This window comes from Martinezella sp. CNPSo 3959 (genome assembly GCF_057784355.1).
The window spans coordinates 226,412-326,377 of the sequence record NZ_JBXSOV010000004.1 but is presented as its reverse complement, the minus strand read 5'-3'; the positions used below and the strand labels follow the sequence as shown (position 1 = coordinate 326,377).

98 protein-coding genes (1 of these 98 running past the window's edge) are annotated in these 99,966 nt (G+C 60.6%); 37 read left to right on the top strand and 61 right to left on the bottom strand.

The features are described from left to right. From AC13RE_RS13980 to AC13RE_RS13945, 8 genes are all read right to left on the bottom strand, one after another. Positions 1 to 1,896: DUF2207 domain-containing protein (locus AC13RE_RS13980; RefSeq protein WP_488563338.1), on the bottom strand; the 1,896-nt coding region annotated here is incomplete at its 3' end. An 89-nt stretch (positions 1,897 to 1,985) separates the two neighbouring features. After that, complete coding sequence (locus tag AC13RE_RS13975; protein WP_488563356.1) at positions 1,986 to 3,242, bottom strand: 3-phosphoshikimate 1-carboxyvinyltransferase; 1,257 nt, start codon at positions 3,240 to 3,242, stop codon at positions 1,986 to 1,988. A gap of 87 nt (positions 3,243 to 3,329) precedes the next feature. Then, positions 3,330 to 3,881, bottom strand: coding sequence for a LemA family protein (locus tag AC13RE_RS13970; RefSeq protein ID WP_132715962.1), 552 nt, complete (start codon positions 3,879 to 3,881; stop codon positions 3,330 to 3,332). Between the two features lie 128 nt (positions 3,882 to 4,009). Next, positions 4,010 to 4,969 carry a glycine--tRNA ligase subunit alpha gene (locus AC13RE_RS13965; RefSeq protein ID WP_112335445.1) on the bottom strand — a complete coding sequence of 320 codons (960 nt, stop codon included), beginning with the start codon at positions 4,967 to 4,969 and terminating at the stop codon, positions 4,010 to 4,012. Between the two features lie 118 nt (positions 4,970 to 5,087). Then, positions 5,088 to 5,279, bottom strand: a complete 192-nt coding sequence (locus AC13RE_RS13960; RefSeq protein ID WP_112335442.1) for a hypothetical protein — start codon at positions 5,277 to 5,279, stop codon at positions 5,088 to 5,090. Between the two features lie 16 nt (positions 5,280 to 5,295). Continuing rightward, positions 5,296 to 6,156 carry a S49 family peptidase gene (locus AC13RE_RS13955; protein ID WP_488563337.1) on the bottom strand — a complete coding sequence of 287 codons (861 nt, stop codon included), beginning with the start codon at positions 6,154 to 6,156 and terminating at the stop codon, positions 5,296 to 5,298. A 109-nt stretch (positions 6,157 to 6,265) separates the two neighbouring features. Then, positions 6,266 to 7,042 (bottom strand): tRNA1(Val) (adenine(37)-N6)-methyltransferase, encoded by a 777-nt coding sequence (locus AC13RE_RS13950; RefSeq protein WP_488563336.1) that lies wholly within the window; start codon positions 7,040 to 7,042, stop codon positions 6,266 to 6,268. Between the two features lie 8 nt (positions 7,043 to 7,050). Next, positions 7,051 to 7,281 (bottom strand): putative signal transducing protein, encoded by a 231-nt coding sequence (locus AC13RE_RS13945; protein WP_488563335.1) that lies wholly within the window; start codon positions 7,279 to 7,281, stop codon positions 7,051 to 7,053. Between the two features lie 108 nt (positions 7,282 to 7,389). Here AC13RE_RS13945 and AC13RE_RS13940 point away from each other — a divergent pair, with 108 nt between their 5' ends. From AC13RE_RS13940 to moaB, 4 genes are all read left to right on the top strand, one after another. Next, complete coding sequence (locus AC13RE_RS13940; RefSeq protein WP_112335438.1) at positions 7,390 to 8,406, top strand: polyprenyl synthetase family protein; 1,017 nt, start codon at positions 7,390 to 7,392, stop codon at positions 8,404 to 8,406. A gap of 124 nt (positions 8,407 to 8,530) precedes the next feature. Beyond that, positions 8,531 to 10,387 carry a tetratricopeptide repeat protein gene (locus AC13RE_RS13935; RefSeq protein ID WP_488563355.1) on the top strand — a complete coding sequence of 619 codons (1,857 nt, stop codon included), beginning with the start codon at positions 8,531 to 8,533 and terminating at the stop codon, positions 10,385 to 10,387. 7 nt (positions 10,388 to 10,394) lie between these two features. Further along, a complete protein-coding gene (locus tag AC13RE_RS13930) occupies positions 10,395 to 11,309 on the top strand; it encodes a 4-(cytidine 5'-diphospho)-2-C-methyl-D-erythritol kinase (RefSeq protein WP_488563334.1) in 915 nt (304 codons plus the stop codon). Next, a complete protein-coding gene (gene moaB, locus AC13RE_RS13925; RefSeq protein ID WP_488563354.1) occupies positions 11,309 to 11,863 on the top strand; it encodes a molybdenum cofactor biosynthesis protein B in 555 nt (184 codons plus the stop codon). The genes AC13RE_RS13930 and moaB overlap by 1 nt, the downstream gene beginning before the upstream one ends. Before the next feature lie 31 nt (positions 11,864 to 11,894). On the opposite strand, the gene AC13RE_RS13920 is transcribed toward moaB, so the two are convergent. Beyond that, positions 11,895 to 12,203 carry a hypothetical protein gene (locus AC13RE_RS13920; RefSeq protein WP_488563333.1) on the bottom strand — a complete coding sequence of 103 codons (309 nt, stop codon included), beginning with the start codon at positions 12,201 to 12,203 and terminating at the stop codon, positions 11,895 to 11,897. Between the two features lie 277 nt (positions 12,204 to 12,480). After that, complete coding sequence (locus tag AC13RE_RS13915; protein ID WP_488563353.1) at positions 12,481 to 12,999, bottom strand: glycosyl transferase; 519 nt, start codon at positions 12,997 to 12,999, stop codon at positions 12,481 to 12,483. Between the two features lie 241 nt (positions 13,000 to 13,240). On the opposite strand from AC13RE_RS13915, the gene AC13RE_RS13910 reads away from it, so the two are divergent. Further along, positions 13,241 to 14,398: a PA0069 family radical SAM protein gene (locus AC13RE_RS13910; protein WP_112335433.1), complete on the top strand. Its 1,158-nt coding sequence runs from the start codon at positions 13,241 to 13,243 to the stop codon at positions 14,396 to 14,398. Positions 14,399 to 14,504: 106 nt separating this feature from the next. After that, complete coding sequence (gene rnhB / locus AC13RE_RS13905) at positions 14,505 to 15,164, top strand: ribonuclease HII (RefSeq protein ID WP_488563332.1); 660 nt, start codon at positions 14,505 to 14,507, stop codon at positions 15,162 to 15,164. A gap of 3 nt (positions 15,165 to 15,167) precedes the next feature. Here rnhB and AC13RE_RS13900 read toward each other — a convergent pair whose 3' ends face one another. The 12 genes from AC13RE_RS13900 to AC13RE_RS13845 all read right to left on the bottom strand — a co-directional run bounded on the left by AC13RE_RS13900 (position 15,168) and on the right by AC13RE_RS13845 (position 27,328). Continuing rightward, positions 15,168 to 15,932, bottom strand: coding sequence for a phosphotransferase (locus tag AC13RE_RS13900; protein ID WP_488563331.1), 765 nt, complete (start codon positions 15,930 to 15,932; stop codon positions 15,168 to 15,170). A 121-nt stretch (positions 15,933 to 16,053) separates the two neighbouring features. Beyond that, positions 16,054 to 16,545 (bottom strand): F0F1 ATP synthase subunit B, encoded by a 492-nt coding sequence (locus AC13RE_RS13895; RefSeq protein WP_132715953.1) that lies wholly within the window; start codon positions 16,543 to 16,545, stop codon positions 16,054 to 16,056. A 3-nt stretch (positions 16,546 to 16,548) separates the two neighbouring features. After that, positions 16,549 to 17,142, bottom strand: coding sequence for a F0F1 ATP synthase subunit B (locus tag AC13RE_RS13890; protein ID WP_488563330.1), 594 nt, complete (start codon positions 17,140 to 17,142; stop codon positions 16,549 to 16,551). A gap of 78 nt (positions 17,143 to 17,220) precedes the next feature. Continuing rightward, a complete protein-coding gene (locus AC13RE_RS13885; RefSeq protein WP_015338972.1) occupies positions 17,221 to 17,448 on the bottom strand; it encodes a F0F1 ATP synthase subunit C in 228 nt (75 codons plus the stop codon). Between the two features lie 66 nt (positions 17,449 to 17,514). Continuing rightward, positions 17,515 to 18,267, bottom strand: a complete 753-nt coding sequence (locus AC13RE_RS13880) for a F0F1 ATP synthase subunit A (protein WP_112335429.1) — start codon at positions 18,265 to 18,267, stop codon at positions 17,515 to 17,517. Positions 18,268 to 18,345: 78 nt separating this feature from the next. After that, positions 18,346 to 18,690 (bottom strand): AtpZ/AtpI family protein, encoded by a 345-nt coding sequence (locus AC13RE_RS13875; RefSeq protein WP_488563329.1) that lies wholly within the window; start codon positions 18,688 to 18,690, stop codon positions 18,346 to 18,348. A gap of 314 nt (positions 18,691 to 19,004) precedes the next feature. Beyond that, positions 19,005 to 20,183: a cell wall hydrolase gene (locus AC13RE_RS13870; RefSeq protein ID WP_488563328.1), complete on the bottom strand. Its 1,179-nt coding sequence runs from the start codon at positions 20,181 to 20,183 to the stop codon at positions 19,005 to 19,007. A gap of 165 nt (positions 20,184 to 20,348) precedes the next feature. Then, entirely contained in the window at positions 20,349 to 22,214 is a 1,866-nt protein-coding gene (locus AC13RE_RS13865) for a potassium transporter Kup (protein ID WP_488563352.1), read from the bottom strand. A 53-nt stretch (positions 22,215 to 22,267) separates the two neighbouring features. Beyond that, positions 22,268 to 23,245 carry a magnesium transporter CorA family protein gene (locus tag AC13RE_RS13860; protein WP_488563327.1) on the bottom strand — a complete coding sequence of 326 codons (978 nt, stop codon included), beginning with the start codon at positions 23,243 to 23,245 and terminating at the stop codon, positions 22,268 to 22,270. Positions 23,246 to 23,658: 413 nt separating this feature from the next. Then, on the bottom strand, positions 23,659 to 24,819 hold the full coding sequence (gene apbC, locus AC13RE_RS13855; protein ID WP_488563326.1) for an iron-sulfur cluster carrier protein ApbC: 1,161 nt from the start codon (positions 24,817 to 24,819) through the stop codon (positions 23,659 to 23,661). A 634-nt stretch (positions 24,820 to 25,453) separates the two neighbouring features. Then, positions 25,454 to 26,194, bottom strand: a complete 741-nt coding sequence (locus tag AC13RE_RS13850; protein WP_488563325.1) for a helix-turn-helix transcriptional regulator — start codon at positions 26,192 to 26,194, stop codon at positions 25,454 to 25,456. A 324-nt stretch (positions 26,195 to 26,518) separates the two neighbouring features. After that, the gene (locus AC13RE_RS13845) at positions 26,519 to 27,328 is read right to left on the bottom strand and encodes an IclR family transcriptional regulator (RefSeq protein WP_488563351.1); all 810 of its coding nucleotides are present in this window, start codon (positions 27,326 to 27,328) and stop codon (positions 26,519 to 26,521) included. Positions 27,329 to 27,455: 127 nt separating this feature from the next. On the opposite strand from AC13RE_RS13845, the gene AC13RE_RS13840 reads away from it, so the two are divergent. The 5 genes from AC13RE_RS13840 to AC13RE_RS13820 all read left to right on the top strand — a co-directional run bounded on the left by AC13RE_RS13840 (position 27,456) and on the right by AC13RE_RS13820 (position 31,699). Next, complete coding sequence (locus AC13RE_RS13840) at positions 27,456 to 28,226, top strand: SDR family oxidoreductase (protein ID WP_132715949.1); 771 nt, start codon at positions 27,456 to 27,458, stop codon at positions 28,224 to 28,226. A gap of 37 nt (positions 28,227 to 28,263) precedes the next feature. After that, complete coding sequence (locus AC13RE_RS13835) at positions 28,264 to 29,196, top strand: 2-dehydro-3-deoxygalactonokinase (protein ID WP_488563324.1); 933 nt, start codon at positions 28,264 to 28,266, stop codon at positions 29,194 to 29,196. Beyond that, positions 29,196 to 29,831 carry a 2-dehydro-3-deoxy-6-phosphogalactonate aldolase gene (locus AC13RE_RS13830; protein WP_488563323.1) on the top strand — a complete coding sequence of 212 codons (636 nt, stop codon included), beginning with the start codon at positions 29,196 to 29,198 and terminating at the stop codon, positions 29,829 to 29,831. The genes AC13RE_RS13835 and AC13RE_RS13830 overlap by 1 nt, the downstream gene beginning before the upstream one ends. A 3-nt stretch (positions 29,832 to 29,834) precedes the next feature. Continuing rightward, entirely contained in the window at positions 29,835 to 30,722 is an 888-nt protein-coding gene (locus AC13RE_RS13825; RefSeq protein ID WP_112335417.1) for an SMP-30/gluconolactonase/LRE family protein, read from the top strand. A gap of 356 nt (positions 30,723 to 31,078) precedes the next feature. Continuing rightward, positions 31,079 to 31,699, top strand: coding sequence for a PRC-barrel domain-containing protein (locus AC13RE_RS13820; protein WP_488485614.1), 621 nt, complete (start codon positions 31,079 to 31,081; stop codon positions 31,697 to 31,699). Positions 31,700 to 31,773: 74 nt separating this feature from the next. Here AC13RE_RS13820 and AC13RE_RS13815 read toward each other — a convergent pair whose 3' ends face one another. Together AC13RE_RS13815 and AC13RE_RS13810 are read right to left on the bottom strand one after the other, a co-directional pair. Further along, positions 31,774 to 33,129, bottom strand: a complete 1,356-nt coding sequence (locus AC13RE_RS13815; protein WP_132715945.1) for an EAL domain-containing protein — start codon at positions 33,127 to 33,129, stop codon at positions 31,774 to 31,776. A gap of 127 nt (positions 33,130 to 33,256) precedes the next feature. Further along, on the bottom strand, positions 33,257 to 34,990 hold the full coding sequence (locus AC13RE_RS13810; protein ID WP_488563322.1) for a response regulator: 1,734 nt from the start codon (positions 34,988 to 34,990) through the stop codon (positions 33,257 to 33,259). Between the two features lie 344 nt (positions 34,991 to 35,334). On the opposite strand from AC13RE_RS13810, the gene mutL reads away from it, so the two are divergent. Continuing rightward, the gene (gene mutL / locus AC13RE_RS13805; RefSeq protein WP_488563321.1) at positions 35,335 to 37,167 is read left to right on the top strand and encodes a DNA mismatch repair endonuclease MutL; all 1,833 of its coding nucleotides are present in this window, start codon (positions 35,335 to 35,337) and stop codon (positions 37,165 to 37,167) included. Between the two features lie 143 nt (positions 37,168 to 37,310). Then, on the top strand, positions 37,311 to 37,541 hold the full coding sequence (locus tag AC13RE_RS13800; protein WP_015338954.1) for a DUF2093 domain-containing protein: 231 nt from the start codon (positions 37,311 to 37,313) through the stop codon (positions 37,539 to 37,541). Positions 37,542 to 37,570: 29 nt separating this feature from the next. Here AC13RE_RS13800 and lpxK read toward each other — a convergent pair whose 3' ends face one another. The 6 genes from lpxK to AC13RE_RS13770 all read right to left on the bottom strand — a co-directional run bounded on the left by lpxK (position 37,571) and on the right by AC13RE_RS13770 (position 43,441). After that, the gene (lpxK, locus tag AC13RE_RS13795) at positions 37,571 to 38,620 is read right to left on the bottom strand and encodes a tetraacyldisaccharide 4'-kinase (protein ID WP_488563320.1); all 1,050 of its coding nucleotides are present in this window, start codon (positions 38,618 to 38,620) and stop codon (positions 37,571 to 37,573) included. A gap of 84 nt (positions 38,621 to 38,704) precedes the next feature. After that, a complete protein-coding gene (locus tag AC13RE_RS13790; protein WP_132715941.1) occupies positions 38,705 to 39,436 on the bottom strand; it encodes an HAD family hydrolase in 732 nt (243 codons plus the stop codon). A gap of 12 nt (positions 39,437 to 39,448) precedes the next feature. Beyond that, the gene (gene waaA, locus AC13RE_RS13785; RefSeq protein ID WP_488563319.1) at positions 39,449 to 40,768 is read right to left on the bottom strand and encodes a lipid IV(A) 3-deoxy-D-manno-octulosonic acid transferase; all 1,320 of its coding nucleotides are present in this window, start codon (positions 40,766 to 40,768) and stop codon (positions 39,449 to 39,451) included. Between the two features lie 180 nt (positions 40,769 to 40,948). Next, entirely contained in the window at positions 40,949 to 41,194 is a 246-nt protein-coding gene (locus AC13RE_RS13780) for a DUF4170 domain-containing protein (protein ID WP_015338950.1), read from the bottom strand. A gap of 61 nt (positions 41,195 to 41,255) precedes the next feature. Further along, positions 41,256 to 42,062, bottom strand: coding sequence for a 3'(2'),5'-bisphosphate nucleotidase CysQ (locus AC13RE_RS13775; protein ID WP_488563318.1), 807 nt, complete (start codon positions 42,060 to 42,062; stop codon positions 41,256 to 41,258). Between the two features lie 26 nt (positions 42,063 to 42,088). Next, positions 42,089 to 43,441: a TldD/PmbA family protein gene (locus AC13RE_RS13770; protein WP_488563317.1), complete on the bottom strand. Its 1,353-nt coding sequence runs from the start codon at positions 43,439 to 43,441 to the stop codon at positions 42,089 to 42,091. A gap of 150 nt (positions 43,442 to 43,591) precedes the next feature. On the opposite strand from AC13RE_RS13770, the gene AC13RE_RS13765 reads away from it, so the two are divergent. Then, positions 43,592 to 45,412: a monovalent cation:proton antiporter-2 (CPA2) family protein gene (locus AC13RE_RS13765; protein WP_488563316.1), complete on the top strand. Its 1,821-nt coding sequence runs from the start codon at positions 43,592 to 43,594 to the stop codon at positions 45,410 to 45,412. 43 nt (positions 45,413 to 45,455) lie between these two features. Here the strand turns inward: AC13RE_RS13765 and AC13RE_RS13760 are convergent, their stop codons facing one another. Genes AC13RE_RS13760 through AC13RE_RS13750 form a run of 3 tightly spaced genes read right to left on the bottom strand, consistent with a single transcriptional unit; the run spans position 45,456 to position 48,866 of the window. Continuing rightward, on the bottom strand, positions 45,456 to 46,322 hold the full coding sequence (locus AC13RE_RS13760) for a patatin-like phospholipase family protein (protein ID WP_488563315.1): 867 nt from the start codon (positions 46,320 to 46,322) through the stop codon (positions 45,456 to 45,458). 18 nt (positions 46,323 to 46,340) lie between these two features. Beyond that, positions 46,341 to 46,907 (bottom strand): 16S rRNA (guanine(966)-N(2))-methyltransferase RsmD, encoded by a 567-nt coding sequence (gene rsmD / locus AC13RE_RS13755; protein ID WP_132715935.1) that lies wholly within the window; start codon positions 46,905 to 46,907, stop codon positions 46,341 to 46,343. Positions 46,908 to 46,913: 6 nt separating this feature from the next. After that, positions 46,914 to 48,866 (bottom strand): pseudouridine synthase, encoded by a 1,953-nt coding sequence (locus tag AC13RE_RS13750; protein WP_488563314.1) that lies wholly within the window; start codon positions 48,864 to 48,866, stop codon positions 46,914 to 46,916. 72 nt (positions 48,867 to 48,938) lie between these two features. Here AC13RE_RS13750 and AC13RE_RS13745 point away from each other — a divergent pair, with 72 nt between their 5' ends. Then, the gene (locus AC13RE_RS13745; protein WP_488563313.1) at positions 48,939 to 49,397 is read left to right on the top strand and encodes a nucleoside deaminase; all 459 of its coding nucleotides are present in this window, start codon (positions 48,939 to 48,941) and stop codon (positions 49,395 to 49,397) included. Between the two features lie 36 nt (positions 49,398 to 49,433). Here AC13RE_RS13745 and AC13RE_RS13740 read toward each other — a convergent pair whose 3' ends face one another. From AC13RE_RS13740 to AC13RE_RS13715, 6 genes are all read right to left on the bottom strand, one after another. Beyond that, entirely contained in the window at positions 49,434 to 50,063 is a 630-nt protein-coding gene (locus AC13RE_RS13740) for a hypothetical protein (protein WP_112335401.1), read from the bottom strand. A gap of 134 nt (positions 50,064 to 50,197) precedes the next feature. Beyond that, positions 50,198 to 53,080 (bottom strand): isoleucine--tRNA ligase, encoded by a 2,883-nt coding sequence (ileS, locus tag AC13RE_RS13735; RefSeq protein WP_488563312.1) that lies wholly within the window; start codon positions 53,078 to 53,080, stop codon positions 50,198 to 50,200. Positions 53,081 to 53,380: 300 nt separating this feature from the next. Further along, complete coding sequence (mctP, locus tag AC13RE_RS13730) at positions 53,381 to 54,856, bottom strand: monocarboxylate uptake permease MctP (RefSeq protein ID WP_132715930.1); 1,476 nt, start codon at positions 54,854 to 54,856, stop codon at positions 53,381 to 53,383. After that, positions 54,846 to 55,043 (bottom strand): DUF3311 domain-containing protein, encoded by a 198-nt coding sequence (locus AC13RE_RS13725; RefSeq protein ID WP_034508488.1) that lies wholly within the window; start codon positions 55,041 to 55,043, stop codon positions 54,846 to 54,848. The genes mctP and AC13RE_RS13725 overlap by 11 nt, the downstream gene beginning before the upstream one ends. Before the next feature lie 133 nt (positions 55,044 to 55,176). Beyond that, positions 55,177 to 56,160: a bifunctional riboflavin kinase/FAD synthetase gene (locus AC13RE_RS13720; protein ID WP_132715929.1), complete on the bottom strand. Its 984-nt coding sequence runs from the start codon at positions 56,158 to 56,160 to the stop codon at positions 55,177 to 55,179. Positions 56,161 to 56,175: 15 nt separating this feature from the next. Further along, positions 56,176 to 57,024 carry a TIGR01459 family HAD-type hydrolase gene (locus AC13RE_RS13715; RefSeq protein WP_488563311.1) on the bottom strand — a complete coding sequence of 283 codons (849 nt, stop codon included), beginning with the start codon at positions 57,022 to 57,024 and terminating at the stop codon, positions 56,176 to 56,178. Positions 57,025 to 57,449: 425 nt separating this feature from the next. Between AC13RE_RS13715 and groES the strand changes: the two genes are divergently transcribed. The 3 genes from groES to AC13RE_RS13700 all read left to right on the top strand — a co-directional run bounded on the left by groES (position 57,450) and on the right by AC13RE_RS13700 (position 60,591). Beyond that, positions 57,450 to 57,746 (top strand): co-chaperone GroES, encoded by a 297-nt coding sequence (gene groES / locus AC13RE_RS13710; RefSeq protein ID WP_015338933.1) that lies wholly within the window; start codon positions 57,450 to 57,452, stop codon positions 57,744 to 57,746. Between the two features lie 73 nt (positions 57,747 to 57,819). After that, a complete protein-coding gene (gene groL, locus AC13RE_RS13705) occupies positions 57,820 to 59,460 on the top strand; it encodes a chaperonin GroEL (protein WP_132715927.1) in 1,641 nt (546 codons plus the stop codon). Between the two features lie 672 nt (positions 59,461 to 60,132). Then, the gene (locus AC13RE_RS13700) at positions 60,133 to 60,591 is read left to right on the top strand and encodes a hypothetical protein (protein WP_488563310.1); all 459 of its coding nucleotides are present in this window, start codon (positions 60,133 to 60,135) and stop codon (positions 60,589 to 60,591) included. 57 nt (positions 60,592 to 60,648) lie between these two features. Here AC13RE_RS13700 and AC13RE_RS13695 read toward each other — a convergent pair whose 3' ends face one another. Further along, positions 60,649 to 61,356 carry a glutathione binding-like protein gene (locus AC13RE_RS13695; RefSeq protein WP_488563309.1) on the bottom strand — a complete coding sequence of 236 codons (708 nt, stop codon included), beginning with the start codon at positions 61,354 to 61,356 and terminating at the stop codon, positions 60,649 to 60,651. A 215-nt stretch (positions 61,357 to 61,571) separates the two neighbouring features. On the opposite strand from AC13RE_RS13695, the gene AC13RE_RS13690 reads away from it, so the two are divergent. After that, positions 61,572 to 62,015 carry a DoxX family protein gene (locus tag AC13RE_RS13690; RefSeq protein WP_132715924.1) on the top strand — a complete coding sequence of 148 codons (444 nt, stop codon included), beginning with the start codon at positions 61,572 to 61,574 and terminating at the stop codon, positions 62,013 to 62,015. Positions 62,016 to 62,093: 78 nt separating this feature from the next. Here the strand turns inward: AC13RE_RS13690 and hisG are convergent, their stop codons facing one another. From hisG to hisS, 3 genes are read right to left on the bottom strand one after another with little or no spacing between them, the layout of a single operon-like run. Then, positions 62,094 to 62,789, bottom strand: a complete 696-nt coding sequence (gene hisG, locus AC13RE_RS13685) for an ATP phosphoribosyltransferase (RefSeq protein ID WP_488485598.1) — start codon at positions 62,787 to 62,789, stop codon at positions 62,094 to 62,096. Beyond that, on the bottom strand, positions 62,789 to 63,907 hold the full coding sequence (locus AC13RE_RS13680) for an ATP phosphoribosyltransferase regulatory subunit (RefSeq protein WP_488563308.1): 1,119 nt from the start codon (positions 63,905 to 63,907) through the stop codon (positions 62,789 to 62,791). The genes hisG and AC13RE_RS13680 overlap by 1 nt, the downstream gene beginning before the upstream one ends. A gap of 35 nt (positions 63,908 to 63,942) precedes the next feature. Next, the gene (hisS, locus tag AC13RE_RS13675) at positions 63,943 to 65,505 is read right to left on the bottom strand and encodes a histidine--tRNA ligase (RefSeq protein WP_488563307.1); all 1,563 of its coding nucleotides are present in this window, start codon (positions 65,503 to 65,505) and stop codon (positions 63,943 to 63,945) included. 125 nt (positions 65,506 to 65,630) lie between these two features. On the opposite strand from hisS, the gene AC13RE_RS13670 reads away from it, so the two are divergent. The 3 genes from AC13RE_RS13670 to copM all read left to right on the top strand — a co-directional run bounded on the left by AC13RE_RS13670 (position 65,631) and on the right by copM (position 67,050). Then, positions 65,631 to 66,158, top strand: coding sequence for a 2'-5' RNA ligase family protein (locus tag AC13RE_RS13670; RefSeq protein WP_488563306.1), 528 nt, complete (start codon positions 65,631 to 65,633; stop codon positions 66,156 to 66,158). An 11-nt stretch (positions 66,159 to 66,169) separates the two neighbouring features. Next, complete coding sequence (locus AC13RE_RS13665; RefSeq protein ID WP_488563305.1) at positions 66,170 to 66,607, top strand: hypothetical protein; 438 nt, start codon at positions 66,170 to 66,172, stop codon at positions 66,605 to 66,607. 95 nt (positions 66,608 to 66,702) lie between these two features. Beyond that, positions 66,703 to 67,050, top strand: a complete 348-nt coding sequence (gene copM, locus AC13RE_RS13660; RefSeq protein WP_488563350.1) for a CopM family metallochaperone — start codon at positions 66,703 to 66,705, stop codon at positions 67,048 to 67,050. Positions 67,051 to 67,102: 52 nt separating this feature from the next. On the opposite strand, the gene AC13RE_RS13655 is transcribed toward copM, so the two are convergent. After that, complete coding sequence (locus AC13RE_RS13655) at positions 67,103 to 68,002, bottom strand: LysR family transcriptional regulator (RefSeq protein WP_488485590.1); 900 nt, start codon at positions 68,000 to 68,002, stop codon at positions 67,103 to 67,105. 110 nt (positions 68,003 to 68,112) lie between these two features. Between AC13RE_RS13655 and AC13RE_RS13650 the strand changes: the two genes are divergently transcribed. After that, on the top strand, positions 68,113 to 69,138 hold the full coding sequence (locus AC13RE_RS13650) for a zinc-dependent alcohol dehydrogenase family protein (protein WP_488563349.1): 1,026 nt from the start codon (positions 68,113 to 68,115) through the stop codon (positions 69,136 to 69,138). Positions 69,139 to 69,184: 46 nt separating this feature from the next. On the opposite strand, the gene AC13RE_RS13645 is transcribed toward AC13RE_RS13650, so the two are convergent. Continuing rightward, a complete protein-coding gene (locus AC13RE_RS13645; protein ID WP_488563304.1) occupies positions 69,185 to 70,234 on the bottom strand; it encodes an aldo/keto reductase in 1,050 nt (349 codons plus the stop codon). A 304-nt stretch (positions 70,235 to 70,538) separates the two neighbouring features. On the opposite strand from AC13RE_RS13645, the gene AC13RE_RS13640 reads away from it, so the two are divergent. Then, the gene (locus tag AC13RE_RS13640; protein ID WP_132715916.1) at positions 70,539 to 71,243 is read left to right on the top strand and encodes an HAD family hydrolase; all 705 of its coding nucleotides are present in this window, start codon (positions 70,539 to 70,541) and stop codon (positions 71,241 to 71,243) included. Between the two features lie 3 nt (positions 71,244 to 71,246). On the opposite strand, the gene AC13RE_RS13635 is transcribed toward AC13RE_RS13640, so the two are convergent. Beyond that, on the bottom strand, positions 71,247 to 71,741 hold the full coding sequence (locus AC13RE_RS13635) for a hypothetical protein (protein WP_488485639.1): 495 nt from the start codon (positions 71,739 to 71,741) through the stop codon (positions 71,247 to 71,249). 29 nt (positions 71,742 to 71,770) lie between these two features. Next, positions 71,771 to 72,400, bottom strand: coding sequence for a DNA-3-methyladenine glycosylase I (locus tag AC13RE_RS13630; protein WP_488485587.1), 630 nt, complete (start codon positions 72,398 to 72,400; stop codon positions 71,771 to 71,773). Positions 72,401 to 72,702: 302 nt separating this feature from the next. Between AC13RE_RS13630 and AC13RE_RS13625 the strand changes: the two genes are divergently transcribed. From AC13RE_RS13625 to AC13RE_RS13610, 4 genes are all read left to right on the top strand, one after another. Beyond that, complete coding sequence (locus tag AC13RE_RS13625; RefSeq protein ID WP_488563303.1) at positions 72,703 to 73,485, top strand: L,D-transpeptidase; 783 nt, start codon at positions 72,703 to 72,705, stop codon at positions 73,483 to 73,485. A gap of 219 nt (positions 73,486 to 73,704) precedes the next feature. After that, complete coding sequence (locus AC13RE_RS13620) at positions 73,705 to 74,403, top strand: L,D-transpeptidase (protein ID WP_488563302.1); 699 nt, start codon at positions 73,705 to 73,707, stop codon at positions 74,401 to 74,403. Between the two features lie 302 nt (positions 74,404 to 74,705). After that, complete coding sequence (locus tag AC13RE_RS13615) at positions 74,706 to 75,377, top strand: porin family protein (RefSeq protein ID WP_132715912.1); 672 nt, start codon at positions 74,706 to 74,708, stop codon at positions 75,375 to 75,377. 76 nt (positions 75,378 to 75,453) lie between these two features. After that, positions 75,454 to 75,801, top strand: coding sequence for a DUF6881 domain-containing protein (locus AC13RE_RS13610; protein WP_112335377.1), 348 nt, complete (start codon positions 75,454 to 75,456; stop codon positions 75,799 to 75,801). Between the two features lie 46 nt (positions 75,802 to 75,847). Here AC13RE_RS13610 and glcF read toward each other — a convergent pair whose 3' ends face one another. The 3 genes from glcF to AC13RE_RS13595 all read right to left on the bottom strand — a co-directional run bounded on the left by glcF (position 75,848) and on the right by AC13RE_RS13595 (position 80,018). Beyond that, a complete protein-coding gene (gene glcF, locus AC13RE_RS13605) occupies positions 75,848 to 77,167 on the bottom strand; it encodes a glycolate oxidase subunit GlcF (protein WP_488563301.1) in 1,320 nt (439 codons plus the stop codon). Between the two features lie 215 nt (positions 77,168 to 77,382). Next, on the bottom strand, positions 77,383 to 78,582 hold the full coding sequence (locus AC13RE_RS13600; RefSeq protein WP_488563300.1) for an FAD-binding protein: 1,200 nt from the start codon (positions 78,580 to 78,582) through the stop codon (positions 77,383 to 77,385). After that, complete coding sequence (locus tag AC13RE_RS13595) at positions 78,579 to 80,018, bottom strand: FAD-linked oxidase C-terminal domain-containing protein (protein WP_488563299.1); 1,440 nt, start codon at positions 80,016 to 80,018, stop codon at positions 78,579 to 78,581. Before AC13RE_RS13595 ends, AC13RE_RS13600 begins: the two co-directional genes overlap by 4 nt. A gap of 233 nt (positions 80,019 to 80,251) precedes the next feature. Here AC13RE_RS13595 and AC13RE_RS13590 point away from each other — a divergent pair, with 233 nt between their 5' ends. Next, positions 80,252 to 81,148: a LysR family transcriptional regulator gene (locus tag AC13RE_RS13590; RefSeq protein ID WP_488563298.1), complete on the top strand. Its 897-nt coding sequence runs from the start codon at positions 80,252 to 80,254 to the stop codon at positions 81,146 to 81,148. Between the two features lie 28 nt (positions 81,149 to 81,176). Continuing rightward, positions 81,177 to 81,740: an O-acetyl-ADP-ribose deacetylase gene (locus AC13RE_RS13585; RefSeq protein ID WP_132715906.1), complete on the top strand. Its 564-nt coding sequence runs from the start codon at positions 81,177 to 81,179 to the stop codon at positions 81,738 to 81,740. 3 nt (positions 81,741 to 81,743) lie between these two features. On the opposite strand, the gene AC13RE_RS13580 is transcribed toward AC13RE_RS13585, so the two are convergent. Together AC13RE_RS13580 and AC13RE_RS13575 are read right to left on the bottom strand one after the other, a co-directional pair. Beyond that, complete coding sequence (locus AC13RE_RS13580; RefSeq protein WP_488563297.1) at positions 81,744 to 82,907, bottom strand: adenosylhomocysteinase; 1,164 nt, start codon at positions 82,905 to 82,907, stop codon at positions 81,744 to 81,746. Between the two features lie 127 nt (positions 82,908 to 83,034). Further along, positions 83,035 to 83,943, bottom strand: coding sequence for a LysR substrate-binding domain-containing protein (locus AC13RE_RS13575; protein ID WP_488563296.1), 909 nt, complete (start codon positions 83,941 to 83,943; stop codon positions 83,035 to 83,037). A gap of 263 nt (positions 83,944 to 84,206) precedes the next feature. On the opposite strand from AC13RE_RS13575, the gene AC13RE_RS13570 reads away from it, so the two are divergent. The 3 genes from AC13RE_RS13570 to AC13RE_RS13560 all read left to right on the top strand — a co-directional run bounded on the left by AC13RE_RS13570 (position 84,207) and on the right by AC13RE_RS13560 (position 87,135). Then, a complete protein-coding gene (locus AC13RE_RS13570; protein WP_488563295.1) occupies positions 84,207 to 84,704 on the top strand; it encodes an NUDIX hydrolase in 498 nt (165 codons plus the stop codon). A 96-nt stretch (positions 84,705 to 84,800) separates the two neighbouring features. After that, entirely contained in the window at positions 84,801 to 86,336 is a 1,536-nt protein-coding gene (locus AC13RE_RS13565; protein ID WP_488563294.1) for an inorganic phosphate transporter, read from the top strand. 61 nt (positions 86,337 to 86,397) lie between these two features. Beyond that, entirely contained in the window at positions 86,398 to 87,135 is a 738-nt protein-coding gene (locus tag AC13RE_RS13560; RefSeq protein ID WP_488563293.1) for a 16S rRNA (uracil(1498)-N(3))-methyltransferase, read from the top strand. A gap of 4 nt (positions 87,136 to 87,139) precedes the next feature. On the opposite strand, the gene AC13RE_RS13555 is transcribed toward AC13RE_RS13560, so the two are convergent. Next, positions 87,140 to 87,754, bottom strand: coding sequence for a LysE family translocator (locus AC13RE_RS13555; RefSeq protein WP_488563292.1), 615 nt, complete (start codon positions 87,752 to 87,754; stop codon positions 87,140 to 87,142). Between the two features lie 243 nt (positions 87,755 to 87,997). On the opposite strand from AC13RE_RS13555, the gene AC13RE_RS13550 reads away from it, so the two are divergent. From AC13RE_RS13550 to AC13RE_RS13540, 3 genes are all read left to right on the top strand, one after another. Then, positions 87,998 to 89,371, top strand: coding sequence for a glutamate--cysteine ligase (locus AC13RE_RS13550; RefSeq protein WP_488563291.1), 1,374 nt, complete (start codon positions 87,998 to 88,000; stop codon positions 89,369 to 89,371). Positions 89,372 to 89,618: 247 nt separating this feature from the next. Then, positions 89,619 to 90,488: a DUF937 domain-containing protein gene (locus AC13RE_RS13545; RefSeq protein ID WP_488563290.1), complete on the top strand. Its 870-nt coding sequence runs from the start codon at positions 89,619 to 89,621 to the stop codon at positions 90,486 to 90,488. 122 nt (positions 90,489 to 90,610) lie between these two features. Further along, complete coding sequence (locus tag AC13RE_RS13540) at positions 90,611 to 91,489, top strand: aldo/keto reductase family oxidoreductase (RefSeq protein ID WP_488563289.1); 879 nt, start codon at positions 90,611 to 90,613, stop codon at positions 91,487 to 91,489. 8 nt (positions 91,490 to 91,497) lie between these two features. On the opposite strand, the gene AC13RE_RS13535 is transcribed toward AC13RE_RS13540, so the two are convergent. The 3 genes from AC13RE_RS13535 to AC13RE_RS13525 form a co-directional block, all read right to left on the bottom strand. Further along, the gene (locus AC13RE_RS13535; RefSeq protein WP_488563288.1) at positions 91,498 to 93,096 is read right to left on the bottom strand and encodes an ABC-F family ATP-binding cassette domain-containing protein; all 1,599 of its coding nucleotides are present in this window, start codon (positions 93,094 to 93,096) and stop codon (positions 91,498 to 91,500) included. 149 nt (positions 93,097 to 93,245) lie between these two features. Continuing rightward, the gene (locus tag AC13RE_RS13530; protein ID WP_488563348.1) at positions 93,246 to 93,824 is read right to left on the bottom strand and encodes a dienelactone hydrolase family protein; all 579 of its coding nucleotides are present in this window, start codon (positions 93,822 to 93,824) and stop codon (positions 93,246 to 93,248) included. Positions 93,825 to 94,015: 191 nt separating this feature from the next. Next, the gene (locus AC13RE_RS13525) at positions 94,016 to 94,315 is read right to left on the bottom strand and encodes a DUF1127 domain-containing protein (RefSeq protein WP_132715896.1); all 300 of its coding nucleotides are present in this window, start codon (positions 94,313 to 94,315) and stop codon (positions 94,016 to 94,018) included. 198 nt (positions 94,316 to 94,513) lie between these two features. On the opposite strand from AC13RE_RS13525, the gene AC13RE_RS13520 reads away from it, so the two are divergent. After that, positions 94,514 to 95,467, top strand: coding sequence for a LysR substrate-binding domain-containing protein (locus tag AC13RE_RS13520; protein WP_015338895.1), 954 nt, complete (start codon positions 94,514 to 94,516; stop codon positions 95,465 to 95,467). 36 nt (positions 95,468 to 95,503) lie between these two features. Here the strand turns inward: AC13RE_RS13520 and AC13RE_RS13515 are convergent, their stop codons facing one another. The 5 genes from AC13RE_RS13515 to guaB all read right to left on the bottom strand — a co-directional run. Next, positions 95,504 to 96,136 (bottom strand): TetR/AcrR family transcriptional regulator, encoded by a 633-nt coding sequence (locus tag AC13RE_RS13515; protein ID WP_488563287.1) that lies wholly within the window; start codon positions 96,134 to 96,136, stop codon positions 95,504 to 95,506. 198 nt (positions 96,137 to 96,334) lie between these two features. Beyond that, positions 96,335 to 97,216, bottom strand: coding sequence for a dienelactone hydrolase family protein (locus tag AC13RE_RS13510; RefSeq protein WP_132715894.1), 882 nt, complete (start codon positions 97,214 to 97,216; stop codon positions 96,335 to 96,337). Between the two features lie 145 nt (positions 97,217 to 97,361). Then, a complete protein-coding gene (locus AC13RE_RS13505) occupies positions 97,362 to 97,784 on the bottom strand; it encodes an MAPEG family protein (protein WP_488563286.1) in 423 nt (140 codons plus the stop codon). 42 nt (positions 97,785 to 97,826) lie between these two features. Continuing rightward, a complete protein-coding gene (locus AC13RE_RS13500) occupies positions 97,827 to 98,399 on the bottom strand; it encodes a hypothetical protein (protein WP_488563347.1) in 573 nt (190 codons plus the stop codon). A 125-nt stretch (positions 98,400 to 98,524) separates the two neighbouring features. Beyond that, a protein-coding gene (gene guaB, locus AC13RE_RS13495; protein ID WP_488485566.1) for an IMP dehydrogenase crosses the window boundary here: on the bottom strand, positions 98,525 to 99,966 show its 3' portion. It continues 43 nt past the right edge of the window; only the last 1,442 of its 1,485 coding nucleotides appear in the window; its start codon lies beyond the right edge, outside the window; it ends in the stop codon at positions 98,525 to 98,527.

Genomic DNA, 99,966 nt, shown 5'->3' with positions numbered 1-99,966 from the left:
GGAGCCGCCACCTCCTCCGCCATCGCCGAAAGCGGATGAGGAGCTCGATACTGGGGCGGGAATGGTCGAGGCTATGGTCGACGCCATGGAAGAGGAGAAGTCGCCGATCGTTCCGCCGATATTGCCCGGGCGGAAATCGCCGGAATACCAGACCGGCGCATAGGCTGCGGCGGCAGTTGCACCGGCAGCCGTCGCGAGCCAGGTTTCGAAGGCGCTCGACCAGGGCTTTTCGACACCGAGCGCGACGGCATAGGGCAACAGCTTCTCGAAATGCTGCGGCGACATCTGCGGCGCGCCCTGCATGTTCATCCGGTCGCGTTCGGCAAGCGTCAGATATTGCCTGAGGCCGGCGATGCCATCCATCATCTTGCGCCCGAGCGGCGTCGGTGCGCCCATCAGAAAATAAAAGACGACGTTGAGCGCGAAAATGCCGACGATAGCGGCGACCAGCGGCAGCAGGCCCGCTTCCCACAACGGCACGACCGCGGCGGCAAAGCCGCTAACGGCAATCGAGACGAAGACGAAGCCGAAGAAGGCGAAAATCAGCACCGAAATGATGCGCTGGGCGAGGCTGGCACTATGCCTGCGAAACCTGCGGCCGATCGAACTCGCAAAGATCGTCACGAAAATCGAGAGGAAGCCCGGCACAATGATCAGCGGCAGGGCATTTTCGTGCAGGCGACCGAAGATGACGATCGCTGCCAGAACCAGAACTGATAGCGCAATACCTGTTATGACGTAGAGCGAATTGGCCTTGTAATATTCGTCGCGATGATCGCGTTCGATGGCGCTGCGGAATTTCGAGCCGAGCTGCTGCACCGCCTCGCCATTCGCCCTATCGATAACAAGCGACGAGAATGGCCCGACGGCCTGCATCAGCACCTTGTCGCCGCCGCTAAGATCACTGCCAGCCTTGCCGGTCGGGCGGATAACGACTTTTCCCTTCAAGTCGTCCAGAATGACATAGCCGCGCACGGCGAGGTCAATCGCGGTTGCGGAGAATGCCGTCCAGCCGGAACTGGCAAAGCCTCTATTGTCGATATAGTTCACGAGCGCCGGCGAAATGCCCTCGGGTGGATCCCAGCGCGGGACCATGACGCCCGGCCGAGGATCGCGGCCGACCGCGATCCAGCTTCGCATATAGTAGGCAAACAGCAGGATCAGCCCGCCGATGGCAATAATCGTATCGAGGTGATCCCGAAGGAACCAGCCCCATTGCTGGCTGTCGCTCGGCGGTGTGATCGCTCCTTTGGCCAGCTTGATGGCGATCGTCAGGCCTTCAGCCACTGCAAGCGGCCTGGTCGTTGCGAAGGTAACGATATTGCCCTGTTGGCTCGCACTTGCATTCTTGTCGGTAGCGCCGAGCTGCCCCGTAAAGAAGGCAAGCTGCTGCGGCTGCACGCCATCGGGCAAGGTGACTGTTGCCTTCGCATTGAGGATAGGGAACAGCCAGCCGTTGCCCGTCACGTTCCAATAAAGCTCGTCATGATCGCCGAAATAGCGCATTTGACGATTGGTGTCGTAGGTGAGGCGGAATATGTGCGAGCCTGGGTTCAGGATACGATCGGCGTTGCCGATATAGATACGCTCGCCGCCCTTGATACGTTCGCTGTGCCAATCCTCCGGCTGCCCATCGCGCTCGACGGATACGACCTTGAAATCCACCTCGATCTCGCGGCCACCGGCATCGGTCATCGTCAGCGGGAAATCCCGGAAGATGCCGCGGCGGATGCTTTGGCCCTCGGCATTGACGGAGATCGTCTCGACGACGCGCATGGAGCCGTCACGATGCAGCGCGATCGCTTGATCGAAGTTCGTGATGAGTTCGGCTGCCGTCACCGCCGTTGCACAAAGCAGCAGGCACAAAGCCAGGAAGAACCCGCAAAGCCGTGTCATCACTCCCCCAAAGGATGGCCGCGACGCCGTTGCCGGCGCCGCTTCACGTCAGGAACATGCCTGCGCTCAGCCCTTGAGATGGCGGAGCGTCAGTCTTCGTAAGCGACACCAAGAGACGCCAGCACGTTCCAGTAGGACGGGAAGGTCTTGGCGACGCAATCGGGGTCAAGAATGGTGATGCCGCCGATCTTCAGGCCGGCGAGCGCAAAGCTCATGGCGATGCGGTGATCGGCAAAGCTGTCGATTTCTGCCGGAAGCACTTTGCCGGCAAGGCTCGGATCGGATGCGACGATGAGATCATCGCCCTCTTCAGTCCCGAGGTTCGGCACGATGCGGGACAGGCCGCTCGACAAGGCGCGGATGCGATCGCATTCCTTGACGCGCAGGTTCTCGATGCCGACGAAGCGCACCGGCGTTTCATTGAAGGCGGCGAGAACGGCGAGCGTCGGGATGGCATCCTGCATCTGCGAGCCGTCAATGACGGCGGGCAGATGCGGAAACTTCGAGATCAGGTCATAGGCCTTCGCATCCGGCTGCGAGAACTGTTCTGCCGGCGTGCCGAGATCGATCTTGCCACCACCAAGCACTTCGGCCGCCCAGAGATAGGTCGCGGCGGAGGCATCGGGCTCGATGACGAAGTCGGCGGCATGATAGCCGGTGGGCTCAACGCGCCAGGCAACCGGGCTCACACGCTCCACCTTGGCGCCGAAAGCGCGCATGGCAGCAACCGTCAGATCGATATAGCCGAGAGCACCAATATGCTCGCCGAGCAGCTCGACATCGACAGCCCGGTCGCCGCCGGCAGCCATCATCAACAGAGCCGAAACATACTGGCTAGACAGGCCGCCATCGATCTGCACGCGGCTTGCCTCGAAGCGGCCGTTGCCGTTGATGGTGACGGGCGGGCAGCCGGTTTCCGTGGAGGCATCGACGCCGAGCGAGCGCAATGCGTCGACGAGCGGGCCGATCGGCCGCTTGCGCATATGGGCATCGCCATCGACGATGACCTTGCCGTCGACCAGCGCCGCAGCTGCCGTCAGGAAGCGTGTCGCCGTGCCGGCATTGCCGAGGAAAAGCGGTGCAGCCGGCGCCTTCAGCTTGCCGCTGCCGGTCACGATGAAGGTCGTGTCGTCGGGCTCGTCGATGATTACGCCCATGGCGCGCAGAGCCTCCGCCATATAGCGGGTATCGTCGCTCTTCAGCGCGCCGGTCAGCCGGCTCGTGCCCTTGGCAAGGCCCGCCAGCAACAGCGCGCGGTTGGTGATCGACTTCGATCCCGGCGGCATAGCGCGTCCGGTCAAAGGCTTGCCCGGCGGGATTATCGTGAGTTTGGCTCTACCCATCATCATTCTCTTTGGTCAGTCAGGAAAGCGGCCGATGGCCAGCGGTCGGCATCCTTTACCGCCTCGCATGAAAAACCGATAGCGGAAATCTCAGAACTTTACCGTTGGAACAGCGCGGTCCGCTTCGTTGGTAATCTCGAAATAGGCCTTCTTCACGAAGCCGAAGGGGCCGGCGATGAGATTGTTCGGGAAGGTTTCGACCTTGACGTTCAGATCGCGTGCGGCACCGTTGTAGTAGCGGCGTGACATCTGGATTTCGTTTTCCGTCGTCTCCAGCGATTGCTGCAGCTCGACGAAGCCCGTATTGGCCTTCAGGTCGGGATAGGATTCAGAAACGACCATCAGACGGCCGAGCGCCTGACTGAGAACGCCTTCGGCGGCGGCACGGCCGGCGACATCGCCAGCAGGCACGGCCTGCGCTGCGGCACGCGCCTGGGTGACTTCGACCAACGTCTTGTTCTCATGGCCGGCATAGCCTTTGACTGTCTCGACCAGATTGGGAATGAGATCGGCGCGGCGCTTCAACTGCACGTCGATACCGGACCATGCCTCTTCCGCGACTTGTCGTGCACGAACGAGCCCGTTGTAAATGAAGACGACATAGAGCGCGGCCAGCACTATGATCGCTAGAAGAACAAGCATCTAAAATCCCCCGTGGCGACTGCAACCCAAGGGACACTAGGCAGATTTCACGCCAATGTCACCCGGCTTTAATGGCGGCGCGGAGCTAAGACAGACTATGGCGATGCCCAATCCCGGGGAAGCTTGCCTTAGGCGGCCTGCTGATTCCAGTTGATGCCGCCGGCATCCGTCAGCAGAAAGGCTTCGCCACAAGCTTTGGCGAGCGTGCGCACGCGCAGGATGTAGCTCTGGCGTTCCGTGACAGAGATGACGCCGCGGGCGTCGAGCAGGTTGAAGACGTGGCTCGCCTTGATGCACTGGTCGTAAGCCGGAAAGACGCATTTGTGCAGGCGATGATTTTCGCTGTCGCCGGGCGCGCCGGCTGCCAGCAACGCCTGGCATTCCTTCTCGGCATCGATGAAATGGCGGTGCAGCATCTCGGTATTGGCATATTCGAAATTATGCCGGGAATATTCCTGCTCGGCCTGGAGGAAGACATCGCCGTAGGTGATCTTGTCTTCGCCCTCGAGGCCGTTGAAATTCAGGTCATAGACACTGTCGACGCCCTGAACATAGGTCGCAAGACGCTCCAGACCGTAGGTCAGCTCACCGGCGACGGGTGCGCATTCGATGCCGCAAACCTGCTGGAAATAGGTGAACTGCGAGACTTCCATGCCGTCGCACCAGCATTCCCAGCCGAGACCCCAAGCACCAAGCGTCGGGCTTTCCCAATCGTCCTCGACGAAGCGGATGTCATGCAGCAGCGGATCGAGGCCGATCGCCTTCAGCGAGCCGAGATAGAGCTCCTGCAGGTTCGGCGGATTGGGCTTCAGGATGACCTGATACTGATAATAGTGCTGCAGGCGGTTGGGGTTCTCACCGTAGCGACCGTCGGAGGGGCGGCGGGACGGCTGGACATAGGCGGCCCGCCAAGGCTTCGGCCCGAGCGAACGCAGGGTAGTTGCCGGATGGAACGTGCCGGCGCCGACTTCCATGTCGTAGGGCTGCAGAACCGCACAACCCTTGTCAGCCCAATAATTGTGCAGCGTCAGGATCAGCGCCTGGAAGGAGCGCTTCGGGTTCATATGGTCGGGCACGTTGGCAGTCATGGGAATTGGTTTCTTCCGCTAGCGAATTGTTTGGCGGACAGGTGCCACGGCGTGGCGAATGGGTCAAGGCTTTGCAGCATAAACGGCGCTGCAGCCTGCCTCGCCGAGGCACATGGGTTTACTCATCCTCGCGCTTCACATGATACTCGCCGGTCTTCGGATCTTTCACCAGCGTTCCCATAGCGCCGGTGCGGCGTTCCGTCTCGGCACGGCGAGATTTTTCGGCGAGCCGCTGGGCATCGCGGACGAAACGCCGATACAAGAACCAAATCCCGCCGACGGCGATGATGAAGAAGATGATCCGGGACATTAGCCAGCGCTCCCGCCTACAATCCGTACCGGCCCCACAATGCCTTTTCCTCTGCCGCTTCCGCAAGCCCGGATGCAATCCCGGCGCCGAGGCCATCCATGCCGCCAAGCGAAATGCCGGGAGCCTTGCGGCCGAAAAGGCTGCGCGGCGCGGTGATCAGCGTTGGTTTGACCTTATCGCCGAAACGCTTCCTCAATTCCTGACGCATGTCTCCCAGGCCGTCGATCAGGCCAAGCTCCAGCCCGCGGCTGCCGGTCCAGAACAGGCCGGAAAATACCGTTTCGTCCGCCGAGAGCTTTCCTGTGCGACGCTCGAGCACCATGTCGATGAAGACCTTGTGGATTTCGAGCTGCAGGCTCTTCAGATATTCGATGTCCTTTTCCTTCTCCGGCTGGAACGGATCGAGGATCACCTTGTTCGCACCAGCTGTGTAGACGCGGCGCTCGACGCCGATCTTCTTCAACAACTCCGGAAAACCGAACCCGCCGGAGACGACGCCGATCGAACCGACGATCGAGGTGGCATCGGCAATGATCTCGTCTCCCGCCAGCGCGATCATGTAACCTCCAGAGGCTGCGACATCCTCAACGAAGACCAGGACCTTCTTATCTTTCTCGGCGGCCAGATCGCGTATGCGATTGTAAATCATCCGCGACTGCACCGGAGAGCCGCCCGGCGAATTGACGATAATGGCGACAGCCGGCGCCGTCTTCATGCCGAAAGCTTTTTCAAGAGCCTGGGATGAGCCCGCCAGATTAAGCGATTGCCGCAGCGGACCACCACCGGAAGAGATGACGCCGCTCAGACGGACGACGGGGACGATCACCTCCTCCTTGCGGAAGCGCTTCGGAAGCATGCGTCTCAAGAACCCAACCATTCGTCATCCCTGAATCATGATGTTTGCTGCCCCGTGATGTATGCACGGAAACGCCAAACGCAATATTGCGGATCGTATTTGATGCTCTGATGCTGAGCGCGCCGAATGGCTAGCGGCGCGGATACGAAGTGCGGCCGTTGTTCATATCATCGACGAAATCGGTGAATTTATGCGTTCCCTCGCCATGCATGATCAATGGCGCCCGAAGCGCCAGTCTGGCCCTCGAACCCTTGATTGCCGTCACCAGAATGCGCACCGCACTCTCACCCTCGCGGGGATGGATCGGCGTGATTTCAATGCCGCCGAAGCGGCGGCCGCAGGCGGCGATGATCTCGCCGATCGATTCTGGCCGGGCGATCAGCGAGAGCTGGCCGCCCGGGATCATGATCGCGCCTGCCGTGCGGATCCACCGTTCGAACAGCCCGTCGGTCATGGCATGCGCTTCGGCTTTCAGCGCGTCCGGTGTCAGCCTGTCACTGGCATCGTTGAAGGGCGGGTTCATGATAACGTGGTGGAAGCTGTCGTCGACAAGACCCGCTTCATTGCGATCCTTGCCGGTCAGCGTGACATCGGCTTCGATAACCGAGACGCGGTTGGCAAAACGCGCATTTTCCGGCAGCAGGAGGCTTTTGCGCGCGAACTCGGCCATATCAGACGAGCGCTCGAACAGCACGACCTCCGCCCGGTCGAGTCTCGAGGCCACGGCCATTCCGGCGGCTCCGGCGCCCGCACCGAGATCCGCCACCCGGATCGTACGCTCATCTGCGACAAGCGCTGCGAGCAGCATGGCATCCATGCCGGAGCGGTGCCCCCTGCCCTTCGGCTGCACGACATGGAAGGCGCCGCGGTGGAAGGCATCGATGGTTTCGGAGGGGCTTTCGGTCATGGCGAACCTCAGGACCGGGCCTGGCGCAACTCGTCGCCGAGGCCGGCATCGATCAGGATACGCCGGGCCAGATCGGCACGCTCTTCCTCCACCAGAAAGCGGCGCGGCAGCATCCCGAGGGAGCCTTCCAGAATGCTCATGGCCTGGTCCGCAATGAAGCAATGAATTCCCGCATCCTTCATCAGGCTCTCAGCGAATGAGAGAAGGACCGGGTCATTGGTACGGATCAACTCGTGCATAGGCCTTAGAATTCCTGTCAAATTTACGCGACGAGACAATTCGCCTCTTGCCGCCCGTTTCGCCCCTTCTTATTGTGCTTTGCAGAAAATGAACAGGAGTCCGGATCGTTGGGCGTCGTGATACCGCTGGAAGAAAGCAAGAATAAACTGGCATCCATCAAGCCGTTGGTGGACCTGACCAAGGCGGATATGGAACGCGTCAATCAGCTCATCCTGTCCAAGGCCGGCTCTGATGTGCAGATGATCCCGGAGGTTGCGGAGCACCTCATTTCCTCTGGCGGCAAGCGTTTGCGGCCGATGCTGACCATCGCGTCTGCCGCTCTTTACAGCTATCAGGGCGACAATCACATCAAGCTCGCGACATCGGTCGAATTCCTGCATACGGCGACGCTGCTGCATGACGATGTGGTCGATGAAAGCGATCTGCGTCGCGGCAAGTCCACCGCCCGGATGATCTGGGGCAATCAGGCAAGCGTGCTGGTCGGGGATTTCCTGCTCGGCCAAGCTTTCCGCATGATGGTGGAAGTCGGCTCGCTCGAAGCGCTCGACGTGCTCTCTTCGGCCGCCTGCGTCATCGCCGAAGGCGAGGTGCTGCAGCTTTCCGTTTCCAAGAACATGGAGACGACGGAAGACGATTATCTCTCGGTCATCCGCGCCAAGACCGCAGCGCTCTTTGCCGCTGCAGCTGAAGTCGGCCCGATCGTCGCCAATGCCGGCAAGGCGGAGCGCAATGCGCTGAAGTCCTACGGCACCAATCTCGGCCTCGCCTTCCAGCTCGTCGACGACGCGCTCGACTACGGCGGCAAGGCCGCCGATCTCGGTAAGAATGTCGGCGACGATTTCCGCGAGGGCAAGATCACGCTGCCGGTGATTCTCGCCTATCGCCGCGGCACGGAGAAGGAGCGCGCCTTCTGGCGCGAGGCCATCGAAACCGGCAACAACAGCGACGAGAATCTCGAGAAGGCTCTCGGCCTGATCACGAAATATGGCGCGCTGGCCGACACAATTGCCCGTGCCGTCCATTACGGCACCATCGCGCGCGACGCCCTGGCACCCCTGCCGGAAACGCCTTGGAAATCGGCACTTCTGGAAGTGATCGATTTCTGCATCGAACGCGTTAATTGATGGCGGCGGCCTGAATTTGTTGCAGGGCCGCTTCAAAAAAGCCATCCTGTTGTGAATCAGTTGACACGAACGCTTTATGCCGCCGGCGGTCTTCGCCGGCTGTCCCTTGATGAAAGGCTTTCTAATGCGGCAGAGACTTGCCATCCGTTTCCTCTCGGGCGTAGCCTTGGCGGCGGTCCTTTCGGTGTCCGCCCTGAATGTCGCGCGCGCCGATGATAAGCCGGCGGCAGCACCGGAGGCCAGCGCCCCGGTCGCCTTCGATACGGATAGTGTCGATACCTTCGCAGGCGCTTTCCTCGCCGCCCGCACCGCCGATGTCGATCACGACTACAATACTGCCATCGCGCTCTACAAAAAGGCGCTGATGATCGACCCGAGCAATCCCGAAATCCGCCAGCGGCTGATGATCTCGCTGCTGCTGAACGGCAATCTGGAAGAAGGCGTCAAATACGCCAACGAGCTGAAGAGCGACCCTTCCGTCGAACGCGTGACCACCATCGTGCGCGGCATGGATGCCATTCGCCGTCACGAATACCGTACCGCCCAGGAAATCCTCAAGTATAACGGTCCGAACGATCTCGACCGGATGATGACCAATCTGCTCGCCGCCTGGGCTCGCGCCGGATCCGGCCGGGGCAAGGAAGCCATCTCGATGATCGACAAGATGAAGGGCCCGGATTGGTTCAACATCTTCAAGAACTATCATGCCGGTGCCATCGCACTGACGATGGGCGACCTGAAATCGGCACGCTCGCACCTCAACGATGCGATCCTCGACAAGACGGGCGGAGCGACGGCTCCCGATACGTTCATGCGCGCCGTCATGGCGCTCGCCCGCCTCGAAGCCAAGGCCGGCGACAAGCAGAAGGCCCTGGATGCAATCTCCGTCGGTGACAATCTCGTCAGCAATTATGCTCCATTGAATGCGCTGCGCGACAGCATCAGCAAGGGTGATACGCCGGGCCAGCAGGTCACCAATGCCAGCGAGGGTGCGGCCGCCGTTCTCTTCACCATCGGTGCCGCGCTGAACCGCGACGGGGCCGAGGATGTCGTCTCGCTCTATCTGCAGATTGCCAATTCTCTCGACCCCAAAGCTGCCGATACGCTGGTGCTGCTCGGCGGGCTGGCCGAAAAGCAGGAGCAGACCGATCGTGCGATCGGCTTCTACAAGAAGGTGCCCGATGACTCGCCAATGGCTCGCATCTCCGAGCTGCAGCTCGGCCTTGCGCTCGCCCAGGCAGGTAAAGTCGACGATGCACGCAAGCATCTGAAGGCGCTGATCGATTCCGATCCCAACGATGTCCGCAGCTATCTCGCCTATGGCAGCGTCCTTTCGGATGCCAAGGACTTCCAGGCCATGGCCGACAATTACGATAAGGCCGTACAGATCATCGGCCCCGTGCCGAAGCGCAGCGACTGGGCGGTGTTCTTCCAGCGCGGCATTGCCTATGAGCGGCTGAAGAAGTGGGCGGATGCCGAGCCGAACTTCAAGAGGGCGCTTGAGCTCAATCCGGATCAGCCGCAGGTGCTGAACTATCTCGGCTATTCCTGGGTCGACATGAACATGAACCTCGACCAGGGTCTGAACATGATCAAGAAGGCCGTCGATCTCAGGCCGGACGACGGCTATATCGTCGATTCGCTTGGCTGGGCCTATTTCCGCCTCAACCGTTTCGACGATGCCGTGAGCGAACTGGAGCGGGCGGCACAGCTCAAGGCGGGCGATCCGACGATCAATGACCACCTCGGTGACGCCTACTGGCGCGTCAACCGCAAGCTCGAAGCCGTCTATCAGTGGAATCGGGCGCTCGCCTCGAAGCCGGAAGAGGCCGATATTCCGAAGATCAAGGAGAAGGTCGAGAAGGGCTTGCCGCCACTCGACAACGATCCAAAGACCGTCGACAAGAGCAAGCAGCCCGATCCAGCGCCCGCCCCCTCGCCCGACACGAACGCTCCGGCGCCGGTCGACAAGAAGTCCTAAGACTTCCATGAGCACGATCTTGGCAGCGGGTGATTTCGACCTTACGGAAGAAGCGCCCGCAAAGATCAATCTTGCGCTGCACGTCACCGGCCGCCGCGCCGATGGCTATCATCTGCTGGACATGCTCGTCAGCTTTGCCCGCCACGGCGATCGTCTTTTCTTTCGCGCAAGTGCGGATGACGATTTCAGCCTTTCGGGACGGTTCGGCCCGTTGCTTTCCGCCGATGCCGAGGCTGGCGACAATCTCGTGCTCAAGGCGCGCGATCTCTTGCGCCAGGCAGCCAATTCATCCGGTCTCGATGCTCCCGCCGTCCATATTCATCTGGAAAAAAACCTGCCGATCGCATCGGGCATCGGCGGCGGTTCGGCGGATGCGGCGGCGGCATTGCGTGGGCTCATGCGGCTCTGGCGCCTCAGCCTGTCTGAAGGCACCCTCAAAACGATCGCCCTGAAGCTTGGCGCCGATGTGCCGATGTGTCTTTCGAGCCGACCGCTGATTGCGCGTGGAATTGGCGAGGCGATAGATTTGCTGCCTTCCTTTCCTTCTTTTCCGATGGTTCTCGGCAATCCGCTCGTCGGCGTCTCCACGCCCGACGTGTTCCGCCAATTGTCGCGCAAGGATAATCCGCCATTGCTGTTTCCGTCGCAAATGCCGCGGGGTCAAGGCGAATGGATCGACACGATCAAGGCCCTGCGCAACGATCTCGAACCGCCGGCGCGCTCGATCTGCGGCGAGATTGGCGTGCTTTCCGGCCTGATCGAAAGCGAATCCCCGATCCTGACGCGCATGTCGGGCTCGGGCGCCACCTGTTTCGGCATCTTCGCCGATGCCGAACGGGCGAAGAAAGCCGCCGCCTCGCTTCACAGACAGAAGCCGGACTGGTATTTCCAGGTAACGGAGACGATCGCGGGAGAGGCATGATGGCAGGTCCAGTCAACGAAAGATCCTTCATTCCCGTCGGCATCGCCGTGCTGACCGTTTCCGATACGCGCACGCTCGGCGACGACAAATCCGGCGATACGCTGGTTGCCCGCATTGCGGAAGCCGGCCACAGGCTTGCTGCCCGCGCCATCGTTCCCGACGACAGGGAGCGCATCCGCACGCAGGTGGAAGCCTGGACCAAGGACGATGCGGTCGATGTCGTCATCACCACCGGCGGCACGGGCTTTACCGGCCGCGATGTTACGCCGGAAGCGTTGGAGCCATTGTTTGAGAAGCGGATGGATGGGTTTTCGGAAGTCTTCCATCGCATCTCCTACGACAAGATCGGCACGGCGACGATCCAGTCACGGGCGACAGGCGGTGTGGCCAATGCCACCTTCATCTTCGTGTTGCCGGGCTCTCCCGGCGCCTGCAAGGATGCCTGGGACGGCATCTTGAAGGCGCAGCTCGACTATCGCCACATGCCCTGCAATTTCGTGGAGATCATGCCGCGCCTCGACGAGCATCTAAAGCGCGGCGCCGGCTCGAGATAGGTCTTCCGCTCGCTGCGATCTTGCGTGGCGGTCATGCTTTCGGCAGGACAGGAATTGATTCCCAGGAATCGCCGCTGAGTATGATGCAGCTCCGGCCGGATATGTCGCTCATCAGCAGTGTCCAGTTGCCGCTCTCAGCAGCATAGATCTCAACGATCGTGCTTTGATCGAGCTTGCCGACAGCCGAAAGCTTTTCCGAAAGATGGTCGCCAAGAAACGCGACGATATCGACGCGCTTGGCACAGGCCAAGGTTACCTGAGCGGCGGCAATGCCGGGGAAAAGAATTGCACTTGCAACGAAGAGAGTTGCCATGAAGCGGTAGAGCATCGTGCGTTTCATAACGCACCTCCTTTCGCCGAAATCCCGGCGAAAAAGGAGAATTCCGCTGACCAGTTCCGCCTGATATCGGCATCTTCATGGTCGGTCACCAACGCGACACGCGTAAGGTGCCGCCACACACGAATTATCGCAGCTATTCCCGCGTTTACAAATGGAATCTGCGGAACGCTAGAGCAGCTCCAGCAAAAGTGCGAAGCGGTTTTGCGTCCGGAGCTGCGTAAAAACAAGAAGATAGAGCGTTTTCGCGATCCGAAGGAAAGCGGAAATGTTCTAGGCCCTATCGCGCTGCGCGCGCCACCCAGGAGGGAATGAGTTCGCTTGAAAGCCTGCGGCCCTTCTGGCCCTTGGCAAATTCCGCGAGCTGCATTCCCGACCTGGCGATCGCGACGGCCTGGTGCTTCGAAAGCAGCAGGCCCAACTCCAATGGCGGCGAACGGCGGCCGATCCGCTTCAGAAAGGGGCGCCGATAGCCGCGGGACGCCGTAAACCGCGCCGGGCCTTTGTTCAGGGAGACATATTCGGCGACCTCGTCGATCCAGCCCGCTTGCGGCCGCGCGCCCGGCTCGACCAGCAACAGCCATTCGCCGCGGGCCGCCCGCAATATGTCCTTGATATCCCACTGCGAGTAAAAGCGGCAGCCGGCGGCATCTGCGACTTTCGATGTGCCATCACTCGAACCGTGATCGAGCACGACCACGTCGCTGACCAGCCCCTCGACCGCGCCTGCCACCAATGCCGCCAATGTCTGCGCCAGTTCCGGTTCGTGATCCTGGCATTCGATGATGACCGTCAACATTGCCCATTTATAGAGCGGCGCATAATTTATTGCCAGCACCCAACCTTCGGCTCCAAACGTTTAAGAAAAGCATCATATGCCGCCGGAAACGCTCGCCGCCGGTATCGCCAAATACCTCCTCTCAACAAGGTGGAAAATGGTGATTTCGGATTTTTGTTCTTGCAATGTTCTCATTTGTCGGATAGGAATTTAATCATCTTAGACGCGGCGTGCGATGGCATAAACCGCCCTGGAGCTACCGATGAACGAGCAGTCCCTTGCAGGGCAGGCCGCTTTCGCGCCTGCCAATACGGCAGACGTTGCCAACGCTTTGATCGCCGATTCCGGTCTCAGGGTCGACGTCGAGCGTCGGCGCGGACGCGGGGCCGGATTGAACCCGAGCGGCCGGTTCGAGCCGCAGCAACGCGAGGCTTTCGACGACGGCTGGCAGAGCTGGGAAGAGCTGCCGCCTTTCAAAACCGAAGTGCAAGTGGAGAAGCCGCGCACGGCCATTACCCGTAACGAATCGCCCGACATACCCTTCGATCGATCGATCAACCCTTATCGCGGCTGCGAGCACGGCTGCATCTACTGCTTCGCGCGGCCGACGCATGCCTATATGGGCCTTTCGGCGGGGTTGGATTTCGAATCGAAGCTGTTTGCCAAGCCGGATGCAGCCAAGCTTCTGGAACGCGAACTCGCAAAGCCGGGCTACAAGCCGCGCGTTATCGCCATAGGGACGAATACCGACCCCTACCAGCCGATCGAGAAGGAATGGCGGATCATGCGCCAAATCCTCGAAGTGCTGAACCGGGCGAACCATCCCGTTGCTATCGTCACCAAATCGGCGCTGGTCATGCGCGATATCGACATTCTAAAGGAGATGGCTGCCAAGAACCTTGTGCGGGTGGGATTGTCGGTGACGACGCTCGACCGCAAGCTCGCGCGCACCATGGAGCCGCGGGCGGCGACGCCGCCACGGCGGCTGGAGGCGATCCAGGCTTTGAACGAGGCCGGCATCCGCACCGCGATCATGGTGGCGCCGATTATCCCTGCCCTCAACGATCATGAAATCGAGCGCATTCTCGATGCGGGCAAGGCAGCCGGCGCGCAGGAGGCAAGCTATGTCATTTTGCGGCTGCCGCTGGAGGTGAGCCCGCTCTTTCGCGATTGGCTGCTGCAGCATTATCCGGATCGCTATCGCCACGTCATGTCGCTGATCCGCTCGATGCGCGGCGGCAAGGATTATGATGCGGAGTTCGGCAAGCGCATGAAGGGTGCCGGGCCTTATGCCTGGCAGATCAGCCGTCGCTTCGAAATGGCGACGCGCCGGCTCGAGCTTACGCGCCGCAATATCGCTTTGCGCGACGATCTGTTCGTGCCGCCAGATGGCAGCGGCGTCCAGTTGTCGCTGCTTTGATATTCCTTGCGGGTTTTCCCTGACCCCGCTGGAAAAGCCCCCCCGGTTCGCCGCCCTGATCCACCGGGGGCTTGCAGGAGATCGGGTGGTGTGCGAGCTTCGCCGCATGACACGCAGCACATCACCCGATTCTCCAATGCTTTTCGAGGACGCCCCGCTCGTTCCGACGTTTGAGCTGGAGCTGATTGCGCGCCGGGCCGGGCATTGGCCTGTCGCCGGGGCAGATGAGGCTGGCCGGGGGCCGCTTGCCGGACCGGTGGTCGCCGCCGCCGTCATTCTCGACCCTGAGCGGATCCCGCAAGGGCTCAACGATTCCAAACAGCTGACCGCGGCCAGGCGCGAAGAGCTGTTCGTGGAGATTCTCGCAACAGCAACGGTCTCTATCGCCTCGTCGAGTGCCGGTCGTATCGACACGACCGATATCCGCAAGGCAAGCCTCGATGCGATGCGCCGTGCCATTTGCGGACTGGCCGTGCCGGCAAGCTATGTGCTGACCGATGGGCTCGATGTGCCAGCCGGGCTTGCATGCCCGGGAAAGGCCGTCGTCAAGGGAGACACGCGTTCCTTCTCCATCGCTGCCGCATCGATCGTCGCCAAAGTGACCCGCGACCGGATGATGGCGCGCGCGAGCATTGTCTTTCCAGCCTATGGTTTCGCAGCCCATGCCGGCTATGGCACTCCTCAGCATCGCGCTGGCATCGAGGAGCATGGCCCCTGCTCCCTGCATCGCATGAGCTTCCGCCCGCTGCGCAAAGAGGCCGTTTGAAACTCAGCCCGTCAGTCCGGCGACGATTTCAGTCGAGCATTTTCTGATATAGGCGATGTCTTCCCGGTAGATGCGATCATGTCCTTGCTGGAGATTCCGGCGATATCTCTCGATGCCGCGGGCAGCTTCCCGTTCCATGAAAGCCAATAGCGCCTCAAGCCGCTCGACGATGACGTCAAGCAATGAGCTACGCTCGTTAACAGACAGGCCATAGGCATCGATAAAGATACGGGCGCGACCGAGTTGGGCGGCAAGAGTGTCCATTTCCTTGATAGCGACGCCGGAGGACAGCGGCGCCCAGCGATAGACGGCATAGGCCAGATCCCACATTCGCGGACCGGGATGCGCAGCCTCGAAATCGATGATACCCGTCACTTCGCCATCGTTCAGGACGACATTGTAGGGGGCAAAATCCCCATGGCAGATGACCTCGCAAGGCGAGCGGGCGGGCAGTTGCCATGCGTAGCTGGCCGCGAGGCTTTTTGCGAACAGGGCGGAGCAATCGTGATAGCGACGTAGTAGCGACGCAGCCGACCGCAGCGCCTTTTCGCCGCGCATAGCGGCGTGGCCATCGAGATCGCCGGTATCTCCGAGCAGATAGGTTACCCGTTCCCAGACCTCGTCATATCCAGCCGGACGCGGAGCTGCATCGAAGCCATGCCGATGTAGCGCAGCCAGTAAAGCGTGGACGCCCGGTGTCCAGATGGCCGCTGGTCTTAGGATGAGATCGTCTTGACGAAACGGTTCGCTGCCTGTCGCAATCTGCATCCACTCTCCCCTCATGTAGTGATCTTGCCTCCCATTGCAGCGATGATCAATCATGACTGAGCATGAAACAAAAAAAGCCCCGCCGAAGCAGGGCTCTTTCGAATTTCGCTAGTCCCAAGGCTTAGTTCAGCCGGGTCTTCACTTCCTTGACGGCGTCGCTGAAGAGGCCGGACTGAACGCTGCCATCAGCCTTCTTGGCAAGCACCGATTCAGCAGCGGCGATTGCCAAATCGACGGCAGCGGAGCGGACCGCCTTCATCGCATCGGCTTCGGCCTGCTTGATCTTCTGCTCGGACAGAGCCGTACGGTTGGCGACGAACTCCTCGGTCTTCTTGCGAGCCTCGGTCGTCAGCATTTCCGCTTCGCGCTCGGCTGCGGCAACGATATGTGCTGCTTCAGCCTCGGCTTCCTTGCGCTTACGCTGATATTCGGCCAGCAGGTGCTGAGCCTCTTCGCGCAGGCGCTTGGCTTCCGCCAACTCGTTGCGGATCTGATCGGCACGGTCGTCCAGCGACTTTGCCATCATGCCCGGAACCTTGAGGTAAACGATCAGGCCTAGGAAGATGAGGAGACTGACAAACGCGAAGAAGGTGTTGTCGAAAGAAAATTCCATGGATCAGCCCTCCTGCTTTGCGGCGGCTGCCGCAACCGCAGAGGCGACATCGGCCTTGCCGGCGACATTTCCGACCAACTGCTCGACGACGGCACCGGCAGTCTCTTCGGCAATTGCACCGACATCACCGAAGGCTTTCGCCTTGATTTCAGCAATGCGGCCTTCTGCGGCGTTGAGCTTCTCAGCCAGGCTCGCCTCGATTGCCTTGCGATCCTCTTCGGCCTTGGCCTTGGCGGCATCGCGAGCGGTGGCGCCGATGGAATTTGCCTTGGCGCGCGCAGCGGCCAATTCGCTTTCATAGGTCGCAACGGCGGCGTCGGCTTCAGCCTTCAGACGCGAGGCTTCCTCGATATCCTGGGCGATCCGGTCGTGCCGGCTTTCCAGAATGGTGCCGACGCGCGGAATAACGATCTTCTGCATGGCCACGTAGAAGATGACGAAGGTGATCACCAGCCAAAGCAGCTGTGACGGATACGTCGTATGGTCAAACGGCGGGAATACGCCGCCGTGATGGCCTTCATTCGGCGCACCCGTTTCCGTGTGCACCGCTCCGGCGGCCGGCGGTGCTTCTTCAGCATATGCCGGGGTCACAAACATGCTCACCTCCAGGTGGTCTGCAAATACAAAGAATCACGGCTCGCTGCTCGCGAACCGTGATCTATGACGCCGCTGATATCAGACGGCGAAGAGCAGGAGGAGAGCGACGAGCAGCGAGAAGATGCCCAGAGCTTCCGTAACGGCGAAGCCGAATACCAGACGGCCGAACTGGCTGTCAGCAGCCGACGGGTTGCGCAGTGCGCCGGACAGGTAGCTGCCGAAGATATTGCCGAGGCCGAGAGCCGTGCCGGCCATACCAAAGCAAGCCAAACCTGCGCCGATGAACTTTGCTGCTTCCGCGTCCATGTTGAACTCCTTTGAAATGGTTGTGCGGTGAATGACTGACGCCATTAGACGCCAATGTCTTTATCCTTAGTGGCCGCCCGGATGGATTGCGTCGTTGAGGTACATGCAAGTCAGCACCGCAAAGACGTAAGCCTGAAGGAAGGCGACAAGGAACTCGAGACCGGTGAGGGCGACGGTCATGATAAGAGGAAGAACGGCCCCGCCGATACCAAGCGCGCCGAGGGCTCCGAGCGAGGCGACAAAGCCTGCGAACACCTTGAGCGTGATATGACCGGCCAGCATGTTGGCGAAAAGACGAACAGAGAGTGAAACCGGGCGGGAGAGGAAGGAGATGATCTCGATCGCCACCACCAGCGGCAAGAGAACTCCCGGAACACCTTCAGGAACGAAGATCTTGAAGAAGCCGAAGCCATGCTTGATCAAACCGTAGAAAATAACGGTGAAGATAACGAGCAGTGCGAGCGCCAGCGTGACGATGATCTGGCTCGTGACGGTGTAGAAGTAAGGAACGAGGCCGAGCAGGTTCGCCGTCAGGACGAACATGAAGAGAGAGAAGACCAACGGGAAGAATTTCATTCCCTTCGTTCCCGCCCCCTCTTTCAACATCGAGGCGATGAACTCATAGGCCATTTCCGCAACGGACTGCGAGCGCGTCGGGACAACGGCGCGGGGCGCGCTGGCAAAATACAGAAAGCCCGCGGACAGCACTGCCGAGGCAACCATGAACAGCGAAGCATTGGTGAACGAAAAATCAATTCCGCCGATATCGATCGGGATAATCTTAAAGATCAGGAACTGATGGGTAGGATCGTTTGCCACCGCTTGTTCTCTTTCATTATTCCGCTCCACCGAGCGGATGCTTCTTATCTGGAAACAACGCCGTTGCGTCGCTTCCGCTCATTTCTTACCAGGCTCACGTCCCTGCGGCTCCGGTGTCGCCACCTTGCCTGCAGAGCGCAGCACATTCAGCACGCCGGCACAGAATCCGAGAAGCAGCAAAATAATCATGCCCCACGGCGTCGTACCGAGAAAACGGTCCAAGACATAGCCCAGAACGGCTCCAACGATGATTGCAGCAATGAACTCACTGGAAAGCTTCATCGCCTGAGCGTAGCCCTTGCGGCTTTCCTCGGCGTGAACCTCCCCGCGTTCATCCTCTCTCACCGCAGCGCGCTTGTTCGCCAATTCGGCTCCCAGCTGCGCCCGCCGCTGTTCCAGACCCTCGTCGCGGTCATCCGTCATGGTGGCATCCTCCCCTTTATTCGTTGCGCGCAATCCCTTTACCCCGGTCAACGCGTAAACGAACAGCAGGTTTCGCCACCTTTCGGCCCGTTTTGAAGTCGCGCGCAACATAGTTTTAGGAAAAAGTATAGTCAAGGCGTAGACACCATCTGTCCAGCCATAAATTAGCCCAATTAAATCATGAGTTTAGACCGAAAGAGCCATATTGACCGAAAACTGAGCGGAAGAATCCTCTTCAGCCCATGCTTTCCTGCGGCTTTTTTGCCGGGGGAAGTGGCCCTAGCCGCCGTGTCAATCTGCCGGAACCGGCCGCCTCAGCTCCAACCGCCGCCATAGGTCCTGTAGAAGATGTGCATGCCTATGCGGCCAACCTTCACCATTTCGGCAGCCCATTTCGGCCGAACATAGACAGCATGATAGTGAGTGGCGGAACCGACTTCCGGCAGCCAGATCTTGCCGGCGGTGACCGCCATGGCGACCTGGCGGGCAATACGCCAGTGTTCTGGCGAATTGACGCGCTCCTTGACGTTGTCACAGGCGAAGGAGAACTGGCAAGCGTTGGTCCAATCCTCATTCTGATAGACGACGCCGCAGATGGTCTTTGGATAGGCGGGATTACGGACACGATTGAGAATGACCTGGGCGACAGCGGCCTGTCCTTTCACGGACTCGCCGCGCGCCTCGAAATAGATGCCGGTCGCAAGACATTGCTGCTCGTCGGAGGAGAAGACCGATGGCGGCAGGACATTGGCGGCCCAGGCATGATCCCTCGGGCCGATTTGCGGCACGAAGCGCCCCTCGTCGTCCTGATCCTTGGCGAGAATGGAATCGAAGGGTGAAACGCGGGCATAGTCCGGCGCCGGCGAGGCATAGGCGGCGGCCAGAACATCGGCATTCTGGTTGGTGACCAGATTGGCGATATAGGCCGGCACGCTCTCGTCCAGCTTCGGCGGCTCCTTCTTGTAGAAAGCGGTGGCAATCTGGATTTCCTTGCCGCCGAGCTGCGGCTTCAGGAAGGCGGTGCGCTCGCCGGTCGCCGATTCCGGCCGAAACAGCATGCTCTGGCGCTGCAGCACCGAGCCCGCGGAAAAATCCTTCGGCGGCAGCATCGGCGTGATGGCCACCACTCTGCCTTTCTTGTCCTGCCGGTTGATGCGGTCCTCATCGGGCCGGGGATCGCTGCCCTTGGCTTCGGATTGGAAGGCGACGCGCCGTCCGTCCGGCAATATCAGACCGCCGTCTCCAACGGCAGACGACGCCTTGGCATCGCCAAAGGCCAGCTCCGCCTGATGGGTGGAGCCGGCTGGCGAATCTGTCATCACCATTCGCCAATTGGCCCCTTCCCTATCGATCCCGGCAAGCAGACCGGCAAGATCGCCATAGGCTGCCGTCGATGGAAAAATAAGCCAGGCGCAGAGTCCGAAGACGACTGGAGAGGTCCAATTTTGTGGCAGGAACCGCGACTTGCGGCTGACATAACGCGAGCGAGACAACACCGGACTCCAAACGGCACTCGAAACCAGGAGCCGGAATAATCTCCCATTAACCTTGATGGATGGTTAATTCGGGCGAATCTATGGTCATGCAGGCGGTGAACCGAAAACAAAGGCCCGGCGGATATCCACCGGGCCTTTGAACAACCAGCAAGAATATTCGTGTCAAATGATGACGTGCGATCCCAGCTCCACCACACGGTTGGCCGGCAGGCGGAAGTAATCCGAAGGGTCGGTCGCGGCGTTGGCGAGGGCGATATAAAGCCGGTCCTGCCAGTGCGGCATGCCTGATTTCGCATCCGGCACCAGCTTGCGGCGGCCGAGATAGAAGGAGGTCGACATGATGTCGAACTTCAGGCCGGTCTTGCGCAGGGTCGCGAGCGCCTGCGAGACATTCTGCGATTCCATGAAGCCGAAGCGCAGCTCGACGCGCGAGAAACGGTCCGAAACCTTCTCGACGGTATAACGATCCTCCTGGGCGACGCGCGGCTTGTTGATGGTGCGGATCGTCAGGATGACGTTCTTGTCGTGCAGGACGTGATTGTGCTTCAGATTGTGCAGCAGCGCGGCGGGCGCGGATTCCGGATCGCTCGTCAGGAAGATCGCCGTACCTGGCACATGCGCCGGCGAGTGATCGCTCTTGCGCTCGATCGAACTGACGAAGGACGACAGCGGGATATCGGTATGGCGTGTCTTTTCCATAAGGATCGCGGTGCCGCGGCGCCAGGTCCACATGATGACGGTAAAGGCCGTCGCGATCATCACCGGCACGTAGCCGCCGTCGTGGATCTTAAGGAGGTTCGCACCCAGGAAGACGAATTCCAGCAGCAAGAGCGGCGTGAGCACGGCAACCGCCATCGGCAGCGTCCAGTTCCAGCGGACGCGGACGAACTCAAAGGCCATGATCGAGGTAACGACCATCGCGCCGGTCACTGAGATGCCATAGGCGGTCGCCAGCGCATCCGAGGTCTTGAAGGCCAGCACCAGGAAGATGACGCCGAAGAACAGGACCGTGTTGACCGACGGCAGGAAGATCTGCCCGGTATTGGTCTCGGAGGTGAAGAGGATTTCCATGCGCGGCAGGAAGCCGAGATGAATCGCCTGGCGGGTCAGCGAGAAAGCACCCGTAATGACGGCCTGGCTGGCGATGATCGTCGCCATCGTGGCAAGAATGACCACCGGCAGGATCGCCCAGTGCGGAAACATCAGGAAGAACGGGTCCGACATGGCCATGGGGTCACGCAGCACCAGCGCGCCCTGGCCGAAGTAGTTCAAGGTAAGCGACGGAAACACCAGCACGAACCAGGCCCACTGGATCGGGCGGCGGCCGAAATGGCCGAGGTCGGCATAGAGTGCTTCCGCGCCCGTCACCGTCAGGAACACGGCACCGAGAACGACGACGCCGAGGAAGCCCTCGCGCATCAGAAAGGTCACCGCATACCAGGGATTGAGCGCTGCCAGAATGCTGTAATCATCGGAAATGTGCATGATGCCGACAAGACCCATGACGATGAACCACAGCGCGGTGATCGGGCCGAAGAAACGGGCAACGGCACCGGTACCATGCGACTGGATCGCAAAAAGCAATGCCAGAATTGCCACCGATATCGGCACGATATAATCCGACAATTGCGGGGTAACGAGCTTCAGACCTTCGACCGCCGAAAGGACCGAAAGCGCCGGCGTAATCATCGCATCGCCGAGGAAAAGCGCGGCACCCAGCAATCCCAGCAACATCAGGATGGCGGTGTGGCCGTTCGCCGTCTTCATCAACAGCGCCAGGAGCGAGAGCGTGCCGCCTTCGCCGTCATTGTCCGCGCGGAGCAGAAAAAGGACATATTTGATCGTGACGATGATCGTCAGCGTCCAGAACATCAGCGAGATGACGCTGATGACTTCGCCGCGCGTCAGACCGTCAGCGGCCACCGGCTTCAATGCTTCGCGAAAGGCATAGAGCGGGCTTGTGCCGATATCGCCATAAACAACGCCAATCGAACCGAGGGCGAGGTAGGCGAGCTTGCGAGCGTCCATTTTCCCGTCGGGAGAATGATGGGTTTCGTTAGACATTCAGGATCACTAGACTCTCAGAGCCAGCCTTTCCAGCGAAAAAAGAAAAACGGAACGATGGCGGAAACCACCATCAACAACAGCGATGCAGGGTAGCCAAAGGCAAAATGCAATTCGGGCATATGTTCGAAATTCATGCCATAGACGGAGGCGACAAGCGTCGGCGGCAGGAACACCACGGAAGCGATCGAGAAGATCTTGATGATGGCGTTCTGCTCAATGTTGATCAGCCCCAGCGATGCGTCGAGCAGGAAGGTGATATTGCCCGCGACGAAGGACGCATGCTCGGAAAGAGATTGAACATCTCTCGAAACATTGCGGCAGAGATCCCTTGCTTCGTGGTCCTGCTGCATGGCGGGGATAGCTTGAAGGAAGGTCAGCAGGCGCGACAGCGAACTCAGACTGTCACGTATCTTGCTGAGCGTACGGTGATAGCGCGCTATGTCCTTGAGCTTTTCCTCGAGATAGTTCCCCGGCCGGCGGACCTTCTTCACGCGATCGCCAAAGACATGCACCGACAATATATCGACACCCGCAACCGTCTGTTCAAGGACCTCGGCGGTCCGATCAGCGATCGTTTCGAGCAGCTTCGCCAGGAGCGCCACGCCAGTGCGTCGCTCCTGCGGGATACGCGGAAGGGCAGCAATGAAGAGAGCGAAAGACTTCGGCTGGGCATAGCGAATAGTGATCAGCCGGTGTCCCGCCAGGATAAACGCGACATCGGTCAACATCGGCAGGCTGGTGTCGGCCTTGCAAAGGAGCGAGGCCGTCAAAAAGACCGAGCCGTCCTCGATATAGAGCCGGCTCGAGGGCTCTATATCCTTCATGTCCTCACGCGTCGGCACTTCGAGCCCAAGCAGCCGCTCGATATTGGCTTCCTCTTCGCGCGACGGATCGACCATGTCGATCCACACGGCATCGTCGGGCAGCCGATCGGTCGCCGAGAGATCGGGAAGCTCGAGCGGCTTCGAACCTGAGCAATAGGCAGTTATCAACTGCGCGCTCCTGCGGCAGCATAGATGCAGGCGGCGTCGGGGCGCGTTGCCCGCATCCTCTGCGATCTCACCAATGGCCGACAAAAAAAGCTCATAAAACCCCGGTCATATCCCGCCCGTCCGGCCGGGAATCCGTGTTCATGTTCCATTGCGCTGCTGTACCAATCCCTCGTCCGTCCGGGCGAAGACGCCTGCGCGGCCGAAATAAAACCACCATTTGGCGGAGATTGGTCATCGGAAACGACCGACCAGTTCCACGCAGGCGGCGCATATGCAGCAAAGCTCGCAAAGAATCAAGTCACAACCTCTTCATCGCATGCTTCGCCGCAGTTTGGCCAATCCTGCGAAGTCATAGCACAGGATGCCAACAAGACAATCCGCCGCCACAGGGAAAGCAGATCCGTCCTGGTGAATTATTCAAATACGATCGCTGGTGCCGCGCGCTGTGGACTATCCGCGACTTGCTTCCAAACATTGGCGGCGATTTCGCGATAGATCTTTGCAACCACCCCGTTCGGCTCGGCGGCGACAAGCGGCGTTCCCGCATCCGAGGTCTCGCGAATGCCCATGGTCAGCGGCACTTCGCCCAAGAAAGGCACGCCGATGCGCTCCGCCTCCTTGCGAGCGCCGCCATGACCGAAGATATCATAGCGCGCGCCGGTATCGGGGGCGATGAAGTAGCTCATATTCTCGACGATGCCGAGGACCGGAACCTCGACCTTGCGGAACATGTTCAGGCCCTTGCGCGCATCGATCAGCGCCAGGTCCTGCGGCGTCGAGACGATAACGGCACCGGCAAGCGGCACCTGCTGCGCCATGGTGAGCTGTACGTCGCCGGTGCCGGGCGGCATATCGACAACAAGCACGTCGAGCTCGCCCCAGGCGACCTCGCGCAGCATCTGCAGCAGCGCCGATTGCACCATCGGCCCCCGCCAGATCATCGCGGTTTCCTCTTCGACGAGGAAACCCATCGACATGACCTTTAGGCCATAATTCTCCATGGGATTGATGATGCGCCCATCGATCTGGGTCGGGCGTCCGGAAATCTTCAACAGGCGCGGCATCGAAGGCCCGTAGATATCGGCATCCAGAATACCGACGCTCAGGCCATTGGCCAGCAGGCCGAGAGCCAGATTGACCGCTGTCGTCGATTTGCCGACGCCCCCTTTGCCCGAGGCAACGGCGATGATGGCCTTGACACCCGGAACGCCGATCTTGGCGGCGCGTGGCGGCTGTTGCGGCGCGTGTTGATGAGGATGCGAATGGGAATGGGCGTGCGGGGCAGCCTGTGCAGGCGCGGGCCTCGCCGCTGGTGCGCCGGCCTTCTTGTCGGCCGTCAGCGCGACTAGGGCGCCCTTGACGCCCGGCATGTCCTTGATGACACGCTCGGCAGCAAGCCGTAGCGGCTCCAACTCCTTGGCACGCTCGGCGGGAACGGTGATGGAAAAATAGACCTTGCCGTCGGAAATGAACACATCGGAAACCATGCCGAGCTCGACGATATTGTGCTCCAGGTCCGGGCCGCGAACCGTCTTCAACGTTTCCAGCACCTGTTCCTTGGTGATGTCTGCCATTTCATCCTCACTGCAGAATCTTTTCGGCAGCGCAGCATAGGCGGCGCTTTCCGAAATCATTCTGGCTTAGATAGTGGAGAGGCGTGGCTTCGCCAAACGAAATTCGGGACGCCGTCGATAAAAACGTCTTCGTTGCGGCCGGCAGGTCCGCCGGGTCCATAAAGAAAAACCCTTACCAGCCGCAACGCTCTCCCAATTCGGGAAGACATGGTCGCGGGCCGACATAGATCATTCATTTGAAATATATAGGGCAACGGCGCGAAAATCGTCTCGAAACTGCGTCGGAACCTAATCAGCGTGCCAAATAAGTAACAACCGCCGCCGATCCCTTCGCCGGGAGAAGCTATGGCGAAGGTGTCGGCGGCGGTCGCTTGATCCGCGCACGTTTTCATCGGCGCTGTTATCAAAGTCCCCTCTGGACCTCTGTTTCCTAAGAAGCAGGAAGCGTGCCAGTTTCCAAAAATCCGGAAAGCGACGCGTTTTCAGCACGTTATCTGAATCGCACCTGAAACAGGGGAGCGGATGGTCGCTGCAGACTTCATCATATTTTATTTGCAGCGCACAAAAATTATTCACATGCTGCGCAAATTCCCATCACTGCCGTATCACAGCATCGCTGCAATGGGAGGCCTAACTATTTTATCAATCCGACACGCAGGGCCTTGGCGACAGCCTGCGTACGGTTGACGGTGTCGAGCTTCTTGGTTGCGCGATTGAGGTAGTGATTGACCGTATGCTCCGACAGGGAGAGGATTTCGGCGATTTCGGCGCTGGTCTTTCCAGCGGCCGTCCAATTCAGGCAATCGATTTCACGGTCGGTAAGCGTATCGACGACGCGAACATCCAGGCTGCGAATTTCGGCAAGCCGGTCGAAAACGTGAACCGCAATATAAAAGAGATCCTTGATCTCCTGCGGCGAAAAGTGTTCGCGATCGCCAGCCAAAGAAACAGCGCCGCGAAGACCTGAGGCATCATGGGTTGGGAAATAAGCGAAACGCGTCATGCGGAAACGCTCGAACAAAGCCACGACAAGCTGCGACTTGCTCTCTTCGCGATTGGGGTTTGCCGCTACCTGATAAAGAAAAGGCAGTGTGGAGGCGCGCAGACGCAGCAACACTGGGCTGGTCGACAGCAGGTTCTCCTGATCGTAGATCGACAGCAGCTCGGCCGGCCAGTTGTTGATTACCGAGCTGCTTTGCAAGTCGGAGGATGTGATCGGCGGAAGATTAAGGACCATGAAGGCGCGGCACCGGTAGGCCTCCGTCAATCCCTTCATGAAACGGAACACATCGAACTGCGTCTTAAGCCTGGTGATTTCCTCGATCAGATCCTCGTCGCGAGGGGACATTCCTGCTTGTACCAATGCCGCCATCATTAGTTTTCTTTATGTAAAAGAGGGCAAAAATACGAAGCTTCCGCTCGCTGCCCTTCACGATTAACGTCCCGGCGCCACTATCGGCTGCTCGGCAAAATATAAGTTTTCCAAAATCATGATTGCGTCGACGCCCGTTACTATTATCTCCCCCTCGTCATCTCGCTAAATCCTCGACGGCTTCAACAAGCACCTGAAGATAATGGCAGTTCTTTGCCATATCTCAACAGTAAAATTCAAGATAAACGAGCAATTGCGCTAAGATCCCGCGCCGGCAGCATTAAATCCCCCGGAGTTCCCGCAGTCGTTGCGCCAGATCTGCTGGGATTAACGTTTGGGGCCCATGCGGTTGCGCATGTCCATCATGATCGAATCAGCGGCAACGACCACCCGTGGCGCCCATGCCTGCAGCCTCTGCTGCGTGACGCGATAGGCCGGGCCGGTCACCGAGACTCCGGCAAGCATATGACCATCATCGGAGCAGATCGGCGCAGCGACGCAGCAGATACCGTTTTCGTGTTCCTCAAGATCGAAGGCGTAGCCGCGCGCCCGGATTTGCGAGATATCGGAGAGCAGCTCCGAGGGGGAGCGAAGGGTATGCTCTGTGTAGGGGCGATATTCGAGACCTGATATTCTCTCTGCAAGCTCGGCATCGTCGAGCGCAGAAAGCGCCGCCTTGCCGACCCCAGTACAATAGGCGGGAGAAGCATTGCCGACCTGCGAATACATCCGCACGGATTGCTGACCCTCCACCTTATCGAGATAGATCACCTCCGCGCCCCGCAGGACGCCGAGATGCACGGTTTCACCCGTCACCTCCTGCAAACGGTGAAGATGCGGCTCGGCAATCGCCCGAAACTCGTTGCGCGCCCAGCTGCGCGAGGCAAGGGTCAGGAGCCGCAATCCGATCCGATAGCGCCCGTCGCGGTCGACCTCCAGAAGCCCCTCGTCGACAAGATGCGACAATTGTCGATGCAGCGTGCCGCGCGGCTGATCGGAAAGCGAGAGAATGTCGGTAAAGCGCATGGGCTTATCAGCTAGTGCGACGAAATCGAGCAGGGAGACGAGCTTTCCGAGCGTCCCCGTTTCCCGATCGCGATGCCTTTTATTTTTTCCCGCCTCTGAACCCAGACCCATACTCATTCATTTATCTCTGGCAAAACCGCACTGTCCTTGACACTGTGCAAGGGTAGTTCGATAATTCCATATAGTCAAATTATGTTCCGAATAATGGAACTTTTCATTGATCTTGGGAGGAGACATCTTGGCCGATATTCAGGCGCAATTTCCCGATCTGAAAGATCGCACGGTTCTCGTCACCGGCGGAGGCTCCGGCATCGGCGCAAGCCTTGTGGAGGCTTTTGCCCGTCAGGGGGCGAAAGTTGCCTTCATTGATATAGCCGAGGAACCCAGCAAGGCGCTTGCGGCCAAGCTTTCGGATCAATCCGCCCATCCCGTTGCCTTCTACCATGCCGACCTGCGCGATGTCGGCGCGATCAAAAACACAGTTGCGGCCGTCGAGGCCGATCTCGGGGCGATCCGGGTCCTCGTCAACAACGCGGGTTGGGACGACCGGCACGACATCGACACCACGACCGAAGAATATTGGGACAACAATCAGGCGATCAATCTGAAGCAAGTCTTCTTCGTCTCACAGGCGGCGGCACCGGGCATGCGCGCAGCCGGCGGCGGCGCGATCATCAACTTCTCCTCGATCGTCTTCAAGATGAACCCGCCGCTTCTATCATCCTACGCGACCGCAAAGTCCGGCATCATCGGGCTGACCAAGAGCTTTGCCGGACGCTTCGGGCCGGAGAATATCCGCGTCAACGCCGTTCTGCCTGGAATGATCGTCACACAGCGCCAGCTCGACCTCTGGCTGACGGAGGACGGCATGGCGAAGATGATGGACCGGCAATGCCTGAAGCGCGTGCTGAACCCCGAGGATCTGGTCGGTCCAGTGCTCTTTCTGGCTTCGGACTGCTCCGGCGCCATGACCGGACAAGCCATCACTGTCGATGGTGGCATTTTCTAATCTTAAGATTTCTGACGCAAGACTTGGAGCATTTCTCATGACGAAACCGGCATATGTCGCGGTGGACTGGGGCACCAGCAGTTTCCGGCTGTGGCTGATCGGCGAAGACGGCAGCATTCTCGCGGAGCGCCGCAGCGGCGAAGGCATGACTACGACCGCGCAAACCGGCTTTGACAAGGTCCTGCAGGCACATCTCGACGCCGTATCGGCGCCGGACGCCATTCCCGTCATCGTCTGCGGCATGGCCGGCGCGCGCCAGGGCTGGGTGGAAGCCGGCTATATCGATACGCCGACTTCCCTTGCCGCAATCCTCACCGCAGCTGTCTCCGTGCCCGGACAATCCCGCGATATCCGTATCCTGCCTGGCCTGGCGCAACGCAGCCAACAGGTGCCCGACGTCATGCGCGGCGAGGAAACGCAGCTGCTCGGCACGGTTACCGCCGACGCCAAGGGCGAACAACTCGTCTGCATGCCAGGAACCCATTCGAAATGGGTGCGCGTGCTGGATGGTCAGGTGACAGGCTTTTCCACCTTCATGACGGGCGAGCTTTTCGACGTCATTACCAAGCATAGCATCCTATCGCATGCGGTTGCCGGTGCTGCAGACATGCCGGCCGACACGAAGACATTCGAGACCGCCCTCAAGACGGCCCTGGATAAGCCGGCGCTCCTCACCAATCTGCTGTTCACGGCTCGCTCCGGCCAGCTTCTGAACGGGCTGACGGCAGTCGCCGCGCAGGCGCTCATATCAGGCACACTGATCGGCGCGGAAATCGCCGGCGCGCGCGCCTCTGCGGGGCAGAATGCGGCCATCACGCTCGTTGCCTCCGGCCGCCTCCAGGCGCTCTACGAAGACGCGTTCCGCTCCCTCTCCCTCCCCTTTAAGACGATCGACGCCGATGCCGCCGTCCGCCGCGGACTTTCCGCTGCGGCCGAAGCGATCTGGTTCAAGAAAGAAAGTAAAAGCTGATGACAACTCGTACCCCCTTTCCGCCCATGAAGCGCCCGCTCATTGCCATTCTTCGCGGCATCAAGCCCGAGGAAACGGCTGACATTGTCGGCACGTTGATCGAAACAGGCTTCACGGCAATTGAAATCCCGCTGAATTCGCCGGAGCCGTTCCGCTCCATAGAAATCGCTGCCAAGATGGCGCCGGCCGATTGCCTGATCGGCGCCGGCACGGTGCTGACGGTCGAAGATGTCGACAGGCTTGATGGCGCCGGCGGCAAGCTCCTGGTGACACCGAATGTGGAGCCTGCGGTCATCAGCCGCGCCCGCGACAAAGGCATGGTGACGATGCCCGGCGTCTTCACCGCCACGGAAGCGCTTTCGGCCGCGCGCGCCGGCGCCACCGGGCTTAAATTCTTCCCCGCCGGCGTGCTCGGCGCCTCCGGCATCACGGCCATTCGCGCAGTGCTGCCGCCGGAACTCGTCATCGCCGCGGTGGGTGGCGTTTCGGACAAGAATTTTGCCGATTACACCAAGGCAGGCATCCTCGCTTTCGGTCTCGGCACCAGCCTCTACAAGCCGGCAATGACGGCAGCGGAGGTTGCCGAACGCGCCAAGGTGACCATTTATGCCTATGATGCAGCCGTAGGAGCCTGATCTATGACCGATATTCATGATTTTCAGGGGAATATTCTCTGCAACACCTCCTCCGTCCTCGGCGAAGGCCCAACCTACGACCCTGATACGGATACAGTCTGGTGGTTCAACATCCTCGGCAAGGAATTGCACGAATTGCACCTGCCGACCGGCAAGAAGCAGGTTCACGAGCTGCCGATGATGGCGAGCGTGCTGGCACGTGTCGATGCGGAACGGCAGATGATCGCGACCGAACAGGGCCTCTTCCTGCGCGATATCGCAACTGGCGAATTGAGCTTCTATGCGGCCATTGAAGCCGACAAGCCCGAAAACCGCTCCAATGACGGACGCACGCATATTTCCGGATCGCTCTGGATCGGCACCATGGGCAAGCGCGCCGAGATGCAGGCAGGCGCGATCTATCATGTCGCCGGCGGCAAGGTGACCAAGATCTTCGACCAGATCAGCATTCCGAATTCCATCTGCTTCTCGCCCGATGGTACGATCGGATATTTCACCGATACCCGCGTCAGCCAGCTCATGCGCGTGCTCGTGGATCCCGAGACGGGGCTTCCGGCGGGCGAGCCGATCGTCATGGTCGACAGCATGGAAGATCCAGGCGGCCTCGACGGCTCGGTCTGCGATGCCGACGGCTATATCTGGAACGCGCGCTGGGGCTCCGGCTTCGTCGACAAATACAGCCCGGACGGCCTGCGCATCGAGCGCTATCGCGTACCCGCGATGCAGCCGTCCTGCCCCGCCTTCATCGGCAAGAATGCGGACCGGCTGGCCGTGACGACCGCCTGGGAAGGGCTGGATGAGGAGGCGCGCTCGATGCAGCCGCAGGCTGGTGCTCTTCTGGAGCTTGGCCTGACGGTGAAGGGCGTTTTCGATCCTCCATACAAGCTTTGATTGAAAGCCGCCTTCAGCCGATCAGGCTGAGGGCGGTATTATTTTGACGCGTCAGGCAGGCCGCAAGACACGTTCGGCCTCGAAACAAATTGAAATCTGAGCTCGATCGTTCTCTGCGATCCTAATAATCTTTCCGGTTGTCTTTTGCCGCGGTATCTATTGATTCCCCAACATATTCCTTTTGTTTCCGAGCTGCGCGACGCAACTTTCTGCAACTTTTGACGGAACCAAAACCTCCCTGAGCCATTGCCTCTAGGACCGGTCCGATAACGGCCGGCATCACAAAAGTTCCACTCGCGCTGGTAAGCATGCGCGTATGACGAAGCATGCCCATCAGAATGAAAGGTAGGTTCACGATGACTGGGAAACTCTTCACTTCCGTTGCCGCAGGCGCCATCTTTGCTACGGCGTCCGTGCTTTCACCCATGGCTTTTGCCCAGGCGCAACAGCCCTCGAACGGCGGCGCAGGCAATAACGCGCCGGTGACGCAAAGCGCACCGGCAACGCCCGGCGTCACCAAGCCTGATAGCTCGGCAGCACAGAAAAGTGCTCAGGCTCCTGCCCCCGCAACGGGCGGCCAAGCTGGCTATCTGACCACACAATCCGCGGATCAGATCAGCGCCAAGACCTATATGGGCCAGTCGGTCTATAACGGTCAGAATGAAAGCATCGGCAGCATCAACGACCTGATCCTGCAGAAGCAGGGCGGCGTCGTTGCCGCCATCGTCGGCGTCGGCGGCTTCCTTGGCTTGGGCCAGAAAAACGTCGCCGTTCCTTTCGATAAGATCAGCGCCACCCAGAACCCTCAGGACGGGACGGTGAAGCTGACGACGACTGAAACGGCCGATTCCCTGAAGGCTGCACCGGAGTTCAAGACCCTCTCGATGCAGGCTTCCGAAAAGGCGGCTCAATCGTCCGGAACGTCGACAATGCCGGCAACCGACAACACGACGACTTCGTCGACCACCAACAAGTAAATATCGACGAAGTCTGGCGAAATACAGAAGCGGCGACCCTTACGGATCGCCGCTTTCTTCGACCTTTTTCAAACTCAAGCGATTTCGCGTTCGTGGCTGAGATCGAAATAATGGGTCTGCAGGTAACGAAGCGTCGCAGCGCCGTCGACCGGTTTTCCGAAATAATAGCCCTGCCCCATGGCGCAGCCCAGCGCCTTCAGCTTCGCCGCTTCGGCGTGGTCCTCGATACCTTCCGCGACAACACGCAGATCAAGTCCTTCGCACATGGCAAGAACAGCCTTGATGATATGTTCGGAAGCCCTATCCGAATTCATGCGCGAGACGAACGCCCGGTCAATTTTCACCTTGTCGAAGATGAATTCCCGCAAGCGCCCAAGGCTGGATTGCCCGGTGCCGAAATCATCCAGAGAGATGCGCACGCCGACCGCACGCAGGTCGGTGATAATGCGATGGGCCGTCTCGGCTGAGCTCATCACCGCGGTTTCGGTAATTTCGAGCTCGAGACGATGCGGGTCCAGGCCAGCGCGCGTCAGGATCGCGAGAATGCTGCTGCTCGTGCCGGGGTCCATCAGCTGCGCTGAGGAGAGATTGAAGGACAGGAACAATTCGCGCGGCCACGAGAGTGCTGCCTCCGCTGCTTTTCGCAGCAGGGTTTCGGAGAGCGCGTCGATGAAGCCTCTCTCTTCGGCAAGCGGCACGAAAACAGCGGGGGAGACGAAACCGAGATCCGGATCGTTCCAGCGCGCCAGGGCCTCGAAACCGAGAACCATGTTATTGGCAAGCGAGACGATCGGCTGGAAGTGTACGTCTATGGAATCGGAAATGATGGCATTGCGCAGCGCCTGTTCGAGCTGCGTCGCCCGCCTCATTTCCTGTGCAATCTCCCTGGAATAGACGGTGATCTGGCCGCGGCCGCGACGCTTGGAGCGATAGAGCGCCGTATCCGCATTTTTCAGGAGATCATCGAACTCCTCTCCGGCGAAAGGATGGATGGCGAAGCCGAAGGAGGCGGAAAGGCGGACGTTGCGATCGCCGAGATCATAGGGCGCCGACAGCACTTCGCGGATCATCTGTCCGAATTTCTCGGCACCGACCCGTTCGAAGACAAGCGGCAGCACAAAGGCGAACTCATCGCCGTCATGACGTGTCACTAGCGCGCCATCGGGTATGCAAGCCTTGAGGCGATGGGCAACCTGACAGAGGATCTCGTCACCCGCTTCGACGCCGAACAGGTCGTTGATCGGCTTGAAGGCATCGAGATTGACGATTCCGATCGTAAAGGGTGCGGGATCGTCGGCACGTTCGCGCGAAAGCGCACGCGCGCGTTCACGCATGCGATATCGATTGCCGAGCCCCGTGAGCGGATCGGTATAGGCAATTGCCTGCGGTTCTTGACTGGCTGGCCCCGGCAGCATCTCAGTCGACTTCATATTTGGTTCCGACCTTTTCTCCACCCGGGGGAAAAGCATGCCGGGGAAGTCTTAACAAAGGATGCCAAGGAGACGGTCATTCGGCACCGGCGATAAGTTGCCGTCGGTGGTGATATCATTGTAGCATTTATCTATTTTGCGCCTTCAGGGCACCGCGCATGTATTTCTGGAAGACGGTCTCGATGATGTCGGGGCTTACCGGCTTCAGAATGACGTCGTCCATGCCGACCTCGGCGCATTCCTTGCGGTCCCGCTCGAAACCCTGAGTCAGGACGCCGATGATCGGCGTATGGGTGCCGCTGCCTTTTTCCGCGCCGCGGATCAGCCGGGTGGATTCAAAACCGTTCAGCCCCGGCAGCGAGATGTCCATCAGGATCAGTTCCGGACGATGCTCCTGCCATAGGCGCACCGCCTCATCACCGCTTGCGGCAATCACATAGCTGTATCCCAACCCTTCGAGGATCTGCGAGAAGACGATCTGATTGATGTCATTGTCTTCAGCGACCAGGATTTGCGCCCGGCGTTCCTCACTGGCCGCACGCCGCCATTCGGATGCAAGCCCGGGTTCGACGATCTCGCCCAGTTCGCCACGGATGTTGCGATTGAAATGACGCGCGATCAGGAAGGCAAGCTCGGTTGCAAGCTGCGATCCGTCCAACGACAGCGCGGTAAGGTTCTGCCGTTCGGCCAGCTCAATCCCGCGCTTGCCGAGCTGGTTGTCGACGATGACCAGGTCGATCTTGACGCCATGCGCGCTCGCCACGTCCAGAAAAGCCGCCTCTTCATTCTCGTTGTGAACGACGCAGGCTTCGAAGCCATATTTCTCGAGCGTCTTCAGAGCCGCCGTTTCGGCAGCGAAATCCGGCGTGACGACGAGCACCTTGCGGCCGTTGAAATTCTCCGGAACGAAGGTTTCCATGGCGGCCGGACGGCGAGAAATGGTCTGCAGCGCAACCATCGGAACATAGGCACGGCGATAGGAGCGATCGCTGTTTTCCCGGATGCTCGATGCCAGCGCGAACTCGTCGAAATCGCCGCCATCCTTGGGCAAGTCCTGCATGGTGCTGACCAGGAAATAGCGGTCGGGCTTGCCGATGCGCTGCTTGCGGGTGACGATGTCGCGCTCGACGCCGTCACGCGCAATCTGGCGCTGCCGGGAGATCGACATTTCGCCAGTCTCGATCACATGCCGGTCGCTCTCATGAAAGCGATTGGCGAGGTCGGTGGAGAAGATATCGATGCTCTTGCGGCCGCGCACTTCGTCCGCCGCCGTCTGGTACTTGTCGCAGAATGCCCGGTTGACCGCGACATAGACGAGATTCTGGTCCTTGACGAAAACCGGAAAGGGCAGATTGTCGAGAATATCCTCGGTCAGCTGCACGCGCTCCATATCAACGCGCCATTGCTCTTCCCGTTTCCTGGCTTCGGACACATCGGCGATAATGCAGAAACCGATACCCGAGGATAGCCGCCGGTTGAGGACGCGCACCCAGCGGTCGTCGGCAAAATGCTCGGTGGTCTCGAAGCGCTCACGCCAATGCGAAGCTATGCGCTGCGATATCCAATCGTCACGGCTGGCAGCCATTTTGCTCTGGTTGCGTTGATAACGTACACCGCTATCAAAGACGGCGCCCAGAAAATCGCGCAGTCGCGTCGAGGGTTGCAGGAAATCAGGGGCAATCGGGAAAAAGTTCAGAACCTGACGGCTGGCAAACAGCAATAGGTCGTTCTTGTCATAGGCGAAAAAGGCGCTGGAAAGACCATCGCAAAGGGCATCGAAGAACATCGTCTGCAGACTGCCGCCGAAAGGCGTATCAGCCGTCGTCATTGCCAAAGCTGCCTTTTCAATCTCGGCAGTCATTCGTCGGATTCCTACACTCAACCAGTTTCACAACACGGCAAATCGACAAAGCGGCATTCGCTCTGCAAGGCAAATTCGTGGAAGTTGCATGCTGGCCTTGGCACTTGAAGCAGATGGCACCTGGCTCCATTTGACTGATGGCCACCAACCTGCCATCGAGAGCCGTCAGCATGCACGAAACGCGCCACCTGCGGTCATTTCAAGTTCTGTCTCGGCAACCTGTCATCATTCCCTTAAACATTGATTAAATTTCTCAACAAAGCACGGGTGGGAAACGAGTGGGTAAGCGCGTGCGGATCGCCTTTCCTCTTTCCACACCGGCGCGAATCCACGAGAATGCAGCCATGGCCATCAAGCAACTTTCCGAGACCCTGATCAACCAGATCGCCGCCGGCGAAGTCATCGAGCGCCCGGCAAGCGCGGCCAAGGAGCTGATCGAAAATGCGCTCGATGCCGGTGCGACCCGCATCGAGATCGCCACCGCAGGCGGCGGCAAGGCGTTGTTGAGGGTGACCGACAACGGCTCGGGCATGGAGGAAGCCGACCTCGAACTCGCGGTCCGGCGCCACTGTACCTCTAAGATTTCCGAGACGCTGGAAGACATTCGAACCCTCGGCTTTCGCGGCGAGGCCCTGCCCTCCATCGGCTCGGTGGCGAAGCTTTCGATTGCAAGCCGCAGAGCGGGAGCAAGCAGCGGCGCCGAGATCGCCGTTGCCGGCGGCAAGGTTCTGCATCTTCGCCCCGCCGCCGCCAATCCCGGCACGATCGTCGAGGTGCGCGACCTGTTCTTCGCGACGCCGGCGCGCCTCAAATTCCTGAAGACGGAGAAGGCGGAAGCGGCCGCGATCACCGAAGTCGTCAAGCGCATGGCGATCGCCTTTCCGCGCGTGCGCTTCGTGCTGTCGGGCAGCGACCGCTCGACGCTCGAATTTCCAGCGACCGGCGATGATCATCTCGCCCGCATGGCGCAGATACTGGGTGCCGATTTCAAGGACAATGCCATCGCGCTCGATGCGGTGCGCGAGGATGTGAGCCTCAGCGGTTTTGCCGGCGTGCCGACCTTCAACCGTGGCAACTCCGCGCATCAATATGCCTTCGTCAACGGACGGCCGGTGCAGGACAAACTGATCCTCTCGGCGATCCGCGGCGCCTATGCCGAAACCATTCCCTCCGGACGTTATCCCGTCGCCGTCCTTTCCTTGAGGCTCGATCCCGCGCTGGTCGACGTCAACGTGCATCCGGCGAAATCCGATGTGCGCTTCCGCGATCCCGGTCTCGTACGCGGCCTGATCGTCGGGGCTGTGCGCGAGGCACTGGCGCGCGAGGGCGATCGCGCGGCCACCACCGGCGCGGACGGCATGCTGCGGGCGTTTACCGCCGGTCGCTCGGGCTTCCAGCCAGGCTGGCGACCCGCGCCGGCGGCGGCTCCTTGGACGGCGGAAACTTCGCCATCTCGTCCCTATGAGCGAGCAGCGGCACCGGCAGGCTACGGATTTGCCGAAAGACCGCAGGCCGCCTTCGACGGCCTTGCCATGCCCACCGCGCGCGCCGAAGTGGCGCCTCCGGTGGAAGCAATGCGAGCCGAGGAGCCGGCCCGCTTTCCGCTGGGTGCCGCCCGCGCGCAATTGCACGAGAACTATATCGTCGCCCAGACGGAGAAAGGGCTCGTCATCGTCGACCAGCATGCGGCGCATGAGCGGCTGGTGTTCGAAGCCATGCGCAAGGCCCTGCATTCGAAGCGGCTGTCCTCGCAGGTCCTGCTCATTCCCGAGATCGTCGACCTGCCAGAAGAGGATTGCGACCGGCTGATGGTGTTTGCCGAAGAGCTCGGCGAACTCGGCCTCGCCATCGAACGGTTCGGGCCAGGCGCAGTCGCCGTCAGGGAAACGCCGGCCATGCTCGGCGAGGTCGACGCACAGGGCCTGGTTCGGCAACTGGCCGACGAGATTGCCGAATGGGATACGGCCTCGGGCCTTGCCGCCAAGCTGGAATATGTAGCCGCGACCATGGCCTGCCACGGTTCGGTAAGGTCCGGCCGACGTCTGCGCCCGGAAGAGATGAACGCGCTTTTGCGCCAGATGGAGGCGACGCCGGGCTCCGGACAGTGCAATCACGGCAGGCCGACCTATATAGAATTGAAGCTCACAGACATCGAGCGGCTGTTCGGGCGCAGCTGACCTCAGCCGTTTCCAAAAGGAACTTTTCCGGAAAATAGGCTGGAAGTCGCGCCTGCCGCAGCGATCTTTACGCGTCATATTTGACGCGCGCCGCTGTAGTGCGGTATGGCAAATGGATAGGACAGATCAAGGACGGGCATCAGATGAATCTTTTTGAAGGACATGGAAATCGCGAGGCGAAAATTCGCTACCTCGACGGCGATTTCCAGATCCTGATGCCGGGTTCTTATGTCGTCTGCGCCATGACCGGCAAGCATATTGCGCTCGATGAGCTGCGCTATTGGAGCGTTGCCCGGCAGGAGCCCTATGCCGACGTCATCACTTCGCTCGAAGCCGAAAAGCGCGCCGGCGCGCTACCCAACCAGAAGCGCTGATTTCTCTCGCTGAATAACCAGACGTGGCCCTAGGCCGCTTTGCTATTGCGCTTTTCCCCCAAGCGCCGCTCTCGTGCGGCTGCAATGGCCCTGTCGATAATCAGGGCTGGGGCCTGGGGATCGTCAAAGACCATATCGATCTCGATCACCCTACAGCACTGCAGCAGTTCGTCGGCGCGGCCATGATGGCCGATCAGGCGCACGTAGTCCTTCGACGTGGTGACGATCTCCAGCCCTTCGCGCGCGGCTATGTCGAGCATGTCGGAGACGTCGTCCTCGCCAGGATGCTCATGATCGCCGAAGCTGCGTGCGACGGCGATATCGGCCCCCAGCGTCTCGACCGTGCGGAAGAACTTGGTCGGATCGGCGATGCCGGCGAAGGCAAGCACCTTGCGGCCGCGCAAATCCTCGTGCCCACGCACTCTGACGCTCGCTGAAAAGAAAGGCTTCCCCGCCCTTGCCGCAAGACGCACAACACGATCGGCGGCGGTACCTTCACCGACTTTCAGCAGGCCGGACGCATAGAGGAGCTGCGTGCGCAGCGGCGCGCGCACAGGACCGCCTGGAACCAGGTGGCCATTGCCGATGCCCCTGCCGGCATCGACCACCACAAGGGCATAGTCGATCGCAATCTGCGCGCTCTGGAAGCCGTCATCCATGATGATGAGATCAGCCCCCTCGCGCACGAGCCTTTCCGCACCATCGGCACGGCGACGGGCAATGACCGTCAGCGCCTCGCGGGCAAGCAGCAGCGGCTCATCGCCGACGGCCGTGGCATGATGATGCGAGGGATCGACGACCGTCGTGACGTCGAGCGAGCCGCCATAGCCGCGGCTGAGGAAACCTGGCTTCAGCCCCTTGGCTTTGGCAGCCTGGGCAAGCGCAAGCGCCGTCGGCGTCTTGCCGGCGCCGCCGACCGTAAAATTGCCGACGCAGATGACCGGCACTGGCACGGAGGCGCGTTTGCCATGCAGCATGCGATGTCCGGCGATACGACCATACAGGAAGGAAAAGGGTGAGAGCCCCCAGGCGCGCCAATCCGGCTTTCGCCACCAGAAAGGTGGGGCTTCCGATACCATGCGTCTAATCCAGCCCTATTCCTGTGCCTGCGACCAACCGGCAAGAAAGGGCAGATTGCATGAAAAAGCAAGCCATTGCCGGGATCAGGCCGATTGCGCCACAGGCATGAGCAGGCTTTCAAGCTCGGTAATGTCGTTGAGGCAATAATCCGATGCGGCTGTCAGCGTTTCGCGCGAGCCGGTGCCTGTCAGCACGCCGACGGTCAGGCCGACACCGGCGTTGCGCCCCATATGGAGGTCGTGATTGTTGTCGCCGACGACGGCGACCTGTGCCGGCGAAAGACCGGTCGCCGCGTAGAAGCCGAGCACCATGCCCGGCTCCGGCTTCGTGCCGAAGCCGCTATCATAGCCGGCGATGTAATCGATATAGTCGATGAAGCCGAAGCGGCGCGCGGTCTGACGGATGGAGCGCTCATTGTCGCTGGAGGCAACGCCAAGCTTGTAGCCACGCTCATGCAGGCGCTGGAAGAAGGCAGCGAGATCGGTGACAGGCGAGGAGAAATCGGCCGCATGCGCAAAAAGCGCGTCGAGTTTTTCCACCAGCTCCGCGACATCCACTTTCGAGCCGGCAGCCACCAGGCCCTCGGAAATCTGCCGGGTGTTACCTGCCGCAAGCAGGCTATCCGGCACGATGTGGCCGGTAATCGGGTCCATGCCGCAGGCGGAGAGAAGATGATCGGCAAGAATGGGATCGTCCTGAGCAGCGATCCTGGCAAGCTCGCGATTGACCGGCAACCAGCTCTGATCATAGTCGAGCAACGTGCCGTCCTTGTCGAAAAGAATACCCGCAATCGCTCCCAGCTTCGCCGCTGTCATACCCTTCCCTTCTTATCCGTTCGCCATTGTCTTCGGCATCAGCCGCGCCTTGACCGAAAGCGGATTGATATAGGGCTCCAGGCCCTTGACCGTTGCGGCCAGCGCGCCTCGCATTTCATGCACGGCTGCGAAGCCGGCGTCGATCATACCGCGTCGTGCCGTGTCGTTAGTGAGCAAATAATGCACGCCGCGCGCCAGCATCTCGGTATCGCGCACCATGCGGGCGCTGCCGCGGCGGGCGAGCAGCTGATAGGAGTCGCGAAAATTCTGGACATGGCCGCCCGTCAGTATCGCGCAGCCGAGCATGGCCGGCTCAAGCGGATTCTGGCCGCCTTCGTTGAATAGCGATTTGCCCATGAAGGCGACTTCGGTCATCCGCAGGTAAAGCCCCATCTCGCCGATCGTATCGCCGAGGAAGACATCGACATCGGGCGAAAGGATGTCATTGCGGGTGCGGCGCGCCACTTTCAGGCCCTGCTCGACCAGCATCGCCTCGATCGCATCGCAGCGCTCGGGATGGCGCGGCACGATGATGGTGAGCTGGCCGTTATGCTCCTTGAGCATCGAATGCACGGAGGCGGCAGCACCCTCCTCGCCCTCGAAGGTGGAGACAGCTGCCCAGGTCTTGCGGTCGCCGACCTGCTTCATGTAGCCGGCAAGCGTCGGCGCGTCATAGGACGGCGCGTCGGTATCCACCTTGAGATTGCCTGATTTGAGAACCTGCAGGGCGCCGAGATCCCGGAAGCGCTCGGCATCGAGGTCGGACTGGGCCACGACCAGCGCCAGATTTTCGAACAGCGCCTCGGCAAGCGAGGGATGCTGGCTCCAGCGCGCGAAGGAGCGATCCGACATGCGGGCGTTGACGAGGATCTGCGGAATGCGCTTGCGGCCAAGCTCCATGATCGTTGTCGGCCAGATCTCGGATTCGGCGAAAATGGCGCAATCGGGCTGCCAATAATCGAGGAACCGCTTGATGGCAGGCTTGAGATCAAGCGGAACGTATTGATGGATTACCTCGTCGCCAAGCCGCTGATGCGCGACCTTGGCAGAGGTGATCGTGCCCGTCGTCAGGATGACGTGAATGTCGCGACGACGGATTTCTCGGATCAGTGGAATGACGGCCGAGGTTTCGCCGACGCTTGCGGCATGGAACCAGACCAGCGGTCCCTGCGGGCGGTTGGCGCTGGCATAACCCGAGCGCTCCAGCCTGCGGGAGCCATCTTCCTTGCCCTTCGCCGCGCGAACGGCGAGATAAGGCCCGATGAACGGATAAACGGCAATTCCGCCGAAACGATAGGCGCTCAAGGCAAGACGCGCCCTGAGGCTACTCATTTCGACCGCCTCCCATCCCAGCTGATCATCATCTATGCCAAATCCCGATAACCACGCGGCCGAATAAGCAGCCGAATTTTCGTTCTTATTGTGTCAAAGATACTGCTTCATGGCCGGATTTAAAGCGACAACGCTTTCCCGGATGGAGATATCAAATGCAAAATTCGGAGTAACGCGACCTCAGGATGCCGCTTTTTCCTGCGGATCCAGCAAACGATGCAGGTGGACAATGAAATAACGCATATGGGCATTGTCGACAGTCTGCTGTGCCTTGGACTTCCACGCCACCAGCGCGCTCGCATAATCGGGATACATACCGACGATATCGAGCTCATTGAGATTGCGGAACTGGACCTCTTCGAGGTTTTCCAATTCACCGCCGAAGACAAGGTGCAGGAGCTGCTTTTTGCCGCTGGTATCAGTCATTTTCGTCTCTTTCTACTGTCGTCCCCCTCCGTCCTTCATCTGCGGGATTTTGACGGAAAGGTCAACCGTCTCGTCGGTTCGATAGTTGACGGAGAAACTCCGGTAATTGTGCTGCCGACGCACCACAAAGTTCGTCATGGGATACTTCGGCGCGGTTGTAGCGCAATGTCTTGCCGGAAAGATCCACGAGAGCGCCGCCGGCTCGCTCCAAAATGAGATCGGCGGCGGCGAGATCCCAGTCGTGGGAGTTACGTTTGACGATTGTTCCCTCAAGCCTGCCGTCCGCCACCATGGCAAGGCGATAGGCGAGCGACGGCACGTGCTTCACCCGCTCGACCGTCTTGCGAAAATCCGGATCGAAGCCCTTCAGCATCTCCTCGCCGGTCGCGAGACGATTGATATCGTCGCCGACCCTCTGGGAAACGCTGATCGGCTCGCCGTTCTTCAAGGCCTCACCGCCGGCCGTCGCCACGAAGAGCTCGTCCAGCGCCGGCGCATAGAGGACACCCGCCACCGGCCGGCCGTCAGTGACGACGGCAACGCTGACGCACCATAGATCCAGGCCGGAGAGAAAACCCCTGGTGCCGTCGATCGGATCGACGACGAAGACGGTCGCGTGCTTCAGACGCTCGGCGTCATCATCGGTTTCCTCGGAAAGCCAGCCATAATCGGGCCTTGCGGTACGAAGCGTGGCGGCCAGGCTTTCGTTCGCGGCAAAATCCGCGGCGCTGACCGGGGACTGGCCGTTATTCTTCCACCAGACTTCCGGTGATTGCCGGAAGAAACCGAGAGCGATCTTGCCCGCCTCGAGCGCGGCACCCACGATCAGGTCCACGTCGCTCAATTGGCCGGCTTTGCTATCGATCATTGACGAATTCCAATCTCCGCTCGTTTTCAGCGGCCTGCGAGCGTCATGCCCTCAATAGCAAGCGTCGGAGCAGCGATACCGAAATCTCGGTCGATGTCGTTCGCCGGCGTCACGCGCATGAACATGTCCTTCAGGTTGGAAGCGATGGTTACCTCCGAAACCGCGAAGGTCAATTCTCCGTTTTCGATCCAGAAGCCGGTGGCGCCACGGCTATACTCGCCGGTGATCATATTGACGCCCTGGCCGATCAGCTCGGTGACATAGAAGCCCGTACCGACGTTGCGGATCAGTTCCTCGGGCGAAATATCGCCGGGTTCCAGCGCTAGGTTGGTGGAAGCAGGCGATACGGACGTGCCGCCGCGGACACCGCGACCGTTGGTCTTCAGCCCACCGCCGATTTCCCGCGCCGTCGCCGTGGACAGGAACCAGGACTTCAGCACACCGTCCTCGATCATGACGAGCCGCTTGCCAGACACGCCTTCGCCGTCGAAGGGGCGTGAGGATGGCCCGCGCACGATCAGGGGATCGTCCGTGATCGAAAGGCCGGATTTCAGCACCTGTTGTCCCATCTTGTCGCGCAGGAAGCTGGTCTTGCGGGCGACGGACGCGCCGTTGATGGCGCCGGCGATATGGCCGACGAAGCCGCGCGCGACACGAGGATCGAAAACGACCGTGACATTCTTGCCGGTCGGAACCTGCCGCGGATTGAGGCGTTTGACCACCCGCTCGCCGGCGCGGCGGCCGATCTCCTCAGCCGCATCGAGATCGGCAAAATAGAGGCGGCTGTCGAAATCATAGTCGCGCTCCATGCCTGTGCCTTCGCCGGCAATGACGCTGACGGAACGCCCGAAGCGCGAGCCCATATAGTGGCCGGAAAAACCATGCGAGGTGACGAGCACAAGGCCGCCCATGCCGGCCGAGGCGCCGCCCCCGGAAGAATTGGTAACGCCGGAAACGGCAAGAGCTGCCGCCTCGGTCGCAAGCGCCGCTTCGCGTAGCTGCTCCGTGGAAACCTCGGTCGGATCGAACAGTTCGAGATCGGGATAACTCTTGGCGAGATCCGCCTCATCGGCGAGGCAGGCGAAGGGATCTTCCGGCGAAACCTTGGCCATCGCCACGGCGCGCTCGGCAAGAGCGCTGAGATCGAAGCCTGGATTGGCCGAAACGCTGGCGACGCGATTGCCGACGAAGACCCTCAGCGAAAAATCGTCGCTCTCGGAGGATTCCGTGCCTTCGACCTTGCCGAGGCGAACGCTGACGGAATGGGCCCTCGAGCGCACCACAACGGCATCGGCCGCATCCGCACCGGCTTTCCGGGCGAGGTCGATCAACTGGCTGGCGCGGGAAAGCAGAGCGGCAGAATCGATTTCAGAGGTCATGACTTGGCCTTTCCTTCGCGTTCCATTTATTGTGCACTACATAAAGCATCAAGGGCGGCAAAGCCGATTCTTGTTCTAATCTCTTCACGCATGGTTGTTTATAATGGCCGCGCGTCGCAACACCGCCTGCCCCACGGAAAGAAACAGACGATGTCCGCCCCCAATACGCTTTTCACCGAAACCCTGCTGCTGCTCGGAGGCGCCGTCGTCACGGCCCCTATCTTCAAGAAACTGGGGCTTGGCACAGTGCTTGGCTATCTCGCCGCCGGCGTTGTGATCGGGCCGATTCTCCACAGCATCAGCGACAGCGAGGCCGTGCTTGCGGTTGCCGAACTCGGCGTCGTCTTCCTGCTCTTCATCATCGGTCTGGAGTTGAAACCATCGCGTCTGTGGCAGATGCGTCGCGATATTTTCGGCCTCGGCACGGCGCAGGTCGTCCTCAGCGGACTGGCGCTGATGGTGGCATCCTATTTCGGCGGCATTGCGGGCTGGAAGGGCAGCATCATCATCGGCTTCGGCCTGGCGCTTTCCTCGACTGCCTTCGCGATGCAGATCCTCGAACAGCAAGGCGACGTCAACACGAAATACGGCCAGCGCTCCTTCTCGATGCTGCTGCTGCAGGATCTCGCCATCGTGCCGCTGCTGGCACTGATCACCGTGCTCGACGGCGCGCAGGAAACCGCCAATCCCCTGCCGAGCCTGGCAATCGCCGTCGGTGCGGTGGCGGCAATGGTTATCGCCGGCCGCTATCTGCTGACGCCGCTGTTCCAGGTGATCGCTCGCACCGGCGCCCGCGAGGCGATGATTGCAGCCGCCCTTTTCGTCGTCATGGGATCGGCAACGCTGATGCAGCTTGCCGGTCTTTCCATGGCGATGGGTGCCTTTCTCTCCGGCGTAATGCTGGCCGAATCCTCCTATCGGCATGAGCTGGAAGCGGATATCGAGCCCTTCCGTGGCGTGCTGCTTGCGATTTTCTTCATCGCCGTCGGTCTGTCGCTGAAACTCGATGTCATCCTCGACAACTGGGTGCTGATCGTGCTCGCTGTTCCGGTCATGATGTTCATCAAGGCGATCGTGATCTATGCGCTCTGCCGCGCCACAGGCTCCCCGCATAACGATGCCGTGCGTATTGCCGGCCTCTTGCCGCAGGGCGGCGAATTCGGCTTCGTGCTCTTCAGCGCCGCCAGCGCCAGCGGCGGGCTTTTCTCCGCCAATACGGCTTCGACGCTGATCGCCATCGTGACGCTGTCGATGGCGCTGACGCCGCTGAGTTCCGCGCTGGCGAAGCGGCTGGTCAAGGGCGACACGCAGGAAGAGCTGGACGAGGATTTCGAGGGTGCCGGCTCCGACGTGCTGATGATCGGCTTTTCGCGTTTTGGCCAGATCGCCGCGCAGATCCTGCTTGCCAGCGGCCGCGACGTGACCGTCATCGATTTCTCCGCCGATCGCATCCGCCAGGCATCGAGCTTCGGCTTCCGGATCTATTTCGGCGACGGCACACGGAAGGACGTGCTGCGCTCCGCCGGCATCGATCGCGCCAAGATCGTCGTCGTCAGCACGCATCTGCGCGAGGTGACCGACAAGATCGTCGAACTCGTGCAGACGGATTATCCGCACGCACGCATCTTCGTGCGCTCCTACGATCGCATTCATTCGATCGAACTGCGTCACAAGGGCGTGGACTATGAGCTGCGCGAGACGCTGGAATCCGGCCTGCTCTTCGGCCGCCGTACGCTGGAGGCGCTCGGCGTCAGCGAGGCGGAAGCCTATGAGATCGGCGAGGATATCCGCAAACGCGACGAGCAGCGGCTCGTGCTGCAGGTCAGCGAGGGGCTGCAGGCCGGCACCGACATGCTCTACTCGCGCCCCGTCAAGCCGGAGCCGCTGGTCAAGCCGAAGCGTGCAGTCGACACCTACAGCGATGCAGACGATCTTGTTGCCTTGCCGCAGGAGGAGCCGGAGCGGGTTTAGCGGTTTTGTTTGTACGGACTGGCATCAACTTATCGGCGAATACTTAGTTCTTCGCTGTCATCACCTGGTCGAGGGCGAATTTCAGCTCGTCCTTCACGCCGGCCGACATGGCGAGGATATCGCGTGCCTTCAGGAAATCGAGGACGCCGGTGCGGCCGACGGCAGGGCGCAGGAAGATTTGCGGCGCCTGCAGGCGCAGCTTCAAGGCAATGTTGGACTGCATGGTCAGCTGGCCGGCACCGAACAGGCTCTCGATGCGGTTCGGAACCTGTCGGCCGCTGCCTTCCGGCCCGCCGACGACGTCGATGCCGATGATGATATCGGCAAGCCCGGCCAGATGTTCATAGGGAACCGGATTCATAATGCCGCCGTCGATCATCACGCGGTCTCCGAGCTTGACCGGCATGAACACGGCGGGAATGGCTGCAGAGGCGGCGAGCACGGGGAAGAGCTCGCCCTTCTCGATGACGACCTCCGCCTGGTCGTAATAATCGGTCGTGATCACCTTCAGCGGTATATGCAGCTCGGAAAAGCTTTCCGGAATGGCCGACGGCAGGAAGGTGCGCAGAATGCGTTCGAGATTGAACTGACCGAAGCGGATGCTACGCATGCTGACCGGCCGCAGGCTCCAGATCTTGTTGAGAACGGCCGGGCGATTGCCGACGGTTGCCAGCGTATAGTCGCGGATCTCAGCGCCACTCATGCCGACGGCCATGGCCGCGCCCATGATCGAGCCGATGGAGGAACCTGCTATGGCGACGGGGCGGATACCGAGCTCGTCTAGCGCCTCTATGATATGAATATGGGCGAGACCGCGTGCACCGCCGCAGCCGAAGGCGACTGCGACGCTCGGCGTGCCGGAAGCGGCGAGCGGATAGTCGCTGCCGACGAAATCAGCATAATCGCCCATATTGTTCTCCCTCCTCCGTCAGGCCGCCAGCGGCTGGTAACGGAAGAAATGCATCTTGCTGTCACCGAAGGTTCGCTCCTCCAGAAACAGGAAATCCGACGGCGCAGCAACTGTAACATCGGCGCGCTCCTCGAGGATCGCCAAAGCGCCCGGCACCAGCCAGCCACCGGCGGCAGCGGCCGCAAAAGCCTTCTCGCCCAGCCCCTTGCCATATGGCGGGTCGGCGAAGAGAAAATCGAAGGGCTCGAGATTGCCGACACTGCCGAGATCCGTCGCGTCCCGGCGCAGCATGCGCGTGCGGCCGTGCAGGCTGAGCGCCTCGATGTTTTCCCAAAGGAGGCCCCTGCCCTCGACGCTGCTTTCCACGAAGAGCACATGCCGGCAGCCGCGCGAGGCTGCCTCCAGCCCGACGGCGCCGGTGCCGGCAAATACATCCATCATCCGCGTGCCGTCGATGGCTTCGGGATAGGCATGGTTCAGAATGTTGAACAGGCTTTCGCGCGTGCGATCCGCCGTCGGACGAATGTCGTTCGACTTCGGCGTTGCAAGCGAGCGACCGCGAAACTCACCGCCGACGATCCTCACCGCGCGTCAGCCCCTGCCGCCCTTGGGACCGCCCCTGCCGGGGCCACCCCGACCGGAACCGCCGCGCGGACCGCCAGAGGGGCGACTTGCACCGCTGGGCTTGCCGCCAAAGCCGCGCGAACCACCGGGCTTTCCGCCCGGCTTGCCGCCAAAGGATTTGCCGCCGCCTGGCTTCTTGCCAAAGGGCTTGCCGGCCGGACGATCACCGAAGGAACGCTCGCCTTGCGGACGGTCACCGAAGGGCCGGTCGCCCCGGGACGGACGATCACCAAACGGCCGATCGCGCGGCGGACGATCCCCCTGCGGGCGCTCGCCGCCGAAAGACTTGCTGCGCGGACGCTCGTCTCCCTCGGCGCGCGGACGCCGGTCACCACGGGGCTTATCGCCGAAAGCCCGATCGCCACGCGCGGGCCGATCTCCGAAGGAGCGCTCGGAGCGGGCTTCCCCCTGGAAGGATTTCCCACGCGGACGATCGCCACCCTCTGGCCGCGAACCACGTTCACCACGCGGACGATCGCCAAACGGACGATCCCTACGAGCGGGACGGTCACCCTGCGGACGGTCGCCGCGCGAACGCTTGCGATCAAAACCTTCATCATCGCCACGCGAGCGACGCGGCGCTTCCTCGCTCGAACGGATCCACTCGCCATCGCCCTCGTCGACGCGATTGATGCGAACGCGCGGGCCTTCGTCCGGACGGTCGAAGCCGCTGCGCTGCGGGCGTTCAGGCTCGCCGCGCCGGGAGGCGGTCTTTGCATTCTTGGCCGCCTTCGCGGCTGCCTTTTCGCCGAGCGGGCGGGCGCCGGGCGCCATCCAGACATTGGCGCTGCGGCGCGGACCGAGCGGCTGGCGCTTCTGACGGTCATCGTCCTTGTGCCCACCATCGCGGCCGCCTTCGCGACGATCGTCGCGCTTAGCATCGCGTTTGGTATCGAGACGGCTGAGCGCACGCTCGCGCTTATCCTCGGGGCGCTCCCGACGCGGGCGCTCTTCCTTGCCCGCGCGAACCGGGGGCGTCCGAGCCGGCTTGGCATCCGCCTCTTCGGGTTCGGCAATGGCCGGGGCGTTATAGAGCGGCGCATCGAAATTCGCCTTGGCATCCTCGACCAGGCGCGGGCCGAGCTGGTCGCGCAGCGTGCGGCCGCGTACCTCGAGCACATGGCCTTCCGGCAGCTCGCCGAGCTGGAACGGGCCATAGGAGATGCGGATCAGGCGGTTGACCTCGAGGCCAAGCGCGCCGAGCACGTTCTTGATTTCGCGGTTCTTGCCTTCGCGCAAGCCCATGGTGATCCAGACGTTGGATCCCTGGGTGCGGTCGAGCGTCGCGTCGATCGAGCCATAGAGCACGCCATCGACGGCAATGCCTTCCTTCAGCTTGTCGAGCGCTTCCTGATCGATCTCACCATGGGCGCGCACGCGATAACGGCGCAGCCAACCGGTCGTCGGCAATTCCAGAACACGGGCAAGGCCGCCGTCATTGGTCAGCAGCAGCAAGCCCTCGGTGTTGATATCGAGGCGGCCGATCGACATGACGCGCGGCAGCTCTTCCGGCAGATTATCGAAAACGGTCGGGCGTCCTTCAGGATCGGCGTTGGTGGTCACCAGGCCGGCCGGCTTGTGATAGAGCCACAGGCGGGTGCGCTCGATGCCGCGGATCGGTACGCCGTCGACCTCGATCTTGTCGGCGAGTGTCACGTTGACCACCGGCGTATCGAGCAGCACGCCGTTCAGCTTGACGCGGCCATCGAGGATCATGCGCTCGATATCGCGGCGCGAGGCCACACCAGCGCGCGCCATCACCTTGGAAATGCGCTCGGCCTTTCCATCCTCGACTGCGGTTTCATCCGCAGCCTTGACGGTTGCGGCCTTCGCAGGCTTCGCGCCATCGCGCTTTATCGTCTTCTTGTCGCCAGCGAAGGGTTTAGACCCAGGCCGCTTGGGCTTGTCATTCATCGTCATTTGTTGTTTGCCTGAATTTTTAACGCGTGTTCCTATCAGGTCACGCCCTTGCGGTTAAGTGGAAAAACTTGAATGGCGGCTACAAATCAATTCATGGAGCTTGCTTTGTCCGAAGCGCGCCGAGCCGGAGAGCGTGGCGAAGTGCCGATCGGCGCCGTGGTCGTGCTCGACAGCAAGGTCATCGCCACTGCCGGCAACCGTACCCGCGAGCTCAACGACATCACCGCCCACGCCGAAATCGTCGCCATCCGCCTGGCCTGCGAGGAATTGGGCCAGGAACGTCTTGCGGGCGCCGATCTCTATGTGACGCTGGAACCCTGCACCATGTGCGCGGCGGCCATTTCGTTCGCGCGCATCCGACGTCTCTACTATGGCGCCGAGGATCCCAAAGGCGGCGGTGTCGACAATGGCGTGCGCTTCTATCGCCAGCCGACCTGCCATCATGCGCCGGAGGTGTATTCCGGCCTCGGCGAGACCGCATCCGCCGACATCCTCAGAGGTTTCTTTCAAGCGAAACGCTCTGAAGACTGAAAAGCGGCGGTTTTGATGCCGCCGCCTCGAGGGCTTTTATTGGAAAGGCTTCCACCAGCTGCTGTTGCTGGTCTGCTGCGCGGCCTCGGCGTCCTTCTTGCGCTTCTTTTCCTTCTTCGACTCGGGCGTACCGAGATCGTTAAGCGCAGCCTGGTCAGCAACCTGACGATATTGCTGCGGCGGGTCGATGAGGTAACGGCGCTGATCGATATAGCTGCCGGCCTGGTCCTGGCGCGCGGCACGATAAGCGGCCGTCTGCTGTGCTTCGCTCATGTGATTCTTGGCGCTGTCGGCCTGAGCCAGCGGCGAACGATAGTTGACGTCGTTCTTCTTCTCGTCGGCTTCCGCGGCAAGGCGCTTGCGGGCGTCTTCCGGAGATTCGAGCCAGGCCGGGTTGTCCTTGCTTGCCAGGGACTGCTGTGGGGCGGTCAGAGTGTCTTTGCTTCCGGCAACAACCAGACCGGGGCGGTTCGGATACTTCACACCCTTGTCCTTCGGCGTTGCAGCCGAAACGGAGGCGATGTCGCCGAGGTCATCCAGGAGCTGGACGCCGGCCGTCTTGTCGGTGCCGTAAGTCGGGCTGCTAAGGCAACCGGACATGGCGCCGCAGCCAACCACAAGTGCCGCCAAGCTGACGCCGACACGAACCTTATGCATCGCTCTCATGAAAACCCTTCCCAGCTATGCCGGAATAAACGCAATATGACCCCATTCAACGGCAACTGCCGTAAAATTCTGGCCATTTTCAGGCAGCTTTTACCGGATGAACGCCGCAAAGGCAATTCATCCGGCAATTTTCTTCAGTTGACAGCGGCAAGTTCGCGCAGTGCCGCGGCGTCACGCGCCGAGACATCCGGGTATTCCGGATCGGAGCCGACATCCGTCGTGATGCGCCAGGAACGGGCGCACTTTCGGCCCTCCGCGAGCTTCGGCACGACACTGACCTTGGCATCGTCGTCGAGGCGGAAGGCATCCGCAGGGCCCTGCTCACCAAGGATGGTGATATCGGAGGTGATGCAGATTTCCGAGAAGTCCTGGCCCTCGAGCACCTTCAGCAGCTCGGGATCGGCGACGTAGACGACCGGAGCAGCTTCCAAAGAGGAGCCGATCCGCTTATCCTTGCGCTCGATTTCCAGCGCGCCGGTGACGGCACTGCGCACGGCGCGGATCTTCTTCCACTTCTCGGCCAGCGCCTCGTTCTTCCACTCGACGGGAATGGTGACGAACTGCTCGAGATGAACCGAGACCGCAGACGGATTGCGCGACAGCCATGCCTCTTCCGTGGTGAAAGGCAGCATCGGCGCCAGCCACGTCACCATGCAGTCGAAGATCGTGCGGATGACGGCCAGCGAGGCGCGGCGCCGCAGGCTCGACGGCGCATCGCAGTAAAGCGCATCCTTGCGGACGTCGAAGTAGAAGGCCGAAAGCTCGACATTGGCGAAATCGATCAGGGCGCGGGCTATGCGCTTGAAGTCGAAGGCGTCGTAGCTTTCCCGTACCAGTTCGTCGAGCTCGGCGAGACGGTGCAGCATCAGCTGCTCCAGCTCCGGCATGTCGGCATAGGCGATCACCTCGCCCTTGTCGTGCGCCAGCGTGCCGAGCATCCAGCGGATGGTGTTGCGCAGCTTGCGATAGGCATCGACATTGGTCTGGATGATGGCCTTGCCGACGCGCAGATCTTCCGAATAGTCCGACGTCATGACCCAAAGGCGGAGGATGTCGGCGCCCGCATCCTTCATCACCTCTTGCGGCGAGGTGACGTTGCCCTTGGACTTCGACATCTTTTCGCCCTTCTCGTCCATGGTGAAGCCATGGGTGAGGACGGCATCGTATGGCGCACGGCCACGCGTCGCGGCACTTTCGAGCAGCGACGAATGGAACCAGCCGCGATGCTGGTCGGAGCCTTCGAGATAGAGGTCGGCCGGCCATTTCAGGTCCGGGCGGTCTTCCAGCGTGAAGGTGTGGGTCGAACCGGAATCGAACCAGACATCAAGGATGTCCATGACCTGCGTCCAGGGCTCGTTGGCCTTTTCACCGAGGAAGCGTTCGCGCGCGCCTTCGGCAAACCAGGCATCGGCGCCTTCCTGCTCGAAAGCCTCGAGGATACGGGCGTTCACACGATCGTCCTGTAGGATGTTGCCCTGCTCGTCGACGAAGATGGCGATCGGCACACCCCAGGCGCGCTGGCGCGACAGGACCCAATCCGGGCGCTGTTCGATCATGGCGCGCAGGCGGTTCTGGCCGGCAGCCGGCACGAAGCGGGTGTCGTCGATCGCCTTCAGGGCGCGCGAGCGCAGCGTCGAACCGTCGGCAAAGTCCTTGTCCATGTAGACGAACCATTGCGGCGTGTTGCGGAAGATGACCGGCTTCTTCGAGCGCCAGGAGTGCGGATAGGAATGCTTCAACCTGCCGCGCGCAAACAGCGTGTTCGTCTCGATCAACGCCTTGATGACGAGGTCGTTGGCATTGCCCTTCTTGCCGTTGTCGTCCATGACACGGCCACCTTCGAAGCCCGGAGCATCGGCGGTGTAGAAGCCAGCGTCATCAACGGGGAACGGGATGGCGGAGGAGATGCCGCGCTTTTCAAGATCGCGGGCATGCGACGTCCAGGCGTCAAAGTCTTCGCGGCCGTGGCTGGGCGCCGTGTGTACGAAACCCGTACCGGCATCATCGGTGACGTGGTCACCATCGAGCAGCGGCACCTTGAAACCATAGCCGAGCGAGGCGAGCGGATGAGCACAGGTCAGTGCGGCCAGATCGGCAGCGGTCACGTCGCTCACGCGCTTGTATTGCAGCTTTGCCTTGGCGAAGGATTCCTCGGCGAGCTTGTCGGCGAAAACAAGCTTCTCGCCCGGGCGCGGGCCGAAATCATTGGCCGCTTCCGTGACCTCATAGAGTCCGTAGGACACGCGCGAGGAGTATGCGATCGCGCGATTGCCGGGGATCGTCCAGGGGGTGGTCGTCCAGATGACCACAAAGGTGCCGGCGAGATGCGCCGGGCCTTCAGCCACCGGGAACTTTACCCAGATCATATCGCTCTCGACGTCGGCATATTCGACTTCGGCTTCGGCCAGCGCCGTCCGCTCGACCACCGACCACATGACCGGCTTGGAGCCACGATAAAGCTGACCGGTACGGGCGATCTTCAAAAGCTCGCCGGCGATGCGGGATTCCGCATGGAAGTTCATGGTCAGATAGGGATTGTCGAAATCGCCCGTGATGCCCAAGCGCTTGAATTCCTCGGACTGGATCTTGATCCAGCCGGCGGCAAAGTCGCGGCATTCCTGGCGAAACTCGTTCACCGGGACCTCGTCCTTGTTCTTGCCCTTCTCGCGGTATTTCTCCTCGATCTTCCATTCGATCGGCAGGCCATGGCAGTCCCAGCCCGGAACGTAATTGCTGTCATAGCCGCGCATCTGGAACGAGCGGGTGATGACGTCCTTGAGGATCTTGTTCAGCGCATGGCCGATGTGGATGTGGCCGTTGGCATAGGGCGGGCCATCATGCAGCACAAACTTTTCACGGCCAGCGGCGGAGGCGCGCAGCTTCTTATAGAGGCTCATCTCCTCCCAGCGCTTCACCAGCTCCGGCTCCTTCTGCGGCAGTCCGGCGCGCATCGGAAAATCAGTTTCCGGCAGGTAAAGGGTCTTGGAGTAATCCATCTTTTCAGCGGTATCGGTCATAGTCGTGACAATTGCCTCGGTGTCTCGGGCGTCTTGCGCCTCAACTGGCGCAGCCATACGGGGAATTTTCGGCGGCGGAAAGCATCTCTTGAGCGAGACGCCAAAAACCCGGACCTTCCGGCAGCTTAAAGCGCGCGGAAGGCCGGGCCAATAATTCGTATCGCGTGGCTCAGCCGAAATTGGGTCATGGTCGCCGGTTCATAGGCGTTTTTTCCAGGGAAAGGAAGAGGAAACAGTTGCGCCAATCCATAGAAAAGCCGCGGACGTTTCCGTCCGCGGCCAATTTGAGGGTCTATCTAATCAGGCTCGTGCTGCTGCCCGTGCCGGCACGACCGCGTTGACGATAACGGCCACGACGATATTGGCGAGAAGCGCCAGCAGCCCCGTATAGACGGTGAAGCCGGTTTCGCCGAGCGGAACCATGTGCAGCGGCTTCCAGCCGGCATCCCATACGAGATAGGTGCCGCCAAAGAAGCCGACGAACCAGCCGGCGAGCAGTGCCGGTGCACGGAACCACTTGGTATAGAGACCGAAGACCAGAGCCGGCAGCGTCTGCAGGATCCAGATGCCGCCCAAAAGCTGCAGATCGAGCGCGAACTGCGTCGGCAGGAAAATGATGACGAGAAGCGCACCGACCTTGACGACAAGCGATGTCATCTTGGCGACCTTCGCCTCGCCGGCATCGGAAACCTGCGGATCGACATAGGCCTTCCAGAAATTGCGGGTGAAGAGATTGGCAGCGCCGATGCTCATCACAGCCGCAGGCACCAACGCCCCGATAGCGATGGCCGCGAAGGCGAAACCAGCAAACCAGCTGGAGAACAGGGTCTGGAACAGTGCAGGCACCACGTCATTGGCGCTGTCCAGCTTCAGATTTGCCGCGTGGCCCATATAGCCGAGCAGGGCCAGTAGGCCCAGCAGCAGAGTGTAGGCCGGCAGCAGCACCGCATTCTTGCGGATGGTGTTGCCGCTGTTGGACGCGAAGATGCCGGTCAGGGTATGCGGATACATGAACGCCGCCAGCGCCGAGCCGAGCGCCAACGTCGCGTAGGCAACATACTGGTTACCGCCGAGCAGCAGACTACCCGCCCCCTTGGCTTTGAAATCCGCATCAGCCGCGGCAAAGACATTGGCATAGCCACCGAGTTTCGCCGGAATGAGCGCGATGGCCGCGATCACCACGATGTAGATCATGATGTCCTTGACGAAGGCGATCAGCGCCGGAGCGCGAAGGCCGGCCGAGTAGGTATAGAGCGCCAGAATGATGAAGGCGACGGCGAGCGGCAATTCGCCGTGGAGCCCCAGGGCCTTGAACACCGCTGTCATGCCGACGAGCTGCAGGGCGATATAGGGCATCGTTGCGATGACGCCGGTGAGCGCAACCGCCAGTTCCAGCGCCCGCGAGCCATATTGACCGTGGACGATATCGCCGGCCGTGACGTAACCATGATCCTTTGCTCGCCTCCAAAGAAGCGGCATGACCATGAAGACGAACGGATAGACGACGATCGTATAGGGCAGCGCGAAGAAGCCATAGGCGCCGACCGTGTAGACCAACGCCGGGACGGCAATGACCGTATAGGCCGTATAAAAATCGCCGCCAACGAGGAACCAGGTGATCCAGGTGCCGAAGGTGCGGCCGCCAAGGCCCCATTCGTCGATATGGGCAAGGGTCTTCGGCCTACGCCAGCGGGCAGCGACAAAGCCCATCACGGTCACGAGGGCCAGGAAGAATATGAAGACGGCAAGAGCTGTCGGATCGATATCAGTCATCATGGCGCATGCTCCGATAGGCGATCCAGGTCAGAACAGCGGTGATCGGCACCCAGGCCAGCTGATACCAGTAGAAGAAAGGGAAACCCAACAGCACCGGATCGTGGCTGTTGTAGAAGGGCACCCAAAGCAAACCAATATAAGGAATGACGAGCAGCCAGCAGGCCGCCGTTCCGAAACGTTTATCCATCCCATTCGCCTTTCGGAAAACGGGCGCTGCGACTCGCGCCCTACGATGTAGGTATTGCAACATCTTTCCAGTCGCTCAAGGCAAAAAGATATTGCGTCGCCGCAATCCCCGCACGTAATCGTTTCCAACGAAATCAGGAAAAGGCGATGACCCGGTCGAGCTCGCTGAGCGGCTGGACACCGGCAAGCAGCGCGCGTGCCTCGTCCTCATCCTTGCGGATCTGCGCGACCAGCGGATCGAGACCGTCGAACTTCAGTTCGGGGCGAAGATAGCCGAAGAAGGAGACCGAACAGACCTGGCCGTAGAGATCGCCGCTGAAATCGAAAACGTAGGTTTCCAGCAGCGGCGCCCCGTTGTCCGTCACCGTCGGGCGCCGGCCGTAGCTGGCAACGCCATCGCGGATGGTGCCATCGGCCGTCCGGAAGCGAACAGCATAGATGCCTGCCCTCAGCGATGTCTCGGGCGGCAGCTGCATGTTTGCCGTAGGGAAGCCGAGCGTGCGGCCCAGCTTCTCACCGCCGATGACAGGGGCCTGGACGGTATAGCGATAGCCGAGCAGACCAGCAGCTTGGGCGACATCGCCTTCCGCAAGCAGTGTGCGTATGCGGCTCGACGAGATGACCTCCGTGTTTTCGTCGCGGAAGGCATCGATCAGCGTCACGCCGAAGCCGTTATGGCTGCCAGCATTCATGAGGAAGGCGGGGCCTCCCTGACGATCATGGCCAAAATGAAAATCGAAGCCAGTGACGACTTCCGACGCGTGCAGCCAGTCGATCAGGATCGAATGCACGAATTCATCCGCCGAGCGCTGCGAGAAAGTGCGATCGAAAGGATATTCGATGACGGCGTTGAAGCCGAGCGCTTCCAGCAGCCGCGCTCGCAAAGGCGCAGGCGTCAGGCGGAAGACGGGATGATCCGGCTTGAAGACGGTGCGCGGATGCGGCTCGAAAGTCAGCACCAGAGCCGGAATGCCGCGCTCCCTGGCGATCTCCAGCGCACGCGTCAGCACCGATTGATGGCCACGGTGCACGCCGTCGAAATTGCCGATGGCGACCACGCCGCCCTTCAAGGCATCGGGAAGCGGCTCGCGGGTTTCGTTGCGGTGGAAAACGGTCATCGACTGCCACTCTCCTCAGACAAGGCGCGGCATCCACCATTTCGGCGAGGCCTGTTCGCGCGCCAGGAAGGCGCCGAGAGCGGCCTCATCCGTATGCCCTTCGACGACATATTCGCGGGCGTGGATGCCATGGCTGATATAAAGAAGATCGAGGCCGTAATCGAGTGCGCCGCGCACGTCGGTCGGCATACCATCACCGATTGCCACCACGCGTGACAGCGGAAACTCGCTTTTCACCTCGCGGGCCGCCGCGATCGCTGCATCGTAGATCGGCTGGTGCGGCTTGCCGGCGATGCGCGTCTGGCCGCCGAGCCGCTCATAATAGGCGGCCATGGCGCCGGCGCAGGGGATCATGCGATGGCCGCGCTCGACGACGAGATCCGGATTGGCGCAGATCAGCGGCACCTTGCGGGCCGACCAGGCCGTCAGCATTTCGGTGTAATCGTCAGGCGTTTCAGTTTCGTCATCGAAAAAGCCCGTGCAGACGATACTTTCCGCTTCGCCGGCTTCGACGCGCTGAACGTCCAAGCCTTCCAGGATGCCGATATCGCGCTCCGGACCGAGCAGGAACACCTTCCTCGGTCCCTCGGCAATCAGCTTGCGTGTCACATCGCCCGAGGTGATGATGCGATCGTAAACGCTGTCGGGAACACCGATTGCACGCAGCTGCTCGACGACCTTCGGAGCGACGCGCGGAGAATTGGTGATGAGGACGACCGCAAGGCCTTCGCCGCGGGCCGCTTCAAGCGCGATCGAGGCCTCCTTGTAGGCCGTGACGCCGTTATGGAGCACACCCCAAACATCGCAGAGCGCAACATCATAAAGTCCGCCGATGTCGCGAAAGCTCTCGATCCGTTTGCCCATGCCGTCCTCGCATCAAATAAATCACGGGCTGACATCGCAAACCGGCCGGCAAATTACAAGAGCGGCACGCAAGGTTTTTGCGTCGCACAAGGCCTGAGCGGCAGGCGTGGGCAAGGTCAGCGAGCGGCAAGATTGCGCAGCGGAAGCAACGGGATGACGCTCTGGAAAAGGCGTGACCCGACCCTGTCTTCACGAGGGCAAAATGAGAGAACCTTTGCAACGAGATGCTACGCGGCGGCGCCCTGGGCGTTAATCATCCTCAAAACAAGCCGAGGCGCGCCGCAAAAAATTCACAGTGCTGTCCTTGACTCGTCCGGAAGCCACCCCTAAATCACCGTCGCTAGCACTCTCAGAGGATGAGTGCTAACAAAATCCATACGGATCCCCGCTGATCCGTGAATGTCATTTGATCGAGGGATTAGACAATGGCAAGCACCAATTTCCGCCCCCTTCATGACCGCGTCGTCGTTCGTCGCGTCGAGTCGGAAGAAAAGACCAAGGGTGGGATCATCATTCCCGACACCGCCAAGGAAAAGCCGCAGGAAGGCGAAATCGTCGCCGTCGGTTCTGGCGCTCGTGATGAGGCCGGCAAGGTCGTAGCACTCGACGTCAAGGTCGGCGATCGCGTTCTGTTCGGCAAGTGGTCGGGCACTGAAGTCAAGCTCAACGGCGAAGACCTTCTGATCATGAAGGAAGCCGACATCATGGGCATCATCGGCTAATCAGCCGGTTCCCTTTTCCGATAAAGCTGACGGGCCCTAAAGCCCCGAAAACGCGAATTCAGGAGTTTCAAACATGGCAGCTAAAGAAGTAAAATTCGGCCGCAGCGCCCGCGAAAAGATGCTTCGTGGCGTCGATATCCTCGCTGACGCAGTGAAGGTCACGCTCGGCCCGAAGGGTCGTAACGTCGTTATCGACAAGTCTTTCGGCGCTCCGCGCATCACCAAGGACGGCGTTTCCGTCGCCAAGGAAATCGAACTCGAAGACAAGTTCGAAAACATGGGCGCCCAGATGGTCCGCGAAGTCGCTTCGAAGACCAACGACGTCGCCGGTGACGGCACCACCACTGCAACCGTTCTGGCCCAGGCGATCGTTCGCGAAGGCGCCAAGGCTGTTGCAGCCGGCATGAACCCGATGGACCTGAAGCGCGGTATCGACCTCGCTGTTGCAGAAGTCGTCAAGGATCTCCAGGCCAAGGCGAAGAAGATCAACACTTCGGAAGAAGTTGCCCAGGTCGGCACGATCTCCGCAAACGGCGAAAAGCAGATCGGTCTCGATATTGCTGAAGCCATGCAGAAGGTCGGCAATGAAGGCGTCATCACGGTTGAAGAAGCCAAGACCGCCGAAACCGAACTCGAAGTGGTCGAAGGCATGCAGTTCGACCGCGGCTACCTCAGCCCCTACTTCGTAACCAACCCGGAAAAGATGATCGCCGACCTCGAGGACGCGTTCATCCTGCTGCACGAGAAGAAGCTCTCGAACCTGCAGGCCATGCTTCCGGTTCTCGAAGCCGTCGTTCAGACCGGCAAGCCGCTCCTCATCATCGCTGAAGACGTCGAAGGCGAAGCTCTTGCGACCCTCGTCGTCAACAAGCTGCGCGGCGGCCTGAAGATCGCTGCTGTCAAGGCTCCGGGCTTCGGCGATCGCCGCAAGGCCATGCTGGAAGACATCGCCATCCTGACGGGCGGCACTGTCATCTCCGAAGACCTCGGCATCAAGCTCGAGTCCGTCACCCTCGACATGCTCGGCCGTTCCAAGAAGGTTTCGATCTCCAAGGAAAACACCACGATCGTCGACGGCGCTGGCGCCAAGTCCGACATCGAAGGCCGCGTTGCCCAGATCAAGGCTCAGATCGAAGAAACCACCTCCGACTACGACCGCGAAAAGCTGCAGGAACGTCTTGCCAAGCTCGCTGGCGGCGTTGCCGTGATCCGCGTTGGCGGCTCGACGGAAGTCGAAGTGAAGGAAAAGAAGGACCGCATCGACGACGCTCTCAACGCGACGCGCGCTGCTGTTCAGGAAGGCATCGTACCGGGCGGCGGCATCGCGCTCCTGCGTTCTTCCACGAAGATCACTGCCAAGGGTGAAAACCAGGATCAGGAAGCCGGCGTCAACATCGTTCGCCGTGCCCTGCAGTCGCTGGTTCGCCAGATCGCTGAAAACGCTGGTGACGAAGCTTCGATCGTTGTCGGCAAGGTTCTCGACAAGAACGAAGACAACTACGGCTACAACGCCCAGACGTCCGAATTCGGCGACATGATCGCTATGGGCATCGTCGACCCGGTCAAGGTCGTTCGTACGGCTCTGCAGAACGCAGCTTCGGTTGCTTCGCTGCTGATCACCACCGAAGCCATGATCGCTGAACTGCCGAAGAAGGATGCCCCTGCTGGCATGCCGGGCGGCATGGGCGGCATGGGCGGCATGGACATGATGTGATAGGCCAGCGGCCTCATCGCAGGAATGTCCATAAAGCTTCGCCCATGCACTTTAGCGCTTCAGGCCGCCAAGCGGCCTGAAGTGGCGGCATGGACATGATGTGATAGGCCAACGGCCTCATCACAGGAATGTCCATAAAGCTTCGCCCATGCGCTTTTAGTGCTTAAGGCCGCCAAGCGGCCTGAAGTGGCGGCATGGACATGATGTGATAGGCCAACGGCCTGTTACGACTGTTCAATCCGACATCCGGAATTGACGAAAGGGCGGCCCTCGGGTCGCCCTTTTTGTTTGTGGCCTATAGTTTCGATGCAGACCGGCAAGTTTCTGGCAGCGCAAATTTACGCAAATTGCCCCATTGCCGTTTTCGAAAAAGCTCTTATAAATCGCGGCGCAGCGATTTTGGAGGGTTAGCTGCAATGCACGCAAATTTTACTTATATTCGGCACGATTAATCGGCAGCCGCGCATGGCTATGATCTTAAGGATCGAGGGGCGCGCGGATTTTTTACTTGAAATGACTTCATAGCTTGGATCGCCAAGTCGGACCAAGCATGACGGAAAATGGAAGCAGCAGAGCCGAATGCTCTGCTTTTGATGCGGCATGCGGGAAGACATTCAATCCGGAAGACGCAGGGGAATTTGAATAAAGCGCAAGGGGGGACCTGGCGCTCAAATGGGGATCATCTTGTTCAAGATTGCCAAGGCCAATTTTTCCGCACCGTTTGCGCCGGGCTCGCTGGAGTTCGAGGGTCGTGATCCCGATCTTCTGGCTCAGTTCTGTGTTTCCGAGGGATGGACGGGCGATCTTTCAAGCGGCATCATCAAACTTGGGCAGTGGGGCACCATGCTGCATGGGCTGAATTCTTCGGAATGCGGCCTGCTGAGCCTCATGCATTGCTATGATCTACAGGATCGGGCCCGTATCCTCGATCTTTTCGAGCAGGCGGCTACGGCCAATTCCTGCTTCTGCTATTCGACGACCACGCTCGGCGCAGGTGGTCATCGCCGACCGGTCTTCTGTGTCGGGGAATCCGTTGCCGCGGATAAGCAACATGCCGGCAGCATGGTCGGCGTTTTTCTGTTTCCGCGCTTCAAACTGGAGCCGGGCAGCCAACTCGCCACCCGGCAGTAAATCACTATCGGTCATGGTCGGCCAAGTTCGCCCGACCAGCTACCGAGTTCAACCTGATCAATCCCGCTTGGGAATGCTGAGGCCGCGCTGGCTTGCCGGGCGCGCAAGCGCGCGGTTCAGCCAGGCCATCACGGAGGGGAAGCTTTCGAACTCCAACACCTCGCGGCCGCCATAGAAGACGTCGACGCCGCGAACCCAGGGAAAGGTGGTGATGTCGGCGATGGTGTATTCATCGCCCATGATCCATTCGCGTCCCTGCAGGCGGCTCTCCAACACGCCGAGGAGGCGCTTGGCCTCATCGCGATAACGCTCGACCGGATAGGAGTTATTGGCGACCTTCTCGGCCGCGAATTTGAAGAAATGGCCGAACTGGCCGAACATCGGACCAACGCCTGCCATCTGGAAGAAGACCCATTCGAGGGTCTCATAGCGCATGGCAGCATCGCTCGGAATGAGCTTGCCGGTCTTTTCCGCCAGATAGACCAGGATCGCGCCGGATTCGAACAGGCCGATCGGTTTGCCGTCAGGGCCATTGGGATCGATGATTGCCGGAATGCGGCCATTCGGGTTCAGCGAAACGAACTCCGGCGATTTCTGATCATTGGTGCCGAAGGAGATCAGATGCGGCTCGTAGGGCAGGCCAAGCTCCTCCAGCGCAATCGAGACCTTTACGCCGTTCGGCGTCGGCAGCGAATAGAGTTGGATAATATCCGGATTGCTGGCAGGCCAGCGCTTCGTGATCGGAAAGGATGACAGATCGGCCATGGGCTTGCTCCTGAAGGGTCTGATTTGACAACTGATTTGCCGCCACAATAGCCGATGGGGCTTGTATGGGAAGAGTTATCTCTGTGACCCATTGTTCAATGATTGTGAACTAATTGTGCGCAGTTGTTTATCTTTCCAACTCCTCAAAAATCACGAATATCCATCTCCAGAGAATAACTGCCACGTGATCCCAAGCGAATTTACTGGAGACCCTCATGTCCAACACCAACAACATCATCATTCTCGTAGCGCGCATCCTGCTCGCCTTCATCTTCATCTTCTCCGGCTTCGGCAAGCTGACCGATCCGGCAGGCACGGCCGGCGCGATCGCCGCCGCCGGCATGCCGGCCGCAACCCTGCTCACCTATCTCGCTGGCGCTTTCGAATTCGTCACCGGCATCTGCGTTCTCGTCGGTTTTCAGGTCCGCATCGTCGGCTGGCTGCTCGCCGCCTTCTGCATTTTCACCGGCGTTGTGTTCCACCTGCCGACCGTCAACGTTCCGGACTTCCCTGCTGCCGCCAACGGCTGGATCAACACCCTAAATTTCGTCAACTTCCTGAAGAACGTCACGCTCGCCGGCGCCTACATCATGCTCGCCACCAACGGTGCAGGCGTCTACTCGGTCGACGCTCGCCGCGGTGCCTACGCAGCCGCCTAAAGCGCTGCATAGTTTCCAAGACAAAAAGCCCGCCGGAATTCCGGCGGGCTTTTTTTGCATGAATAGGAAACTGAAAAATCAGAGCGCGCTGCGAACGGCCGAGATGATGCGCTGAACCATCGGATCACCCTCGTGGCTTTCCTTGCGTGCCCGCACCAGACAAGCCTCCGAGCGCAGGATGATGCCATCAGACAGGACCTTCAGATGGTTTGCTCTCAGAGTCGAGCCGGTGGAGGTGATGTCGACGATGATATCGGCCGAGCCGGCAGCGGGTGCCCCCTCCGTCGCACCGAGACTTTCGACGATACGGTAGAGCTGGATGCCGTGCTGGCTGGAGAAGAACTGCTGCGTCAGCCGCCAGTATTTGGTGGCGACTGTCAGCCGGTGGCCATGACGGGCGCGGAAATCGGCGGCGACATCACCGAGATCGGCCATGGTATCGACGTCGAGCCAGATTTCCGGTACGGCGACGACGACATCGGCGTGACCGAAACCGAGCCTTGCGCAGAATTCGACCCGGCGATCGACCTCCGCCATGCCCTCACGCACGAGGTCTTCGCCGGTAATGCCGAAATCGACGCCGCCATTGCCGATCTCACGCGAGATTTCCGAGGCTGACAGGAAGGCGATCTCGACCCCGTCCCAACCTTCGACACGGCCGCGATAGGAGCGATCGTTACCGACGGCGACGATCGGCATTCCGGCACGCTCGAAGATCGCGGCGCAATCCTCCTTCATCCGGCCCTTGGAGGGAAGCGCTATGGTGATGGTCATCAGGCTGCCCTCGCGGTTTCGATACGGTCGAGCCAGAGCGCGAAGCCGACAGCCGGGATATGATCCTTGGCCCCGAGCAGGGTCATCAGCCGGTCGAAGCGGCCGCCACCGGCGAGCACCGCGCTCGATCCCTCCACCGTCACTTCGAAGACAAGGCCGGTATAGTAATCAAGGGGACGGCCAAAAGCGGCGCGATAATCAATCTTCGAAACATCAGCGCCGGCTTTGGCTAGCGCCGCAACGCGGGCATCGAAGCTCTTCAATGCGCTCCCGAGCTTCAGCCCTGCAGCGTCGGCAAAACCTGCCAGCGCCGCGGAAGCATCCGAGAGCGGCACGCTCAGGGACAAGAACTCCTCCAGCACGCGGAAGGCCGCATCGTCGAGCCGCGTTTCGGACAGGACCAGCTTCTCGCGAAGGCGCCGGGCGATTTCCTGCGGCGAACGGCTGGCATTGGTGGAATAGCCGGTCGCATGCATTGTGGCGTCGATATGCTTGATCAGCCCCTGCTCATCGCCGCGATTGAGGAAATCGAGTACGTGCGTATCGAGCCCGGTGACCGGCTGCGGGCTTGCGAGCCGCGCCAGCAGGGTTTCGAGCTGCATCATGTTGCCGAAAGCGTGGATCAGCCGCTTCTGCCAGCCCGACGGCAGGCCGAGCGCCTGCACCACGGCCTCGAATACGGCCTGATCGCCCAAGGTCACCGAAAGTGCCTTGCCAGGCACCAGCCGGCTCAGGATACCGATGGCATCGCCGATGGCGCGAGCGTCAGCGCCGGCCGTCTCATTATCACCTAGGTCCTCGATGCCGGCCTGATAAAACTCATGCCCGCCTTCGCGGCGCTGACGAAAAATCTCGCCGAGATAGGAATAGCGCTTCGGCGTGCCGGTGGCGGTTTCGATATGCTGCAGACAAACCGGAATGGTGAACTCGGGGCGCAGGCAAAGGCTGGCGCCGGTTTCGCTTTCGGTCATGAAGATACGCCGGCGAAGATCTTCGCCGGCCATATCGAGAAAGGGTTCGGCCGGCTGGATGATGGGCGTATCCACCCGCTCCGTCCCGCGGACGGAGAATTCGTCAAGGAGATCGCCGGCAAAATCCGGAAGGTTGATCAGGGGCATGGCGGAACTCTCTCTTCGATGATAGCAAGCCGCGCTTACTCATCTTCACCGGGATCTGGTTTCTGATTTGGATCGTAGGGTATTCCTCTCACCCGCTCCCGGTCTTCCGCTTGTGCTGCGAGCATTGCCTTGACCTTCTCGACCAGTTCGGCCTCCGGCGCAGTTTCCTGAGCCACGCGAGCCTCACGCCAGCTGGCATTGTCCACGATCTCGCCGGAAAGGCGCTTACCCTCGATCAGATCCTTGATCTGGACGACGCCCTGTGCTCGCTCGTCGCCGCCCTGGATGATGGCGATCGGGCAGCCGCGGCGGTCGGCGTATTTCAGCTGATTGCCGAACTTCTTCCAATTGCCCTGGAACATCTCGGCGCGGATGCCGGCAGCGCGCAGCTGCTGCGTGAAACGCTGGTAGCGCCCCATGGCGTCGACATCGCCATCCATGACGGTGACAAGCACGGGCTCGATCACGTCTTCCATGCCGAGCTTGCCGAGGTTCTTCAACGCGGTCATCAGGCGCGACACACCAATGGAAATACCGGCAGCCGGCACCGGCTGGCCCATGAAGCGCGAGACGAGCCCGTCATAACGGCCGCCGCCACCGACCGAACCGAAGACGACCTTCTCGCCCTTCTCGTTGGTGACGTCGAACGTGAGCTCGGCTTCGTAGACCGGGCCGGTGTAGTATTCGAGGCCGCGCACGACGGAAGGATCGATCTTGATACGATCCGACTGATAGCCCGCGCTGGTGACGAGGCCGCCGATGAAATTCAGTTCCTCGACGCCTTCGCCGCCTTTGGACGTACCGGCGACAAGCTCGGCAAGCTGGGCGGCACTTTCGGCGTAGTCCTTGATGCCGACGAAGAAGAGCACCTTCTCGATCTGATCGGCGTTGAGGCCGGCACCCTTGGTGAAGTCTCCGGACTCGTCCTTGCGGCCGGGGCCGAGCAGCAGTGCCACGCCTTCGGGGCCGAACTTGTCAAGCTTGTCGATGGCACGCAACACGTTCAGGCGCTGTGCGGCCTTGTCATCGCCGCCGAGGCCGATGGCTTCCAACACGCCGTCGAGAACCTTGCGGTTGTTGACGCGGATCACATAGTCGCCACGCTTTATGCCCAAGGCCTCCAGCGTGTCAGCCATCATCATGCACATCTCGGCGTCCGCCTGCACGCCCGGCGCGCCGACGGTATCGGCGTCGAACTGCATGAACTGGCGGAAGCGGCCCGGGCCTGGCTTCTCGTTGCGGAAGACGTAGCCGGCACGATAGGTGCGGTAGGGAAGCTGGATCTCGTTGAAATTCTCGGCGACATGACGGGCAAGCGGCGCCGTCAGGTCATAGCGCAGCGACATCCACTGCTCATCATCATCCTGAAGCGAGAACACGCCTTCATTCGGCCGGTCGCTATCGGGCAGGAACTTGCCGAGCGCATCGGTATATTCGAACAGCGGCGTTTCGACAGGATCGAAACCATAATGCTCATATACGGCCCGGATCTTGGAGGTCATCTCGTTGACGGCGCGAATGTCGCTGGCCGAACGATCGACAAAGCCACGCGGCAGGCGGGCCTTGAGCTTCTGCGGTTTCTTTTGTTTGTCGCTCATCTCTAGGGTAATCCGGTATGGGAACAGTCGCGGTTAACTAGCGGATTGGGCCGAATGCGGCAAGGATTGTTATAAGTTAACGGCCGACAAAACCGACAAAAGCCAGAGAAGGCGGCATAGGAACCATGCCATACGCGATCGTCTTGAAATGCACGGATGAAACGGCCACGCCGGTTCTGGATCTTTGGCGGGAGGCGAGCCGCTTCGAAACCGCGCCATCGATGCAAGCACTGAACTATCCGCCGCATCTGACCTTCGCGGTCTATCAGGATATCGCCCTGCCTTCACTTTTCACAGCTGCCAAGAAGGCTTTCGCGGGTGTGCCGCCCATATCGGTCGAATTCTCCGGGATCGGCCATTTTCCCAACGAGATGCTGGTGCTTTGGGCACGCCCTACCGACGATCGAGTGCTCAGGCGGATACACCGCGTCATTCACGACGAGATCGACCCTGCCCTGTGCCACGAGCATTCCCGCCCGGATTGCTGGCAGCCGCATTGCACCATTGCGATGAAGATCCCCACAGGCACGAGGGAAGAGGCGCTGGCATGGGCAAAGGCAACGCCTGCGAAGTTCACGCTCGTCTTCGATGTGATGGATTGCATCCGCTTTCCGCCGGTCGAAATCCTGCAGGAAGTCAAACTGCTGTCTTGATCGCCTTCCCAGTGTCCTCCGCGGTTGAATTTGCGCTTGCCTTCGCGGCCGGCGCCGCTAGGTTCCCCTTCATGCGCTTGCTTGCGATCCTCTCGATGGTAATTGCCTGGCTGCTCTACGGTGCCATGCCGGTACTGGCGAGCTGTCCGATTTGTGATTCTATCGGCGCAATGCCCGCCGCATCAAACATGAGCATGCATGCGACCATGGCTGATATGCCGGGCATAGCCAGCCATGGCGATATGGCGCAGCATCAGGAGAAGAAGCCGCAGAACCCTTGTGCCGGTGGCATGGCGCATGTGGCGTCCTGCGCCGCCTGTCTCGCCCTGACATCGACGCTTATGGCGGAAGAAGGCAAACAGGCCTTCTCCTATCCGGCACCGGAGCCCGGACAGCGTCTTGCCGACTCCCGGCCACAACCGACAGCACCCCCTCCCCGTCTCGCCTGACGATCATCTGTATTCAATCGACGAGCGCTCATCCGCTCAAATCCAGATACCGTTCAGAAACGGAGAAAATACCTATGTCCACCTCAAAATCGCTGATGCTGGCCGGCGCATTCGTCCTTGCCATCAGCCTTCCTGCCTTTGCCGACGACATGAAGGGCATGGATATGAGCAAGCCGATGGAAGACCAAGGTGCTTCCAGCAAGGCTTTCAACGACGCCATGAGCAAGATGCACAAGGATATGATGATCCACTACAGCGGCGATGCGGACGCAGATTTCGTCCGCGGCATGATCCCGCATCATCAAGGCGCGATCGACATGGCCAAGATCGAGCTGAAATACGGCAAGGATCCCGAACTGCGCAAAATGGCGGAGGGCATCATCACCGCGCAGGAAGCCGAGATCAAGGAAATGAAAGCCTGGCTGAAGAAGCACGGCAAGTAAATTATCTGGCAAATGAGAGGCGGCATTCGTGCCGTCTCTCTCTTCCATACTTTCAACCCATGATTCCAGGCAGGCGCTCAGCGAGCAGGTCAATGATCACGCGCATCTTCAGCGAAAGCTGCGGCACCTGCGGCCAGACGGCGTAGACGTTGACGGGCCGGCTGGAGACATTGAGCACCGGCATGAGCTTGCCCGCATGCACATAGCCCCGTACCAGCCAGCAGGGTAGCCACGTAATGCCCATTCCGGCGGCGGCGGCATCCGCAATGACCTCCAGGTCATCCAGACGCAATCGCGTCTGCGGAAAATAGTCGACGGCCGCACCGTCGTCCTGCAGGAAGGTCCATCTCTTGGCTTCCCCCGATCTCGCATAGACGACGAGATCGTGGCTATCGAGATCGGCAATGGTCTGCGGCGTACCTCTAGCAGCGAGATAATCCGGCGAGGCGCATAGCGTCATGCGATGGAGGGCGATCTTGCGGGCAGCGAGGCCGGCTTCATCCCGCAACACGCCATTGCGAATGGCGAGATCGAAGCCCTCGTCGAAAAGGTCGACCACGCGATCACTGAAGGAAAGGTCGAGTTCAAGTTTGGGATGGACACGTGCCAGTTCCAGCAGCAGCGGTGCAGCACAGCGGCGACCGAAGAGAACCGGCATGGAGATGCGCAAACGTCCGGTAACTTCGCGCTTACCCGATTCCAGCATGGCCTCGCCGGACTGTATCTCGTCCAGCGCCCGGCGGCAGCGCTCGTAGAAAGCTTGCCCCTCATCCGTCAGACTCTGCATGCGGGTGGTGCGGTGAAACAGGCGCACATTCAGGCGTCCCTCCAGCTTCGCGATCGTCTTACCGATCGCCGAACGTGAGAGATTCATGCGCGCCGCCGCTGCGGAAAAACCGCCGGCCTCGACCGCCTCCACGAATTCGGGAATGCCGTTGAGCATGTCGTTCATGATGATTGCTTCCTCCAAGGAACCAGTTAGCGGAAATAATATCGCCACTGGCGACCAGAAAGCAACGATATGCTCCGTCCATTGCTTTCAATTCCTCTCAGGAGATCATGATGACGAAGACCATGAAGCGTTGGACCCTCGAGACGATCGCCGTCGGCGCGCCCTTGAATCTGACGGAAACCGCAATTCCCTCGCCGGCACGCGGCGAGGTGCTCGTGCGGGTGAAAGCCGTTTCACTGAACTATCGCGACAAGCTCGTCCGCGAAACCGGCATGGGTCTGCCGATCCAATTTCCCTTCGTACCGGCGTCCGATATGGCAGGCGTCATCGAAGCGGTGGGAGACGATGTCACCAGATTTGCCGCTGGAGATCGGGTCATTTCGACCTTCCATCCCGGCTGGATCGACGGCAAGCCGCTCGGCGATGCCCGCACACCGCCGTATAAGACGCTTGGCGGGTTCTATCCCGGTGTGCTCTCGGAATATGTTGCAATGCCGGAGGACTGGCTCGTCTCGGCGCCTCAGAGCCTCGATTATGCCGAGGCGAGCACCTTGCCCTGCGCTGGCCTGACGGCCTGGTTTGCGCTGGCGGAGCGCGGCAAGGTCAAGCCTGGCGATAGCGTGCTGGTGCAGGGAACGGGCGGCGTGGCGCTGTTCGGCCTGCAGATCGCCGTGGCCCAGGGCGCCGAGGTGTTCGTGACCTCCTCCGGACAGGAAAAGCTCGAACGGGCCAAGGCTTTGGGCGCTCATCACGGCATCGACCGCAACAAAAGCGATTGGGTGGAAGAGGTCTATCGCCTCACCAACGATCGGGGCATCGATCATATTTTCGAAATAGCCGGCGGGCCGAATTTCGCCCAATCGCTGAAGGCGGTGGCGCCGCAGGGCCGAATTTCCGTCATCGGCGTCCTTGAGGGCTTCGACATCTCCGGTCCGGTGGCACCGCTGCTGTTGAAATCTCCCACCGTGCAAGGCATCAGCGTCGGCCACCGCCGCTCGCTCGAAGATTTCGTACGCGCAGTCGACAGTATTGGCCTGAAGCCCGTCATCGACCATCGCTATGCCCTCGGCGAGGCGCCGGCCGCCTTCGATCATCTCGATCGCGGCCCCTTCGGCAAGATCGTCATCGAGCTCTAACGTGAAGCCGGGCCGCTGCGAAAAGCTGGCGGCCTGACCTATGATATCAGCCCTTCGGCTCGAAAGGCTGCGGTACGCGCTGGGCGCCCTGGCGTGCGAGCATCCAGCCGGGATATTCGGGCGCTAGCGCGCTTACTTCATCGAGCTTGGCCATATCGTCGGCATCGAGCTTCAGCTTGACAGCGGCCAGATTCTGGTCGAGCTGGTCGAGACGCTTGGCGCCGATGATGATGCTGGTGACAAAAGGCTTCGCCAGGATCCAGGCAAGCGCCACTGTTGCGACGCTGGAGCCGTGTTTCTCCGCCACTTCGCGCATGGCGGCGACGCAGGCCCAGGCGCGGTCCTTGTCGACGGGCGGGAAATCGAAGCTCGCACGCCGTCCTTCGCCATTGCCGGGAGCGCCCGGACCATACTTGCCCGAGAGCAGACCACCTGCCAGCGGCGACCAGACCATCAGCCCCAGCTTTTCCTCAGCCATGACAGGCACGATTTCGCGCTCCAGATCGCGGCCTGCGATGGAATAATAGGCCTGCACCGTTTCGAAGCGGGCAAAGCCGCGGCGTTCGGAAATGCCGAGCGCCTTGGCGATGCGCCATGCCTGCCAGTTGGAAACGCCGATATAGCGAACCAGACCGCGCGAAACGAGATCATCCAGCGCCCGCAACGTCTCGTCGATCGGCGTCACGATATCCGTGCCATGGATCTGATAGAGATCGAGATGATCGGTCTGCAGACGATCCAGGCTGGCCTGCACCGAGTCCATGATATGGCCGCGCGAGGCGCCGCGATCGTTCGGCTTGTCGCCCATGACGCCATAGACCTTGGTGGCGATGACGACATCCTTGCGGGGAATGCCGAGATTCTTCAGGGCCTGGCCGAGCAGCTTTTCGGAATTGCCGAAGGAATAGACGTCGGCGGTGTCGATGAAATTGACGCCGGCAGCAAGCGAGCCTTCGACGATCTTGTCGGCCAGCGCCTGGTCGACATCGGCGATCGAGCCCCAGGGAGTGTTGGGATTGGCCTCACCGAAGGTCATCGTCCCCAGGCAGAGTTCGGAGACGAACAGGCCGGTATTGCCGAGTTGATTGTAACGCATAGGAGAAATTCCCTTGTGGTCAGCCGGAAGACTCTTCCGGCCGGTGAACGCTATCTTTTCGCTATGAATTGGCCTCGGCACGGCAGCCGCTGTCGGCGCTGCCCTGGGGAGGTCATAAGACGGTCGTCGAGGCCGGACTCAAGCTCCGCGGCAATCGAGACAACAAGCACATAATGCACCCGAAACCATTTTCAACGCGAGACCTCGGGCCGATCACGATGCAGTTACCTGCACTTGCTCTTGCGTCCGGGCGGGCGCGGATTAGACTCCAGCTTTTATATTCATGCGCAAAACGGACACACCGATGACGCAACGCCCCCTAACCACGATCGGCTTCGATGCCGACGACACGCTCTGGCAGAACGAACAGTTCTACCGGTTGACGGAACTGCAGTTTACCGAACTACTCGCCGATCACGCCCCAAGCGACGTCATCTCCGCACGCCTGTTGGAGGCGGAGAAGCGCAATCTTCGTCACTACGGCTTCGGAATAAAGGGCTTTACCCTCTCCATGATCGAGACGGCCATCGAGATCACCGAGGGCGAAGTGCCATCGACCGTCATCGCCCAAATCCTCGATATCGGCCGCGATCTCCTTGCCCATCCCGTCGAGACGCTGCCGCATGTGCGCCAGACACTGGAGGCCCTCTCGGGAAAATATCTGCTGGTGCTGATCACCAAGGGCGATCTTTTCGATCAGGAGCGCAAGCTTGCGCAATCCGGGCTCGGCGATCTCTTCGATGCCGTCGAGATCGTCTCGGACAAGAATGCCTCAACCTATCGCCGCATCTTTTCCAAAGTGGGCGACGGGCCGGAACGGGCGATGATGATCGGCAACTCACTGAAATCGGACATCGTGCCGGCGCTCGCTGCCGGCAGCTACGGCGTCTTCGTGCCGCACGAGCTCACATGGTCGTTCGAGCATGTCGAGGAACCGACAGACGCACCGCGTTTCCGCAAGATCGGCCATCTCGGCGAGCTGCATGGTGTGATCGAAGCGTTGCAGTAATCCTTACTGTCCCTGCTTTGAGCGTGGGGGAAACAGCATCGGTCCCTGGTCCTTCTGCTGATCGGCCGGCGCCTGCTGCGCAGCCGGCGGATTGGGATCGATGAGAATTTCGTAGGGGGCACCGAGACCGCGCCGGCGCGTGACGCGCGAATAATAGGGCTTGATCAGCCAGGTCGTATCTTCGTTGACAGTGACGTCGGCGGTATTGCCATCTTCATCCGTGCCGAAGAAAGATTCATCCTCGCTCGACGAGAGATCGAAGATCGCCATATAGGCGTATTTGCTCTTCGAGCTGAAGGTGATCCGCACATGCTGGCCTTTCTTCAGCGGCAGCGTGTAGACCTTGCCCTTGCCGAACTTCGTCCAGCCCGTCAGCCTCTCGAGGACGGCCGGCAGGGCGATCTTCTCGAGCTTTTCGCCACGATCGAGCTGCGGCAGCTGCTGTTGCTGGGTATCACTTTGAGCATAGGCGGCTGCGGCGCCGAACAGCGCAATCATCGTCAGCGAAAGACCGAGAAGCGCGTCCCTCACGGCCGCACCAATGCGCAACGCATCGCCTCCACCTCTTTCCGGCAGTAGCAGCCTTCGATGTGATCGTTGACGAGGCCCATGGCCTGCATGAAAGCATAAACTGTGGTCGGACCGACAAAGGTCCAGCCGCGCTTCTTCAGATCCTTCGAAATTCGCACCGAAGCCGCCGTCGTCGGATTGGCGCGCAGATGGGCAAGATCGAAGACTTCGGGGCGCTCCGAAGCGCCCGGTTCGTGGCTCCAGAAATAGCGGGCGAGCGAACCGAATTCGTCGCGCAGCTCAATGGCGCGATTGGCATTGTTGATGGTGGAGACGATCTTGCCGCGATGGCGGATGATGCCGGCATCGGCTAGGCAACGCTCGATATCCGCTTCGCCAAACTTGGCGACCTTCTCGAAATCGAAGCCGGCAAAAGCGGCGCGGAAATTCTCGCGCTTGCGCAGGATCGTCAGCCAGGACAGGCCCGACTGGAAGCCTTCGAGGCAAATCTTCTCGAACAGCCTGACGTCATTGACGACCGGGCGGCCCCATTCCTCGTCGTGATAGCGCTGATACTCCGGCAGATTGCCGTGCCAGAAGCAGCGGTCCTTGCCATCTTCGCCGGTGATGATGCCCGTTTCGGCCATTTTCGCGATTCGTCCCCTATTTCAGCACGCGCTACCGGAAACCGGTAAGCCACTATCGGATAAACTTAGATCAATCAAATGCTTAAATTCATAGACTGACTTCGACGACCGCGCATTCCGATTCATGATTTACCACTTGCAAACCATCTTTCCAAACCAGGCGGTAACCCTGACAAAGCTTTATCGGCTTCGCGGCATTTTGATGAATAGATGTTTACCATTCGCTCGCGTGCAAGTGGCACCATTGTTTCGACCGGGCGCTTTCGCGCCCATCTTCGGCCCATGTGTAGAGAGTTTGTCCGATGATGAAACATGCCGTTCTGTGTGCCGCCGGCGCCCTGAGCCTGCTTGCCTCCACCGCCTTTGCCGACGATCGCTATCAGTCGCGCCCGCCCGTCATCGTCAGTCCCGATCTGACCGCCCCCTGGGTGATGCAGCTTGGCGGCGGTAACGTGCAGCCGGTCGTCTATCCCCGCCCAATGGCGCGGCGCGCCGCCGATCCCAGAATGGAGCAGCAGGCCAATCCGCAGGTGCGTCAGGTCGTGCAGCCGCGCGGTCTATTCGCACGGCCGGCCGTGCAACAGGTCGCCATGGCCCGCCCGCAATATCCGGCAGTCCGAGGCCAGATCGATCCGCAGTTCCTGCCGCAGATCGTCGACTACCAGACCAAGGAAAAGCCCGGCAGCATCGTCATCGATACCAACAACCGCTTTCTTTATCTGGTGATGGATGACGGCAAGGCGCGGCGCTATGGCGTCGGCGTCGGCAAGCCGGGCTTCGAATGGGCCGGCGCCCATACCGTCACCCGCAAGCAGGAATGGCCGGACTGGACGCCGCCGGCCGAGATGATCTCGCGCGAAGCCGCCAAGGGTCACTATCTGCCCGCTCACATGGAAGGCGGGGAAGGCAATCCGCTCGGCGCCCGCGCCATGTATCTGGGGTCAACCCTCTATCGCATCCATGGCACCAACGCCCCCTGGACGATCGGCAGTGCCGTCTCCTCCGGCTGCATCCGCCTTCGCAACGAGGATGTCATCGATCTCTACAACCGCGTAAAGGTCGGCACCCGCGTCACCGTCATGTAATCTCGAAAAAAGTCCCGTCCTGCGCGGCGATACTACTCCATTGGAGGGGCAGTATTCGCCGCATGGGAAAACCCTCCACTATAGTTCAGACTATAGTCTGATCGGCGACAGACAAGAGGGCAGTTCTTCCTGAACGTACCCAACATTGGTCATTTTGACCTTGATCCCTTCGTTGGTTCCGGTAATTTCCTACCGGATTAAACGAGGGGAATGCCAATTATGAAAGCAGCATTGTCGATCGTGACGGCAGGTGTCGTCGCGGCGTGTCTTCTTACAGCGTCGAACGCAGCAGCCTTCACCGCTTCGACACCTATTACGGCGACGGTCGCCCGCACCGACGTGATCCGGGTCGCAATGGAGCCGCAGGGCCAGGTGAAGCCGCAGTTCCAGCGGCGGATGGTGCGGCTGGCGACGAACGAGGAGCCGGGCACCGTCATCGTCGACACCAATAACAAGTATCTTTACCTCGTCGAAGGCAATAACCGCGCAAGACGCTATGGCATCGGCGTCGGCCGCGATGGTTTCGGCTGGTCCGGCGTCGTCAAGGTCGGCCGCAAGGCGGAATGGCCCGGCTGGACGCCGCCGCCGGAAATGATCGTGCGCGAAGCCAAGAAGGGCCACAAACTGCCGGCCTTTCAGGAAGGTGGCGAGGACAATCCGCTCGGCGCGCGCGCCATGTATCTCTACCGTAACGGCAACGACACCGCCTTCCGCATCCATGGCACCAACCAGCCCTGGAGCATCGGCCTCAACATGTCCTCCGGCTGCATCCGCATGATGAACAAGGACGTCATGGATCTCTATGATCGCGTTCCCGTGGGCACCAAGGTCATCGTCGTTGGCCCCGGCAACAAGCAGGGCGAAGTCAGCTATCAGGATCGCGGCGTCGATGTGCTGAGGACCCTGTTCGGCGGTTGATAGAATCCGACCCGAATCAGGCACCAACATAACGGGCGCTCTTCCCTCGCGTGACATCATTCACGCCGGGGAAGGCGCCCGTATCGCTTGCAATAGTTTATTGGGTGCAGGCGCGGATGGAGACACTGTTGCGCCAGTGTTACAGCCTGAAACTTATCACGCTGCACCGCCGAAAAATGGCTCGTCGCCTTCAGTTTACCGTCAGTTTTCCCGCCTAAGCCGTACTTGCCTACCCATGACTGCAATAGAAGTGTCATGGAAGCGCGTTTAGATAGCGGCACTTTGGCATCCGGGGATTTCATATGCATCGTGCATTTCGCATCAAGCAGCCGGCATTCGCCGCGCTTGCGACTTCCGCATTTATATTTGCCGCAAGCTCTGCCTCGGCGGAGATGCAATTTTCCGCTTACGGCGGCATACAGGGCGCGACAGGCAGCAATGTGACCACGTCGGACGGCGCTGATTTCGACCCCAACTGGTCTGGAAAATCCTTCAAGATGCCGCCCTATTTCGGCTTCCGCGGCATCTGGTGGCTTGACCAGTTCGACAAGCCGAACTGGGGCGTGTCGCTCGATTATACCCATGCGAAGGTCTATGGCGATCTCGGCAATACTCCCGGCTGGTCGCATTTCGAGTTCACCGACGGCCTGAACATGCTGACGCTGAATGCGCTCTATCGCTTCCAGGATTCGAGCCGCAACTGGACACCCTATGTCGGTCTCGGTGCCGGCATCAACGTGCCGCACGTTGAAGTGACCCGCTCGTCGGGCACGACCTTCGACTACCAGTTCGGCGGCGCTTCGCTGCAGGCGCAGGCGGGCGTCAGCTACCAATTCGCCAAGCACTGGTCGACCTTCGTAGAATACAAGGGTAACTACAACTTCGTGAACAACGTCTCGATCGACAGCGGCGACACGCTGAAGACCAGGGTTTTCACCCACGCTCTCAACTTCGGCGTTTCGTTCAACTTCTGACGTTCCTCAGGCTGAAGTCGCAATCGATCCCTCAAACCGGTTCAGGCATGGGGGGTCTTGTGCTATGATCCGGCGCATGAGCTTCTCTTACTATCGCTGCGACTGGATCCATCCGGAAAACGAGGAGCCGGTCATCGTTTATTATGAGGTCGATATCGCCGGTGATGTTCCGCGGCTGATCGATGTGTTTGCCGATGGTCGCCGGCAATGCATGTCGGTTGTCGATTTTACTGCAGTGGGACGTGACATGCTGGAGATCACCAGCCTCGTCGAAGGCTCGTTTTACGATGGCATTACCGGCCTGGTGGATGGCATTTTCTTCGAGGAAGGGCAGGATCGCATCAGCATGACGCGCATTGCCGCCGATCGGTTCGAAGTCGAATGGCAGGCTCATCGCCTGCCCGCGCCGGACAAGCTGCATTAGTACGCAATTCCGGACGGAAACCGCTCTTCACTTTCCCGGAAATGCTCTAAGCAGCCGCCGGCTGCAGGCCTTTCAGTTTCGTCGGCATCTCGCCGCCATAAGCCCAGTCCAGCAGCTCTACCGTATGCAGGATGGGAATGCCCGTTCCCGTCGCGATCTGCGTGATGCAGCCGATGTTGCCCGTCGCGATGATATCGGCTTTCGTCGCCTCGATGTTCCTGATCTTGCGCACCCTCAACTCGGCCGAAATTTCCGGCTGCATGATGTTGTAGGTGCCGGCCGAACCACAGCACAGATGCCCTTCTGCCGGGTCGCGCACCGTAAAACCCGCGGCTTTCAGCAAGAGCTTCGGCGCCATGGTGATCTTCTGCCCGTGCTGCATGGAGCAGGCGGAATGATAGGCGACCGCGATGCCGCGCGGCATATGCGACGGGAGATCCAGGCTTGCGAGATATTCCGTGATGTCCTTGGCGAGAGCTGAAATCCTCGCAGCCCTTTCCGCATAGGCCGGATCGAGGCGCAGCATATGCCCATAGTCCTTGATCGTCGTGCCGCAGCCCGACGCGGTGATGATGATGGCGTCCAGCCCTCCGGCATCAACCTCGCGCAGCCACACATCGACATTGGCGCGGGCAGCGGCGAGCGCCTGTTCCTCGCGGCCCATGTGATGGACCAGCGAGCCGCAGCAGACCTCCCCCTCCGGCGCCACGACGTCAACGCCGAGGCGCGTCAGCAGGCGGATAGTCGCTGCGTTGATTTCGGGATCGAGCACCGGCTGGGCGCAGCCCGTCAGGATCGCCACGCGACCGCGGCGCTCGGCCTGCGCTGCATGGAGCCCCGGCTTTGCAAAAGGCGACGGCGCGGGAATGCTGCGCGGCGCAAGATCGAGCATGGCGGCAAAAGCCTTCAGAGCCGGGATGCGCTTCAAGAGACCCTTGAACGGCCGGCCGAGGTTTGCAAGCCGCAAGGCCAGCCGGAAACGGCCGGGATAAGGCAACACGGCTGCCAGCACATTGCGGGTCAGCCGATCCATCAGCGGGCGCTTGTAGGTGTTCTCGACATGGACGCGCGCATGGTCGATCAGGTGCATATAGTCGACACCGGACGGACAGGTTGTCGTGCAGGCAAGGCAGGAGAGACAGCGATCGATATGCGTCACCACCTCGGCATCGGCGGGCCGGCCGTTTTCCAGCATGTCCTTGATGAGGTAGATGCGGCCGCGCGGGCTGTCGAGCTCGTTGCCAAGCGTGACATAGGTGGGACAGGTGGCGGTGCAGAAGCCGCAATGCACGCATTTGCGCAGGATAGCCTCGGACTCAGCCACATGCGGATCGGCAAGCTGTTCGGGCGTGAAATTGGTTTGCATTTACACATGTCCCCGTTTGAGCAAGACCCCGCCCCTCATCCGGCCTATTGGCCACCTTCTCCCCGTTTTAACGGGGAGAAGGGGATAGACGCACTCTCCGTCATTCCTCAACCTCTCTCGAGCCGATAAGGCGTCGCAAACGAGGTCGTCCCCTCTCCCCGCCCGCGGGGAGAGGGTTAGGGTGAGGGGCAATCGTAGACAGGACACCATCCGCATCACCCCATCTTCCCCGGATTGAAAATCCCCGCCGGATCGAACTTTTCCTTTACGCGCGCCGAAAGTAGTGCCACTGCTTCGGGTTGCGGCTGGAAGGCCGGTGTCATTGCGCGGTGGGCCGGGGTAGCTCGCATCAAGGTCGCGTGCCCGCCGCCCAAGGCATGAATGTAGCGCCTCAGCATGTCGCCCTCGGGCTCGGCTTCCATGCGCATCCAGACGAGTCCGCCCTGCCAATCGTAATAAGCATCCACACCCTCCTCCAGTCGAAGGGCGGCGACAAGCCGGTGGCCGGTGCCGGGGGCGACCGAGACACGCCAGACAGGAAGCGAGGTGCCATCGGCATAGGGCTTCACATTGCGGATCTCACGCCAGAGCCTGCGGCTGTCGTCCCCCTCAAGACGTTTCACCGACCCGAGTCGGCCCATGGCGGCGGCAAGCTTTTCGCCGCGGACCGAAACGGAGCCTGGAAGACCTTCGATGCGCAGCACCGTCGCCTCGCCTTGCGGCAGCTTGCCGTCGAGAAAGGACCAGGCGACCGTTAGCGGCAGATGCGCGGCGCCCGATACTTCGAGCGGCAGGGCCATGGCGGCGGCCATCGCGTTGGCGGCTTCCGCATCGTTGAGACCGGAGAGGATAATCGTCTCCTCGGTCTTTGGCTTCGGCGGCACACGGAACGTTACTTCGGTCAGAAGGCCGAGCGTTCCGTGCGAACCGGCCATCAGCTTGACGAGATCGAGACCGGTGACATTCTTCATCACCCTCCCCCCGGCCTTGACGATCTCGCCCTTGCCATTGACGAAACGGACGCCGAGCAGGCTATCGCGCGCCGCACCACTGACGAAGCGGCGCGGGCCGGAGACATTGGCGGCGAAAACGCCGCCGATCGTCGGCTCACCTTCGGTTGCCATCAGCGGCCTGTGATCCATCGGCTCGAAGGCCATCATCTGGCCGGCCTCGGCAAGAGCGGCCTCGATCTCGGCGGCCGGCGTGCCGGCGCGGGCCGTCATCACCATCTCACCCGGATTGTAGGCGACGATGCCGGTCAGGCCACGTGACGAGAGCACCGCATCGGAACTGACGGCATTGCCGAAGCCGGATCGCGTGTTGCCGCCGACGATTGCAAGGGCCGCGCCGCGCGCCGCATGATCGCCGATGATGGAGGCCGCTTCATCCTCGCTTCTCGGATGAAACTCGGTCATGCGGCGTTGCGTCCGTCGAGCGGGAAGACCTTGGATGGATTGAGTATCCAGCCGGGGTCGAAGGCTGATCGAACCGACATCATCTGGGCAAGATCGACATCGGCATATTGGTGCCGCATCAGATCGCGCTTCTCGATGCCGACGCCATGCTCGCCGGTGAGACAACCGCCGGCATCGACGCAGAGGCGCAAGATATCGTTGCCGGCCGCTTCCGCCTTGGCGGCCTCATCGGGGTCATTGGCATTGAAGAGGATCAGCGGGTGCATGTTGCCATCGCCGGCATGGAAGACATTGGCGACGCGCAGACCATAACGATCGACAATCTCGCTTGTCTTCTTCAGCACGTAAGAGAGCTGACTGAGCGGCACGGTGCCGTCCATGCAGATGTAATCGGCGATGCGTCCCGTAGCGCCGAAGGCCGACTTCCGGCCTTTCCAGATCAAGGCCGCTTCCGTTGCCGACTGGCATTCGCGCACCGTTTTGACCTTGTGAGTGCGAGCGATGGCAACGATGCTAGCCAGCATGTCGTCCATTTCTGCCTCCGACCCCTCGACCTCGACGATCAGCAAAGCCTCGACATCAAGCGGATAGCCGGCCTTGGCGAAGGCTTCGCAGATCTCGATTGCCGGCTTGTCCATGAATTCGATGGCGACAGGCACGATGCCGGCGGCGATGACGTCGGCGACGCAGGCGCCCGCCTCTTCGGAACTGTCGAAGCCAAAGAGCACCGGCCGGGCGCCCTCGGGCTTGGCGATGAGCCGCACCGTCGCCTCGGTGACGATGCCAAGCTGGCCTTCAGAGCCACAGACGAGGCCGAGCAGATCATAGCCCGCCGCATCCAGTGCCTTGCCGCCGAGATCGATGACGGTGCCGTCGGTCAGCACCAGCTTGACGCCGAGGAGATTGTTGGTCGTGACGCCGTATTTCAGACAGTGGGCGCCGCCGGAATTCATGCCGATATTGCCGCCGATGGTGCAGGCAAGCTGCGAACTCGGGTCGGGCGCATAGAAGAAACCGTCAGCCGAGACGCTTTCGGAAACGTGGAGGTTCGTCACCCCTGCCTGCACGGTCGCGGTGCGATTGGCATAATCGATATCGAGGATGCGGTTCATCTTGGGGAGGCCGAGGACGACGGCATCCTCCTGTGGTATCGCGCCCCCGGAAAGCGAGGTGCCGGCGCCGCGCGGCACGACGGGAATGCCGTAGCGATGGCAATATTTCATGACGGCCGCAACTTCCGCCGTCGAGCGCGGCAGGGCGACGGCGAGCGGCAGACGGCGATAGGACACGAAGGCATCGGTTTCGAAAGGCACGAGCTCGCGCGCCTCATGGATCAAACATTCGGGAGCCAGGAGATCGGCGAGATCGGCAACGATCTCGCTCCGGCGCGCCAGAACATCCGCACGCGGCTCCAGAAATGAAATGGCCTCGCCCATGCCGTCCTCCTCCCGCATCCGCTTTCGGATACAGCCCCTTTTAGAGCATGATGCCGAAAAGTGTGATCGGTTTTCGGACGACATCATGCTCTACTTTTTGATACTAGAGCGGATTCAGATTTTAGGTCGAATAGACCTAAAATCATCCGGCTCTAGGTGCATTAAAGGCTTAGCGCTTTCCCAAGTTTGGAGCAAATGATAAGCACTTATTCCAAAACAGGAAATAATTCTGCATGACCAATTTGGGAGATCTCGAAATCTTCGCCAGCGTCGTGGCGACCGGCAGCATGTCTTTGAGCGGCCGCGCCCTCGGCTTTTCGCCCGCCGTCATTTCGAAGCGCATCAAGCGCCTGGAAGACAGGCTTGGCACCCGGCTCCTGCAGCGCACGACGCGGCAGATTTCGCTGACGGAAGCGGGCCAGGGCTTCTACGACCGCGTGCTCGCCATCCTCGCCGGGCTGGAAGAGGCGGAAGCCTATATTGCCGGGCGCTCCTCGCAGATGCACGGCACGCTGAAAATCTCCGCCCCGACGTCCTTCGGCCGCCTCCACATCGCGCCGCATCTGAAATCCTTCATGCAGGCCCATCCCGAACTGGCGCTCAACCTCGTTCTCAGCGACGAATTCGTCGATATCGTCGGCGGCGGCTTCGATCTTGCCATCCGCATTGCCGAGCTGACGGATTCCAGCCTCGTCGCGCGCAGGCTGGCGCCGGTGCGCCGCGTGCTCTGCGCCTCGCCTGCCTATATCGATGCCCATGGCATGCCCGAGGATATCGACGATCTGCGCCGGCATATCTGCCTGCCCGCGCACAATCTCGATCCCTGGCGGCTGGAGGGGCCGAAAGGCAGCCTGATCTTTCGGCCCGAGGGCAGGCTCATCACCAATTCCAGCGAGGTCGTGCGCGAAGCCGTCATTGCCGGCCTCGGCATTGCGCTGCGCTCGACCTGGGATATCGGGCCGGAATTGCGCGACGGCCGCCTCGTGCAGGTGCTCCCGGCCTATGAAGGCTCGCACAACGTCACGCTATCGGCCGTTTATCCCAGCCGACAGTTCCTGCCAGCAAAAGTGCGCGTCTTCATCGATTTTCTGGCGGAACTTTACGGGCCTGTTCCCTATTGGGAGCGATAAAGCCACCTGGAGGCTTGAGGAGACCGCCATGTCCGCGCCTGAAACCATTCGTTCCGATCTCGCGCCGAATTCGAAGACACGCTTCACCGTGGCGCTTGGCGACATCACGAAGCTCAAGGTCGATGCCATCGTCAATGCGGCCAATAGCAGCCTGCTCGGCGGCGGTGGCGTAGACGGGGCGATCCATCGCGCTGCCGGATCGGATCTCCTCACCGAATGCCGGACGCTGAATGGTTGCAAGACCGGCCAGGCGAAGATGACCGGCGGATATCGCCTGCCGGCAAAGCATGTGATCCATACGGTAGGGCCTGTCTGGAATGGCGGAAACCGTGGCGAAGAGGAGCTTCTCGCCGGCTGTTATCGCAACAGCCTCAACCTTGCCCGGCAAAACGGTCTGAAGACCATCGCCTTCCCGGCCATCTCCACCGGCGTTTATCGCTTTCCCGCCGAGCCGGCGGCTGGGATTGCGATTCGCACCACCCTTGCCGAGAGCAAGGATGGTGCCTTCGATGAAATCATCTTCTGCTGCTTCGGCGACGAGACGGCGGCACTCTACGACGAATTGCTGCCGCAGGCGCTATCCCGAGCCTGATGCCTATCGCGCCAGATCGAGATAGGCGGAGGCGACGAGGGCATCGATATCCGTGGGAACGGGGATGACGCAGGCCTCCGTGCCAAGGCCGCCCTTGGCGACCCGCTCCAGGCATCGCGTCTGCAGGGCGAAGCCGAGATCCATGGATTCGACGGTATTCCCCAGCGGACGCGGACCGGCCAGATTGGCCATGTGGCCGCCGCCGAGAATGTGGAAGGCTCGGCCGTCTCGCATGCGAACAGTCTCGATCTGCTCAGCTTCGTAACCATCGACGCCAACAACATCGGGACTGCTGCGGAAGCCTTCGACATCGATCTCATGCGGAAAGTGGCCGCCATTCATCAGGATCGCACCGTCCTTGATCGAGGGCAGGTCGGCAACCGTGATGATGTCCGGATAGCCCGTCACGGTGACCAGCACATCGGCAGAGCGGATCGCTGATTCACGCAGCGGCGTTGTGAAGCCATCGAGATGAGCTTCGAATGTGGTCACCGGATCGATATCGACGACGCTGACGGCGGCGAATGCGTTGCGGAAGCACGCCGCCGTGCCCTTGCCACAAGCGCCGTAGCCGAAGACGGTCACGCGTTTACCGTTGGTGGAACGGTTGGTGAAGCGCAGATAGCTCTCGAACAGACTTTGCCCGACGGCATGCCGGTTTTCGGCGAACTGCTTGATCGGGCTGTCGTTGATGACGAGGATCGGCATGTTGAGCTTGTCGCGCATCGGCATCAGGCGGGTGCGGCCGGATGTGGTTTCCTCGGTGCCGCCAAGCAGGTTGGCACGGGGCCTGTCGGCCGCGCGCGCGAAGAGATCGCCGCCATTGTCGAGCAGCAGGTCAGGCTTTTCCGCCAGGATCGCATCGAGGCTTGCACCATGCTCCTTTGCGTCGCGGGTCTGCGTCGCAAAAACCTTGATGCCCTGAGCGCGCAGATAGTCCACCGTTTCCGGCTGGGTGCTGTTGAGATTGCCAGTGCAGACGAGATCGGCGCCGCCGGCACGCAGCGTCATCAGCAGCGCAACCGTCTTCGGCTCTAGATGGATACCCGTGCCGATGGTGAGGCCAGCAAAGGGTTTTGTGTCGCGGAATTCCGCGGCCGTTGCGGCCAGCAGCCGGCAGCTGCGCGCCACCCAGTCGATACGCGAAAGAGAAGAAGACTGATCCATGATGCGCTCCTGCCGGTTGGTTCGATGCCGCGATCTGGCATGATCGCAAAGGAGGTGTCGATGGACATTGCAATGCGCTGCATGGCAGAAAATCTGCCATGTCGATGTGCTTCGTTTTGATGTTTTGCTAAGCCGGTTCGGCCCCTATCTCGCTTAGCCAATCCGCCAATCGTACCAACGCCGGGTCCTTCACGTCGCCGCTGCGAATGCTGAGGCTGTAGCCCGCCGGCCTGCGGATGAAGCCGAAGGGGGCGACCAGAGTACCGCGATCGATATCCTCGCCAATGGCGGTGCGTGGGGCGATGGCGACCCCGAGGCCCGAGCGGGCGGCGCCGATCGCGAGCAGCAGATCTTCGAATTCGCGATCGACGGCAAAGGGGATGGGCGCGCGACCGCTTTCAGCAAACCAATCCTCCCACAGGCTCGGGGCGGAACGGCTGGCAAGGCCGACGGCTCCGGCAAGTGCCGAAACCCCACTGGCAAGCCCGAGGCGATCGGCGATATCTGGCGTTGTAACGGGACCGAACTCATCCTCCATGAAACGAATGGCCGTGATATCGCGCATCGGCCGGTATTCGCCGCCCATGATGACCGCTTCCAGGTCGGCGCGCTTGGCAAGCGGCTCGACCGTAACCATCGGCACGATGTCGATATCGATATCCTGAAGTGCCGCCTGAAGCGCCGCGAGACGCGGCATCAGCCACCAGACGGCAAAGGCCGAGGGAACGCCGAGCCGGATCGACCGCCGTTGGCCAACGGAAAGTTCGGCGGAGGCGCGCGTCAGGATGCCAAAGGCGACGCCAACGGAATCAGCGAATGCCCGGCCCTTCGCTGTCAGCACCAGCCGGCCATTCTCCCGGTCGAACAGGGGTACGCCAAAATGTGCCTCCAGCAGGTTCAGTTGCTGTCTGATAGCCCCGCGCACGACGCCAAGCTCATCAGCCGCCTTCAGAATGCTGCCGCAGCGCGCCACCGCATCGAAGGCACGCAGCGCGTTCATGGGCGGCAAGCGTCGAGGCGGGATGCGTCCGGACATAATAAATTTTTTCTCTCTTTCCAAAACGATAGCAGCCACATCCAAGCAATTGCGCCATATGCGGCACGGAAACGCTGTGGAATGTCGCTTTCAGCATAAGCGTTGGCGAATATCAGAAGGCAAAACTTTGTATTTTTATCTACGTAGCACTCAATAAATATGTGGGGAAATACCATATAGCGTTCTGTGGAACGCAAAATTTTTCCCCAAAGTGATAATATAGAATCAAGCTGTCACTCCAACTCCTAAAGGTGAACCGACAATTGGCCTTTCTCAGCCGTATAGCAAATGATGTGCAACTCATGTTTCGGCGTCCGCCGCGACAGCAATATGCTGCGCTCTGCTATCGAGTGAAGAAGAAAACCGGTCATCTTGAGATGTTGTTGCTGACCAGCCGCGACACCGGTCGCTGGGTCATTCCCAAGGGATGGCCGATGCCGGGCAAGCTCTCCCACGAGGTCGCCGCCCGCGAAGCCTATGAAGAGGCAGGTGTGCGCGGTGTGGTGGAAACCGAGCCGCTCGGCTCGTTCGGCTATGACAAGCTGCTGAAGGACGGCATTCAGGTGCCGTGCCGGGTGCAGGTCTATGCCCTCGAAGTCAGCGAACTCGTCAAGAACTTCAAGGAAAAGGGCGAGCGCTCCATGGAGTGGGTCTCTTTCGAGGAAGCCGCCGAACGTGTTCGCGAACCGGAGCTGCACGACCTCATTCTTGCCTTCGCTCAGCGGATGACGGTAGCTTCCGCTGCGATCCAGGCGAAATAAGCCACATTCGTCACAAAAAACTGTGCCAGTGTGCATGGCGGATATTGCGCGCCTCATCGGTCAGCGCAATACGAGAGTTTTGACCCAGAGAATTGCATGCCCGACCGACCGGCCACACCTGTAAAAAGGACGCTCGACAAGGACCTCGACAAATTCACCTATGTCGAGGACGCGACGCATCACGTCACGAGGCGTCTGGTGGCGCCGGGCATCGGCCTGATCTTCCTCGGTCTCGCCATGGTCTTTGCCGGCATCTATGTGCTCGACCAGCCGGGGGCGACGCTGATCTTTGCTGCCGTCGGCCTTGCCGGCTACATGGCCATGAACATCGGCGCCAAGGACGTCGCCAACAATGTCGGCGCCGCCGTCGGTGCGCGGGCGATCACCATGGCGCAGGCGCTCGTCATGGCGGCGATTTTCGAGATTCTCGGCGCGACGATCGCCGGCGGCCCGGTCATCAACACGATCTCGACCCATATCGTCGACACCAACCGCATCATCAGTGTCGGCAAGCTTGCCTGGCTGATGATGGCAGCCCTTCTCGCCGCAGCCCTTTGGATCAATTTCGCCACTTGGCTGAAAGCGCCCGTTTCGACCACGCATACGATCGTCGGCGCCGTTGTCGGCGCAGGTTCAGCCGCCGTCGGCCCCGAGCTCGTGAACTGGAACACGCTGGCGGCCATTTCCGCAGGCTGGGTTGTAACTCCCTTTCTCGGCGGTGCCATCGCCGCCGGCATTCTCTATTTCATCGAGACCTGCATCATCTATCGCGACGACAAGATTGCCGCCGCCAGATACTGGATTCCCATCCTGATCGGGCTGATGGCTGGTGCCTTCTCGGGCTATCTCGTGGTCCAGCTCGAACCTAAAGGCGCGATACCCAATATCCTCAATCTGGCGATCGGCCTCGGGGTCGGCATCATCGCCTGGCTTGGCGCGCGGCCGCTGGTCAAGACGCAATCGGTCGGGCTGGAAAACAAGAACAGCTCGCTGCGCAAGCTTTTCCGCCTGCCGCTGATCTGTTCGGCAGCCCTGATGTCCTTTGCGCATGGCGCCAACGACGTCGCCAACGCGATCGGGCCACTGGCCGCGATCGTCCGCGATATCGGGCTTGGCGGCTCGTTGAACGTCTTCGCTGAAACGACGACGCAGAAGGCTCCCTTCTGGGTGGTCATGATCGGCGGCTGCGGCATCTCTGTCGGCGTTCTCCTCTACGGGCCACGGCTCATTCGTCTTCTCGGCGAGCAGATCACCAAACTCAATCCGATGCGGGCCTATTGCGTCGCCGTGTCTGCGGCCCTCACCGTCATCGTGGCCGCCTGGTTCGGTTTCCCGGTGAGCTCGACCCACATTACCGTTGGCGCAGTCTTCGGCGTCGGCTTCTTTCGCGAGTGGTCCACCGTCCGTTCCAAGCGGCGATTTGACTATATGCGCAAAAAGGCCGAGGCGGCGGGCATACCTTGGAGCGAGCCGGAAGCCACCGATGAGCGCAATCCCGATGAGGTTCATCGCCGCCGGCTCGTGCGCCGCTCGCATTTTATGACCATTATCGCCGCCTGGGCGATCACCGTGCCGGTCGCAGCACTGCTTGCTGCCGTCGTATATTGGGTTATGGTCGCGCTCTTCATTTAGAGCGGTTCGATCCCTCCGAACCGCTCTATCTCATTGTTCTAGGCAATTCCGGGGATCATCCATGCGCGCCAATTTCCGCATGCAGCGGCTGTTCGTGACATCAGACATCAAGGCAGGTGCCGCCATCGAGACGGACCATGATCAGTTCAACTATCTCGCCAATGTGCTGCGCATGGACGATGGCGCCGAACTCCTGATCTTCAACGGCCGCCATGGCGAATGGAAAGCCGGTGTCTCCTTCCCCACCCGTAAGCGCATTCTGCTGATGCCGCTAGAGGAAACGCGGCCCCAGCCTGCCCCGTCCGATTTGCATTATCTCTTCGCGCCGCTGAAGGTCGGGCGCCTCGACTACCTCGTTCAAAAGGCAGTGGAGATGGGTGCCGGCCTTCTGCAGCCGGTCATGACGCAGCATGTGCAGGGCAAGATCACCAATCTCGACAAGGTCAGGGCCAATGTTATCGAGGCTGCCGAGCAATGCGGCATTCTTGGCATTCCCGACGTCGCCGAGCCGGTCAAGCTTACCGATCTGCTGGCAAGCTGGCCGCGCGAGCGCCGCATCATCTATTGCGACGAGGGCGATGCCGGCCAGAATCCGCTGCCACTGCTGACCAAAGTGAAGGAGAAACATCTGGCGCTGCTGGTCGGCCCCGAAGGCGGCTTTTCGGAAGAGGAGCGTGCCCTCTTACGCAGCCTCGATTTCGTCACGGCCATTCCGCTCGGGCCGCGCATCCTGCGCGCCGATACGGCCGCCGTTGCCGCCATGGCGGTAATCCAGGCCGCGATTGGCGACTGGAACTGACCCTTTACTTCAAGACGGCAACGATGGTCGCAACGAGCAGCAGGATCGCGAGCGAGATGTTGACGATCCGCGAGATCTTCGGATCTCGGAGGAAACGGGATAGCGAAGCACCGACGAGCAGCCAAACCATGTGAATGGCCACGATCATCGCCGTGAGCAGCGCGATCTTGACAGCGACGTCGAGCAGCCGCCGATCCTGAAACAGGCTGACAGTGGCAAAGACGGCAGCGATCGCCAGATAGGCCTTGGGATTGGCGACGGCCAGCAGGAAGCCGCCAGAAAAGGCAGGCGCCGCGACATGATCGTCGCGGCGAGACAGCGGCGGCGCCGTGGCGATCTTGAAGGCGAGGTGGAGGATATAGACGGCGGAAACCACCGTCAGCAGCAATGCGCCGTGGGGCACGGACAGCAGGATCGCAACGACGCCGGCGGCGACGGCCAGCAAGACCGCTACGGTGCCTGCGATGAGACCGGAGACGTAAGCGAGCGACCGCCTGAAACCATAGGCGGCGCCCATCGCTGTCGCGCTGATCGTGGACGGGCCTGGGCTGCCCATGATGACCACCGATGCAAGCAGCAGTGTCAGTATGGAATAGTAAAGGGCGTTCGGACCGTTCATCGATGTGCTCCGCTTGATGTCAGTGGAAGCAAAACTAGCGGCGTGGATAGAGGGGCGTCTTGAACGCTTGTGCAAATATGCTTGTGCCTGCCACTGGCGTGATGCCCTTGCGAGACATAAAATCCTATTTTTTTGAACGACCCTTGAAAGAAATTCACTTGCGCCGTACGTCAATCCGCGTCAATCACCCTCCAATTGACCTGCGACTGACGCGGGCTCTGCTCCGAGATCTAAGGTAATACCATGGCGCGCGATACCACCGACCAGACTCCGCTCTCCTCGGTCTCGGAAATGACGGCCTATCTGGCCGCCGGCAACAAGCCGAAGGAGAAATTCCGCATCGGCACCGAGCACGAGAAATTCGTGTTTTTCCGCGCCGACAACAGCCCGGTCCCCTATTTCGGCGAAGCCAGCATTTCCGCGCTCCTCACGGGACTGCAGAAGAAGAGCGGCTGGGATCCGATCATGGACGGCGACAACATTATCGGGCTCGGCGAACCCACAGGCATGGGCGCGATCTCGATCGAGCCGGGCGGTCAGTTCGAGCTTTCCGGCGCACCGCTCGAAACCATCCACCAGACCTGCAAGGAATCCAACAATCATCTGGCGACGGTGCGCGAGATCGCCGAACCGATGGGCATCCGTTTCCTCGGTGTCGGCGGCAGCCCGAAGTGGACCCTTGCCGAAACGCCGCGCATGCCGAAATCGCGCTACGACATCATGACCCGCTACATGCCGAAGGTCGGCACCATGGGTCTCGATATGATGTATCGCACCTGCACCATCCAGGTGAATCTCGACTTTTCCTCGGAAGCGGATATGCGCCGCAAGATGCGCGTATCGATGAAACTGCAGTCGCTGGCAACGGCGCTCTTTGCCTCCTCTCCCTTCACCGAGGGCAAACCGAACGGGCTTTCTTCCTGGCGCGGCGAAATCTGGAAAGATACCGACAACCGCCGCGGCGGCCTGCTCGATTTCACGTTCCGCGACGATTTCGGCTTCGAAGACTATGTGAAGTGGGCGCTCGACGTTCCCATGTATTTCGTCGTTCGCGACGGCCGTTATCACGACTGTACGCATGTCACTTTCCGTCAATTCATGGATGGAGCGCTGAAGGGCGAAATCGCCGATTGGCAACCGACGATGGGCGATTGGACGAACCATCTCTCCACCCTCTTCCCGGATGTTCGCCTCAAGCGCTTCCTCGAAATGCGCGGCGCAGATGGTGGCCCGTGGCGCCGCATCTGTGCGTTGCCGGCCTTCTGGGTCGGCCTGCTCTATGACGATGAGGCGCTGACGGCGGCCGACGAGCTGACCAAGGATTGGAACTTCCAGGAGGTCAATGCGCTGCGTGATGCGGTGCCGGCGCAGAGCTTGAAGGCTTCTATCAAGGGTCACGGTCTGCTTGATATTGCACGCGAAGTGGTCGGCATTTCGCGCCTTGGCCTGAAGAACCGCAATCGCTTGAATGGCGACGGCCAAGACGAAACCGTCTTCCTTTCGCCGCTCGACGAGGTGCTTGCCAAGAAGGGCACGCTCGCTGACGATCTGCTGATGCTCTACAATGGCCGCTGGAACCAGTCAGTCGAACCGATCTTCGAGGAATATCAATACTGATAGGCGGTTACGTGCCGTCGCGGCCTGGCGAGTTCACGGCAGAAACCGGTATGCGCCCTCTTTTTTCCGCTATACTATTGGAATCAAGCGCCGCCTGATTCCGAAGCGGCCTCCTAGAGCCGGATGATTTTAGGTCGAATCGACCTAAAATCTGAATCCGCTCTAGACTCAAAGAAGTAGAGCGTGATGTCATCCGAAAACCGCCTACACTTTTCGGCATCACGCTCTAGCGGGGAAAGGGACTTCGATGCTGCCACTCTTCGACATGATGATGCAGGCACAGAATGGCGCCGCCACCGAGGCCATGGCCAAGCAGTTCAGTCTTGCGCAGGAGCAGGCGGCGAAGGCGATGGCCGCGCTGATGCCGGCCTTTTCCTCCGGCTTCAAGCGCAGCGCCACCGATCCCTATAATTTCATGGGCGTGATGCAGGACATCAGTTCCGGCAACTACGCCAAATATTTCGAAGACATGACCAAGGCCTTTACGCCCGAGGGCATTGCCGACGGCAATGCGGTGCTCGGACGGCTGTTCGGTTCCAAAGACGTTTCCCGGGCGATCGCGGCGCAGGCAGCGCAGATGACCGGCATCGGGCAGGAAATCTACAAGCGCATGCTGCCCGTCATGGCCGATACGCTGATGGGCGGTCTCTTCAAGGAAACAAGCGGCCAGATCCCGCAGATGGCCAATCCCTTCCTCAACACCGATATGGGCGAGATGATGCAAGGCTGGCTGCAGAGCATCGGCTTTGCGCCCAAGCAGCAGCCAACACCGCAGGCGAGCATCTTCGACAACCCCTTCACGCAGGCGATGGAGCTGATGTTCGGCGCCGATGCGGTCAAGCGCGAGAAGCCGGCGCCGACCAATCCTTTCCTCGACAATCCCTTCGCCAAGGCCTTTCAGGACATGATGAAGAACTTCCCCATGCCGGCAGAGCCGCCGAAGGAAGAGCCGAAGGCCAAGCCTGCCCCCGGCATCGACATGGCCGCTTATACCGAGATGTTCAACGCCATGTTCGACAGCGGTCTCGAAGTGCAGAAGAATTATCAAAAGAACATGGAAGCGATCTTCGACAGCTATTTGAAGACCGAGGATAAGCCTGCGCCGGAAGGGAAGTGACGCTCGGCTGGTCGTATTCCGTTCCATTGTTCGCTGTTCCGTACAGGCCGTGCGGATTGCGCCCGATTATCACACACTAAGACTGAGCCTATTTCTTATTTCATCTTGAAAAGGAGATAGCCATGTCCAGCATCGATCAATCCGGCAGCTTTACCCTAGGGGACCGCAAGGTTAAACGGCTCGGCTACGGCGCCATGCAGCTTGCAGGCCCCGGCGTATTCGGCCCGCCGAAGGACCATAACACGGCGCTCGCAGTGCTCCGCGAGGCCATCGCCTTGGGCGTCAACCACATCGACACCAGCGACTTTTACGGTCCGCATGTGACCAACCAGCTGATCCGGGAAGCGCTCCATCCCTATCGCGACGATCTCGTCATCGTCACCAAAATCGGCGCGCGGCGCGGCGCTGACGCCTCCTGGCTGCCGGCCTTCTCCGCCGATGAGCTGAAGCAGGCGGTGCACGACAATCTGCGCAATCTGCAGCTCGACGTGCTCGATGTCGTCAACCTTCGCGTCATGATCAATCCGCACCACCCGACCGAGGGTTCGATCGAGGCGCCGCTAACCGCCCTTGCGGAGCTCAAGCGGCAGGGTCTGGTGCGTCACATCGGGCTTAGCAACGTCACGCGAGACCAGATCGCCGAAGGGCGCAGGATTACCGAGATCGTCTGCGTGCAGAACCTCTACAATCTGGCGCAGCGCACGGATGACGCACTGGTCGATGAACTGGAACGCGACGGCATTGCCTATGTGCCCTTCTTCCCGCTCGGTGGGTTCACACCGCTGCAATCCTCGGCGCTTTCCGATGTCGCTGCCCGGTTGAATGCGACGCCAATGCAGGTAGCGCTTGCCTGGTTGCTGCAGCGCGCGCCGAATATCCTGCTCATCCCAGGCACCTCGTCGCTTGCTCACCTCAGGCAGAATATCGCGGCCGCCGAGCTGAAGCTTCCGGAAGATGCGATCGCTGAACTCGATCGCATCGCTGGTGCCGACCACGCTTGACGCACCCCTCACAGATCTGAGACGGCTCGGGCAGAGAGCTCGAGCCGTCTCTCGATACCGATATCGTTGAGAAACACCTCGTCGTGGCTGACAACCAGTAGCGCGCCGTCATAGGCCCGCAGCCCGGCTTCAACCGCGGCGATGGAGTCGATATCCAGATGGTTGGTCGGTTCATCGAGGATCAGCAACGAAGGCGGCACCGCGCCGCCGAGGACACAAGCAAGTCCAGCCCGCAAAAGCTGGCCGCCGCTCAGGCTGGAGACAATCTGTAGCGCGGCATCAGCCCGAAACATGAAGCGCGCCAGGGCGGCTCGGCAGGCATTTTCGTCAGCCTCCGGATTGATCCGCCGGAAATTGTCGCGAATTGACAGCGATGGATCAAGCAGGCTCACTCGCTGATCCAGCAGGGCGGAATGGAGGACCCGCACCGTGCCGCTCCAAGGTTTTAGCGTGCCGGAGACCAGCGCCAGCAGTGTCGTCTTGCCTGAGCCGTTCGGCCCGGTGACGGCAACGCGCTCCGGCCCCGTCATGATGAAATTGAAGTCGCGCAAGATTGGCCGTTCTGGCTCGTAGCCAGCGGTGACGCCTTCCATCTTGAGGATGATCTTGTTTGCCGGCAATCCCGATGTCGGCAGCTTCACGGTCAGGGGCTGCAGGATCTCGATCTTCTCGCGAGCGGCGGCGGCATCCTCTAAGGCCTGGCCACGACGCCGTTCGGCAAGCCGCGTCTTTTCGGCGCTCGTCATTTCGGCCCGCTCCTTCAAACCGCCGAGCATGATGCGCGGAATACCGCCCTTGGCCGCCATCTTCCGGCCGGCTTTGTCCCGCCTCGCCTGCCGCTCGACGGCGGCCTGTGCGCTTCGTTCCACTTCGGCGACACGCTTCTCCGCCTCGGCGAAATCGTGCTCGGCCGCGGAAAGCTCTAGCGCCTTGCGTTCGCGATATTGGCTCCAGTTGCCGCCATAGCGCGAGGCGCCGAGCGAGGTCAGTTCGACGATCGCATCCATGGTGTCGAGCAGCTCGCGGTCATGGCTGATGACGATGGCGCCTGCCCTCCAGCCCGCAAGCAGATCGATGACAGCGGCGCGACCGTCACGATCGAGATTGTTGGTGGGTTCGTCGAGAATGAGGAAATCGGGATCATCGACAATGAGGGCAGCAAGACCACAACGGGTGCGCTGTCCTCCCGACAGTGTCACGAGACGCGTTTCCGGGGTGACGTCGAGCCCGACGCGATCAAGGGCCGTGGCGATGCGCGACTCGAGCGTCCAGTCCGCTGAAGCGAGTTCATCATTGGTCGCCTCGCCGGCCTCCGCCCGCTTCAGGACGGCAAGGGCTTTGCTTGCGCCAAAAAGATCGGCAACGGTTTCGTCCGCCTCCACCTGCACGCTCTGGCGCAGGACCCCCAATCGGCCGTTGAACGAGATGCTGCCGGATTGCGGCTGCAGCTCGCCGGAGATGAGCTTGATCAGCGTCGTTTTGCCGACGCCGTTGCGTCCGACAAGGCCGGTGCGCTCGGCGCCGAAGCTCAGATCGAGATTGGAAAGAAGCAGCCGGCCGTCAGGCGTGGACCACGAAAGATTGGATAGAACGATGGATATGGGCATGAGCAAGAATGTCCTCGATGGCAAGGCTGAACGGCATTGCGGTCGAGGTGGAATCCATTGCTGCACACATCCTATTGGTATCAACGATGCTCATAAATTAGGCGAGCAGTATCTTCAGTTCAAGTCCTGCGAGTGAAGATGCAAGCATTTCACGCGTTGGCATCGATGGCGTCAAGGAAGTCGATGACCCGCTTCCAGGTAAGATCGGCGGCCCTGGCGTCATAATCGGGCAGACTGGCATCGGTGTAGAGATGGCCGCCGCCCGGATATCGAAAAATCTCTGCAGCGGTTCCGGAGCGCTCGACGGCCTGCCGCCAGGCGGCAACATCTTCCTCCGGTTCGAACGGGTCCGGTTCGGCCAGATGCAGCTGCAAGGGCAGACCCTTGCGCGCGTTCTCAGCGATCGGAGCGACGCCATGCAGTAAAAGGATGCCGGCCGTCTTTTCCCGCTTCGGCCAGAGGCTGGAGATAACGCCGGCCCCCATTGAAAAGCCGGCCAATACGGTCGAGGCCGGCAGACCGGCCAACGCCCATTCGGCGCGCTCGCAGATCGTTTCCCAGCCAATCTCGTCCTTGAATTCGAACCCTTCTTCGATCGATCGGGCGATCAGCCCATCATAGAGATCCGGCGCGAAAGCCTTGTGCCCGGCCGCCTGCACCCGTTCGACCGCCTCATGCTCGAGCGAGCGCAGACCATAGACGGAGTGGAAGAAGATCACCGTTGCCATCATCGCTTCCCTGGTGTTCGGATCAGGTCGTTAGATAAGACAGTTGCTGCAGGAGGCAACTTGCCCGCGCGTGATCCATGACGAAAACCCGGTCTTCAGAAAGAAAAAACCCGGTGTTGGCCCTTGGGCCGAACACCGGGAAAGAGGCAGGGCTTATTGGCTATCACCCTGCGGGGAAACTATGTCCGCGATCAGCCTCTAAAGCTGCTGAAGGCGGAGAGGCGCGCGCAGCGACGCGCGGAATTGGTGAGATGGCCGGACGGATCCCCGAAGAAGGTCGAGGTGGTCAGCGCGGCGTTCAAATCCTGCCTGGTGAGGCCGATGTCGCTCAACTGAGTGTCGTTCAGCTCATTCAGATATTCGATTTCGTTACGATTTCGGATTGCGCGCCAGATCGATGCGACATTGCTCAAAGCAAGCCCCACGCGTGCCGTCAGCGACAGCGATGGCGTTGCTAGGCCGAGGTTAAGGGTCCGATCTGTCGTGCGCATTTCCGTGTTCCTTTCTTTGGGCACACGCGAGCCCAGCCCCTTTCCGATGATCCGGAAAAGGGGCGTAGGCCGGGAGGAGTTCGACAGGTGTTTCTGTTCGATTGGTATGCTGAATTGCATTCAAGATGCCAAAGCCCTATTGATCAGTCCAACGAATGTTTCTAATGATAACTATCAAACTCCTTTATAGGTGAACCCATGTCCGCGCCGCTTGATATCGATCAGTTGCAGACCTTCATCGCAATCGTGGATTCGGGAAGCTTCACCAAGGCAGCCGACCGCGTGTTCAAGACGCAATCGGCCGTCTCCATGCAGATGCGGCGGCTGGAAGAGCGCGTCGGCAAGCAACTCTTTATCAAGGATGGCCGCGGCAACCGCCTGACGGCGGAAGGCGACAAGCTGCTGAACTATGCGCGCCGTATCATTCGCCTGAACAATGAGGCGATGGCGGCTTTCGACGACAATCGGCTCGAGGGCACGCTGCGCATCGGCACGCCGGACGATTATGCCGACCGCTACATGCCCGAAATCATCGGCCGCTTCGCCAAGACGCACCCGAATGTCGAGCTCTACATCGTCTGCGAACCCTCGGTCGATCTCGCCGAGCGCATGCATCGCGGCGAGCTCGATATTGCGCTCGTCACCCACAATCCGCGTGAACGCATGTCAGATGTCGTGCGAACGGAGCCGCTCTGCTGGGTCGGCTCGGCCAATCATCCGCTGCGCGACGATGCGCCCATTCCGCTCGCTGTCGGCCGGCGCGACTGTCAGTGGCGCCAACTCGCCTGTTCGGCTCTCGATGCCGGCGGCCGCGACTATCAGATCCTGTTCACCAGCTGGTCCTGCACCGTCGTTGCCGCGGCCGTGCTCGCGGGCATGGCAGTTTCGGTCATGCCGGAATCAGCGCTCAGGACCGGCATGAAGGTGCTGACCCAGGCCGATGGCTTCCCGCCGCTGCCGCCGGTGCAGATCGGCATCATGAAGCGGGCCGGCCTATCCGTATCGCTGATGAACGCCATCACCGCCCATATCTCGGCCTGCCTGGACAACATCACGCCGGCTGCGGTGGATGACGATCTCGATGGCGAGGTAAAAACCTATACGCGCTTCTATCCGCGACTGCGCGCCGGGCACATTCTGCCGGGCTGGTGAGCTCGGGGATCACCTGCCAATCGCCTTCGGGAATCGTTACTGCGCCGGCTCTGCCAGCAAGGTAACGCGGATCACCTGCTTCAATTCATACAGCATACGTAGCGCCATCTCGTCCTCGCTCACGATGGCGAAGCGGATGGATGCGCCGATCAGATGGCTGAACAGTTGCGTGCGTGCTTCAAGGTCGATGCGACTTTCAGCGGGCAGGAAAGGCCGGATGCTCTCCAGAAAAATTTCGGCGACACGATTGCTGTGCTGTATGTTGAGCTGGAGGATATCCCTGTCGATATCCGTGCCGAGCCAGACGCCGATATAGGCGGGATCGCCGCGAAACTCGCGATAATACCAGTCGATCATGGTGCAGACGAGCTCGATAGCATGATCGAGCGATGCCACAAAGGCAAAAGCCTCTCCAACCTTTTGCCGGATGCGGCTGGAATGCCGCTCGAGCAAGGCGCGGACGATCGCCGCCTTGTCCGGAAAATACTGATAGACGGAGCCGATCGGGATTGCGGCAACCGTAGCCAGCTCGGTCATCTTCATTGCGCTCACCCCCTTCTCGGCGATCAGCGCGGCCGCAACCGACAGGATGGCATCGACACGCTGGATGCTTCGCTCCTGCTGTGGCCTCTTTCGGAGCGTAATGCGGTCGGGATTATCCGGATTCATGCTCTTCCCGTTTCATTCTCACACTGAACGGCGCGCCAGTGCGCTCGACGCTATGACACTTAGTGGGTTCAATGCGCGTAAACGGGAAAAGTCCAATTTTAATCATCACTTAGGAGCCGGCGCGAACTCCGGAACGAGGGCCAAAACATGGTTTCGGCCCTCATAGTCGGTAAGCCCGCCTCCTGAACCTGTGCCGTTCTAGGACAGGTATTTCCTCAGGAAATCGATGGTTCTGCCCCAGGCAAGATCGGCCGCCTTCTTGTCGTAGCGCGCAGCCGAGGTATCGTTGTTGAAGGCATGATTGACGCCTTCATAGACGAAGATCTCGAAGGTCTTGCCGGCTGACTGCAGCTCCTTGCGATAGGCCTCGATGCCGGCGTTGATGCGATCGTCCAACCCGGCATAGTGCAACAAGAGGGCAGCCTTGATGTCAGGCACGTCGTCCGCCGGCGGCTGCACACCATAATAGGCAACGCCCGCCTTCAGCTCCGGCGATATGGTCGCGAAACGGTTGACGAGGCCGCCGCCCCAGCAGAAGCCGACCGCGCCGACCTTGCCGTTGGCGCCATCCGTCTTGGCGAGATAGGTCAGGCTCGCCTCGGCGTTAGCGGCCGTCAATGCCGGATCGAGATTGGTGAACATGTCGCGCGCCTTGTCCTCATCCTCGGGCGTGCCGCCGAGCGGGGAGAGGAAGTCGGGCGCCAGCACCACGAAGCCTTCCAGCGCCATGCGGCGGGCGACATCGCGGATATGCGGATTGAGGCCGCGATTCTCGTGGATGACGATGACTCCGCCAAGCTTGCCGGCCGCGTCCTTCGGGCGGACGAGATAGCCCTTCATCTCGCCTTTGCTGCCGGCGAACGTCACATCCCTTGCGTCCAGCCTGCTGTCATCGGCGGCAATGATCTCGGCGCTTGCCTTGTTGGCGGCGAGCAGCGGCGCGATGGCAGCGGCGGCACCGGCCGAACCTGCGAGCTTGGTAAGCTTTTCCATGAAGCCCCGACGATCGAGCGTCAGATGCGTGTATTCGTCATAGGCGTTGATCATCGCCTGCGTCACGACCGGCTTTTCCGTGCTCATAATCCTCTTCTCCCTGTTTCCCCGGCAGCAGGCAACAAACGACTGGCCACCCGCTGACAAGATAGGTCAGTGGGTCTCAGCGCAATGGCAAAGGAAAAACACAAACACGTTACCGCAGGTTGCGGCTTGCGGAATGCAGGCAGCCTCAGGAGAAGGCGAGCCAGATGCCAAGCCAGCCCCACATGCAGACCAGGGCTGCAAAGCCGAGAGTGAAGAGCGGGCTGCGATAGCGCAGATCGTTGCTGGTCACATGCACGAAGGCATGCGCGTAGCGCGTGGCGACGAAAATCCAGGCGAGGATTACGGCCGGCAGATTGTCCGCTTGAGCGGTGTAGAGGACGATACAGCCGACATGGAAGAGCAAGGGCAGCTCGAACTGATTGGCGAGGCTGTTTCGCACCACCAGGCTTTCCGCCGGTTCGTCGGCTGTATGGTTTTCGCGGAATTGCGCTGGCTCGATGCGGCCGGCTTTCACCAGCACGCGGCGGCGCCATCCGAGGAGCGCATAGAGGATGAAGACCAGTACCGCATGCGCCATCATGGGCCAGAACATTTCATAGCCAGTCACGCCGCCAACTCCTTTGGAACTTCCGAAAGCCGATAGGGACAATCAGGACGGCCGCGTGCCGTCCGGCGAGAGGTAGCGAAAAATCGCAAAACGGGCCAGTAGAATAACCGTCACAACCAGCGTCAGGAATTTCAGCCGCACGATGATCGGCAGCAGGCCCGCCAGCAGCGATATCGTGGCATCGGAGGGCGTTGCCGGCGGATAGAGCATCAGGCCGGCGATATTCTCGGCATAATCGACAAGCGTGTAGAAGATCGGCAGGCAGAAAATGACAGCGGTCGCGCCAGGTGGAATCGGCCGGCCGAAGAAAAAGCCGCCGGGGCCGACCAGCCGCATCAGGCAGAACAACAATCCGCCCAGCACCAGCGGGAAGATCAGCTCAGGCCCGAGATACATCGAATGCAGGATCGCGGCCGGATCGGGGTGGTCCTTGAGATAGCGCAGCATGGCGACGACGTCTTCGCGCTCATAGCCGCCGATGCGTGCATCGAGCATCTGCTGGCCGGCTGCGGCATTGCTGAATGCCCTGACGAAGCCAGCCTGAATCCAGGCAAAAAATGCGAGGGAAAGAGCCGCAAAGATCGCCGCCAGGCCCTCTACAGCGCCGCGTGTCATATGTGACACGCAAAGGTCGCTGTAGCACCTTTAATCTGCTGCATAATTTTGTCCTTAAATCGATCACGATTTAAGGAATTATGCAGTAAGGACCTGGCGTTGTCTAAAGCGCGATCTGTCATCGATCAGCCGCCTGCGCCCGGATAATTCGGGCTTTCGCGGGTGATCGTCACGTCATGGGCATGGCTTTCGCGCAAGCCCGCGCCGGAGATGCGCACGAAGGTGGCGCGCTCCTGGAAATCCTTGAGATCGGCGCCGCCGACATAGCCCATGGCTGCCTTGAGGCCGCCTGCGAGCTGATGCAGCACGCCAGAGACAGGCCCCTTATAGGGAACCTGGCCTTCGATGCCTTCCGGCACAAGCTTCAGTGTGTCGCGGACCTCGGCTTGGAAGTAACGGTCCGCCGAACCGCGCGCCATGGCCCCGACGGAGCCCATGCCGCGATAGGCCTTGAAGGAGCGGCCCTGGTAGAGATAGACCTCGCCCGGGCTTTCATCCGTGCCGGCGAGCAGCGAACCGATCATGGCGGCGGATGCGCCGGCGGCGATCGCCTTTGCAAGGTCGCCGGAGAACTTGATGCCGCCATCGGCGATGACAGGGATGTTCTGATCCTGCGCTGCCTGCACAGCCGACATGATGGCGGCCAGCTGCGGCACGCCGACGCCGGCGACGATACGGGTCGTGCAGATGGAGCCGGGGCCGATACCGACCTTGACGGCATCCGCACCTGCATCGATCAGCGCGCGGGTGCCGTCATAGGTGGCGACATTGCCGGCCATGATGCGGACGGAGTTGGACAGCTTCTTGACGCGGGTGACGGCATCGAGAACGCGCTGCGAGTGACCATGGGCGGTATCGACGACCAGAAGGTCGACGCCGGCGTCAATCAGGCGCTCGGCCCGCTCATAGCCATCGTCGCCGACGCTGATGGCGGCGGCGGCGCGAAGGCGACCCTGGGCATCCTTCGAAGCATGCGGGTTCAGCTGCGACTTCTCGATATCCTTGACGGTGATCAGGCCGACGAGACGGCTGTCGCCATCGACGACAAGTAGCTTTTCGATGCGGTGCGTGTGCAGCAGGCGCTTGGCTTCATGCTGCTGAACACCGTCCTTGACCGTCACGAGATTCTCGCGGGTCATCAACTCGTAGATCTTCTGCTCGGGATCGGAGGCGAAGCGGACGTCGCGGTTGGTGAGGATGCCGACGAGGCGGTGCGACTTTTCGACGACCGGGATGCCGGAAATGCCATGCGCCTTCATCAGGCTAAGCGCTTCGGCAAGTGTGGCGTCCGGACCGATGGTGACCGGATTGACCACCATGCCGCTTTCGAACTTCTTGACCTGGCGAACCTCTTCGGCCTGCTGCACCGGTGTCAGATTACGGTGGATAACGCCCATGCCGCCGGCCTGAGCCATGGCGATCGCAAGGCGGCTTTCCGTCACAGTGTCCATGGCGGCGGAGAGGATCGGGAGATTGAGCTCGATGTCCTGGGCGATGCGGGTGGCGATATTCGTCTGGCCCGGCATGACCTCGGAGTGTCCCGGCTGCAGGAGCACGTCGTCGAATG

Coding starts and splice junctions, on each gene's coding strand:
- AC13RE_RS13780 (WP_015338950.1), bottom strand. CDS start 41,194: ATGACTGATACCAGCGGCAAAAAGCAGCTCCTGCACCTTGTCTTCGGC.
- AC13RE_RS13945 (WP_488563335.1), bottom strand. CDS start 7,281: ATGCACGAGTTGATCCGTACCAATGACCCGGTCCTTCTCTCATTCGCT.
- AC13RE_RS13830 (WP_488563323.1), top strand. CDS start 29,196: ATGACAACTCGTACCCCCTTTCCGCCCATGAAGCGCCCGCTCATTGCC.
- AC13RE_RS13565 (WP_488563294.1), top strand. CDS start 84,801: ATGCCCGACCGACCGGCCACACCTGTAAAAAGGACGCTCGACAAGGAC.
- AC13RE_RS13865 (WP_488563352.1), bottom strand. CDS start 22,214: ATGGACGCTCGCAAGCTCGCCTACCTCGCCCTCGGTTCGATTGGCGTT.
- mctP (WP_132715930.1), bottom strand. CDS start 54,856: ATGATGACTGATATCGATCCGACAGCTCTTGCCGTCTTCATATTCTTC.
- AC13RE_RS13745 (WP_488563313.1), top strand. CDS start 48,939: ATGGCGGCTACAAATCAATTCATGGAGCTTGCTTTGTCCGAAGCGCGC.
- AC13RE_RS13835 (WP_488563324.1), top strand. CDS start 28,264: ATGACGAAACCGGCATATGTCGCGGTGGACTGGGGCACCAGCAGTTTC.
- AC13RE_RS13960 (WP_112335442.1), bottom strand. CDS start 5,279: ATGTCCCGGATCATCTTCTTCATCATCGCCGTCGGCGGGATTTGGTTC.
- AC13RE_RS13510 (WP_132715894.1), bottom strand. CDS start 97,216: ATGAGCACGGAAAAGCCGGTCGTGACGCAGGCGATGATCAACGCCTAT.
- glcF (WP_488563301.1), bottom strand. CDS start 77,167: ATGCAAACCAATTTCACGCCCGAACAGCTTGCCGATCCGCATGTGGCT.
- AC13RE_RS13680 (WP_488563308.1), bottom strand. CDS start 63,907: ATGCCCCTGATCAACCTTCCGGATTTTGCCGGCGATCTCCTTGACGAA.
- AC13RE_RS13670 (WP_488563306.1), top strand. CDS start 65,631: ATGCCATACGCGATCGTCTTGAAATGCACGGATGAAACGGCCACGCCG.
- AC13RE_RS13970 (WP_132715962.1), bottom strand. CDS start 3,881: ATGCTTGTTCTTCTAGCGATCATAGTGCTGGCCGCGCTCTATGTCGTC.
- AC13RE_RS13900 (WP_488563331.1), bottom strand. CDS start 15,932: ATGCAGATTGCGACAGGCAGCGAACCGTTTCGTCAAGACGATCTCATC.
- apbC (WP_488563326.1), bottom strand. CDS start 24,819: ATGGCAGACATCACCAAGGAACAGGTGCTGGAAACGTTGAAGACGGTT.
- groES (WP_015338933.1), top strand. CDS start 57,450: ATGGCAAGCACCAATTTCCGCCCCCTTCATGACCGCGTCGTCGTTCGT.
- AC13RE_RS13845 (WP_488563351.1), bottom strand. CDS start 27,328: ATGGGTCTGGGTTCAGAGGCGGGAAAAAATAAAAGGCATCGCGATCGG.
- AC13RE_RS13695 (WP_488563309.1), bottom strand. CDS start 61,356: ATGGCCGATCTGTCATCCTTTCCGATCACGAAGCGCTGGCCTGCCAGC.
- AC13RE_RS13630 (WP_488485587.1), bottom strand. CDS start 72,400: ATGGCCGAAACGGGCATCATCACCGGCGAAGATGGCAAGGACCGCTGC.
- rnhB (WP_488563332.1), top strand. CDS start 14,505: ATGACACGCAGCACATCACCCGATTCTCCAATGCTTTTCGAGGACGCC.
- hisG (WP_488485598.1), bottom strand. CDS start 62,789: ATGACCATCACCATAGCGCTTCCCTCCAAGGGCCGGATGAAGGAGGAT.
- AC13RE_RS13560 (WP_488563293.1), top strand. CDS start 86,398: ATGCGCGCCAATTTCCGCATGCAGCGGCTGTTCGTGACATCAGACATC.
- AC13RE_RS13520 (WP_015338895.1), top strand. CDS start 94,514: ATGTCCGCGCCGCTTGATATCGATCAGTTGCAGACCTTCATCGCAATC.
- AC13RE_RS13975 (WP_488563356.1), bottom strand. CDS start 3,242: ATGATGGGTAGAGCCAAACTCACGATAATCCCGCCGGGCAAGCCTTTG.
- AC13RE_RS13575 (WP_488563296.1), bottom strand. CDS start 83,943: ATGTCCGGACGCATCCCGCCTCGACGCTTGCCGCCCATGAACGCGCTG.
- AC13RE_RS13815 (WP_132715945.1), bottom strand. CDS start 33,129: ATGAAGTCGACTGAGATGCTGCCGGGGCCAGCCAGTCAAGAACCGCAG.
- AC13RE_RS13615 (WP_132715912.1), top strand. CDS start 74,706: ATGCATCGTGCATTTCGCATCAAGCAGCCGGCATTCGCCGCGCTTGCG.
- AC13RE_RS13525 (WP_132715896.1), bottom strand. CDS start 94,315: ATGCGCACGACAGATCGGACCCTTAACCTCGGCCTAGCAACGCCATCG.
- AC13RE_RS13585 (WP_132715906.1), top strand. CDS start 81,177: ATGTCCGCGCCTGAAACCATTCGTTCCGATCTCGCGCCGAATTCGAAG.
- groL (WP_132715927.1), top strand. CDS start 57,820: ATGGCAGCTAAAGAAGTAAAATTCGGCCGCAGCGCCCGCGAAAAGATG.
- AC13RE_RS13935 (WP_488563355.1), top strand. CDS start 8,531: ATGCGGCAGAGACTTGCCATCCGTTTCCTCTCGGGCGTAGCCTTGGCG.
- AC13RE_RS13915 (WP_488563353.1), bottom strand. CDS start 12,999: ATGTTGACGGTCATCATCGAATGCCAGGATCACGAACCGGAACTGGCG.
- AC13RE_RS13885 (WP_015338972.1), bottom strand. CDS start 17,448: ATGGACGCGGAAGCAGCAAAGTTCATCGGCGCAGGTTTGGCTTGCTTT.
- AC13RE_RS13770 (WP_488563317.1), bottom strand. CDS start 43,441: ATGACCTCTGAAATCGATTCTGCCGCTCTGCTTTCCCGCGCCAGCCAG.
- AC13RE_RS13645 (WP_488563304.1), bottom strand. CDS start 70,234: ATGCGTTACAATCAACTCGGCAATACCGGCCTGTTCGTCTCCGAACTC.
- AC13RE_RS13825 (WP_112335417.1), top strand. CDS start 29,835: ATGACCGATATTCATGATTTTCAGGGGAATATTCTCTGCAACACCTCC.
- AC13RE_RS13590 (WP_488563298.1), top strand. CDS start 80,252: ATGACCAATTTGGGAGATCTCGAAATCTTCGCCAGCGTCGTGGCGACC.
- AC13RE_RS13725 (WP_034508488.1), bottom strand. CDS start 55,043: ATGGATAAACGTTTCGGAACGGCGGCCTGCTGGCTGCTCGTCATTCCT.
- AC13RE_RS13625 (WP_488563303.1), top strand. CDS start 72,703: ATGATGAAACATGCCGTTCTGTGTGCCGCCGGCGCCCTGAGCCTGCTT.
- AC13RE_RS13545 (WP_488563290.1), top strand. CDS start 89,619: ATGCTGCCACTCTTCGACATGATGATGCAGGCACAGAATGGCGCCGCC.
- AC13RE_RS13890 (WP_488563330.1), bottom strand. CDS start 17,142: ATGTTTGTGACCCCGGCATATGCTGAAGAAGCACCGCCGGCCGCCGGA.
- AC13RE_RS13800 (WP_015338954.1), top strand. CDS start 37,311: ATGAATCTTTTTGAAGGACATGGAAATCGCGAGGCGAAAATTCGCTAC.
- AC13RE_RS13500 (WP_488563347.1), bottom strand. CDS start 98,399: ATGACACGCGGCGCTGTAGAGGGCCTGGCGGCGATCTTTGCGGCTCTT.
- AC13RE_RS13640 (WP_132715916.1), top strand. CDS start 70,539: ATGACGCAACGCCCCCTAACCACGATCGGCTTCGATGCCGACGACACG.
- AC13RE_RS13750 (WP_488563314.1), bottom strand. CDS start 48,866: ATGACGATGAATGACAAGCCCAAGCGGCCTGGGTCTAAACCCTTCGCT.
- AC13RE_RS13920 (WP_488563333.1), bottom strand. CDS start 12,203: ATGAAACGCACGATGCTCTACCGCTTCATGGCAACTCTCTTCGTTGCA.
- AC13RE_RS13610 (WP_112335377.1), top strand. CDS start 75,454: ATGAGCTTCTCTTACTATCGCTGCGACTGGATCCATCCGGAAAACGAG.
- AC13RE_RS13965 (WP_112335445.1), bottom strand. CDS start 4,969: ATGACTGCCAACGTGCCCGACCATATGAACCCGAAGCGCTCCTTCCAG.
- waaA (WP_488563319.1), bottom strand. CDS start 40,768: ATGAGTAGCCTCAGGGCGCGTCTTGCCTTGAGCGCCTATCGTTTCGGC.
- mutL (WP_488563321.1), top strand. CDS start 35,335: ATGGCCATCAAGCAACTTTCCGAGACCCTGATCAACCAGATCGCCGCC.
- AC13RE_RS13530 (WP_488563348.1), bottom strand. CDS start 93,824: ATGGCAACGGTGATCTTCTTCCACTCCGTCTATGGTCTGCGCTCGCTC.
- AC13RE_RS13850 (WP_488563325.1), bottom strand. CDS start 26,194: ATGATGGCGGCATTGGTACAAGCAGGAATGTCCCCTCGCGACGAGGAT.
- AC13RE_RS13655 (WP_488485590.1), bottom strand. CDS start 68,002: ATGAACGACATGCTCAACGGCATTCCCGAATTCGTGGAGGCGGTCGAG.
- AC13RE_RS13765 (WP_488563316.1), top strand. CDS start 43,592: ATGTCCGCCCCCAATACGCTTTTCACCGAAACCCTGCTGCTGCTCGGA.
- AC13RE_RS13810 (WP_488563322.1), bottom strand. CDS start 34,990: ATGACTGCCGAGATTGAAAAGGCAGCTTTGGCAATGACGACGGCTGAT.
- AC13RE_RS13555 (WP_488563292.1), bottom strand. CDS start 87,754: ATGAACGGTCCGAACGCCCTTTACTATTCCATACTGACACTGCTGCTT.
- AC13RE_RS13540 (WP_488563289.1), top strand. CDS start 90,611: ATGTCCAGCATCGATCAATCCGGCAGCTTTACCCTAGGGGACCGCAAG.
- AC13RE_RS13600 (WP_488563300.1), bottom strand. CDS start 78,582: ATGACCGAGTTTCATCCGAGAAGCGAGGATGAAGCGGCCTCCATCATC.
- AC13RE_RS13930 (WP_488563334.1), top strand. CDS start 10,395: ATGAGCACGATCTTGGCAGCGGGTGATTTCGACCTTACGGAAGAAGCG.
- AC13RE_RS13950 (WP_488563336.1), bottom strand. CDS start 7,042: ATGACCGAAAGCCCCTCCGAAACCATCGATGCCTTCCACCGCGGCGCC.
- AC13RE_RS13700 (WP_488563310.1), top strand. CDS start 60,133: ATGGGGATCATCTTGTTCAAGATTGCCAAGGCCAATTTTTCCGCACCG.
- AC13RE_RS13595 (WP_488563299.1), bottom strand. CDS start 80,018: ATGGGCGAGGCCATTTCATTTCTGGAGCCGCGTGCGGATGTTCTGGCG.
- copM (WP_488563350.1), top strand. CDS start 66,703: ATGCTGGCCGGCGCATTCGTCCTTGCCATCAGCCTTCCTGCCTTTGCC.
- AC13RE_RS13635 (WP_488485639.1), bottom strand. CDS start 71,741: ATGATTGCGCTGTTCGGCGCCGCAGCCGCCTATGCTCAAAGTGATACC.
- AC13RE_RS13740 (WP_112335401.1), bottom strand. CDS start 50,063: ATGAGAGCGATGCATAAGGTTCGTGTCGGCGTCAGCTTGGCGGCACTT.
- AC13RE_RS13720 (WP_132715929.1), bottom strand. CDS start 56,160: ATGACCGTTTTCCACCGCAACGAAACCCGCGAGCCGCTTCCCGATGCC.
- lpxK (WP_488563320.1), bottom strand. CDS start 38,620: ATGGTATCGGAAGCCCCACCTTTCTGGTGGCGAAAGCCGGATTGGCGC.
- ileS (WP_488563312.1), bottom strand. CDS start 53,080: ATGACCGATACCGCTGAAAAGATGGATTACTCCAAGACCCTTTACCTG.
- AC13RE_RS13580 (WP_488563297.1), bottom strand. CDS start 82,907: ATGGATCAGTCTTCTTCTCTTTCGCGTATCGACTGGGTGGCGCGCAGC.
- AC13RE_RS13820 (WP_488485614.1), top strand. CDS start 31,079: ATGACTGGGAAACTCTTCACTTCCGTTGCCGCAGGCGCCATCTTTGCT.
- hisS (WP_488563307.1), bottom strand. CDS start 65,505: ATGAGCGACAAACAAAAGAAACCGCAGAAGCTCAAGGCCCGCCTGCCG.
- AC13RE_RS13955 (WP_488563337.1), bottom strand. CDS start 6,156: ATGGTTGGGTTCTTGAGACGCATGCTTCCGAAGCGCTTCCGCAAGGAG.
- AC13RE_RS13895 (WP_132715953.1), bottom strand. CDS start 16,545: ATGGAATTTTCTTTCGACAACACCTTCTTCGCGTTTGTCAGTCTCCTC.
- AC13RE_RS13760 (WP_488563315.1), bottom strand. CDS start 46,322: ATGGGCGATTATGCTGATTTCGTCGGCAGCGACTATCCGCTCGCCGCT.
- AC13RE_RS13775 (WP_488563318.1), bottom strand. CDS start 42,062: ATGATCGATAGCAAAGCCGGCCAATTGAGCGACGTGGACCTGATCGTG.
- AC13RE_RS13620 (WP_488563302.1), top strand. CDS start 73,705: ATGAAAGCAGCATTGTCGATCGTGACGGCAGGTGTCGTCGCGGCGTGT.
- AC13RE_RS13650 (WP_488563349.1), top strand. CDS start 68,113: ATGACGAAGACCATGAAGCGTTGGACCCTCGAGACGATCGCCGTCGGC.
- moaB (WP_488563354.1), top strand. CDS start 11,309: ATGGCAGGTCCAGTCAACGAAAGATCCTTCATTCCCGTCGGCATCGCC.
- AC13RE_RS13715 (WP_488563311.1), bottom strand. CDS start 57,024: ATGGGCAAACGGATCGAGAGCTTTCGCGACATCGGCGGACTTTATGAT.
- AC13RE_RS13515 (WP_488563287.1), bottom strand. CDS start 96,136: ATGAATCCGGATAATCCCGACCGCATTACGCTCCGAAAGAGGCCACAG.
- AC13RE_RS13790 (WP_132715941.1), bottom strand. CDS start 39,436: ATGACAGCGGCGAAGCTGGGAGCGATTGCGGGTATTCTTTTCGACAAG.
- AC13RE_RS13550 (WP_488563291.1), top strand. CDS start 87,998: ATGGCGCGCGATACCACCGACCAGACTCCGCTCTCCTCGGTCTCGGAA.
- AC13RE_RS13875 (WP_488563329.1), bottom strand. CDS start 18,690: ATGACGGATGACCGCGACGAGGGTCTGGAACAGCGGCGGGCGCAGCTG.
- AC13RE_RS13910 (WP_112335433.1), top strand. CDS start 13,241: ATGAACGAGCAGTCCCTTGCAGGGCAGGCCGCTTTCGCGCCTGCCAAT.
- AC13RE_RS13535 (WP_488563288.1), bottom strand. CDS start 93,096: ATGCCCATATCCATCGTTCTATCCAATCTTTCGTGGTCCACGCCTGAC.
- AC13RE_RS13690 (WP_132715924.1), top strand. CDS start 61,572: ATGTCCAACACCAACAACATCATCATTCTCGTAGCGCGCATCCTGCTC.